101 protein-coding genes, 3 tRNA genes, 3 rRNA genes and 1 pseudogene (2 of these 108 cut by a window edge) are annotated in these 115343 nt (G+C 64.2%); 43 read left to right on the forward strand and 65 right to left on the reverse strand.

The window, feature by feature from the left end:
- The 6 genes in view from KEC55_RS11375 to hutH are tightly spaced (at most 57 nt apart) and all read right to left on the reverse strand, a layout consistent with a single transcriptional unit that may run on beyond the window.
- On the reverse strand, positions 1 to 1365 hold the 5' portion of the coding sequence (locus tag KEC55_RS11375) for a formimidoylglutamate deiminase (protein ID WP_282505555.1). It extends 12 nt beyond the left edge of the window; only the first 1365 of its 1377 coding nucleotides appear in the window; the start codon lies at positions 1363 to 1365; the stop codon falls past the left edge of the window.
- 57 nt (positions 1366 to 1422) lie between these two features.
- Positions 1423 to 2646: an imidazolonepropionase gene (gene hutI, locus KEC55_RS11380; protein WP_282505556.1), complete on the reverse strand. Its 1224-nt coding sequence runs from the start codon at positions 2644 to 2646 to the stop codon at positions 1423 to 1425.
- Positions 2647 to 2650: 4 nt separating this feature from the next.
- The gene (locus KEC55_RS11385; RefSeq protein WP_282505557.1) at positions 2651 to 3262 is read right to left on the reverse strand and encodes a HutD/Ves family protein; all 612 of its coding nucleotides are present in this window, start codon (positions 3260 to 3262) and stop codon (positions 2651 to 2653) included.
- Between the two features lie 2 nt (positions 3263 to 3264).
- Complete coding sequence (gene hutU, locus KEC55_RS11390) at positions 3265 to 4953, reverse strand: urocanate hydratase (protein ID WP_176051611.1); 1689 nt, start codon at positions 4951 to 4953, stop codon at positions 3265 to 3267.
- 39 nt (positions 4954 to 4992) lie between these two features.
- Complete coding sequence (hutC, locus tag KEC55_RS11395) at positions 4993 to 5688, reverse strand: histidine utilization repressor (protein ID WP_047898531.1); 696 nt, start codon at positions 5686 to 5688, stop codon at positions 4993 to 4995.
- Between the two features lie 4 nt (positions 5689 to 5692).
- Positions 5693 to 7216, reverse strand: coding sequence for a histidine ammonia-lyase (gene hutH / locus KEC55_RS11400; RefSeq protein ID WP_282505558.1), 1524 nt, complete (start codon positions 7214 to 7216; stop codon positions 5693 to 5695).
- A 224-nt stretch (positions 7217 to 7440) separates the two neighbouring features.
- Here hutH and KEC55_RS11405 point away from each other — a divergent pair, with 224 nt between their 5' ends.
- Positions 7441 to 8361 (forward strand): glutamate/aspartate ABC transporter substrate-binding protein, encoded by a 921-nt coding sequence (locus KEC55_RS11405; protein WP_282505559.1) that lies wholly within the window; start codon positions 7441 to 7443, stop codon positions 8359 to 8361.
- Between the two features lie 21 nt (positions 8362 to 8382).
- On the opposite strand, the gene KEC55_RS11410 is transcribed toward KEC55_RS11405, so the two are convergent.
- On the reverse strand, positions 8383 to 9138 hold the full coding sequence (locus tag KEC55_RS11410) for a 4'-phosphopantetheinyl transferase family protein (protein WP_282505560.1): 756 nt from the start codon (positions 9136 to 9138) through the stop codon (positions 8383 to 8385).
- 130 nt (positions 9139 to 9268) lie between these two features.
- Positions 9269 to 10309 carry an alpha/beta hydrolase family protein gene (locus KEC55_RS11415; protein ID WP_282505561.1) on the reverse strand — a complete coding sequence of 347 codons (1041 nt, stop codon included), beginning with the start codon at positions 10307 to 10309 and terminating at the stop codon, positions 9269 to 9271.
- A 396-nt stretch (positions 10310 to 10705) separates the two neighbouring features.
- Here KEC55_RS11415 and KEC55_RS11420 point away from each other — a divergent pair, with 396 nt between their 5' ends.
- The 3 genes from KEC55_RS11420 to KEC55_RS11430 all read left to right on the forward strand — a co-directional run bounded on the left by KEC55_RS11420 (position 10706) and on the right by KEC55_RS11430 (position 13177).
- Positions 10706 to 11647 carry a LysR substrate-binding domain-containing protein gene (locus KEC55_RS11420; protein ID WP_282505562.1) on the forward strand — a complete coding sequence of 314 codons (942 nt, stop codon included), beginning with the start codon at positions 10706 to 10708 and terminating at the stop codon, positions 11645 to 11647.
- Positions 11648 to 11834: 187 nt separating this feature from the next.
- Complete coding sequence (locus tag KEC55_RS11425; RefSeq protein ID WP_282505563.1) at positions 11835 to 13064, forward strand: MFS transporter; 1230 nt, start codon at positions 11835 to 11837, stop codon at positions 13062 to 13064.
- The gene (locus KEC55_RS11430) at positions 13055 to 13177 is read left to right on the forward strand and encodes a hypothetical protein (RefSeq protein ID WP_282505564.1); all 123 of its coding nucleotides are present in this window, start codon (positions 13055 to 13057) and stop codon (positions 13175 to 13177) included. Before KEC55_RS11425 ends, KEC55_RS11430 begins: the two co-directional genes overlap by 10 nt.
- A gap of 30 nt (positions 13178 to 13207) precedes the next feature.
- On the opposite strand, the gene KEC55_RS11435 is transcribed toward KEC55_RS11430, so the two are convergent.
- Positions 13208 to 14686 (reverse strand): cryptochrome/photolyase family protein, encoded by a 1479-nt coding sequence (locus KEC55_RS11435; protein ID WP_282505565.1) that lies wholly within the window; start codon positions 14684 to 14686, stop codon positions 13208 to 13210.
- Between the two features lie 306 nt (positions 14687 to 14992).
- Here KEC55_RS11435 and KEC55_RS11440 point away from each other — a divergent pair, with 306 nt between their 5' ends.
- Positions 14993 to 15472 (forward strand): SRPBCC domain-containing protein, encoded by a 480-nt coding sequence (locus KEC55_RS11440; RefSeq protein ID WP_282505566.1) that lies wholly within the window; start codon positions 14993 to 14995, stop codon positions 15470 to 15472.
- 13 nt (positions 15473 to 15485) lie between these two features.
- A complete protein-coding gene (locus tag KEC55_RS11445; RefSeq protein WP_282505567.1) occupies positions 15486 to 15938 on the forward strand; it encodes a nuclear transport factor 2 family protein in 453 nt (150 codons plus the stop codon).
- A 61-nt stretch (positions 15939 to 15999) separates the two neighbouring features.
- Here KEC55_RS11445 and KEC55_RS11450 read toward each other — a convergent pair whose 3' ends face one another.
- From KEC55_RS11450 to KEC55_RS11465, 4 genes are read right to left on the reverse strand one after another with little or no spacing between them, the layout of a single operon-like run.
- Entirely contained in the window at positions 16000 to 16980 is a 981-nt protein-coding gene (locus KEC55_RS11450) for an acetyltransferase (RefSeq protein WP_176051601.1), read from the reverse strand.
- A gap of 17 nt (positions 16981 to 16997) precedes the next feature.
- Complete coding sequence (locus tag KEC55_RS11455; RefSeq protein WP_282505568.1) at positions 16998 to 17789, reverse strand: SDR family oxidoreductase; 792 nt, start codon at positions 17787 to 17789, stop codon at positions 16998 to 17000.
- Between the two features lie 41 nt (positions 17790 to 17830).
- Positions 17831 to 19024, reverse strand: coding sequence for a sulfotransferase family protein (locus KEC55_RS11460; RefSeq protein ID WP_282505569.1), 1194 nt, complete (start codon positions 19022 to 19024; stop codon positions 17831 to 17833).
- Positions 19021 to 20130, reverse strand: a complete 1110-nt coding sequence (locus tag KEC55_RS11465; RefSeq protein WP_282505570.1) for a DUF1214 domain-containing protein — start codon at positions 20128 to 20130, stop codon at positions 19021 to 19023. Before KEC55_RS11465 ends, KEC55_RS11460 begins: the two co-directional genes overlap by 4 nt.
- 130 nt (positions 20131 to 20260) lie before the next feature.
- Here KEC55_RS11465 and cysD point away from each other — a divergent pair, with 130 nt between their 5' ends.
- The 5 genes from cysD (at position 20261) to KEC55_RS11490 (ending at position 27127) form a co-directional block, all read left to right on the forward strand.
- Complete coding sequence (gene cysD / locus KEC55_RS11470; RefSeq protein ID WP_282505571.1) at positions 20261 to 21241, forward strand: sulfate adenylyltransferase subunit CysD; 981 nt, start codon at positions 20261 to 20263, stop codon at positions 21239 to 21241.
- Positions 21241 to 23163 carry a sulfate adenylyltransferase subunit CysN gene (gene cysN, locus KEC55_RS11475; RefSeq protein ID WP_282505572.1) on the forward strand — a complete coding sequence of 641 codons (1923 nt, stop codon included), beginning with the start codon at positions 21241 to 21243 and terminating at the stop codon, positions 23161 to 23163. Before cysD ends, cysN begins: the two co-directional genes overlap by 1 nt.
- A 130-nt stretch (positions 23164 to 23293) precedes the next feature.
- Positions 23294 to 24481: a helix-turn-helix transcriptional regulator gene (locus KEC55_RS11480; protein ID WP_176051595.1), complete on the forward strand. Its 1188-nt coding sequence runs from the start codon at positions 23294 to 23296 to the stop codon at positions 24479 to 24481.
- 245 nt (positions 24482 to 24726) lie between these two features.
- Positions 24727 to 26094, forward strand: a complete 1368-nt coding sequence (locus KEC55_RS11485; RefSeq protein WP_282505573.1) for an MFS transporter — start codon at positions 24727 to 24729, stop codon at positions 26092 to 26094.
- Positions 26081 to 27127: a lactonase family protein gene (locus tag KEC55_RS11490; protein ID WP_282505574.1), complete on the forward strand. Its 1047-nt coding sequence runs from the start codon at positions 26081 to 26083 to the stop codon at positions 27125 to 27127. Before KEC55_RS11485 ends, KEC55_RS11490 begins: the two co-directional genes overlap by 14 nt.
- A gap of 61 nt (positions 27128 to 27188) precedes the next feature.
- Here KEC55_RS11490 and KEC55_RS11495 read toward each other — a convergent pair whose 3' ends face one another.
- The gene (locus KEC55_RS11495; RefSeq protein ID WP_282505575.1) at positions 27189 to 28226 is read right to left on the reverse strand and encodes an AraC family transcriptional regulator; all 1038 of its coding nucleotides are present in this window, start codon (positions 28224 to 28226) and stop codon (positions 27189 to 27191) included.
- A gap of 200 nt (positions 28227 to 28426) precedes the next feature.
- Here KEC55_RS11495 and KEC55_RS11500 point away from each other — a divergent pair, with 200 nt between their 5' ends.
- A complete protein-coding gene (locus KEC55_RS11500) occupies positions 28427 to 29536 on the forward strand; it encodes a fatty acid desaturase (protein WP_282505576.1) in 1110 nt (369 codons plus the stop codon).
- A gap of 9 nt (positions 29537 to 29545) precedes the next feature.
- Here the strand turns inward: KEC55_RS11500 and KEC55_RS11505 are convergent, their stop codons facing one another.
- The 13 genes from KEC55_RS11505 to KEC55_RS11565 all read right to left on the reverse strand — a co-directional run bounded on the left by KEC55_RS11505 (position 29546) and on the right by KEC55_RS11565 (position 44853).
- On the reverse strand, positions 29546 to 30166 hold the full coding sequence (locus KEC55_RS11505) for an HAD family hydrolase (RefSeq protein ID WP_282505577.1): 621 nt from the start codon (positions 30164 to 30166) through the stop codon (positions 29546 to 29548).
- A gap of 135 nt (positions 30167 to 30301) precedes the next feature.
- The gene (locus KEC55_RS11510; protein ID WP_282505578.1) at positions 30302 to 31174 is read right to left on the reverse strand and encodes a hypothetical protein; all 873 of its coding nucleotides are present in this window, start codon (positions 31172 to 31174) and stop codon (positions 30302 to 30304) included.
- Positions 31175 to 31225: 51 nt separating this feature from the next.
- Positions 31226 to 31882 carry a TerD family protein gene (locus KEC55_RS11515; RefSeq protein ID WP_282505579.1) on the reverse strand — a complete coding sequence of 219 codons (657 nt, stop codon included), beginning with the start codon at positions 31880 to 31882 and terminating at the stop codon, positions 31226 to 31228.
- Positions 31883 to 31973: 91 nt separating this feature from the next.
- Positions 31974 to 32990 (reverse strand): DUF475 domain-containing protein, encoded by a 1017-nt coding sequence (locus KEC55_RS11520; protein ID WP_282505580.1) that lies wholly within the window; start codon positions 32988 to 32990, stop codon positions 31974 to 31976.
- A gap of 43 nt (positions 32991 to 33033) precedes the next feature.
- Positions 33034 to 33774, reverse strand: coding sequence for a VWA domain-containing protein (locus KEC55_RS11525; RefSeq protein ID WP_282505581.1), 741 nt, complete (start codon positions 33772 to 33774; stop codon positions 33034 to 33036).
- 20 nt (positions 33775 to 33794) lie between these two features.
- Positions 33795 to 34892, reverse strand: coding sequence for a toxic anion resistance protein (locus tag KEC55_RS11530; protein WP_282505582.1), 1098 nt, complete (start codon positions 34890 to 34892; stop codon positions 33795 to 33797).
- Between the two features lie 431 nt (positions 34893 to 35323).
- Positions 35324 to 36664 (reverse strand): virulence factor, encoded by a 1341-nt coding sequence (locus tag KEC55_RS11535; RefSeq protein WP_282505583.1) that lies wholly within the window; start codon positions 36662 to 36664, stop codon positions 35324 to 35326.
- A gap of 47 nt (positions 36665 to 36711) precedes the next feature.
- A complete protein-coding gene (locus tag KEC55_RS11540) occupies positions 36712 to 36975 on the reverse strand; it encodes a PAAR domain-containing protein (RefSeq protein ID WP_282505584.1) in 264 nt (87 codons plus the stop codon).
- A 9-nt stretch (positions 36976 to 36984) separates the two neighbouring features.
- Positions 36985 to 38466 carry a virulence factor gene (locus tag KEC55_RS11545; protein ID WP_282505585.1) on the reverse strand — a complete coding sequence of 494 codons (1482 nt, stop codon included), beginning with the start codon at positions 38464 to 38466 and terminating at the stop codon, positions 36985 to 36987.
- Positions 38463 to 40724, reverse strand: a complete 2262-nt coding sequence (locus KEC55_RS11550) for a T6SS effector phospholipase Tle3 domain-containing protein (protein WP_282505586.1) — start codon at positions 40722 to 40724, stop codon at positions 38463 to 38465. The genes KEC55_RS11545 and KEC55_RS11550 overlap by 4 nt, the downstream gene beginning before the upstream one ends.
- A gap of 23 nt (positions 40725 to 40747) precedes the next feature.
- Entirely contained in the window at positions 40748 to 43525 is a 2778-nt protein-coding gene (locus KEC55_RS11555) for a type VI secretion system Vgr family protein (RefSeq protein ID WP_282505587.1), read from the reverse strand.
- Positions 43526 to 43764: 239 nt separating this feature from the next.
- Entirely contained in the window at positions 43765 to 44178 is a 414-nt protein-coding gene (locus KEC55_RS11560) for a hypothetical protein (RefSeq protein ID WP_282505588.1), read from the reverse strand.
- A 45-nt stretch (positions 44179 to 44223) separates the two neighbouring features.
- The gene (locus tag KEC55_RS11565) at positions 44224 to 44853 is read right to left on the reverse strand and encodes a LysE family translocator (RefSeq protein WP_282505589.1); all 630 of its coding nucleotides are present in this window, start codon (positions 44851 to 44853) and stop codon (positions 44224 to 44226) included.
- Between the two features lie 348 nt (positions 44854 to 45201).
- Between KEC55_RS11565 and KEC55_RS11570 the strand changes: the two are divergent.
- Both KEC55_RS11570 and KEC55_RS11575 read left to right on the forward strand, forming a co-directional pair.
- Positions 45202 to 47382 (forward strand): annotated as a pseudogene (locus tag KEC55_RS11570) (TonB-dependent receptor).
- 57 nt (positions 47383 to 47439) lie between these two features.
- Positions 47440 to 47530, forward strand: a tRNA-Ser gene (locus tag KEC55_RS11575).
- Between the two features lie 161 nt (positions 47531 to 47691).
- Here KEC55_RS11575 and KEC55_RS11580 read toward each other — a convergent pair.
- Positions 47692 to 47991 carry a hypothetical protein gene (locus tag KEC55_RS11580; protein ID WP_282505590.1) on the reverse strand — a complete coding sequence of 100 codons (300 nt, stop codon included), beginning with the start codon at positions 47989 to 47991 and terminating at the stop codon, positions 47692 to 47694.
- 315 nt (positions 47992 to 48306) lie between these two features.
- Positions 48307 to 48570: a hypothetical protein gene (locus KEC55_RS11585; protein ID WP_282505591.1), complete on the reverse strand. Its 264-nt coding sequence runs from the start codon at positions 48568 to 48570 to the stop codon at positions 48307 to 48309.
- A 577-nt stretch (positions 48571 to 49147) separates the two neighbouring features.
- Here KEC55_RS11585 and KEC55_RS11590 point away from each other — a divergent pair.
- From KEC55_RS11590 to KEC55_RS11615, 6 genes are all read left to right on the forward strand, one after another.
- Positions 49148 to 51619, forward strand: a complete 2472-nt coding sequence (locus KEC55_RS11590; protein ID WP_282505592.1) for a type VI secretion system Vgr family protein — start codon at positions 49148 to 49150, stop codon at positions 51617 to 51619.
- A gap of 4 nt (positions 51620 to 51623) precedes the next feature.
- Positions 51624 to 52373: a DUF4123 domain-containing protein gene (locus KEC55_RS11595; protein WP_282505593.1), complete on the forward strand. Its 750-nt coding sequence runs from the start codon at positions 51624 to 51626 to the stop codon at positions 52371 to 52373.
- A 45-nt stretch (positions 52374 to 52418) separates the two neighbouring features.
- On the forward strand, positions 52419 to 55055 hold the full coding sequence (locus KEC55_RS11600; protein WP_282505594.1) for a T6SS effector BTH_I2691 family protein: 2637 nt from the start codon (positions 52419 to 52421) through the stop codon (positions 55053 to 55055).
- 3 nt (positions 55056 to 55058) lie between these two features.
- Positions 55059 to 56135: a DUF6708 domain-containing protein gene (locus KEC55_RS11605; protein WP_282505595.1), complete on the forward strand. Its 1077-nt coding sequence runs from the start codon at positions 55059 to 55061 to the stop codon at positions 56133 to 56135.
- Position 56136: 1 nt separating this feature from the next.
- The gene (locus tag KEC55_RS11610) at positions 56137 to 56397 is read left to right on the forward strand and encodes a PAAR domain-containing protein (RefSeq protein WP_282505596.1); all 261 of its coding nucleotides are present in this window, start codon (positions 56137 to 56139) and stop codon (positions 56395 to 56397) included.
- A 315-nt stretch (positions 56398 to 56712) separates the two neighbouring features.
- Positions 56713 to 57291, forward strand: coding sequence for a hypothetical protein (locus tag KEC55_RS11615; RefSeq protein WP_282505597.1), 579 nt, complete (start codon positions 56713 to 56715; stop codon positions 57289 to 57291).
- Between the two features lie 56 nt (positions 57292 to 57347).
- Here KEC55_RS11615 and KEC55_RS11620 read toward each other — a convergent pair whose 3' ends face one another.
- The 3 genes from KEC55_RS11620 to acs all read right to left on the reverse strand — a co-directional run bounded on the left by KEC55_RS11620 (position 57348) and on the right by acs (position 61777).
- Entirely contained in the window at positions 57348 to 59363 is a 2016-nt protein-coding gene (locus tag KEC55_RS11620; protein WP_282505598.1) for a sodium:solute symporter family protein, read from the reverse strand.
- A gap of 3 nt (positions 59364 to 59366) precedes the next feature.
- On the reverse strand, positions 59367 to 59711 hold the full coding sequence (locus tag KEC55_RS11625; protein ID WP_282505599.1) for a DUF4212 domain-containing protein: 345 nt from the start codon (positions 59709 to 59711) through the stop codon (positions 59367 to 59369).
- A gap of 83 nt (positions 59712 to 59794) precedes the next feature.
- Positions 59795 to 61777 (reverse strand): acetate--CoA ligase, encoded by a 1983-nt coding sequence (gene acs / locus KEC55_RS11630; protein WP_282505600.1) that lies wholly within the window; start codon positions 61775 to 61777, stop codon positions 59795 to 59797.
- 316 nt (positions 61778 to 62093) lie between these two features.
- On the opposite strand from acs, the gene KEC55_RS11635 reads away from it, so the two are divergent.
- The 9 genes from KEC55_RS11635 to KEC55_RS11675 all read left to right on the forward strand — a co-directional run bounded on the left by KEC55_RS11635 (position 62094) and on the right by KEC55_RS11675 (position 69400).
- Positions 62094 to 62987 carry a DMT family transporter gene (locus KEC55_RS11635; RefSeq protein ID WP_282505601.1) on the forward strand — a complete coding sequence of 298 codons (894 nt, stop codon included), beginning with the start codon at positions 62094 to 62096 and terminating at the stop codon, positions 62985 to 62987.
- Positions 62988 to 63100: 113 nt separating this feature from the next.
- Positions 63101 to 63724, forward strand: a complete 624-nt coding sequence (locus KEC55_RS11640) for a TIGR00645 family protein (protein ID WP_166960507.1) — start codon at positions 63101 to 63103, stop codon at positions 63722 to 63724.
- 34 nt (positions 63725 to 63758) lie between these two features.
- Entirely contained in the window at positions 63759 to 65282 is a 1524-nt protein-coding gene (locus tag KEC55_RS11645; protein WP_006762441.1) for a fumarate hydratase, read from the forward strand.
- A gap of 194 nt (positions 65283 to 65476) precedes the next feature.
- Positions 65477 to 65953 carry a bacterioferritin gene (gene bfr / locus KEC55_RS11650; RefSeq protein WP_006482753.1) on the forward strand — a complete coding sequence of 159 codons (477 nt, stop codon included), beginning with the start codon at positions 65477 to 65479 and terminating at the stop codon, positions 65951 to 65953.
- 39 nt (positions 65954 to 65992) lie between these two features.
- Positions 65993 to 66853 carry a glutamate racemase gene (gene murI / locus KEC55_RS11655; protein WP_282505602.1) on the forward strand — a complete coding sequence of 287 codons (861 nt, stop codon included), beginning with the start codon at positions 65993 to 65995 and terminating at the stop codon, positions 66851 to 66853.
- 150 nt (positions 66854 to 67003) lie between these two features.
- The gene (locus KEC55_RS11660) at positions 67004 to 67240 is read left to right on the forward strand and encodes a (2Fe-2S)-binding protein (RefSeq protein ID WP_226273853.1); all 237 of its coding nucleotides are present in this window, start codon (positions 67004 to 67006) and stop codon (positions 67238 to 67240) included.
- Between the two features lie 218 nt (positions 67241 to 67458).
- The gene (locus KEC55_RS11665; RefSeq protein WP_282505603.1) at positions 67459 to 68190 is read left to right on the forward strand and encodes an energy transducer TonB; all 732 of its coding nucleotides are present in this window, start codon (positions 67459 to 67461) and stop codon (positions 68188 to 68190) included.
- 36 nt (positions 68191 to 68226) lie between these two features.
- Entirely contained in the window at positions 68227 to 68958 is a 732-nt protein-coding gene (locus tag KEC55_RS11670) for a MotA/TolQ/ExbB proton channel family protein (RefSeq protein ID WP_176051570.1), read from the forward strand.
- Between the two features lie 13 nt (positions 68959 to 68971).
- Entirely contained in the window at positions 68972 to 69400 is a 429-nt protein-coding gene (locus KEC55_RS11675; RefSeq protein ID WP_006478310.1) for an ExbD/TolR family protein, read from the forward strand.
- Positions 69401 to 69773: 373 nt separating this feature from the next.
- On the opposite strand, the gene KEC55_RS11680 is transcribed toward KEC55_RS11675, so the two are convergent.
- A complete protein-coding gene (locus tag KEC55_RS11680; protein ID WP_282505604.1) occupies positions 69774 to 70748 on the reverse strand; it encodes a LysR family transcriptional regulator in 975 nt (324 codons plus the stop codon).
- Positions 70749 to 70870: 122 nt separating this feature from the next.
- Here KEC55_RS11680 and KEC55_RS11685 point away from each other — a divergent pair, with 122 nt between their 5' ends.
- The 3 genes from KEC55_RS11685 to hemP all read left to right on the forward strand — a co-directional run bounded on the left by KEC55_RS11685 (position 70871) and on the right by hemP (position 72710).
- Positions 70871 to 71743, forward strand: a complete 873-nt coding sequence (locus KEC55_RS11685; RefSeq protein WP_282505605.1) for a pirin family protein — start codon at positions 70871 to 70873, stop codon at positions 71741 to 71743.
- A gap of 100 nt (positions 71744 to 71843) precedes the next feature.
- On the forward strand, positions 71844 to 72326 hold the full coding sequence (locus KEC55_RS11690; protein WP_282505606.1) for an SRPBCC family protein: 483 nt from the start codon (positions 71844 to 71846) through the stop codon (positions 72324 to 72326).
- Positions 72327 to 72464: 138 nt separating this feature from the next.
- A complete protein-coding gene (gene hemP, locus KEC55_RS11695) occupies positions 72465 to 72710 on the forward strand; it encodes a hemin uptake protein HemP (RefSeq protein ID WP_282505607.1) in 246 nt (81 codons plus the stop codon).
- Between the two features lie 273 nt (positions 72711 to 72983).
- Here the strand turns inward: hemP and KEC55_RS11700 are convergent, their stop codons facing one another.
- The 5 genes from KEC55_RS11700 to uvrB all read right to left on the reverse strand — a co-directional run bounded on the left by KEC55_RS11700 (position 72984) and on the right by uvrB (position 78536).
- Entirely contained in the window at positions 72984 to 74381 is a 1398-nt protein-coding gene (locus tag KEC55_RS11700; protein WP_282505608.1) for a 4Fe-4S binding protein, read from the reverse strand.
- Complete coding sequence (locus KEC55_RS11705; RefSeq protein WP_282505609.1) at positions 74378 to 75220, reverse strand: FTR1 family iron permease; 843 nt, start codon at positions 75218 to 75220, stop codon at positions 74378 to 74380. Before KEC55_RS11705 ends, KEC55_RS11700 begins: the two co-directional genes overlap by 4 nt.
- Before the next feature lie 58 nt (positions 75221 to 75278).
- Complete coding sequence (locus KEC55_RS11710) at positions 75279 to 75611, reverse strand: cupredoxin domain-containing protein (protein ID WP_034190351.1); 333 nt, start codon at positions 75609 to 75611, stop codon at positions 75279 to 75281.
- 55 nt (positions 75612 to 75666) lie between these two features.
- Positions 75667 to 76218: an iron transporter gene (locus KEC55_RS11715; protein ID WP_059233631.1), complete on the reverse strand. Its 552-nt coding sequence runs from the start codon at positions 76216 to 76218 to the stop codon at positions 75667 to 75669.
- A gap of 227 nt (positions 76219 to 76445) precedes the next feature.
- The gene (uvrB, locus tag KEC55_RS11720; protein WP_282505610.1) at positions 76446 to 78536 is read right to left on the reverse strand and encodes an excinuclease ABC subunit UvrB; all 2091 of its coding nucleotides are present in this window, start codon (positions 78534 to 78536) and stop codon (positions 76446 to 76448) included.
- Between the two features lie 250 nt (positions 78537 to 78786).
- Here uvrB and KEC55_RS11725 point away from each other — a divergent pair, with 250 nt between their 5' ends.
- Positions 78787 to 79986 (forward strand): amino acid aminotransferase, encoded by a 1200-nt coding sequence (locus KEC55_RS11725; RefSeq protein ID WP_176051563.1) that lies wholly within the window; start codon positions 78787 to 78789, stop codon positions 79984 to 79986.
- A 118-nt stretch (positions 79987 to 80104) separates the two neighbouring features.
- On the opposite strand, the gene KEC55_RS11730 is transcribed toward KEC55_RS11725, so the two are convergent.
- On the reverse strand, positions 80105 to 80893 hold the full coding sequence (locus tag KEC55_RS11730; protein WP_282505611.1) for a 3-hydroxybutyrate dehydrogenase: 789 nt from the start codon (positions 80891 to 80893) through the stop codon (positions 80105 to 80107).
- 164 nt (positions 80894 to 81057) lie between these two features.
- On the opposite strand from KEC55_RS11730, the gene KEC55_RS11735 reads away from it, so the two are divergent.
- Positions 81058 to 82029: a potassium channel beta subunit family protein gene (locus KEC55_RS11735; RefSeq protein ID WP_282505612.1), complete on the forward strand. Its 972-nt coding sequence runs from the start codon at positions 81058 to 81060 to the stop codon at positions 82027 to 82029.
- 111 nt (positions 82030 to 82140) lie between these two features.
- A complete protein-coding gene (locus KEC55_RS11740; RefSeq protein ID WP_282505613.1) occupies positions 82141 to 82986 on the forward strand; it encodes a 23S rRNA (adenine(2030)-N(6))-methyltransferase RlmJ in 846 nt (281 codons plus the stop codon).
- Between the two features lie 15 nt (positions 82987 to 83001).
- Here KEC55_RS11740 and KEC55_RS11745 read toward each other — a convergent pair whose 3' ends face one another.
- From KEC55_RS11745 to KEC55_RS11780, 8 genes are all read right to left on the reverse strand, one after another.
- Positions 83002 to 83370 carry a hypothetical protein gene (locus KEC55_RS11745; RefSeq protein WP_432625413.1) on the reverse strand — a complete coding sequence of 123 codons (369 nt, stop codon included), beginning with the start codon at positions 83368 to 83370 and terminating at the stop codon, positions 83002 to 83004.
- Between the two features lie 114 nt (positions 83371 to 83484).
- Positions 83485 to 83631 (reverse strand): DUF3563 family protein, encoded by a 147-nt coding sequence (locus KEC55_RS11750; protein ID WP_006478295.1) that lies wholly within the window; start codon positions 83629 to 83631, stop codon positions 83485 to 83487.
- Between the two features lie 215 nt (positions 83632 to 83846).
- A complete protein-coding gene (gene cueR, locus KEC55_RS11755) occupies positions 83847 to 84251 on the reverse strand; it encodes a Cu(I)-responsive transcriptional regulator (protein ID WP_050018291.1) in 405 nt (134 codons plus the stop codon).
- Positions 84252 to 84506: 255 nt separating this feature from the next.
- Positions 84507 to 84619, reverse strand: a 5S ribosomal RNA gene (rrf, locus tag KEC55_RS11760).
- Positions 84620 to 84775: 156 nt separating this feature from the next.
- Positions 84776 to 87655 (reverse strand): 23S ribosomal RNA (locus tag KEC55_RS11765).
- Between the two features lie 290 nt (positions 87656 to 87945).
- Positions 87946 to 88021 (reverse strand) — tRNA-Ala (locus KEC55_RS11770).
- A gap of 42 nt (positions 88022 to 88063) precedes the next feature.
- Positions 88064 to 88140, reverse strand: a tRNA-Ile gene (locus tag KEC55_RS11775).
- A gap of 62 nt (positions 88141 to 88202) precedes the next feature.
- Positions 88203 to 89734, reverse strand: a 16S ribosomal RNA gene (locus KEC55_RS11780).
- The 16S, 23S and 5S rRNA genes sit together here with 2 tRNA genes alongside, the layout of an rRNA operon.
- Before the next feature lie 566 nt (positions 89735 to 90300).
- On the opposite strand from KEC55_RS11780, the gene KEC55_RS11785 reads away from it, so the two are divergent.
- The 4 genes from KEC55_RS11785 to KEC55_RS11800 all read left to right on the forward strand — a co-directional run bounded on the left by KEC55_RS11785 (position 90301) and on the right by KEC55_RS11800 (position 94104).
- Positions 90301 to 91518, forward strand: a complete 1218-nt coding sequence (locus KEC55_RS11785) for a DUF2863 family protein (protein WP_282505614.1) — start codon at positions 90301 to 90303, stop codon at positions 91516 to 91518.
- Positions 91519 to 91729: 211 nt separating this feature from the next.
- Positions 91730 to 92566: a response regulator transcription factor gene (locus KEC55_RS11790; RefSeq protein WP_282505615.1), complete on the forward strand. Its 837-nt coding sequence runs from the start codon at positions 91730 to 91732 to the stop codon at positions 92564 to 92566.
- Between the two features lie 75 nt (positions 92567 to 92641).
- On the forward strand, positions 92642 to 93316 hold the full coding sequence (locus KEC55_RS11795) for an energy-coupling factor ABC transporter permease (RefSeq protein ID WP_176050360.1): 675 nt from the start codon (positions 92642 to 92644) through the stop codon (positions 93314 to 93316).
- Positions 93317 to 93456: 140 nt separating this feature from the next.
- Positions 93457 to 94104, forward strand: a complete 648-nt coding sequence (locus tag KEC55_RS11800) for a BspC domain-containing protein (RefSeq protein WP_282505616.1) — start codon at positions 93457 to 93459, stop codon at positions 94102 to 94104.
- Positions 94105 to 94186: 82 nt separating this feature from the next.
- Here KEC55_RS11800 and KEC55_RS11805 read toward each other — a convergent pair whose 3' ends face one another.
- Together KEC55_RS11805 and yaaA are read right to left on the reverse strand one after the other, a co-directional pair.
- Positions 94187 to 95341 (reverse strand): M14 family metallopeptidase, encoded by a 1155-nt coding sequence (locus tag KEC55_RS11805; protein WP_282505617.1) that lies wholly within the window; start codon positions 95339 to 95341, stop codon positions 94187 to 94189.
- 88 nt (positions 95342 to 95429) lie between these two features.
- Positions 95430 to 96212 carry a peroxide stress protein YaaA gene (gene yaaA / locus KEC55_RS11810; RefSeq protein WP_282505618.1) on the reverse strand — a complete coding sequence of 261 codons (783 nt, stop codon included), beginning with the start codon at positions 96210 to 96212 and terminating at the stop codon, positions 95430 to 95432.
- Positions 96213 to 96269: 57 nt separating this feature from the next.
- On the opposite strand from yaaA, the gene KEC55_RS11815 reads away from it, so the two are divergent.
- Both KEC55_RS11815 and KEC55_RS11820 read left to right on the forward strand, forming a co-directional pair.
- Entirely contained in the window at positions 96270 to 96767 is a 498-nt protein-coding gene (locus KEC55_RS11815) for a putative toxin-antitoxin system toxin component, PIN family (RefSeq protein WP_282505619.1), read from the forward strand.
- 33 nt (positions 96768 to 96800) lie between these two features.
- Entirely contained in the window at positions 96801 to 97973 is a 1173-nt protein-coding gene (locus tag KEC55_RS11820; protein ID WP_282505620.1) for a pyridoxal phosphate-dependent aminotransferase, read from the forward strand.
- 42 nt (positions 97974 to 98015) lie between these two features.
- Here KEC55_RS11820 and KEC55_RS11825 read toward each other — a convergent pair whose 3' ends face one another.
- Positions 98016 to 98672 carry a glutathione S-transferase gene (locus tag KEC55_RS11825; protein ID WP_282505621.1) on the reverse strand — a complete coding sequence of 219 codons (657 nt, stop codon included), beginning with the start codon at positions 98670 to 98672 and terminating at the stop codon, positions 98016 to 98018.
- Between the two features lie 202 nt (positions 98673 to 98874).
- Here KEC55_RS11825 and KEC55_RS11830 point away from each other — a divergent pair, with 202 nt between their 5' ends.
- Together KEC55_RS11830 and KEC55_RS11835 are read left to right on the forward strand one after the other, a co-directional pair.
- Complete coding sequence (locus KEC55_RS11830) at positions 98875 to 99666, forward strand: oxepin-CoA hydrolase, alternative type (RefSeq protein ID WP_282505622.1); 792 nt, start codon at positions 98875 to 98877, stop codon at positions 99664 to 99666.
- A 241-nt stretch (positions 99667 to 99907) separates the two neighbouring features.
- On the forward strand, positions 99908 to 100600 hold the full coding sequence (locus KEC55_RS11835; protein ID WP_282505623.1) for a glutathione binding-like protein: 693 nt from the start codon (positions 99908 to 99910) through the stop codon (positions 100598 to 100600).
- A 52-nt stretch (positions 100601 to 100652) separates the two neighbouring features.
- Here the strand turns inward: KEC55_RS11835 and KEC55_RS11840 are convergent, their stop codons facing one another.
- From KEC55_RS11840 to nuoG, 15 genes are all read right to left on the reverse strand, one after another.
- Complete coding sequence (locus KEC55_RS11840) at positions 100653 to 101129, reverse strand: MaoC family dehydratase (protein ID WP_282505624.1); 477 nt, start codon at positions 101127 to 101129, stop codon at positions 100653 to 100655.
- Entirely contained in the window at positions 101126 to 101587 is a 462-nt protein-coding gene (locus KEC55_RS11845; RefSeq protein WP_282505625.1) for a MaoC family dehydratase, read from the reverse strand. Before KEC55_RS11845 ends, KEC55_RS11840 begins: the two co-directional genes overlap by 4 nt.
- Before the next feature lie 38 nt (positions 101588 to 101625).
- A complete protein-coding gene (locus KEC55_RS11850; protein ID WP_282505626.1) occupies positions 101626 to 102759 on the reverse strand; it encodes an acyl-CoA dehydrogenase family protein in 1134 nt (377 codons plus the stop codon).
- 19 nt (positions 102760 to 102778) lie between these two features.
- The gene (locus KEC55_RS11855; RefSeq protein WP_282505627.1) at positions 102779 to 103975 is read right to left on the reverse strand and encodes an acyl-CoA dehydrogenase family protein; all 1197 of its coding nucleotides are present in this window, start codon (positions 103973 to 103975) and stop codon (positions 102779 to 102781) included.
- A gap of 54 nt (positions 103976 to 104029) precedes the next feature.
- Positions 104030 to 104452, reverse strand: a complete 423-nt coding sequence (locus tag KEC55_RS11860; RefSeq protein WP_043188814.1) for a DUF1178 family protein — start codon at positions 104450 to 104452, stop codon at positions 104030 to 104032.
- Positions 104453 to 104588: 136 nt separating this feature from the next.
- Positions 104589 to 105179, reverse strand: a complete 591-nt coding sequence (locus tag KEC55_RS11865; protein WP_124453087.1) for an NUDIX domain-containing protein — start codon at positions 105177 to 105179, stop codon at positions 104589 to 104591.
- 41 nt (positions 105180 to 105220) lie between these two features.
- Positions 105221 to 105517: a DUF2818 family protein gene (locus tag KEC55_RS11870; RefSeq protein ID WP_096471383.1), complete on the reverse strand. Its 297-nt coding sequence runs from the start codon at positions 105515 to 105517 to the stop codon at positions 105221 to 105223.
- The gene (nuoN, locus tag KEC55_RS11875) at positions 105517 to 106971 is read right to left on the reverse strand and encodes an NADH-quinone oxidoreductase subunit NuoN (protein WP_282507521.1); all 1455 of its coding nucleotides are present in this window, start codon (positions 106969 to 106971) and stop codon (positions 105517 to 105519) included. The genes KEC55_RS11870 and nuoN overlap by 1 nt, the downstream gene beginning before the upstream one ends.
- Positions 106972 to 107007: 36 nt before the next feature.
- On the reverse strand, positions 107008 to 108498 hold the full coding sequence (locus KEC55_RS11880) for an NADH-quinone oxidoreductase subunit M (protein ID WP_069747468.1): 1491 nt from the start codon (positions 108496 to 108498) through the stop codon (positions 107008 to 107010).
- A gap of 16 nt (positions 108499 to 108514) precedes the next feature.
- Positions 108515 to 110569, reverse strand: coding sequence for an NADH-quinone oxidoreductase subunit L (gene nuoL, locus KEC55_RS11885; RefSeq protein ID WP_282505628.1), 2055 nt, complete (start codon positions 110567 to 110569; stop codon positions 108515 to 108517).
- Between the two features lie 17 nt (positions 110570 to 110586).
- Positions 110587 to 110892, reverse strand: a complete 306-nt coding sequence (nuoK, locus tag KEC55_RS11890) for an NADH-quinone oxidoreductase subunit NuoK (RefSeq protein WP_006478272.1) — start codon at positions 110890 to 110892, stop codon at positions 110587 to 110589.
- An 18-nt stretch (positions 110893 to 110910) separates the two neighbouring features.
- On the reverse strand, positions 110911 to 111561 hold the full coding sequence (locus KEC55_RS11895) for an NADH-quinone oxidoreductase subunit J (protein WP_059233606.1): 651 nt from the start codon (positions 111559 to 111561) through the stop codon (positions 110911 to 110913).
- Positions 111562 to 111673: 112 nt separating this feature from the next.
- The gene (gene nuoI / locus KEC55_RS11900; protein ID WP_014896508.1) at positions 111674 to 112162 is read right to left on the reverse strand and encodes an NADH-quinone oxidoreductase subunit NuoI; all 489 of its coding nucleotides are present in this window, start codon (positions 112160 to 112162) and stop codon (positions 111674 to 111676) included.
- 10 nt (positions 112163 to 112172) lie between these two features.
- Positions 112173 to 113240 (reverse strand): NADH-quinone oxidoreductase subunit NuoH, encoded by a 1068-nt coding sequence (nuoH, locus tag KEC55_RS11905; protein ID WP_034190807.1) that lies wholly within the window; start codon positions 113238 to 113240, stop codon positions 112173 to 112175.
- On the reverse strand, positions 113241 to 115343 hold the 3' portion of the coding sequence (gene nuoG, locus KEC55_RS11910) for an NADH-quinone oxidoreductase subunit NuoG (protein WP_282505629.1). 228 nt of this gene lie beyond the right edge of the window; only the last 2103 of its 2331 coding nucleotides appear in the window; the start codon falls outside the window, past its right edge; the stop codon is at positions 113241 to 113243.

Consider the following 115343-nt stretch of genomic DNA (forward strand, 5'->3'; position numbering starts at 1 on the left):
TTGCGCCAGCGCGGCGCGGTAGTCGGCATACGCAGCGGCTTCGTCGCGATGGCGGCGGCCGCTCACGACGCGCTCGCCGCCCGTGTAGACGTCGAGCACGGGTGTATCGCCATGCTCGGCGAACACGATACCCGACAGCCACGACGTGCTGTCGTGTTCGGCGATCGCCGGATGATCGCGATCGAGCACGAGCCAGTCGGCACGGCAGCCTTCGCGCAGCGCACCGACGCGCCGCCCGCTTGCCTGTGCGCCGCCCGCGAGCGATGCGTCGAACAAACGATCGGCGACATGCGCCTGCGACTCGCTCGCCAGCACGTTGCGCGCGCGATGCACGAGCCGCTGCCCGTATTCGAGCAGGCGCAGCTCCGAGCGCCAGTCGACCGATGCGTGGCTGTCCGAGCCGACGCCGATCACGCCGCCCTGCGCGAGATAGTCGACGGCCGGGAACACACCGTCGCCGAGGTTCGCTTCGGTCGTCAGGCACAGGCCGGCGACCGCACGACGCTTTGCGAGCGCGGCCGTTTCGGCCGCATCGACGTGCGTCGCGTGCACGAGGCACCAGCGCGCATCGACGTCGAATCGGTCGAGCAGCCACTGGACGGGACGCGCGCCGTATGCGCGCACGCAGTCGTCGACTTCGGCCGTCTGCTCGGCGATATGGATGTGAACAGGTGCGTCGTCGGGCAGCCCGTCGATCAGCGTGCGCAAGCCGTTCTCCGACACCGCGCGCAGCGAGTGCGGCGCCACGCCATAGCGCAGGCCGCCGTGCTCGGGCGCCGCGCGACGCATCGTGTCGAGTAGTTCGAGCAGGCCGTCGGGCGTGTTGATGAAGCGGCGCTGGTCGTCGCGCGGCGGCTTGTTGCCGAAGCCGGCGAACTGGTACGACACGGGCAGCATCGTGATGCCGATGCCGGCCGAGCGTGCGGCATCGATCACGCGCGTGCCCAGCTCCGCGATCTGCGGATAGCGCGAGCCATCCTGTGCGTGATGCACGTAATGGAATTCGCACACCGACGTGTAGCCGCACTTGAGCATCTCGACATACAGCCAGCGTGCGATCGCCGCGAGCGCGTCAGGCGTGATCTTCAGCGCGAATCGGTACATCAGGTCGCGCCAGCTCCAGAAGCTGTCGGCGGGATTCGCGCGGTATTCGGTGAGCCCCGCCATCGCGCGCTGGAATGCGTGCGAATGCAGGTTCGGCATGCCGGGCATCACCGGCCCGGCCGCACGCGCGACGCCTGCCGGCGCATCGGTATCGGGCATCACGCCGGTCAGCGTGCCGGCCGCGTCCCAGCGCAGCAGCACATTGCGGCGCCAGCCGTCGGGCAGGTATGCATGGTCCGCGAACAACATGGTGTCGGTCATTCTGATTCCTTGTCGAGCGGCCGGATCACACGCGAACGTGCCCGGCCCCCTGCAAAACTATCCGTTCATCCGGCGAAACACGGTCGAGCCGCCGCGAACGACCTGCTCGCACAGCGGCCGGCCGATCCAGTACGCGAGCTCCGACAGCGAGCCGACCGACCATGCGGCGAAATCGGCCTGCCGGCCGACTTCGAGCGCGCCGTGGCGATCCGCGCGGCCGAGCGCCGCGGCTGCATGGCGCGTCACGCCCTGCAGCACTTCGGGCACCGTCATGCGGAACAGCGTGCAGCCCAGGTTCAACGTCAGCAGCAGCGATTCGAGCGGCGACGTGCCGGGGTTGTGATCGGTCGCGAGTGCGATCGGCACGCCGTGCTTGCGCAGCAGTTCGATCGGCGGCAGTTGCGTCTCGCGGATGAAGTAATACGCGCCGGGCAGCAGCACGGCGACCGTGCCGGCCGCCTTCATCGCCTCGATGCCGGCTTCGTCGAGAAACTCGAGGTGGTCGGCGGACAGCGCGCGGTAACGCGCGGCCAAAGCCGTGCCGCCCGCGTTCGACAATTGCTCCGCATGCAGCTTCACGGGCAGCCCGCGCCGCGTCGCGGCCTCGAACACGCGCTCCGTCTGTGCGAGCGAGAAGCCGATGCGTTCGCAGAACACGTCGACCGCGTCGACGAGGCCTTCATCGGCCAGCGCCGGCAGCATCCGGTCGCACACTTCGTCGATGTACGCGTCCGCACGGCCCGCGTATTCGGGCGGCAGCGCATGCGCGCCGAGGAAGGTCGTGTACACCGTGACCGGGAAGCGCTCGCCGAGCTGGCGTGCGACGCGCAGCATCTTGCGTTCGCTCGCGAGGTCGAGCCCGTAGCCCGACTTGATCTCGATCGCGGTCACGCCTTCGGCGAGCAGCGGCTGCAGGCGCGCGGCGGCCTGCACGAACAGCGTCGTCTCGTCGGCCGCACGTGTCGCGCGCACCGTCGAGACGATCCCGCCGCCCTGCCGCGCGATTTCCTCATAGCTGACGCCCGCGAGGCGCTGCGCGAATTCGTCCGCACGCGTGCCGCCGTACACGAGGTGCGTATGGCAATCGACGAGACCCGGCGTCACCCACGCGCCGTGCAGGTCTTCGCGCTGCCAGTGCGCATAACCGTGCGGCAGCGCGGACAACGCGCCGAGCCAGACGATCGTGCCGGTTTCGTCGACGGCGATCGCCGCGTCGTCAATCGTCTCGTCGGGATGGCCGTGCGGACACAGCCTCAGGTGATGCCAGACAGTCGGTTTCATGCGTTCAGTCTCGTTCGCCGATGGCGAGCGATACGGCGAGCAGCGCGCCGCTACCGCTCACGACGACGTCAAACGCACGCCGCGGCCCTTCGAGCCGCAACGTGTCCATTTCTTCCAGTGCGTAGTGCGTGCCGTCGATGTCGACACCGACGGCGCCGGTCGCGCAAAACAGCAGCACGGTATCGGCGTGCGCAACGGCGTGCGCGCCTGCGCGCCACACGTCGAGCGCACCGCGCACGGCCGAGCGGCGCGTCATCAGGTTGAAGTCGCGCGTCGCGCCGTCGTGCAGCGTCGCGTCGATCGTAGCTTCCCCTGCGAAATCCGCACGGGCCAGCGGCGCGTCGAGCACGTGCTGCGCCCCGCCCGCTTCGGCGAGCGTCATGCCCGCGCCGGACAGCAGCACGAGCGTGCGGTCGATCCCGTCGAAACGCGAGAACGGCCCGGCCGTGCCGACGTCCGCGACGCTCACGCGCCACGCGAATGCATCGAGCGCGGCGCCCGGCGGGAACGCACCGATCTCGCGCGTCACGCCGCCGCCGTTCTTCCACGGCGACGCGACGAGATCCGCTGCGCGGATCATCGTCGCGTTCACCGGCGCCTGGTCGAGCGCCGTCATGCTCAGCGGCCGAGCATCGGCAGCTTCAGGCCGGCTTCGCGGGCCGTCTGCTGCGCGAGTTCGTAGCCGGCATCCGCATGGCGCATCACGCCCGTCGCCGGATCGTTCAGCAGCACGCGACCGAGCCGCTCGTGCGCTTCAGCCGTACCGTCGGCGACGATCACGACGCCCGAGTGCTGCGAGAAGCCCATGCCGACACCGCCGCCGTGGTGCAGCGACACCCATGATGCGCCGCCTGCCGTGTTCAGCAGTGCGTTCAGCAGCGGCCAGTCGCTGACCGCGTCCGAACCGTCCTTCATCGATTCCGTCTCGCGGTTCGGGCTCGCGACCGAACCCGTGTCGAGGTGGTCGCGGCCGATCACGATCGGGGCCTTCAGTTCGCCGTTCTTGACCATCTCGTTGAACGCCTGGCCGAGGCGATAGCGATCCTTCACGCCGACCCAGCAGATCCGCGCCGGCAGGCCCTGGAACGCGATGCGCTCACGTGCCATGTCGAGCCAGTTGTGCAGGTGCGGATCGTCGGGGATCAGCTCCTTCACCTTCTGGTCGGTCTTGTAGATGTCTTCCGGATCGCCCGACAGCGCGACCCAGCGGAACGGGCCCTTGCCTTCGCAGAACAGCGGACGGATGTACGCCGGCACGAAGCCCGGGAAGTCGAACGCGTTCTCGACGCCCATTTCCAGCGCCATCTGGCGGATGTTGTTACCGTAGTCGAGCGTCGCCGCGCCGCGTTCCTGCAGATCCAGCATCGCCTGCACCTGGACGGCCATCGACTGCTTCGCAACCTTCACGATGCTCTGCGGATCGACCTTCTGCGCTTCGCGCCATTGCGCGACGGTCCAGCCTTGCGGCAGGTAGCCGTTGATCGGGTCGTGCGCGCTCGTCTGGTCGGTCACGCAGTCCGGCGTGATGCCGCGCTTGACGAGTTCCGGGAACACGTCGGCCGCGTTGCCGAGCAGGCCGATCGACACGGGCTTGCCGTCGCGCTTCGCTTCCTCGATCATGCCGAGCGCTTCGTCGAGCGTCGTCGCCTTCTTGTCGACGTAACGCGTCTTCAGGCGGAAGTCGATGCGCGTCTCGTCGCATTCGACCGCGATCATCGAGAAGCCGGCCATCGTCGCGGCCAGCGGCTGCGCGCCGCCCATGCCGCCGAGGCCGCCCGTCAGGATCCAGCGGCCCGACGGGTCGCCGTTGAAGTGCTGGTTCGCAACCGAGAAGAACGTTTCGTAGGTGCCCTGAACGATGCCCTGGCTGCCGATGTAGATCCAGCTGCCGGCCGTCATCTGGCCGTACATCATCAGGCCCTTGCGGTCGAGCTCGTGGAAGTGATCCCAGTTCGCCCAGTGCGGCACGAGGTTCGAGTTCGCCAGCAGCACGCGCGGCGCATCCTTGTGCGTGCGGAACACACCGACCGGCTTGCCCGATTGAATCAGCAGCGTTTCGTTTTCCTCGAGATCCTTCAGCGACGCGAGGATCTGGTCGTAGCATTCCCAGTTGCGCGCCGCGCGGCCGATGCCGCCGTACACGACGAGCGCATGCGGATGCTCGGCGACTTCCGGGTCGAGGTTGTTCTGGATCATCCGGTAGGCCGCTTCGGCCAACCAGGTCTTGCAGACTTTCTCGCTGCCGCGCGGCGCGCGGATCGTGCGCGTCGGATCGAGACGGGGATCGATGTGTTTCGGATGGTTCATGACGACTGCTCCCGAAGGAAAATGACTATCAAATAGGAATCAGAAATGCCCGGTGAAGCGATAACGGCTGCCGGGATGCCACAGATTCGCCACCGAGGCGACGACGCCCTGCGACCAGGTGCGCCGATGTAAAACCAGACACGGCTCGACGTCGTCCATCCGCAGCTGCTCGCGCCGCTCCGGCGCCGGGGCCGCCGCTTCGATCCGGTACTCGACGCGCTGCAGCGGGGCCGCGCGCATCAGGTACAGGTTCGGCGTCGTGTTCGTGAAATCCTGCTCGGCGTAATCCGGCGCGACCGCCGGATTCACCCACCGTTCTTCGAGCTGCACGGGCTCGTCGTTCTCGAAGTGCAGCACCTGCGAATGAAACAGCTTTGCGCGCACGGCTACCTGCATCTCGTCGGCGAGCGCCTCGTCGGCGCGGATCGTATCGAGACCGAGCACGCTGGCGTGATACGCATGCCCGCGTGCGCCGACTTCCTCGGAGATGCTGCGGATCGCCACCAGCGTCGACTCGTACTTCGGCCGCGCGACGTAGGTGCCCGCGCCCTTCATGCGCGTGAGCACCTGCTCGGCCGTCAACTCGCGCAGCGCGCGGTTGACGGTCATGCGCGCCACCTTGAATTCGCGCGCCAGCTCGTTCTCGGACGGCACCTGATCGCCCTCCTCCCACTCGCCGGCGTGGATGCGGCCCAGGATGAAATCCTTGATCTCCTGGTAGACCGGCGCGCTCATCGGCTTACTGCTCCGATGCGAACGAGAACGGGCTGATCTTCGCGAACGCGCGCTCGCCGACGAGCTTCGCGATCGCTGCGATGTCCGGTGCGAAGTAGTGATCGAGCTCGTAGTGCGCAACCTTGCCGCGGATCGTTTCCATCGCGGGCGCCAGCTTCGGGCTCGTGTGGTACGGCGCGCGCAGGTCGACGCCTTGTGCGGCAGCCAGCAGTTCGATCGCGAGGATGTGCTTCGTGTTGTCCGCGATGTCGGCGAGCTTGCGCGCGGCGAACGTCGCCATCGACACGTGGTCTTCCTGGTTCGCGGAAGTCGGCAGCGAGTCGACCGACGCCGGGTGTGCGAGCGTCTTGTTTTCCGATGCGAGTGCGGCAGCCGTCACGTGCGCGATCATGAAGCCCGAGTTCACGCCGCCGTCGCGCACGAGGAACGGGGGCAGGCCCGACAGCGTCGCGTCGATCAGCAGTGCGATGCGGCGTTCGGCCAGTGCGCCGATTTCCGCTGCGGCCAGCGCGAGGTTGTCGGCTGCAAACGCGACCGGCTCGGCGTGGAAGTTGCCGCCCGACAGCACTTCGCCGGTGTCCGGGAAGATCAGCGGGTTGTCCGACACGGCGTTCGCTTCGACCAGCAGCACGTTGGCGGCGTGGCGCATCTGGTCCAGGCACGCGCCCATCACCTGCGGCTGGCAGCGCAGGCTGTACGGATCCTGCACCTTGTCGCAGTCGCGGTGCGACTGGTTGATCGGCGAGCCTTCGAGCAGGTCGCGGTACGACGCCGCCGCGTCGATCTGGCCTTGATGGCCGCGCAGTTCATGAATGCGGGCGTCGAACGGCTTCACCGAACCGGCAGCCGCGTCGACCGACAGCGCGCCGGCGACGAGCGCCGTGCGGTACAGATCTTCGATCGAGAACATGTTGTCGAGCGCCAGCGCGGTCGATGCCTGCGTGCCGTTCAGCAGCGCGAGGCCTTCCTTCGCCTGCAGCGTCAGCGGCGCGAGGCCCGCGACGCGCAGACCGTCGATCGCGCTCGCACGCTCGCCGCGGATGAACACTTCACCGACGCCGAGCAGCACGGCCGACATGTGCGCGAGCGGCGCGAGGTCGCCCGATGCGCCGACCGAGCCCTTCACCGGGATCAGCGGCAGCACGTCCGCGTTGAACAGCTTGATCAGCGCGTCCATCACTTCGCGGCGGATGCCCGAGTGGCCGCGGCCGAGGCTCGACAGCTTCAGCGCCATCAGCAGACGCACCGACGAACGTGCCATCGGCTCGCCGACGCCGACCGCGTGCGACAGCACCAGGTTCTTCTGCAGCAGCTCGAGCTGGTCGTGCGGGATGTGCGTGCTGGCCAGGCGACCGAAGCCCGTGTTGATACCGTAGGCCGGCTCGCCCTTCGCGGCGATGTCGGCGACGGCTTTCGCGCCGGCGTCGATCTTCGCGAAGCTGGCCGGGTCGAGCGTCAGCTGCACGGATTCGCGTGCGATCTGGCGCAGTTGCGGGAGGGTCAGGTGGCCGGGGGTCAACGTAATCATGTGAGCAATCCTGTCTAGACAAGTTTGGAATGGATTGAAGTGTAGCCACCTCAACTTGTCTAGACAACCCGTTTTTCACTGATTTCGACTTGGGAGTTTCCCTGATGTCCGGCGCGGCCCGCCGGATCGGTCGTCGGGATCCGGCGCTTAACATATGTTGCAATTATTTTGTCTTTGGCAACATACGGATCATCATTCGCCACCACTCGCCACGGAGACCTACCATGCCCTTCCCGTCACGATTCGTCGCCCGGTTCGGCCGCCCCCTGCTCGTCGCCGCGTGCGCGCTCGCGTGCGGCACCGCGCTCGCCGCCGAGCCGCTGTCCGGCACGCTCGACAAGATCCGGCAGAGCAACCTGATCTCGATCGGCCATCGCGAAACGTCGGTGCCGTTCTCCTACGTCGATGCAGGCGGCAAGGTGATCGGCTTCTCGCAGGACCTGTGCGACCGCGTGATCGCCGCGGTGAAGGCGCGCACCGGCAAGCCCGACCTGCAGGTGCGTTTCATCCCGGTCACGTCGCAGAACCGCATCCCGCTCGTGCAGAACGGCACCGTCGACCTCGAATGCGGCGTGACCACCAACCTCGCCACGCGCCACGCGCAGGTCGCGTTCTCCACCACCTTCTTCGTGGCGACGACGAGGCTGCTCACGCGCACGACGTCGGGCATCCGCGACTTCCCCGACCTCGCCGGCAAGACGGTCGTGACCAACCAGGGCACGACGTCGGAACGCCTGCTGCGCAAGATGAACGAGGAAAAGAAGATGAACATGCAGATCATCAGCGCGAAGGACTATGGCGAAGGACGCCTCACGCTCGAATCGGGCCGCGCGGCCGCGTACATGATGGACGACGTGCTGCTCGCGGGCGTGCGCCAGCTCGCCGCGAAACCGGCCGACTGGCAGATCGTCGGCACGCCGCAGTCGTCGGAAGCCTACGGGTTCATGCTGCGCAAGGACGACCCGCAGTTCAAGGCGCTCGTCGACGGCGTGCTCGTGCAGCTGATGAAGCGCGGCGAGATCAATGCGCTGTACGACAAATGGTTCATGAAGCCGGTGCCGCCGAAGGGGCTGTCGTTCGACTTCCCGATGAGCGACGTGATCAAGGCGCGCTATGCGGCGCCGAACGATGCGCCGCTCGAGTAAGGGCCGCGTGTGGACGTGCGCTCACGCGCGCGTCCACGCGACGCACGCCGCATAGCCGGGCGCCGCGTCGAGCCACGCCGCGTCGAACGCCGCGACGCCAGCGGCTGGCGCGGCCGGCTCGACGATCGTCGTCCCGGGCGTCGCGGCATCGCGCGGCGGCACGACCGCGAACGCGCGCAGACCGCCGACGATGCCCGTACCGAGCGCCTTGAGCAACGCCTCCTTCGCGGACCACACGCGCATGAATTCGCTCGCGCGCGCCGCAAGCGGCATGCTGTCGAGATACGCGACCTCGGCGGGTGCGCAGACTTCACGCGTCAGCGCACGCCAGTCGACTGCGCGGTTGCAGCCCTCGATATCGACGCCGACGCGCCCCGCCGGGGCCCACGCGATCAACGCATGATCGCCTGCATGAGACACGTTGAAGTCGAGCAATACGCGATGCACGCGGTCCAGCGACGGCCGCCCCGATTCGTCGACGACGATCGCGACCGCGTGCGGCGCGATACCGAGCGCCGCGCCGAGTACGTCGCGCAACGCGGCGCGCGTCGCCGCACTGCGCACCGCATCCTCGTGGCGCATGAAGCGCGCGGCCCGCGCACGCTCGTCGTCGCCGAGCGCCGCATACGCTGGCGACATCAGCGGCACGCGCCAGTCGAAATCGATACGCACGACCCGCACGCCGGCACCGGACGCGGCAGCCGGCACGTCGAGCGCGTGCACGCGCCACGCACGGGGCGTTTCTGGCGGGGAAGCGGATTCGGACGGAATGGACATCGGCACGCGCGGCCTGTTGCTGTGAGGAGAAACGTCCGATGTTAATCGATCGCGCCGGCCAGCGACCGGCGCGGCGGGATCAGGAAGCGAATCGAGACAGCACAACGCGTGGCGCGTGGCGGGCGCCACGTCACCCGTTCGCGACCACGCCCGGCACACTGCTGGCCGCTACCGGCCCGCGCGACGCCGGATGAAGCGCATGCACGGCGCCCGGCGCATCGGCCGGCAGCACGCCGTGTTGCAGCCAGTACAGTGCGACGGGCCACAGCGTGTCGGTGAAGCGGCTGTGGAAAAACGCGAAATGCCCGATGGCGTCGACACCGATGTCGGCCGGCGCGATCCGCAGGTGCGTGACGTTGCTGCCCGTGTAGTAGCCGACCAGCCGCTCGATCGCGTCGACCGTGCCGAACGCGTCGTCGTCGATGCCGATCGCGAGCATCGGCGCAGACAGCCCCGCGAAGCGCGCGGGCAATGCCGCGCGGCTGACGTTACCGGCATCGAGCATGCCGCCGATGTAGCCGTCCTCGAAACGCGGCTGCGCGCGCGCCCACGACAGCGCGACGCCGCGCGGCGTGTCCTCCATCCAGCCGAGCCGCTTCGCGGGCACATAGCCGAACACGGCCGCGAGCGCGGGCATCGCGACATGCCACTTCCACCACATGCGGCGCCGCTCGGCCGGCAGGTAGTCGCGCCAGTACGCATACTGCGCGCCGACGGTCACCGCATGCCGCACGTGCACGTTCGATGCCGCGAGCCCGAGCAGGCAGCCGCCGATGCTGTGCGCGACGACATCGAGCGGTTGGCCGGGAAACGCGTCGCGCGCATACTGCAACGCGGCTTCGCAATCGAGCCGCCCCCAGTCGAGCCAGTTCGCGTGCAGCTTCGCGAGGTGCGCGGGGCGCGAACCGCCGACGCCGCGATAGTCGTAGACGAGCACGTCGCGCCCCTGCGCGAACAGCCAGGCCGCGAAACGGAAGTAGTAGTCGCAGCGCACCGACGTCGCGCAATTGACGACCGTCACGGGCCGCACGGCGCCGCCGCCGCGATGGCGCCACACGTGGCCGCGCAATTCATAACCATCGGCCGCGCGCAGCGTCACGGGCTCCGGCGGCAATGCGCCCGCCGCGCGACTGCGCTGCGCTGCGCCGCTTCCTTCGTTCGAAATCGTCATCCTGTCTCCTGTCGGTCCGAGTTAGCGCTTCAGCGCTTACTCGGGTCCCATGCTTCGCGGTCGGTCAGAGTTAGCGATTTAGCGCTTACTCGGGCCCCGTGCTTCGCGGGCGGTCAGAGTTAGCGCTTTAGCGCTTACTCGGCCCCCATGCTTCGCGGGCGGTCAGAGTTGGTGCTTTAGCGCTTACTCGGGCGCCATGCTTCGCGGCCGGCCCGAGTTGGCGCTTCAGCGCTTACCCAAGCGCCATGCTTCGCGGTCGGCCCGAGTTGGCGCTTCAGCGCTTACCCGGACCCCATGCTTCGCGATCACCCCGCGCCCGTCGCCAAGCCTCCATTGAACTTGACGCGTGCCGCATTCTCAACCAATCTTGCTGCTCCGTTCGCATGAGTCACGCGCATGTCAACGCCGCTCGTCCGTCTTCCGTCGCTCGATCTCGTCCGCGGTTTCGTCGCGGTCGGCCGCCGCATGAGCATCACGCTCGCCGCACAGGACCTGTGCGTCACGCAATCGGCAGTCAGCCGCCAGATCCATGCGCTCGAAGCGCACCTCGGCGTCGCGTTGCTGCAGCGCGGCTACCGGAAGATCGCGTTCACGCCCGAAGGCGAGCGGCTGTTCCGCGTCGCGGATGCGGCACTGCACGGCCTGCAGGACACCGTCGCGTCGCTCGCCGCCGCGCGCGAGCGCCAGCCCGTCACGATCACCGCCAGCATCGGCGTCACCGCACTGTGGCTGTTGCCGCGGCTCGGCCGGTTGCAGGCACGCCTGCCCGCGATCGACCTGCGCGTCGCCGCGAACGACAAGGTACTCGATTTGCGCGCCGAAGGCATCGACCTGGGCATCCGCTATTGTCCGCGCGATCGCGCGCCGACCGGTGCGCTGCGCCTGTTCGACGAGATCGTCGTCCCGGTCGCGCATCCCGCGCTCGCCACGCGGCCGGTCACGAGCGCGGCCGCGATCGCCGACCACGTGCTGCTCGAATTCGACGGGCCGCCGCAACCGCAACTCCAGTGGCACGCGCACCTGCATGCGGCCGGGCTCGGCGACGCGCGGCCGAAAGGCGTGCTGCGCTTCAACCAGTACGACCAGGTGATCCAGGCTGCGATCGCGGGCCAGGGCGTCGCGCTCGGCCGGCTCGCACTCGTCGCGCCGATGCTCGCGGACGGGCGGCTCGCCGTGCTCGGCCCGCACACGCAGGCGCTGTCGGATACGTACGGCTACTGGCTGTTCCAGCACGATCCGGCCCCGCGCCGCGAAGTCGCCGATGTGCGCGACTGGATGCTCGCCGAAGCAGCCGAATGCGATGCGGCCATGCGCGCGCACGACACGACGTCGGCGTAAGCCCGAGCCGGCTTGGCGAATGCCGCTGACTGCGGCCGGGCGCTCCCGCCCCATCCCGCCCGCTTGTCGTCGCATTCCCCACACGCATGCCAACCTGACCGAATGATCGCTTGAGCGACAACGGGCGCGATCGTCTAATCGGATCGAGCACGGCCGTTTCGCCGTGCCCCTTCATCCGGAGACGCGCATGACCCCGATCGAGCAGGAAGTCCGACGCCGCTGGCTGCCCGTGCTGGCCGGCGGCCTCATCATGGGCGTCGCGCTCGGCGTCCGCCATGTGCAGGGCCTGTTCCTCGCGCCCGTCTCGCTCGACCACGGCTGGTCGCGCGAAGCGTTCGGGCTCGCGCTGGCGCTGCAGAACCTGATCTGGGGCGTCGCGCAGCCGTTCACGGGAATGATCGCCGACCGCTTCGGCTCGGTGCGCGTGATCGTCGCCGGGATGCTGCTGTATGCGGCCGGGCTCGTGACGATGGCGCAGGCAGCCACGACCGGCCTGTTCACGGTCGGCGCCGGGCTCGTGATCGGCATCGCGCTGTCGGGCTCGGCGTTCGCGTCGATCTACGGCGCGCTGAGTCGCCTGTTTCCGCCCGAGCGGCGCGGCTGGGCGCTCGGCGTCGCGGGCGCGATCGGCGGGCTCGGCCAGTTCTGCATGGTGCCCGTCGCGCAGGAACTGATCGGCGGCATCGGCTGGCGGCATGCGTTCATCGCGCTGGCGCTCGTCGCGGCGCTGCTCGCCCCGCTCGCCGTGCTGCTGCGCGATCGCCCCGCGCAGGCGGTCGCCGCCGCCGGCCCCGACCAGTCGATCGGCGAAGCCGTGCGCGAGGCGTTCGCGCATCGCGGCTTCTGGCTGCTGAACGCGGGCTTCTTCGCGTGCGGCTTCCAGCTCGCGTTCATCGCGACACACCTGCCCGCGTACCTGCTCGACCACGGGCTGCCGGCGCGCCACGCGAGCGTCGCGCTCGCGCTGATCGCGCTGACCAACGTGGCCGGCACCTATGCATGCGGCCACCTCGGCGGGCTGCTGCGGCGCAAGTACGTGCTGTCGGTGCTGTACCTCGTGCGTGCGCTCGCGATGGCCGCATTCGTCGCCGCGCCGCTGTCGCCCGCGAGCGTGTACGTCTTCGCGGCCGTGATGGGGTTCACGTGGCTCGGCACGGTGCCGCTGACGAACGGCGTGATCTCGCAGGTGTTCGGTGTGCGCTACATCGCGACGCTGTTCGGCTTCGTGTTCTTCGGGCACCAGCTCGGCAGCTTCTTCGGTGTCTGGCTCGGGGCGGTCGTGTATGACGCGACGCACTCGTACATGCCGCTGTGGATCGGCTCGATCGCGCTCGGCGTGCTCGCGGCGCTGCTGCACCTGCCGATCGACGACGCGCGCGTCGCGCGGCCCGCATCCGGCCACACGGCATGGGCCTGATCCGTGCGGCGCTGACGGCCGGCGTGCTCGCGTTCGTCACATGGTGCGGCGCGGCCTACTTCGATCCGGATGTCGCGTACGCGCTGCTCGAACACGTCGCGTTCTGCAACTGACGTGGCCAATCGTGCCGCCGGGGTTGACCGTCAGCGGCGCTTCGGCAACGCGGCCAGTGCATCGAGCGCGCGGGCACGCGCGGCCGCGTGCTCGACGAGCGGCTCCGGATAGTCGACGCCGAGCCGCACGCCGGCAGCCTCACGTTCCATCGGCGACGCTTCCCACGGCGCATGGATCGACGCGTTGTCGAGGCCCGCGAGTTCAGGCACCCAGCGCCGCACGTATGCGCCGTCCGGATCGAACTTCTGCCCCTGCGCGACCGGATTGAAGATGCGGAAGTACGGCGCGGCATCGGCACCGCAGCCGGCCACCCACTGCCAGCTCGCCGCGTTGTTCGCCGGATCCGCATCGACCAGCGTGTCCCAGAACCACGCTTCGCCCGCGCGCCAGTCGATCAGCAGATGCTTGATCAGGAACGATGCGACGACCATCCGCACGCGGTTGTGCATCCAGCCGGTCGCCCACAGCTCGCGCAGGCCCGCATCGACGAGCGGATAGCCGGTCAGCCCGCGCTGCCATGCGCGCAGCGCGGCGGGATCGTCGCGCCACGGCATCGCATCGAACTGCGCGCGGAAGTTGTCGGTCGCGAGCGCCGGGAAGTGATACAGCAGCGTGTAGCTGAATTCGCGCCAGCCGAGCTCGCTCAGGAATTTGTCGGCGTCCGCGGCATACGCCGCGCCACCGGCATGCGCGGCGGCCTGCACCGCGTGCCATACCTGCCGCGGCGACACGTTGCCGAAGCGCAGGAACGGCGACAGCCGGCTCGTCGCCGGGCGGTCGGGACGGTCGCGCGCGTCCGCATAGTCGGCTAGCGCGGTCGTCAGGAATGCGTCGAGTTGCGCGTGCGCGCCGGCTTCGTCAGGCGCAGGCCAGGCGTCGCGCAGGCCGCCGGCCCAGTCCGGTGCATGCGGCAGCAGCGCGAGTACGTCGAGTGCCAGCGCACGGTCGCGCACCGCTTTGGGCCACGAAAAAAACGCGATCCGCTCGGGCTCCGGCAGCGGTGCGGCGACGGTGCGATCGCGGCGTGCCGCCCGCCAGTACGCGGTGAACACCTGGTACGGCCCGCCGCTGCCCGTCAGCACCTCCCACGGCTCGTTCAGCAGGCTGCCGTTGCTGCTCTCGACCGTGACGCCGCGCGCCTTGAGCGACGCCTTCAGCGCCGCGTCGGCATCGCGCTGCGGCTGTGCATAGCGGCGATTCCAGTACACGGCTGCCGCGCCCGTATCGTGCACGATACGCTCGATCTCGCGCTGCGCGTCGCCGTGCAGCAGCAACAGGCGCCCGCCATGACGCGCGAGTGCGGCATCGAGCCCGGCCAGCGAACCGTGCAGCCACCAGCGTGCCGCGCCGCCGAGCGGGCGCCCTGCGCCGTCGCCGGTGTCGTCGACGAATACGCAGACGAGCGGCCGGCCCGACTCGACCGCGCGCGTCAGCGCGGGCTGGTCGGTCACGCGCAGATCGTCGCGGAACCAGACGATCGCGGGAGCAACGGACGACTTGGCGGGCACGGGCACCTCGATGACGAAAGCGGAAGGAGATGCGTATTGTCGCGGCTGCGCCGCGCGGTGTCGACGTACGACGCGCCGACGGTCGCGGCAATCGCACCGCCGTGCCCGGTGAAACGCCTTAGTCCATTCCGACGATTCTCCGCCGCGTGTGCCGGCCTACGCTCGATGTCGGGTGCACCGCGCTGCGCTGCGCTATGCGGCCCGACCTGCACCCGTCACGCGCGCCGGCCGATACCGGCGCATCCTTCCGACCGCTGCGTCGCCTCCGGCCACCCAGGCGCACGCAGCCTCATCCGATACGCCGCCATGACCAAACCCTCGAATCTCGTCACCTCGATCACCGTCGACATCGACGCGCCGGCTTCCGTCGTATGGGAAGTGCTGACCGACTTCCCGCGCTATGGCGAATGGAATACGTTTTGCGTCGGCTTCGAAACGACCGGCAAGCTCGGCGATTTCGTGCACATGCAGGTTCGCATTCCGGGCACGGAAACCGTGATTCCCGTCAGCGAAATCCTCGTCGCCTACGAACCCGAGCGGCTGCTGTCGTGGGAGCAGCGCCCAACCGACGACAACAAGGACGCCGCGCGCCGCGACCAGTACATCGACGCGATCGGCGAGCAGCGCTGCCGCTATTTCACGACCGACCAGTTCCTCGGCGTCAACGCGGACACGATCATGCAGCAACACGGCGCCTGGGTGAAACAGGGATTCGACCAGTGCGCACGTGACGTGAAACAGCGTGCCGAAGCCCTGCATGCGGCACGCAAGCGCAAAAGCGCGTGACCGGGAGCGGCCGATGCTCGATCTGCAAACCCTGTCAGACCACCACGACATCCGCGAGCTGGTCGTCGCGTATTCGAGCGCGATCGATGCACGCGACTTCGACGCGCTCGACGCTGTCTTCACGCCCGACGCGGCGATCGACTACCGCGCGATGGGCGGCATTGCCGGCTGCTATCCGGACGTGAAGGCGTGGCTGCGCACCGTGCTGCCGCAGTTTCCGCAGTACCAGCATATGGTCGGCAACCTGTCGATCCGGCTCGATAGCGACACCGCGCGCGGCCGCACGATCTGCTTCAATCCGATGGAAGTCGCGCTGCCGGACGGCGGGACGCAGGTGATGTTTCTCGGGTTGTGGTACGTCGACCGGTTCGTGCGCACCGCGCACGGCTGGCGCATTGCCGAACGCGTCGAGGAGCGTTGCTATGGCCACAACGTGCCGGCCGCGCTCGCGGGCGCGACCGGCTGAACCGGCCAGGACGCGCGCATCGTGCGATGGCCGCACGGTGCGCGCATGGCCGGCCGCTGCGTCAATCGAGCCGGAACGCCGCCTCGAAACGCTCGGCGAACGCGTCGAACTCGGCTTCCGGCAGATGGTTGATACCGCCCGCGCGCTTGCGCCCGCCACCGGTCGCAAAGCCGCGGCAGAACTCGTCGGCGCCGAGCGGCCGGCCGTCGGGCACGCGCACACTGACGACGAGCCCGCCGTCCGCGCGCGGCGACAGCACCGCGAGCGCCGCATGCGGCGCATTGCGCATCCGTTCGTTCGCCAGCATGCCCGTCGCGCGTCGTGCCCATGGATGATCCGGCATCCTGACCAGCGTCGCGCCCGGCACCTCGCGCAGCGGTGCGAGCGCGCACGCGCGCGCCATGTCGTCACGGTAACCGTCACGCAGCGCGGCAAACACGTCGGTCCCGCGCACGAAATCGAGTGGCTCGGCGCAGGGCAGCATCGCGTCGGCGAGCGCCGCCGGATCGAAGTGCAGATCGCCGACACACTCGCCGTACGCGTTGTAGTTCAGGTACAGCCCGAGTTCGGCGAGCGTGCAGCGCTCGGCCTCGTCGATCCCGTGCTCGCGCGCGAGCGCGTCGCCGAGCGCCGGCAGCTCGTCGCCGAATGCCGCGGCGATCGCCCAGCGCACGTGCCGGCCGCCGAGATGGCGGTTCACGATCACACTCGTGCAAACATCGGCCGCCGTGTCGATATGCGCGTCGAAACGCGGATCGTCGGGCAGCTCGCCCGCGAAGTGATGGTCGAAATAGCGGACCGTCGCGCCGTCGCGCAGCAGCCGTGCACATGCGTCGCGGTTCTGGTCGTGCGACACGTCGAGCACGGTGACGATGTCGCCCGCATGTGCGTCGATCCGCTCGAGCAGCTTGATGTCGCGCTTCACGCCGGTCACGAGCGTGCCGTGCACGCGTTCCGCGAGCCGCAGCTGCTGAAGCGCGCACAGGCCGTCGGCGTCGCCGTTGAACGCGAAAAAATGCCGCGCGTGTTGGTTGTCCTGCATGATCCGTTGCTCCATCGTCAAGGCATGAAATCGCCGCCGTTCGCGTCGAGCGTCGCGCCCGTCACCGCGTTCGCGTAGTCGGACGCGAGAAACAGTGCCGCACGCGCGCAATCGTCGTCGGTCGGCAGCTTCGCGAGCGCAATATTAGACGCGATCGGCGCAATGATCTGCTCTTCCGTCATCCCGTATTCGGCGGCCGCCTGCCGGAAATACGTCTGCGTCGGCACGCCCCACATCCAGCCCATGTGGATGCTGTTCGCGCGAATGCCGTGCACACCGAGTTCGCGCGCCAGGTATTTTGCCGCAACCGACAGCGCCCCTTTCGATACAGCGTAGCCGCCCTCGCCTGCAAACGGCTTGCGGGTCGCCTGCGTATTGATCATCACGATCGCGCCGCGCTGCTGCCGCTTCATGTGCGGCACGACTTCCTGCGTCAGCGCCATCGTACCGAACACATTGGTGTCGAACACCGCGCGCCAGCCGTCGAGGTCGGCTTCTTCCATCGGTTCCGGAAACGTGCCGTGCACGAACGCGCTGTTCACGAGCGCGTCGATCCGGCCGAAACGCTCGACGGCCCGCGTCGCAAGTTGCCGGCATTGCATGCGGTCTGTGATGTCGGTCTTCACCTTCAGCACGTCGCAATCGACGCCGAGCGCGCGGATCCGCGCTTGCGCGTCGTCGAGCTTTTCCATCGTGCGCGCGGCAACGACCACGCCGCGCGCACCTTCGCGTGCGGCCTCGACCGCGAGCTTCACACCGAGCCCCGGCCCGATCCCGGAAATCACGACGATCTTGTCTTTCAGCAACATGGGTTGTCTCCTGGTTGTCGTTCGTCTCGCGGGCGCGGCCGTCAGCCGGCCGCCCGCAGGTGCCGCGCGCGATACGCGGCGAAGTCGTGCGCGAGCTGCGCGTCGGTAAAGCCGAAGCGCGCGATCGAATAGTCGTGCGCGGCGCGCTTGTCGCGGCCGTTACGCGCCATCCAGTCGGTCATCGCCGCGCGCTGCGCGGCATCGAGCGGCATGCCGGCAAACGCATACACGGCCTCGGCAACGCCGAGCGGATTCGACACCGTGTCCTCGAATCGCACGTCGAGGAACCGGTCGGCCGGCAGCGCGTCGCGTGCCACCATCGCCGCGCTGATCGCGCGCGCCATCCCCGCGTTCCACTGCGCGCCGACGGCGAGCGGATCGGGATCGTCGGCATACATCTGCCACAGCGTGTGCGCCATGCTCGCCATCGACGGAATCGTCTGCGCGGGATCGCGGTGCGTGAGCACGACCTGCGCGCGCGGAAACACGCGGCACAGCACGTCGATCGCATGCAGGTGCTGCGGCGTCTTCAGCAGCCAGCGCTGCGCCGGCGCAATACCGCGCCGCGCCTTCTGCCACTGCAGGAACTGCAGCATCCGCTTCAGGTACGTGTAGACCGGCGTGAGATCCTGCCGCGCGAGCCACGCCGTGTAGCGCGGTACGTTCGCGTACGAATCCATCGCGCACACGAACGAATGCTCCATCAGCATGAACTCCTCGTCGGCGAGCATCGCATCGAGCGGATGGATCGTCAGGATCTGCGGAATGCAGTCGACCATCATCGCGACCTCGGCCTGCGCACGCGCGATGCGCACGGCCGGCGCGTCGAGCGTCTCGCCGGCGAGCGGCGCCGGGTAGCGCGTTTCCCACCATGCAGCCGAATGAAAGCGCGGATCCACGGCCAGCAGCCGCTGCAGCAGCGTCGTACCCGTGCGCGGCAGGCCGACGATCACGAGCGGATCGTCGATCGCGATGTCCGCAATTTCCGGATGACGCACGAAGTAATCCTCGACGACGAGCCGGTTCACGAGCTGGCCGACGAGCTTCTCGCGCATCATCTGCGCGCCGCGTGCGGACAGCTTCGCTTCGTCGATCAGCGATGCGCACATCACGTCGAGCGCCTCGCGATACGGCCCGTCGCCGAACACGGCGAGCCCGCCCGTGCGCGATACGGCCTCGGCGATCAGGCCGTCAGGAGCCAGCAGCGTACGAATCTGGTCGAGCGGCGCGTTCATGCGGCCTCCTTCAGCGTGGCGAGCTTCACGACGCGCGTGCGCGGATGCACCGGTTGCGCCGCGCCGACCCAGCGCCAGCAGATCGTGCCGGTGCGATGTCCGGCCGTATCGAGCCAGTTCGCGTCGCCCGGCCGCGCGGCCGCGACGACGACCGTCACGCCGCCGTCGGCATTCAACCGTGCGCTGTGCTTGTTCACGCAGATGTCGAAGTGCCGGTAGTCGAGCGACTCCATCCAGTAGTTGTTGAGCTGCACGTTCCAGAAGTCGCAGTCGGGCACCGTGTCGACGTCGATCACGAGCGCCTCGTCGTCGGCCAGCGCCCAGCACGAGTGGTAGTAGTAGATGTTCGGGTCGCCGCCGACCGACTGGCACAGCGCCTGATCGGCGGGCGGCAGTGCGTTCACGTGCGACCGGTAGCTCGCGGCCCAGTCCGCGAACAGCTTCGACGTCTGCTCGACGAATTGCGCGGCGCGCGTGAGGCCGCCCTGCAGCACGAGCGGATCGAGCGGCGCCGGCCGAGCGTCGGCGCCGATGCGCTCGATCTTCAGTTGCGCAGGCGTTTCCGTGCGCCGGTCGAGGAAGGTCTGGCGCACCAGCAGCGCGTTCGTGCCCGGCTCCATGCGCACCCAGTTCCCCGCGCGCGGCGTCTCGCCCAGCACGATCTCGAAGCTGCCGTCCGGTGCGATCTCCAGCTGTTTCGCGTCGAGAAAGCCCGTCTGCAGCATCTTGCCGTCGGTTTCGTAGCCGCCCTTCTGCGTGCCGAAGCTCAGGTACGCGACCGTGCCGCGCCGCCCCGTCACGCGATATTCACAGCGGCCGTCGAGGCGCGCGTACTGGTACAGGTTGTCGGGATTGTCCGCGCCGATCTTCGCGGTCTCGTGCGACGGCGAGAAAAAGCCGGGCCATGCGCCGTCCGCGAACTCGACGTGCATTTCGAGCGCGATGCGCATCAGCCGGCTCAGGTAGCGGAAGCCTTCCGCGCGTGTCAGCGGATCGTCCGGCGCTTCGGCGCGCAGGATCTGTTGTCCGCTGCGTTTCAGGGTGTCGCAGAAATCGGCCCAGGTCTGGCCCGAAAGCAATTGCGTGGCACGTGTGTCGTCCGTCATATGTCGTCTCCGCCGATGGTCGAGCGCTCACCTTAAGCGCCGCCGCCGCGCGCCACTTCGTCCGGGTGGACTAAGGAAAGATCCGCTCCACCGCCGCATGCTGGTTTAGTCCACCCGGACGAAGAGCGGCATGCCGCTCGCTCGATACCGTTGGCGTCATGCACGAAACGCCGCACATGTCGCGCGGCACCGGCATGAAACAAGGAGACGAACGATGTTGACCCACTTGGAGCGGCTGGAGGCCGAAAGCATCCACATCATGCGCGAGGTGGTGGCCGAGAGCGAGAACCCGGTGATGCTGTATTCGATCGGCAAGGACAGCTCGGTCATGCTGCATCTCGCGATGAAGGCGTTCTACCCGGCGAAGCCGCCCTTTCCGCTGCTGCACGTCGATACGACGTGGAAATTCCGCGAAATGATCGCGTTTCGCGACGAGACGGCCGCGCGCCTCGGCCTCGACCTGCGCGTGCACATCAACCCCGAGGGCGTCGAGAACGACATCAACCCGTTCACGCACGGCTCGGCTGTGCACACCGACGTGTGGAAGACGCAGGGGCTCAAGCAGGCGCTCGATCACTACGGCTTCGACGCCGCGTTCGGTGGCGCGCGCCGCGACGAGGAGAAATCGCGCGCGAAGGAGCGCATCGTATCGCTGCGCTCGGAACAGCACCGCTGGGACCCGAAGCGCCAGCGCCCGGAGCTCTGGTCGCTGTACAACGCGCGCAAACGCAAGGGTGAAAGCCTGCGCGTGTTCCCGATCTCGAACTGGACCGAGCTCGACATCTGGCAGTACATCCAGCTTCACGACATTCCGATCGTGCCGCTCTACTACGCGAAGGAACGGCCCGTCGTCGAACGCGACGGCGCGTTGATCATGGTCGACGATGAACGATTGCCGCTGCGCGACGGCGAGCAGCCGCAGATGCGCAAGGTGCGCTTTCGCACGCTCGGCTGCTATCCGCTGACGGGCGCGATCGACAGCGATGCGAGCTCGCTCGACGACATCCTGCAGGAAATGCGCGAGACGCGCACATCCGAGCGTCAAGGACGACTGATCGACAGCGATTCGGCCGGTTCGATGGAAAAGAAGAAACAGGAGGGATATTTCTGATGGCACACGTACTCATTGCGCCCGACGAGCTCGCGCGCCACACCCCCGAAGCGCCCGCGACCGGCGACGCGCCCACGCAAACCCAGGACCTGCTGCGGTTCATCACGTGCGGCAGCGTCGACGACGGCAAGAGCACGCTGATCGGCCGCCTGCTGTACGAGTCGAACATGCTGTTCGACGACCAGCTCACGCAGCTCGAAGCCGATTCGAAGAAGGTCGGCACGCAAGGCGGCGAACTCGATTTCGCGCTGCTCGTCGACGGCCTGTCGGCCGAGCGCGAGCAAGGGATCACGATCGACGTCGCGTACCGCTTCTTCGCGACCGCACGACGCAAGTTCATCGTCGCCGATACGCCCGGCCACGAGCAGTACACGCGCAACATGATCACCGGCGCGTCGACCGCCGATCTCGCGGTGATCCTGATCGATGCGCGCAAGGGCGTGCTCACGCAGACGCGCCGCCATAGCCATCTCGTCGCGCTGATCGGCATCAAGCGCGTCGTGCTCGCGATCAACAAGATGGATCTGGTCGACTACGACCGGGCCGTGTTCGACCGCATCGACGCCGACTATCGCGCGTTCGCGGCCGAACTCGGGCTCGCGGACATCGTCAGTATCCCGATGTCGGCGCTGCGCGGCGACAACGTGATCGCGCCAAGCGCGCGGATGCCGTGGTACACCGGAGCGTCGCTGATGCAGCATCTCGACCACCTGCCGCTCGCCGCGCGCGTGACGCGCGATGAACCGTTCCGGCTGCCCGTGCAGTGGGTCAACCGTCCGCACCTGAACTTCCGTGGTTATGCGGGCAGCATCGCGTCGGGCGAGATCCGCGTCGGCGAGCGCGTGCGCGTGCTGCCGTCCGGCAAGGAGAGCCGTGTCGCATCGGTGATCACGCAAAGCGGCGACAACGACATCGCGCGCGCCGGCGACGCAGTGACGCTCACGCTCGCCGACGAAATCGACATCAGTCGTGGCGACATGATCGCGAGCGCCGACGCACCGCCGGAAGTCGCCGACCAGTTCGAGGCGACGCTCGTGTGGATGCACGACGAGCCGATGCTGCCCGGCCGCCCGTATCTCGTGAAGCTCGGCACGCAGACGGTCGGCGCGACCTGCGCGACGCCGAAGTACAAGATCGACGTGAACACGCGCGAGCATCTCGCCGCGCGCACGCTCGCGCTCAACGAGATCGGCGTGTGCAACCTGAGCTTCGACCGGCCCGTCGCGTTCGATCCGTACGACCGCAACCGTCATACGGGCGGCTTCATCGTGATCGACCGCTTCACCAACGACACGGTCGGCGCCGGGATGCTCCACTTCGCGCTGCGCCGCGCGCACAACGTGCACTGGCAGGCCGTCGACGTCGATCGCGACGCGCGCGCGATGCAGAAGGCGCAGACACCGCGCATCGTGTGGCTGACGGGGCTGTCGGGCGCCGGCAAGTCGACGATCGCGAACCTCGTCGAGAAGCGGCTGCACGCGCTCGGCAAGCACACGTACCTGCTTGACGGCGACAACGTGCGGCACGGGCTCAATCGCGATCTCGGCTTCACCGAGGCCGATCGCGTGGAGAACATCCGGCGCGTTTCCGAAGTCGCACGGCTGATGCTCGACGCGGGGCTCATCACGCTCGTGTCGTTCATCTCGCCGTTCCGCGCGGAACGCGAGATGGCCCGCGCGCTCGTCGGTCCCGACGAATTCGTCGAAGTGTTCGTCGACACGCCGCTCTCGGTCGCCGAGGAGCGCGATCCGAAGGGGCTGTACAAGAAGGCGCGGCGCGGCGAGCTGAAGCACTTCACGGGCATCGACTCGCCGTACGAGCCGCCCGCGCAGCCCGAACTGCGCGTCGACACGGTGGCCGAGTCGCCGGAGGAAGCCGCCGACCGCATCGTCGCGTACCTGCTGCGCGAGCGCGCGGCCTAAGCGCCGCAGGCGGGCGGCCCGATGGTTGCCCGCCTGCCCGCGTCGTCTACTCCGTTCGGATGACGCGGGCCGCCAGCCGGCCGGTATGCTGGTCCGGGAACCCCTCATCCCGACCAAGGAGAACACGAGCATGCGGATCGCGCTGGCGCCCGGCGATACGGCCACGCACGACGGCTTCGATGACGCGGCCTGGACGGCGCGCGAACTCAGCGCGTGGCTCGGGCTCGTCTATCAGGGGCCGTCGGAAGCGACGCCGTGGGCCGGCTTTCTCGAAGCGGCTCGCGTGCGGCTCGACGCGAGCTTCACGACGCTCGTGCTGCGCAATCCGGGCGGCGCACGGCACGGGCTCATCATCAACGCGTCGACGCACGGCCCGCTGCTGCCCGGCGAGCCGTCGTACAGCGAGCAGTTCTATGCGCTGTGCCCGTTTCTCGACCAACCGCCTGGCCAGGTCTTCACGGCCGACCGGCTGTTCGGCGAAACCGCATGGCGCGCGCACGACTTCTACCGGCAGTACCTGCAGCCGCTCGACCTGCGCTACATCCTCGGTGCGAACCTGCGCGGCGAACGCGGCGTCGAGTGCGCGTTCTTCGTGAGCCGCGCACACGGCAGCCGCGATTTCGACGCCGCCGAGCGCGCGCAGGTCGCGACGCTGCTGCCGCACTTGCAGCGCGCGGTCGAGCTGCATGCGGCATTCGATGTGCTCGATGCCGAACGCGCGCTGTACGCGGGCACCGTCGACCGGCTCGATGTCGGCACCGCGATCGTCGACGAGGACGGCCGTGTGATCAAGCGCAACCGCATCGCCGAACGGCTGATCGAGCAGCAGGACGGGCTGTGCGTACGCCAGGAGCGGCTCCACGCGTCGTGCCCGCTCGACGAGCGCCGGCTGCAAAAGGCGCTGCAGGCCGCGCTCGAGCATTTCCGCGCCGGTGCGCTCACGCGCATCGAAGCCACCACGCTGTCGCGCCCCGGCGGCGCAATGCCGCTGAGCGTGCTACTGCGCCCGCTCGCGCCCTATCGCGGCGCCGAGGACCGCCAGCACCGGCCGGCCGTCGCGGTGTTCGTGCGCGATCCCGCGTCGTCGCCGCAGACGTCGCGCGACATGCTGCACCGGCTGTTCCGGCTCACGCCGATGGAAACCGAGATCGCGCTGCTGCTCGTCGACGGGCTGACGCTCGACGAAGCGGCCGCCGCGACGGGCATCACGAAGAACACCGCCCGTGCGCACCTGCGCGGCATCTTCGCGAAAACGGGCGCGACACGGCAGGCCGTGCTCGTGAAGACGCTGCTCAACAGCGTCGTGTCGATGGCGTAGCGCGTCAGCGGCCAAGCGCTGGTTGGTCGGCGCTATCCTGACTCAGGTCATACGTCATCAGACATTGACGATCATCACACCAGCCTCGTGAAATTCCCCAATATTTGGGCTTTCTCGGGTAAACCCGCGACGTCTTCATCCGCACTCAGGCGTACCATGTCATACGACGACATACTACATCGACTGCTACCCAGACGCCGACGCGGGCCGCCGCCCCGTCCGCCGCCGCCCGACCGGAGACACCCTTGAACCCGCCCTCGTCCGCCCTGCCCGGCCGCGACCCGCTCGCGTCCGCCGTCTCGAAAGTGAAGTGGCACGTGCTGCCGCTCGTGCTGATCATGTTCATCGCGAACTACATCGACCGCGTGAACGTCGGCTTCGTCGATCGCCACCTCGAAGCGTCCATCGGCATCGGCGCAGCGGCGTACGGGCTCGGCGCCGGGTTGTTCTTCGTCGGTTATGCGTTGTTCGAAGTGCCGTCTAACCTGTTGATGCAGCGTTACGGCGCACGCGTGTGGCTCGCCCGCATCATGGCGACGTGGGGCATCGTCGCGGCCGCGATGGCGTTCGTATGGAACGACACGTCGTTCTACACGCTGCGCTTCCTGCTCGGCGTGGCCGAGGCCGGTTTCTTCCCGGGCGTCGTGCTGTACCTGTCGCAATGGCTGCCGCCGCAGGAGCGCGGCAAGGCGATGGCAATCTTCCTCGGCGGCTCCGCGTTCGCGTCGGTGCTGTCCGGGCCCGTGACCGGCGCGTTGCTGTCGATCCGCGGCTTCGGCCTCGAAGGCTGGCAGTGGATGTTCCTGATCGAGGGGCTGTTCTCGGTCGCGCTGTGCGGCGCGAGCTGGCTGCTGCTGAAATCGCATATCCGCGACGCGACGTGGCTCACGGCCGAAGAACGCACGGCGCTTCAGAACGCGCTCGACGAGGAACGCGCGGCGCGCGACGTACGCTCGAACGTGCCGGTGCGCGCCACCGCGCTGCTGCGCGACCCGCAGATCATGCTGTTCTGCTTCCTGTACTTCTCGATCCAGCTGACGATCTACGCGGCCACGTTCTGGCTGCCGACGATCATCCGCAAGATGGGTGGCCTCACCGATTTCCAGGTCGGCCTGTACAACACGATTCCGTGGATGATCGCGATCGGCGCAATGTACGGCTTCGCCGTGCTGTCGTCGAAGTGGAAGCACCCGCAGCGCTGGCTCGCCTGTGCGCTCGTGCTCGCCGCCTGCGGGCTGTTCGCGTCGACGTCGCACGATCCGGTGTGGTCGTTCGCGTCGATCTGCTTCGCCGCGCTCGGCTTCAAGGCCGCGTCGTCGCTGTTCTGGCCGATCCCGCAAGGCTATCTCGACACGCGCGTGGCCGCGGCCGTGATCGCGCTGATCAACTCGGTCGGCAACCTCGGTGGTTTCGTCGCGCCGACGGCGTTCGGCTATCTGAAGCAACATACGGGTTCGATCACGGGCGGCCTGTATGCGCTCGCGATCGCTTCGCTCGTCGCCGCGGTCGCCGCGCTGTTCGCTCGCACGCACCGGCGCAGCGATCCGCCGCGTGGCCTGCCGGCCGACGCATCCTTCACGAACACTTCGATGCTCCGCCATGCCGAACACTGACCGCCTGACCGTCGTCGTCTCGAATGCCGCCGACGGCGACCTCGCCACGTTCTCCCTCGCCGGCGACGGTACACTCGCGCCGCTCGCGCGCTACCCGGCGGCCGACGTCGCGATGCCGATCGCCGTACAGGCCGACCACGCGCGGCTGTACGTCGCGACGCGCGGCGAACAGCCGACGATCGTCGCCTTCCGCATCGCCGTCACGGGTGCGCTCGCGCGCATCGGCACGACCGCGATCGACGCGAGCCACGCGTACCTGTCGCTCGACCGCAGCGGCCGCTGGCTGCTCGGCGCGTCGTACGGCGGGAATTCGCTGAGCCTCTACGACGCCGCGCGCATCCGCGACGGCGACGGTACGCCGCTGCAGGTCGCGGGCGGCATCGCGAACGCGCACTCGGTGATCGTGTCGCCGGACAACCGTTTCGCGTACGTCAGCTCGCTCGGCTCGGATCGCGTGTTCGGCTTCGCGCTCGTCGAGGATGCGGCCGGCCTGCGTGCGGTCGAGCACGGCGAAACGCGCGTGCCGGCCGGTTTCGGCCCGCGTCACCTGCAGTTCGCGGATGACGGCCGCACGCTCATCGTCGTCAGCGAATTCCAGGCCACGCTCGCGACCTTTGCACGCGACCCCGACACCGGACGGCTCGGCGATGCGCACGTGAGCCCGCGCCATCCGACCGTCGCCGAACTCACGCCAGGCCATGCGCGGCCGCCAGCACCCGCCGAGCCTTCCGTCTGGGCCGCCGACCTGCACCTGACGCCCGACGAACGCTTCGCGTATGTCAGCGAGCGCACGTCGAGCCGCCTGCTCTGCTATCGCCGCAACGAAGACGGGGCGTTCGAACCCGCTCACGCGACGGCGACCGAGACGCAGCCGCGCGGGTTCGCGATCGATCCGTCGGGACGCTGGCTCGTCGCCTGCGGCGAACAGTCGGAACACGTGGCGGTGTATGCAATCGCACCGGACGACGGTGCGCTGACGCCGCACGCACGCGTGCCGGGCGGACGCGGCGCGAACTGGATCGCGATCGTCTGAGAAAGGGAAACGTGGGGCATGAATCGGCAGGCCCGCCACGCAGGCCGGTGCACGCCCGCGTTCAGCGCCGCTCGCTCGGCGCGACGCCCGTCCAGCGCTTGAACGCTCGCGTGAAGTTCGCGCGATCCGTATAACCGACGCGCGCCGCGATCTCGTCGACCGGCAGGCGCGTGCCTTCGAGCAGCCGCAGCGCGTCGCGCAACCGGATCTCGTCGAGCAGCGCCGAATAGGTCGCACCGTAATCGGCGAGCTTGCGCTTGAGCGTGCGCGCCGACACATGGAGTTCGCGCGCAACGTCGTCGACCGACGGATAGCCGTCGTCGCCGCAGATCAGCAGATTGCGCACGCGCTCGACGATGCTCTCCGCATAGCCGAGCCGCGCGAGTTCGGCCTCGCACTGCTGGACGATCATCTGCGCGGTCTGCGCGTTCGCGGTGCCGATCGGCTCGTCGAGCAGCGCGACGTCGCAACGGATACGGTTCGCGCTCGCATCGAAATGGCAGCGCGGCAGCCGCGCGCGATAACGCTCGAACCACGGCGGCTCGGGCCATTCGAAGTGAAGTTCGGCACGCGACTGGAGCGTGCGGCCAGGTGCCGGATACAGCAGCGAATTGAACAGGATCGCGGTCTCGACCAGGAAGTTCTCGACCGCGAACTGACGCAGCCTGCCGAGCGGAAACGCTTCGAGCACGTCGATGTCGACGATGCCGTCGAGCTGCGCGAGCCGCACCGAGAAGAACGGCACGCGCGTCGGCAGGTAGCGGATGCCGAGCGCGATCGCCTCGCCGAGCGTCGCGCAGCTCATCAGCCCGAAGCCGATCAGCCCCGCTTTCGTCAGGCTGCTGCGCAGGCCGATCTCGATTGCAATTGACGGATCGTCCGTCGCGTCGAGCAGATTGAACACGATCGCCGCCTGCTGCAGCGGCGTGATGCGCGCATCGGGCTGCGCGAGCCGGTCGCGCTCGACGCCCGAGCCGGCGAGAATGCGGCCGCCGTCGATGCCGCGCTCCTCGGCCAGCATCAGCATGAACAACGCATACGCGGACGACACCGTCGCCTTGTTCAACTGGCGCGCGGCATCCGGGACGGACAGGACCATGCGGCGGACTCCGGAGCGGTTTCGGCGGATTGTAGCGTCGCTGGCCCGCAATGACACCACGGCGGCACTCTAGCCCGGCGGCCAGCGTGGCCCGAAATGACACCGTCATTGGCACGGGCGGCCCTCGCATGCGGTCCGGCGGGCGCCTATGCTTGTCACATCGGCATTGCGCCCTACTCTTTCCGCACGGATTCCGGTCGATGAGCCAACCCGCACGAACCGTCTTTCGCCACGACGCAGACAAGGTCGCGTACGTCCGTCGCGAAGTCAACGCCGCGAGCGATGCGATCCGCGCACGCTTTCCGCTGCTCGACAACCAGAACCTCGTCGGCGCGACCGTGATGGCCGTGTCGGTGAGCGCGATGCTCGCGATCGCATGGCTGTATGCGCGCGGCACGATCGCGTGGTACGTCGCGTTGCCGCTCGCCGCGTTCGTCACGTCGCTGATCCACGAGCTCGAGCACGACCTGATCCACCTGATGTACTTCAAGAAGACGCCGTGGGCCTATCACCTGATGATGGCGCTGTGCTGGCTCACGCGGCCCGGCACGATCAACCCGTGGACGCGGCGGCGCATGCACCTGCATCACCACAAGGTGTCGGGCGGCGAATCGGATCTCGAGGAATTCGGCATCACGAATGGCGAACGCTGGGGCGTGAAGCGCCTGCTGATGATCGCCGACGGCATGCTCGCCGTCGTGCTGCGGCCGGCCGCGATGCGTCGCAAGGTGAAGCAGTACGTGGCCGCGCAACCGGTGCAGGATCCGTCGGAACGCCTGCAGCTGCGCGTCGAGCAGGTGTCGTCGTACATGCCGGTCGGTCACCTGTATTACGCGCTGTGGCATGCGTTCATCGTCTATCACGTCGGCCTGTTCGCGCTGCATGCGTTCGGCTACGCGGTGACGGTGCCGGCCGTCGTCGAGCGCGTGATGAATGTCGTCGACTTCCTCGCGGTGGTGTGGCTCGGGCCGAACTTCGTGCGCAGCTTCTGCATCAACTTCGTCAGCTCGAACATGCACTACTTCGGCGACATCGATTCGCGCAACGTGATCCAGCAAACGCAGGTGCTGAACCCGTGGTGGATGGTGCCGTTCCAGCTGTTCTGCTTCAATTTCGGCAGCACGCACGCGATCCATCACTTCGTGGTGCGCGATCCGTTCTACATCCGGCAACTGACCGTGCGCACCGCGCATGCGGCGTTACGTGAAGTCGGCGTGCGCTTCAACGACGTCGGCACGTTCGCGCGTGCGAATCGCTGGGGCGGTTATCGTCCGTCGCGCGTTCCGCGTCAGGCACCGGCCGACGCGTAACGCGCCAAATCATTCGCCGATCGGCGGCATCGGGCCCTGCCCGCGGATCCACGACCAGTTCGCGAGTTCGGCCATTTCCTTGTCGCCGCGGCTGTCGCCGTACGCGAACAACTGCTTCGGCGGCCGGTTGCCCCACCATCCGCGCAGCCGCACGACCTTCTGCGGCCCCCAGCAGTTCTCACCGTCGAGCCGACCGGCGAACCTGCCGCCCTCGAACGCAAGCTGCGTCGCGAGCACCGCATCGAAGCCGGCCGTCTTCGCCCACTTCTCCAGATACAGCGACGGCGACGCGCTCACCAGCACGACTTCGTGCCCGCGCGCCCGATGCTCGCGAATGCGGTCGAGCATTTCCGGACGCACGAGGCCCGGCAGATAGCTGTCGACGAACGTGCGCGCCTGCGCATCGAGCGCGTCCTTGCGGATCGGCCCGAATGCGAACGACGCGAACTTCGCCTTCGCGTCGCCGCGCGACAGCAGCCCGGCCTTCATCGCGATGATCCACGGCAACGCGCGCAGCCCGGCCCATGCAAAGCGCGGCGTGCCGACCGCGTAGCGGACGAAATGGCGAAAGCTGTCGGTAGTCGTGATGGTGCCGTCGAAATCGAACGCGGCGACGATGCGGTCAGTCATGGAGAATCGGCGGGAAAGCGATGGAATGCCCGGGAAGATAGCAGACTCGCGGCGCCACGCGCGAAACGCCGTGATGCGGCATGGCCGGGCAGCGGCTGCACGCGCCGCCATGCGCATGGCCGCCGTGCCGTTTGCTCAGCGCTGCGGCCGCGCGGCGAATGCCGCCGGCAGCACGACGTTCATCAGGTGATCGGCGCGCGACAGCAGATCGGTCACGCGCTCGTCGAGCCCGCGCAATTGCGCGGGTTGCATGCGGATCTGCTGCACCGCCTGCCCGACGATGTTGCGACGGTCGAACAGCGTGCGCTCGACGCCGGCGTCGTCCGGTGCGCGCACGACGTCCGACACCGCGCTCAGCGCCGCAAGCACGACCACGAGGTTTTCTTCCGCATGGCGGACCTTCGCGGCGAGTTCCTCGGTGCGGCGCGGGAAGAAGCCGAGCGACTGCTTGAGCGCACCGAGCGCCGCGCGGTAGTCGACCTGCCCCGACGCCGCGCCGAACCAGCGGTCGAACATGCCGGCCTTGCGCGTCGCCTGTGCGAGCATCCCGGCCATCATGTCGGCCGCGCCAAGTTCGTTGAATTCGCGCGTCGTCGCCGCGACGGCTTCGACGAGATTGCCGGCCGTCTCCAGCGCGCCGTCGCCGATCGTCGCGACCGTCGCGAGCTTCAACGGCAGCAGTTGCCGGATGTGCCGCTCGATGCGCGGCGCGTAGTCGGGATAGAGATTCGGGAAGCTGGCCTGCGCGGCGCGGAAGCAGGCCTCGAGCTGCGGATGGTTCGATTCGCCGAACAGCGCGCGGCCGACCGCTTCGGCCGGCGCCGCGCGCGCGGCTTGATCGGACGCCGGTGCCGGCCCGAAGTCGAGCGCCTGCGGCGCCGGCCGCTCGGACGCACGCGCGACCGGTGCACCGGCCGCGGGCGGTGCGTCGAACGCAAGACGCCCGGGCGTGCGCTCGGGCGTCGTATCGAACTCGAGCTGCTTCGGCTCGTCGGACGGATTCGTCATTGCCGCTTCCTGCCCGGCGCGGCGGTGTTCCGCACGCCGGGCTGCCGCCAGTCAGACCGCGCCGCCGTACGCGCGCACGAAATCGCCGAGGCCACGGTTGTAGCCGGCACCGACCGCCTTGAACATGAAATGGCCGTCGCGGCGATAGAAGCTGCCGACCTGCACCGACGTCTCCATCGAGAAGTCTTCCTCGAGCGCGTACTTCGCGATCACCGCGCCCGTCACCTCGTCGGCAATCTGGATGTAGCTGTTGCGCACCTGCCCGAAATTCTGGCGACGCGCTTCAGCCTGGTCGATCGTCACGACCACCGAGATTTCCTCGATGTCGGCCGCGAGCTTCGTCACGTCGATGAAGATCACTTCGTCGTCGCCTTCGCCGCTGCCCGTGCGGTTGTCACCGCTATGCACGACGCCCAGGCACTTCGACGCAGGCATTCCGCGCTTCGGGAAATCGTCGCCCGGCTGGATGAAGGTGTCCTTGCGCTCCATCGTGCGCACTTCGCTGTTGTAGAACACGAAGTGCTGATCCGAGATCAGCCTCGGATTGCTCTGCGCGTCGTACTTGCACAGGAACACCGACACGTCGAGATCGAAGTCCGTGCCCGTGTCCGTCGCGTTCGCGTCCCAACCGAGACCGATGCGGAATTTCTGCGTGCCGGGCGCTTCCTTCGACAGGTTGACGCGACCGCCTTTCGACAAATTGATCATCTGAACCTCTTCTGCTGGAACCGCCGTTGCGCCGGCGGCGATGCCGGGCCGCACGGCGCGGCCCTTCGTTGATGGTTTTCGTGACGCGCGCTTATTCGCCCGCCACCGCGGTGCGGTCTTCCCTGCGCTGCACAATGATCGACGACCACACGGCCGCGGCGATCATCGCCGCGCCGATCAGGCCGGTGACGACCTCGGGTACCTCGAACTTCACGCCGAGGAACATGATCGTTGCGAGCGCACCGATCGCCCAGAACGCACCGTGCTCGAGAAAGCGGTACTGCGCGAGCGTGCCCTTCTTCAGCAGCACGAGCGTCATCTCCCGGATGTAGGCCGCGCCGACGCCGAGGCCGAGCGCGATCAGGAAGATGTTGTTCGACAGTGCGAATGCGCCGATCACGCCGTCGAAGCTGAACGACGAATCGAGCACTTCGAGATACATGAAACCCGCGACGCCTTCGCGCACCACGCGTGTGCCCGTCTCGCCGCCGCCGACCAAGTCGCCCACGCCGTGCGCGATCACGAAGCCGATCACGCCGAACGCGCCCGCGAGCAGGAAGCTGACCTGCTCGGCTGCCGGCACGTAGAACGACGCGACGATCACGATCGCGAGCGTCAGCGCCACTTCGAGCGCGGTGATGCGGCCGAGATGGCGCATCGGGCCTTCGAGGAAGCCGATCCAGTGCTCGTCCTTCTCGGTGTCGAGCATGAACTTGAAGAACACCATCAGCAGGAACGCGCCGCCGAACGCCGACACCTCATGATGCGCGGACGTCAGCACGGCCGCGTACTTCTCGGGCGACTCGATCGCGAGCGTCAGCGCATCCCACAGGCCGATGTGGCCGATCACCGCGACGATCAGCAGCGGGAACACGAGCCGCATGCCGAACACCGCGACCGGCAGGCCGAACACCATGAAGCGGTTGCGCCACTTCTCCGACCAGTTCTTCAGCACCGATGCGTTGACGACCGCGTTGTCGAGCGACAGCGAAATTTCGAGCACGCACAGGACCGCGACGATCAGCATGTCCTTCACGCCGCCGAGGAGATAGGCCGCGATCAGCGCGAGCACCGTGAGCGACAACGGGATCTTGAAGTCTTTCAACATGATGGGGTAATCGAGTTCAGAAAAATGGGCGTGCGGGCCGCGCTTACTTCGCGCGCACCCAGTCGCAGAATTCCTGCGTGATCAGCTGTTCGTAGATCTGTTCGTCGCTGATATTCAGCGATTCGAGATGCAGGAAGCCGACGTTCGGCATTTCGTCCGCGATTTCCGCGAGGAAGCCGAATTCGCTCGGATCGCCGACGCCGACGAGCGACCAGTACAGCGGGAAATGCTGCGACTCGGCCAGCAGCTGACGCACGCGCTTGCGGTCGTTCTTCGGGTTCTGGCCGTCGGTGACGAACAGCACCCATGCGGGCAGATGGCCGTTCACCGGCGCGGAGGCGGCCTGCGCGGACGTGTCGTCCGCACTGCCGAACAGCCGGCTCAGAAAACCGCGCTTTGCTTCGCGCTTCGGCTCCGGCGCACGGAAGAAGAAGTCGACGATGTCGTTCATCACCGGCGCGTACTGCGTGCCGCCCCACTTCTCGATCCGTGCCTCGAGCACGTGATCGGAGATGTACGAGCCGTAGTTGTCCGGCGTCGCGGTCGGCAGGCGGTCGTAGCCTTCGGTGAAGGTCCACGTGTCGACTTCGCCGTTGTCGTCGAACTTCAGCGCGATGCCGAGGATCCGGTCGTGCGTCTCCTGGATCACGCCCGACTGGTACAGCGGCTTCGCGGAACCCGAGATGTCGAGCGCCGCGCCGACACGCACGACGGGCGGCTTCAGGATCTGGCGTTTTTCGAGGACGATCGCGACCTTCGCCGCGCGTTTCTCAAGCGTAATCATGCGGTGTTCTCTCAGTTCTCTCAGTTGTGCTTCGGAGCGAATCGGGTGATCAGGTCCTGTTCGAGCTGGCGCAGGCGCGGCGCGTCCTGCTCGCGCTGGCACTTGCCGTCGGCGATGATCTGCGTGATGTCGTCGAACGCACCGAACAGCTGCTGCTGCGCGTATTCGAACGTATCGGTCGAGATCACCGGACGCTGGCCGAGCTTCGCGACTTCCTGCGCGTTCTGGCGGTTCAGGTCGGCCTGCGCGCGGATCGCCTCGTCGGCCGCGTCGTACGTCGCGTTCGCGAGCGCCGCCGCGCGCTTCGTGCTGAGCTGCTCGAGGTAGAGCGCGAACGCGTTGGTCCACGCGGGGATCAGCACGGTCTTGATCGTCATGAACTTCGATGTCAGCGTGCGTTTCTGGTCCTGCTCCATCCGGATCTGCGGCGCGAGCTGCTTCGACATCAGCATTGCGCGATCGAGGTCGTCGAGCTTGCTTTCGAGCGCGTCGACCTTGCGCTTCACGTCGAGCAGGCGCTGCGCGGCGAACGCATCGTCCGCCGGCTGCTGGCCGGCCGCCAGATGCGCGCGCAGCGTCGCGAGCGCCGTTTCGCCGTGCGCCTTCGACTGTGCGAGCTCCTGGTGCAGCGCGTAGTTGTCGTTGTACATCCGTTCGAGCTCGTCGATGCCGGCCTTCTGCCGCTGCGCATGGTTTTCGAGCTCGACGACGAGCGTATCCATCCGCTTGCTCACCGACTCGTATTGCGACAGCAGCTTCTCCTTGGTCGAGCGGAACAGCCGCGTGACCTGCGTGAGCAGCCCGCCCTTGTCTGCGCCGCGCGGGTCAAGCCCCTTCGCGGTCGCGATCAGTTCGTTGAGCTTGTCGCCGAACTGGTCGGCATCCGACGCGCGAACGCTCGCGAGAATCTGCTGGGAGAAGGCCGCGATCCGCGTGCCCTGCGTCGCGCCGAGCTGATCGATCTCGTCGACGGTGATCAGGCGCGCATGCTCCGTCGGCTGTGCGCCCGGCACGACGACGTTGGCGACGGCGGCAGGCATTGCGACGGGTGACAAAGACGGGGTGGAAGGACGGACGCTTACCGCATCGGATTTCTTGTCATCGAATAGCGGCTTCATGTGGCTACCACGTTTCCTTTTCTGCTTTTTGCTACGTGTTGTCGTCGTGCGCGCAAGGCGCGCATCCGCGATTGCCGTCGTGCTCTCTCACGGGCGGCAGACGGACAATAAATGGCGACGGTGCGGCGCGTCAAGCGATGTCAATCTTTCAATAACCATACGCTTCGTAATATATTCGACAAAAATCTCGGCGATGCTTCTTGTGACCTCGAGGCCAATGCCTTGATGGAGCGAGAATCCGGATTTCTCGCGAAGTGTCGGCAACGAAAAACAGAAAGTATTTTGAAAGATTGCGCCTCTCACCATTCCGCAGATAATTACATGTTGATTAACGCCGAGAGGACGTTGTCGCCACGCACGGCCGGCGGTGAATCCGCCGATGCCTGCCGTGCGCACATGCGATGTATTGCGGCAGTCGCCTGCGCCAGGTCCTACTCCGAATAACCTTGCGACGCTGGACGCGCATCGTGACGGCGACCCCACCACGGCAAGTACGCGTTGTTTCCACCGCGTGCCCGGAACCAGTCCTTGCTGGCGTCGATCGGTGTCAGCTTCGACGGCGCAACGACGACCACTGCAGTCGGATGCTCGGTGTCAGTCGTTCCCGCCACGAGCACGTTTCCACCGAGGTGATTCGCGCGGCCGATCGCGAGCGCCACGTTGGTCAAGGCTGCACCGGCCCCCATGTCACCGAGTAACGCCGCGGTGTTGAAGGTCTGTCCGCGAAGGTCGCTTTCCGGCAGGGCTTCCGCGAGTCCTTGCAAGAGGGGCGCAGCCCTTGCCGACGCGGCATCGCGACCCTTGCCTGCGTCATGAATGACGTAGTTCAGCGACGAGACGGTGACACCCGCATTGCGTGCCGCCGCATCGATAATCGTCGATCTCCATGCATGTGCCGCACGGTTTGCATCGGTGCTCCCGTCGAAATCCCGAAGGTCGCTCTGTGCGGCCTTGCCGATCCAGGCGAGCGGCTCACGGTCGGTCTTCAAGCCCGGACCAGCGAGAAACAGCACCACCATGTTTTCGTTGATCTGTTCGTCTTGCGGCGGGAAACTGGGTGCGTCCCAGTTCATCACCCATGCGCTTTTGTCGGGGTGCGCAGCGAGATAGTCCAGCGCGGCGTTCAGCGACGTGAAGCCGGCGTTTCCCTGGCCCGACGTCACGCGCACATCGGGCGGCGTGTCACGGCTCCAAAGATTTTTTGCGGACGGGTTGCCGATTTCATACGCATTCACCATTTCGTCGCGCAAGAACGCTCCGGCAGCGACCGGGTCGAGGCGGCCGGCGGGAAGTGCAAACTCGACACGTACCCCGGCCAGCTCGCGCCACTCTCTCTTGTGCTTCGAGCTGACAGTGTAAAAATAATCCGGGTTCATCACATAGCGCGTCCGAAACAACACAAGAAGTTCGCGAATATATTTCTTGTAGAAACCCACGAACGACTCGCGCCCCCACCGCCCGTCCGCCACGATAGAGATCGGCTGCAACGTCGAGTATTTTTGGGGCTTTGTCCGCACCATATCGTCATTGCTGTTCGGCTTCACCAACCCGAGCGTCCACAGCAACTGCCACTCGGTCGGATAGTCGCGACGCTGCAACGGATTGAGCCATTCAAGTCCGACAACCTGGGCAACGAACGGCGCGGCGGACACACCTTCGACAGATTGCGCCGGCGCGGCACTCGTCTCAGCCCGCAACGGCGAGCCCGACAAGAGGACGGCCATGACGAATGAGACGAGCCCAATGCGTCTTGCAAGAGTGATGCGATGCATGGATATCCCCGGTCGACCCTGCCAACGACGACTACCGGTTCGGCAATTCATTCCCGTCCGGACGTCGCCAGACTCGAAATCAGCGTCGCGCCACACGATGTCTTGTGACCATCGAATGCGGCGGGTTTTCCGTCGACGATGACCTGCGGATCGCCTTCGGCGATAAAGCAGGCCTGATGGCCCGCGATCGGGCAGACACACGTATCACCGAGTCGGGCGACCGGACGCCCCATCACCTCACTGACCGCGCTGCCGGTCACGACCTGACCGCCATGGCTCGTCGCATCACCGACTCGAATGATTCCGCGCATGCGTGCTCCTTATTCCGAATAGCCTTGCGATGCCGGACGCGCGTCGTGGCGACGGCCCCACCACGGCAAGTACGCGTTGTTTTCACCACGTGCGCGGAACCAGTCCTTGCCTGCGTCGATCGGCGTCAGCTTCGAAGGCGCAACGACGACCACTGCCGTCGGATGCTCGGTGTCGGTCGTTCCTGCGACAAGCACGTTGCCGCCGAGGTGATTCGCCCGGCCGATCGCCAGCGCCACATCGGTCAGCGCCGCGCCGGCTCCCATATCGCCGAGCAACGCCGACGTGTTGAAGGTCTGCGTACGGAAATCGTATTCCGGCAGCACCTCCGTTAGCGTCTGCGACAGCGAGGCAATCCGTGTCGATGCAGCATCGCTGCCCTTGCCTGCGTCGTGCACGATGTAATTCACCGACGACACCGGCACGCCTGCATTGATCGCCGCTTTATCGATCGTCGACTTCCATGCCTGCACAGCGCGGCTCGCACCTTGCTTCGCCTCGAAATCCTTGACGTTGCTTCGCGCTGCTTTGCCGATCCACGCAAGCGGCTCACGTTCGGTCTTCAGGTCGGGGCCTGCGAGGAACAGCACCACCATGTTCTCGTTGATTTGCCCGTCCTTCGGAGGGAAACTCGGTGCATCCCAGTTCATCACCCATACGCTCTTGTCCGGATGGGATGCAAGATAGTCCAGAGCAGCGTTCAACGACGTAAAACCGGCATTCGCTTGACCCGACGTCACATGCACGTCGGGCGGCGTATCGCGGCTCCACAGATCCTTGGCCGAAGGGTTGCCGATCTCATACGCATTGACCATGTTGTCGCGCACATACGTCTTCGCACGCTCCGGATCCAGACGACCAGACGGGATCGCAAGCTCAACGCGGACACCGGCCAATTCACGCCATTTCCTTTTGTCGTCTGCCTTGACAGTGTAAAAATAATTGGAATTCGTCACGTAACGCGTGCGAAACAGAACGAGCAGCTTATCGATGTATTTTTCATAAAACCCCTCGAATGACTCGCTACCCCACTGACCGTCCGCCACAATGGAAATCGGCTGTAGAGTCGAGTACTTTTTCGGATTTGTCCGAACCATATCGTCGCCACCATTTGGCTTGACCAACCCAAGCGTCCACAGCAGTTGCCACTCTGTCGGATAGTCTCGTCTCTGCAGCGGGTTCATCCATTCGAGACCCACCACTTGCGCCACAAAAGGTCCGGACGCCTCCGCAGCCACGCCGGCATTCACCTTGCCGACGGATGAAGCGGCAACCGCTTTCGGTGCCGACAGTGCCGTCGTCAACGCAAATGCTACGATTGCCAGCAGTCCCGGCAGCAATACTGTTCGCTTCATCAATTCTCCAAAATTTGATAGCACGTTCGTCATATCGCCAGAGGCGATCGACAGCGCCAGCGAGACCGACGAGGCCAGGATCATCACAACGCAAGCAACTCCTGCACGGCGTGGCCATGTGGCGATGACCGCGCTCATAGAATACTCCCGATCTTCATGAAGAATCCCCCATCGCGCTCATCATGTATTTTCGATGGCATTGCCGCGGCCTTGTCTACCTTCACCCAATCCTGCAGAAATTTTTTTTCTAACTTTCCGAATGAAATGTACTCGGAGAATTTTCGACTCGGATTATCCTTATTCAATCCTTCAACAAATCTCCAGTCGGCCTCGAGTCTCAATCTGTAAAAATCAAGCTCAGTCAAATAACACAGTCCGATCGCCACATCATAAGCCAATGCCTTTTCAGCGTGCTCCTTGTTGGTCATGATAGTCGAATGGTTGGTAGGGTTATTCTTGTCTCCCCCATTCAGAATGTCGAAGACCTCCTTGTTCCGCCATTCGACGTAGTCTGGTGATGCGGCCGACGGGTCATCTTCGCCGACCACCTTTCCATCCTCGTCCACCCAATCGGGATTCCTCGATCTTCTCGCCTCCATGCGAAGAATCGAATGATCCTCATACCGCTGAGCAGCCTCCGATGCGGTATCACCCTTCGCTTTCAGCGCGTCACCCTCTGTCTTGAATTTTTCCGACTTCGTATCGAAGGTGTCGTACGGATCGTCATCCCGCTTGTTCTCCTTACCGGTATCGCGCGCAGCCGACGGCGGATCGTACCCCTCGTTGAAGCGCCCTTCTTCGATGGGTTTCCCTTGCCCATCGCAAGCGCCCGATGGTTTGCCGTAGCGCAACGCCTGCGGCTCGAAGCGTGTTTCCTTGTCGAGCATCGGAGCCGTAATCGGGATTTCCCAATCCTTCGGCGGGTCAGCATTGACCTTCATGTCCGTCAAATTGAACAAATAGAGGGCCGGGCTCGTTATAAGCGTGATGAATTTCGTGAACAACCCTTCATTGGAATGCATGCCTCGTCCAAGTCCATATCGTGCAGGCGGTGACGGCGGATACCAGAAGCCCTCCTTTTCGTTCTTGTCCTTGCGCCAGTCATCCTGCCAATACCGATATAGCTTGGTGTCACCACCTACCTCGACATTCGACGCGAACACACGTTGCGAGAAAACACCCCACCCGTTTGTCGCACTGATCTCGTCGATACTCATGCCACGCCAGCCGACTCCCTGAACAGTCAGTGCGGAGATCACCTGATCATGCGGGCAGCAGTACAACGTCACTCTCCCGTAGGTATTTTTCTGATACAGGCCGTGCGCCTCACGGTCCTTGGCTGCGCTGTACGGTTTCCCGCCGTTCTTCGACGGTCGCGCGTTTTCCATCGCGCGATCGAGATCCTCCGCAGGCATCTCCAGATCGGCCCGGGCACGAAGGATATCGAAGTACTCTCGTAGCGTTTCCTTGCGCGCGACATAGGTCTCGCGCCCTACGTGACCGTCCTTGTCGCGGACCCCACGCTGCGCCCAGGAGTCGGTCATGTTGCTTTCCACGAGGCTATACGGGGGGTTGGCGAGGACATAAGTGTCCGCAACGCAGCGCCCGCTCTTGCCCCACTGATCCGTTACCCCGGGCAAACGGTCACCGAGGAAAGCTGCGGCAAGACCGATCATGTTTCCCTGGCTGTGGCACACGATCGTGATCGGCACGTCGGCCTGTCGCTTACGGATCGATTCAACCAGGCGCGCTAACCGCAATGCCCCAAGCACGCCGTAAATGCGCGGTGGTGTCGAGTAGATCTTGCGATTGCCGATGGAATTCATGTGCTGGACGGTCAGCCACAGGAAGAGCCGGTCGTTCAACCCGTCATTCCAAAGGTCCGGCAGACTGGTACACCCTCCCGCGAAAGGCCCACCGCCCCAGTAATTCTTCTCGTTGAGCATGATCTTGTCGCCATACTCCTTCAGTTCCTCCGCATTGGCAGAATAGCCCCATCGAAAATGAATCACAGGTGAAAAAGACGGATCGGGCTTGATGTACGTCTGCGACGACATGTCCGGATTCAGGAAACCGTCAGGCGTCAGGCTGTCGATATAGCTGGCCGGCGTCATCTGCCCGGCTACCGGCCCGCAATGGAACAGCTGATCGTCATAACGCCCCATGCGCCGGTTCAATCCGTCGCAAAGCCCCTTCTCGGCGTCCTTGAACCATTCCCCTTCTGAATTCACCCCGTGCACGAAGATGACCACCCCCGGCAGCGGCATCTGCATCACGCATTCGAGGTCGTTGCGATTGAACAGCGTCGTCCCCGCTCCACCGCCCACCGAAGTCTGCGACGCGTCGTCAGCCGACGTCTGCCCGCTCGGGTTCTGCGCAAAGTTGTAGTTGAACATGTTGTTTTTCTTGAAGACTCAGCTCAGGTTCTCGACTTGAAGAAGCGAACCGCCAATTGTTCGAACTGATCGCTGCTGACCGGCGCCAACTTGCCCTGCGCATCGGTCTTCCCCTTGATCAACTCGCCCGACGCCTTTCGCACCTCGGCTTCCATACCCTCGACCGGCTGCCCGTCGGTTGCCCGGACCAGCTTCGGCACGCGCCCCAGCGAGCCCTGGTCGAACTTCGGAAAATCGGCGCTCATGCTCGCCGGCCCGGCCCAGGTATGCGACGCGGACTTGACGGTGAAACTCCCCGGACACCCGAGCTCGATATCGCCGCCATGCAGCTTCAGATACGCGCCGCCCGACGTCACGAACACGACCTGCTCGCTGGCCATGCCCGCAAGCTTCCCCCCGCCCGCCGTCATCTGGATGTTCTTCGCCGAATCGATCTGCGTATCGTCGTTCTGGCTCTGCAGCGTCACCTTCCCCTGGTTGGCGATCGCCGATACGCCTTCGCTGTGCGCGAACATCGCCACGCCATGACCTGCCTGCAGGTTGATCCGCTGACCGCTCGTGTACTGAAGGTGGTTCTGCGCGACGACATCGACGTTGCCGCCCGCATGGGTCGTCACGGTCTTCGGCGTCGCCATGCTGATGCCGGCAGGCGCGGTGATGCCGATCGCCGCCACCGACGCGCCTGACGATTCACCGCCGCCGGACACCTCACCATTCGGCCAGCCCTTCACCGTGGTCATGAGCGCGTCGTGCGGCTGCGTGTCGGGCGCCACGCCCTGATGCTGGCCCGCATAGTCGCCAAGGCTCTTGAACAGCTCGACGCATTCCTGCATCAGCTGCAGATACTCGTCCCGCGCCAGGTGCCCGTCGCTCGCGCGCAGCCGCTCCCATGCCGATATCAGCATCGCCTTGCCGCTGCGAATCGCCACGTGCGCATCGCTGCGCAACTCGGCGCCCTCGCCGCGCGCCGTACCCTGCCCGTTGTCGCGTGGCTGCGTCAGATAGCCGAGGTTCAACTGACTGTACGCATGCTCGCTCGCCAGCTGGCTGCTGATCTGCCCGGGCGTATCGTCGAAGCGGATCTGGTTGTACCGCTGCCCCTTGATTTCCTTCGTCTTCGTACCGGACAGATAACGGTTGCCCGGCAGGGCGCCGGTATGGCTGAAGGTCGCCGGCATGTTCGGCCCGTTGGCCAGCACGCCCATCACGACGAGCCGGTCCGGATCGCCGCCGATATGACCGATCAGCACCTCCATGCCGACGCGCGGCAACGTATTCGCGCCGAAACTCGGCCCGGCGAGCGCGCAGGCGACGCGCACCGGCGCGCTGTCGGACGGTGTGCCGCTCGTTCCCGCGCCCTGCGCGTGCGCATGATCGTCCGCGCTCAGCCCCTGGATCCGCACACGGATGCGACCCATTTCATCGCAGAACACCTCCTCGCCCTCCGGGCCGACGACGACTGCCGTCATCGGATGCACGGGCGGCAGGTCGACGTGGGGATCGTAGGCAGGCGTCAGCGGCACACCACGCCGCACGCACGAGAACGTGTTTTCGTAGCGCCTGTCGCTTTCATCGCCCGACTTGCCGCTCACGTCGGCCGGCACCGCGTTGAACAGCACGCGGCTCGCCGCGAACAACGATTGCGCGCGCTCGTTCAGTTCCTTCGGCAGGTTGTTCCGCACGCGATGATGAAGCGACGTGACGATGAACTGCCGCTGTTCGGCCGGCAAGGTGTCGAGTTGCGGATGCTCGGCAAGCGCAAACCAGTGGCCGACAGCCAGATCGCGCACATTGCTCACGCCGTCGACGGATTCGGCACGCAGTTCATGCGCCAGCATCCGGTCCTTGCCGATTCGGTCGAGGTCGGACGACGAATCCCCGGCGTGCGGAATATCGATGACAGCGTCGGCCAGCAGATGCCCGAGGTCGTTGCCGCCGTCGCCCTGGTCGACGATCGTCGCCTGCTCGGTTTGCGACATCCGGCCGCTCTTGTAATCCCACGTCGGCCGGACGATCTTGCCCGGGATCAGCCGGCGGCTCGTCGCCCACAGCGTGATCGAGTCGCGTTCTTCGGTGGCGGCGTCGCGGTGATAGCGGATGGTGCCCGCAGCCGTCTCCGGCAACTTCATCGAGTCGTCGGCGAAGACGAGCGTATGAACCGGCGTGTCGTGCGCGTTGCCGTTCGCCCGCTCGCCGGCCTTGCCCGCCTTGACGAATACGGTCGCACCGTCGCGCCGCAGCAACCGCCGGATGAAGTGCGCGTCCGACTCGTTGACCTGCCGCGTCAGCTCGCGCGCCGGGTATCGCTCACCCTGCAGGCCGGACAAATCGAATTCGAATGCGCCGGCGAGCGCCGAACTGCGCTGGCGCCACTCCTGAAGCAGCACGCCCAGGATGTCGGGCAGGCTCTTGGAGCGAAACAGCCGCGAATTGGTCCGCCGCTCCATCACGGACAGCACGTCGCGAATCGTCAGCTGGTAGCAGGTCAGCGAACCGTCCGACTGTCCGGTGCGAACGTCGGTAACGATGCCGTTGATGGTGTGGAGACGCCCGCGATCGGTCGTCATCTCGACGGAAACCGGCAGCCCGATGAAGCTGCGGATCGGAAGATCTGCCCGTGCGGACACGCAGGTCAGATGCCCCTCGACGCCCGTCATCAACCCTTCGCGGATGTCGGCGTACTGAAGCGCAAGCACCTGCTCGAGCGTCTTCTGAGCAGGCCCCCAGTTCATGCGAACCGGCCGATTGTTCTGATCGACCACCCCGGACGCAAACGTGCGTAGCAATTCGGCTGTATTCACAGCGTGACTCTCAGGATTTTGTTTTACTTCGTTATTCGTCGGACACTCACGCCCGCTGGTCCGTCCTGGGAGTGCCGCCCGTCTGGTTTTCGGCGAGCATAGCAAAATTGTCAGGTTGGTGACGGCTTTTTGACAGAATTTAGAATGCTTTTTGCAAAGCGTCCGACCGGATTCGGAAACTCACATTCTTTCAAATCGGTTCAGGCCTCATCCCGCGGCACCCGATCGTCGTCCCGGTGTCATCCCCGTACGTGCCGCATGCCCAATCCGGGCAGGACAAACGGCACCGCTAGGTCACGAATCGTGAAATCCCATCGTCCGTCGTACCCGACGAAGGTCGCGCTGAAATGCCGGTCGTCGGCCCAGGTCAGGTCGTCCAGATGGCACGACGCATACATCGCGCCGACGGTACGCCGCGCGAGCACCTTCAGCGAATCCTTCGACACGAGCGTGAACGTGACGGCTTCCTCGAACGGGCAGTCGTAGTCGGTGACGAGCAGATACGCGGCCGGCGTCTCGAACTGGCGCAGCAGCACGTAGCCGGAAACGGCGAGCGCGGAACGCACGCCATCGACAAACACATGCGTACGCGACGGCCACGACTCATACGGCCCGTCGTGCGTCTCGAGCGCAAAGCGATCAACTGGCTTCATCGTCGCGCCGGTGTCAGCGTGACGCTTCCCCGTTGCAGCGCCGCGTCAATGTGCGGCCTTGCGATACAACGCGACGTACCCCGCGAGCATCAGCAGCAGCGATCCGCTGACCCGGTTCAGCCACTTCTCCCCGGCCGCTTTCCACACGCGGACCGAATGCACGCCGAGCAGCGCGTAACCGGTCATCCCGATCACGTCGATCGCGACGATCGTCGCCGCGAGGATTGCGTACTGCGGCGCGATCGCGTGCGACCGGTCGACGAACTGCGGCAGCAGTGCGGACATGAACAGGTAGTACTTCGGATTGCTCATCGCGACGAAAAAGCTCTTCAGGAAGGCGGTCCGGCGATCGGGCGTGGCGGGTACGTCTGCCTGCTCGACCGCGGCGCTACCGCCCGACATCAGCATTCGGACGCCGACGTACGCAAGCCACGCCGCGCCGAGCAGCTTCAGCGTCACGAATGCCGTTTCCGACGCGTCGAGCAGCACGCCGAGGCCAAGGCCGACCAGCGCGACAAGCACGACGTCGGCCGTGACGGCGCCGAGCATCCCGACCATCGCGTGACGCAATCCGTACCGCGAGCCGTTGCTCATCGCGAGCAGCACCGTCGGACCGGGCGTCGCGACGCCGACGGACAGGATCAGGGCGAATGCAAGCAAGGCGGAGAGCGACATGGCGTGGCGTTCCTTCTGAAGAGAGCGGCCGGAGCGGATGGCATCGTCGTCCATCGGCCGCGCGGACAGAGAGCAACGCGCGCCATTTGTTACGACGAATGCGGTCGGCCAATGATCGCACGTTCATCGCGATCCCCGCTCGGCGGCTGTGCACCGGCGATCCTGCCCGGCGACCAACCGTTATCCCGAATAGCGAGCCGATCATTTCGTAAACGACAATCATTCGCGTTTACGTTAGACTCCGCCGCTCGATAAAAACACGTCCGCGACAGCACGGACGCGTCACACCGCCCGGATTCCGATTTGCCGCCCTGGGATGGATCACCGACCACACCCGATTTGCGTCCCATGTCGACACTTTCGTTACCTGTCCGGCGTTTCACGCCGATTGCCTTCGGCATTGCGCTCGCCTGTACCCTTCCTGCCTCCGCGCGGGCCCAGCAGGCCGCTCCCGCCGCCAATGCAACGCCCGATGCAACCGTGTTGCCGTCGATCAACGTAACCGGCGCCGCCGAGCCGCTGCCCGGCGACCTCGCCCCGACCTACGCGGGCGGCCAGGTCGCGCGCGGCGCGGATTACGGCGTGCTCGGCCGGCAAAAGGCCAGCGACGTGCCGTTCAGCATGACCACCTACACGTCGAAACTGATCGAGGACCAGCAGGCGCGCACGCTCGCCGATGTGCTCGACAACGATCCGGCCGTGCGCAGCGCGTCCGGTTACGGCAACTTCTAGCAAGTGTTCGTCATCCGCGGCTTCGAGCTCGCCGGCGACGACGTGTCGCTGAACGGCCTGTACGGCGTCACGCCGCGGCAGCTCGTCGAAACCGAAGCGGTCGAACGCGTCGACGTGTTCAAGGGTGCGAATGCGTTCCTGAGCGGTGCGTCGCCGAACGGTTCGGCGGTTGGCGGCGGCGTGAACCTGCAGTTGAAGCGCGCGGACGACAAGCCGCTCACGCGCGTCACAGTCGACGGCGCGACGTCCGGTTCGCTCGGCACGCACGTGGACATCGGCCGCCGCTTCGGCAGCGAAGGCCAGTTCGGCGTACGCGTGAACCAGTCGATCAGCGGCGGCGACACGGCCGTCGACGGCGAGCGCCACCGCAACAACGTGACGGCCGTATCGCTCGACTGGCGCGGCGACAAGCTGCGCCTGTCCGGCGACTTCCTGTATCAGCGGGCGCGGATCGACAACGGCCGCCCTGTCGTGCTGATCAGCGGCAACCAGTTGCCGGCCGTGCCGTCCGCGACGCACAACTATGCGCAGTCGTGGAGCTTCAGCGAGCTCGAGGACACGGTCGGGATCGTGCGCGCCGAATACGATTTCCTGCCCGCGTGGACGGCCTACGTATCGGCAGGCGCGCGCCATACGAACGAGCACGGCGACTACTACACGCCGACCTACTCGTCGTCCGGCACGACCGGCTCGCGCCTGAGCGTGCCCCACAAGGAAGACGCGCAATCCGCCGAAACCGGCGTGCGCGGCCGCTTCACGACCGGCCCCGTGTCGCACTTCGTGACGGCCGGCGCGTCGTTCATCCGCATCGACAGCCAGTCCGCGTACACGATGTCGAATGCGTTCCCGACGACGCTCTACGATCCGTCGCCGGTCGGATTCCCGGCGACGGCCTACGCGGGCGGCGACATGAGCGATCCCGGTACGGTGACGAAGACCTGGCTGCGCAGCGTCGCGGTGTCCGATACGCTCGGCTTCCTCGACGACCGCGTGCTGTTCACGATCGGCGCGCGCCGCCAGTCGATCTCGGTCGACAACTTCGACTACACGGGCGCGGTCACGGCCGCCTACAGCGACGCGATCACGACGCCGGTGTTCGGCCTCGTCGTGAAACCGTGGCGCAACGTGTCGATCTTCGCGAATCGCAGCGAGGCGCTCGCGCAGGGCGAAATCGCGCCGAACACCGCCCGCAACGCGGGGCAGGCGCTGTCGCCGTTCCGGTCGAAGCAGGTCGAAGCGGGGATCCGCTACGACACAGACAAGTACGGTGCGTCGCTTGCGCTGTTCCAGATCGAGAAGCCGATGGCGTACACCGACCCGGCGTCGAACCTGTTCGGCGCCGACGGCACGCAGCGGCACCGCGGCATCGAAACGGCCGTGTACGGCGAACCGTGGAAAGGCGTGCGGCTGATCGCGGGCGCGACGTATCTCAATGCGACGCTGCAGAACACGGCAGGCGGTGCGAACGACGGCAACCGGCCGATCAGCGTGCCGTCATTCCTGTTCAACGCGGGCGCGGAATACGACGTGCCGATGCTGAACGGGCTCACGCTGACCGCGCGCTGGATCCACACGGGGCCGCAGTACGTGGACGTCGCGAACACGATGTCGATCCAGGCGTGGGACCGCTTCGACCTCGGGGCGCGCTACGCGACGGACGTGTTCGGCAAGAAGACGACGTTCCGCGCGACCGTACGCAACGTCGCGAACAAGTCGTACTGGTCGTCGACGATCGGCGGGTATCTGACGCAGGGCGATCCGCGGTCGGTGTGGCTGTCGATGACGACGGATTTTTGACGCAAGCGGAAGGGAGTGGCGGGCTGCCGCCAGAGTTTGCTATACTCTCGGTCTTCCGGAGAGATGGATGAGTGGTTTAAGTCGCACGCCTGGAAAGCGTGTATAGGTTAATCGCCTATCGGGGGTTCGAATCCCCCTCTCTCCGCCAGGACATCAGCAAAAACGGGCCGCTCGGCCCGTTTTTCGTTTCTATCCACACCGGTATCTACACGGTGTCAAACGGCGCGAAAAATCGCCGGGAATCTACGTCCACCTTGTTGCCACCGAACAACATTGGGCGTGCTCTCAAGGACCAACGCGGCTCGACATCTATTGCCGTAGCATTTGCTGCGTCTGCTTGTTGGTCAAATTATCGCGCAGGCGCTGTAGCTGCCGCTCTCGAACAAAATCGTCAGCCTCGCGGTTCAGGCGCTCGGTGTCGCGCTCGGTCTTTACCCTTTCTTCCTGCAGTTCGCGCTGCATGTGCTCGTTGAACTGTCTGTCCGAGTCAAGCAGGCGCTGATCTTCTTGCCCAACGTAGTACGCCGTGTCTGGATCGATGTCTTGGGCGTGCGCCGAAACGCAAAGCGCAAGCAGCGCGGCCGCTATGACTTGGATCGCTGTCTTCATGTCCCCTCATTCCCGGGGGCGATGCGCTGCCGGCGAACAACATAGGGGATGGCGTGGTGGCATGCTGTGATTAATCAGTGCCCGTCCCGGCAGGCGCTCCTGCTCCCGCGTTCCAATCATCGACCTGTTTAAGAATGTCGCTCAGGGAAAGGAGCGGACATACCTTGTCAGGTCCAATTTCCGGGACGGTAAAAAAATGACCGTCGGCGGTGACCCAAAGACCGTGTTCATCACAGGCGTCGCACAGTCTCTTGCACGAGCGCACCGTATGTAGCTCGTGATATACATCCTCGTTCGAGACGAGCCGATTCGGGTTCATGCTGCGACACGGTGAATTGCGAACTTATCCACTGGCCTATCGCTGCCAAATACGCCAGCCTCAGGGACAGGGTCGACGCGAACCTTTACGCCCTCTGAGAAATAGACCAGTTTGCTGATCGCTTGCACGAGTCGCTGCGAAAGTTGGTCGTTCGTCTCCGCGCATACAAACAACCCTTGCAGTTGCTTACTCTTCGCGAAATACATACCACCGTGCCAGCTTATAGTCACGGTCACGAATGACATTTCATCGTGTTCCATGAAGGCCTCCAATCCAAATGAATGAAGTCGCAGGCTGCACTGTCGTCTGTACAGGCTTCGGAAACAGTCGAGACACGACGTCTGCTGTCATTATTTACGACAGAAATCGCCTTTCTCTTGGGGCAAGTCAAGATAGCGTCACGCAAAAAACGAGCAAATTCCGGGCCTCCCGAGAAAAATCAATCTTACTAAGCCCCTCAATCGATGCAGTGATATTGCGAATTCGCAACAACGAGGCGAAAACGTTACTTTTTTGTAACGCCGATTGTTGCGGACATAGGTCTGCAGTCAGTCCGACAGCTGACCACGCTTTCTGGCTAGTAGCGGGCGGTATTCATACGCCATCGGGCAGCGCGGGCTTCGCGATTCAGCCGCTTCATAGGTCTGTACAAATCGACGTTCAACATTCCTGACATTTCTGCTCGTGCGCCTATGAGGGGCTTTGTGGTATACGTCTGAGCTTATCGCTTCAGGTCGGGACGGACACAAGCATTGTCAGCGCCCCGCATTGCCGGCGAATTCCAGGGCGCACGGGCCGCCCAGCGGCACTTCGCGTCCGAATCAAGGGATAAGAACAATGCAGAACACGGCACAAGCCCTGAGAGACCTTGCGCTGGGGCCGCAGCACAACCGGCAAGTGCAAATAAGCTTTCCGGATAATAACGCGCCTTACAAAATCCTACTGCCGAATGCATTCGAGGCAGTTGAAGCGCTATCGAAAGATTTCGCTTACAAAATCGAAATCCTGTCGGATAACGACCACCTTGTGCCGAAGGATTTCATCGGCAAACGCGTGACGGCCAGTTTGACGCGCGGCGACGGTAGTCAACGATATTTCAACGGCCATATCTTTTCATTCCGCCACATTCGTACCGATGGTGGCTGGGTCTTCTATGAAGTGCATGTGGGTCCGTGGCTGCGCTACCTGAAGTACAGCCAGCACAATCGCCTATTTCTCGATCAGAACCTGCACGACCAGACAGCGACGGTTTTCCAGGACTATGGCGTATTGCCCGAATGGGCGTGGCAGGTCGGCGAAGACGATCCGCGCATGACGATGGCCTGCCAATTCGACGAAGACGACCACAATTACCTTCATCGGCGCTGGGAACACGCGGGCTACCTGTACTGGTACGAGCACACGGCCAAGGCGCACAAGCTCACCGTCTCCGATCCGACGCGCCCTGCGCCCGCGATCGATGGCAAGGTTCACGAAATCCGCTTTCACAACGGCATGGGGGCTGAGGAATCGGACAGCATTCTGAGCTGGTCCCCGTTCCAGCAAACCACGTCGACGCACGCGGAACTGTCCCGTTTCGACTTCAAGAGCCCGACGCCGACCCACGTCCAAACGGGTCTGTTGAACCCCGACGCCGCGCAGCCCCGTCTCGAATGGAACGAGTACGCCGGCGCGTACGGCTATCGGAACATGGAACACGGGTACCAGGTCGCCAATCGACGGATGGAGGAAATCGAAGCGACGATCAAGCACTTCGACGCGAAGGGCAACAATCGCTTCGTGCAGCCAGGGCGCTGGTTCCGACTGACGGATCGTTACGGCTCGGCACTGAGCCGCGATCAGAGCGACGACGAATACCTGATCATCGCGGTCAGGCACATAGCGACCAACAACTATCTGCAAGACACCGGCGTGCTGGCGGAATACCGCAACGAGTTCACGTGCGTTCCCAAGGCAACCCCGTGGCGGCCCGGGCGGGGCTTCAACAGTGTCAACACGAAGATCCTCGCACCGCAGACTGCAACCGTTGTCGGTCAGTCCGGCACGAGCATTCATACCGACGAACACGGCCGCGTGCTGGTTCAATTTCATTGGGATCGCGACGGCAAGTATTCGACATGGGTGCGGGTCGCAAGCGGCTGGGCCGGCGGCGGCCAAGGGATGGTGGCGCTGCCCCGCGTCGGTTCGGAAGTCATCGTGCAATGGCTCGACGGCAATCCGGATCATCCCATCATTACGGGCCGCGTAATGAACGCGCGCAACGTGCCATCGTGGAAGCTGCCGGACGAGAATGCGCTGATGGGCATTCGCAGCCGGGAGCTGAACGGCGCGGACGGCAACGCATCGTCCGGCCGTAGCAATCACCTGATTTTCGACGATACGGCGAACGCCATTCAAGCGCAACTTCGGTCCGACCATGCGGCGAGCCAGCTCTCGCTCGGCAAGATCACGCGAATCGAGGATTGGCAGGGGCGCAAGGATGCGCGTGGCGAGGGCTTCGAGCTGCGTACCGATGAGGTCGGTGCGATTCGTTCGGGCAAAGGGATGCTGATCAGCACCGAAGTTCAGGCGATGGCGAAGGGTCATCTGTCGGACGTAGGCACGCCGGCGTCGCGCCTGACCAAAGCGCAAACGTTACATGCGCAATCGGCCAAGCTTGCGCAGCATTATCAGGCCCAGGAAAACGGCGCGGATCAGACATCTATCGCCGATGCGCTGAAATCGCAGGTGGACGGTATACAGGGCGCGGGCACGACGGGCAGTAGCGACAAGGGTGATTTCCCGGAACTCGACGAAGCGCACCTGCTGTTGGCCGGCGCGGCCGGCATTGCCGTTACGACACCCGCGACGGCGCACGTCACTGGCGGCCAGCACGTGGCCGTCACGGCCGGGGACAGCCTGTCGGTCGCGACGGGTAAATCGTTCTTCGCCAGCGTATCAGACAAGTTCTCGCTGTTCGTGCACAAGATGGGCATGAAGCTGATCGCGGCGAGCGGCAAGGTGCAGGTGCACGCGGAAAACGACGAGCTGGAACTGCTGGCGAAGAAGGTCTTGTCGATCATCAGCACGACCGACTGGATCAACATCACGGCGAAGCAGGGCATCCGCCTGACCGCTGGCAACAGCCAGCTCGAAGTCAGCGCAAAGGGTATCGTCGGTTACACGCCAGGTGAGAACAAGGTGCATGCGGGCAGCCACGATACCGTAGGGCCGCAGAGCATCCCAGCGAAATTCCCCGGCTCTGATCTTTGTGCACCGGTTGCGCAGGACGCCGCGCAAAGTGGTCAGGCGTCCGTCGCGCTCTCCTAAGTCAATGAACTCATCCGTCTCTTCCATGTTGCCCGTTGACGAATCTGCCGCCCTGTTAACGCAGGGCTTTCTGCTCGTTGAACCGGCCATGCTCGTCCACACACCGGTCCTCGCAGCGCTTGATATGCGCCCTTGTACGCCGCGAGTGCTAGCGCATCGCGAAGAGTTGATGCCACGCCTGATCGATCTCAGCGCGCTCGATCCGCAGGATCAGCGCGTCGCCATAGAAGTTTGGCAGGAGGAGGTTGAGACCGAGCGGCCACCTGTCGTATGCGCGTGGATTGATACCCAAGCCAGCACCGACACGCTTGTCGAACATATCGCCCGCTATTTGGTGGGTCCCGGTGCGCGCGGCCAGTCAGTGTTTTGGCGATATTACGACCCGCGCGTTCTCAGTCTGACGCTCGCGGTGCTTGAACCGGATCAGCGCCGCGCCTTGCTTGGACCGATCGACGCATGGCAATTCGCATGGGCCGGTCACCGTTGGTCCGTCGCCGCGCCAGAGACGAAGGCCGAACCGGAGAGCCAACCGACTGGCTGGCCGCGTCCGGACCAATGGCCGCGCCTCGATCGTAGCGAAGTTGTCGAACAGGTGCGTCAACGACTGCCGGCGCTAACGCTTGATCAAGCTGCGCAGTTGCCGGCCGTGATCGATCAGGCGTTGTGTGCGATGGCTGATCAAGATGCTGCGAGCGCTGATGCGCTGGTGGAAAACGCAGTACAGCGCGTACAGCAAGATTTGTTAGCCGGGTAACGACGGCGTCCCAATACGAATATTTTGAGGCTCTAGGATCACATCATGGCGACCATCCCGGGCTGTCCGATCTGCGATCGTGACTCACTGCTGATCTATCCCGTTCGCTACGCGATCGCGTGTCCACGCGGCGCGGCCAAAGCGCCTGCACTAGCCGGAAACTTTCGGATCGATAGTCGCGCCCCACAGGCCGTCGCGACGGCCAAATACACATTGCGGTCGCTGCGATCAGGCTATCTGTACACCTATGACGAGAAGCGTAAAAAGCTGCGTGCTTTCATGGTGCTGGATGACGGTGTCCTGTACCAATTCGCACCTGGTATCGTGCCACCGCCTGGCGATGCGGCCGAAAACATGACCCAGAATATTTGTCCACTCAGCGATATGGCGCGCGAGTCCTATGGTCGTTGCGTGGGCGTTCAACATACCCCGGGCAGCGATGAAGCCACAAACTTTTGGATTGGCTGGTCCAATGTACGTTGGACCCGCGATACGGTTTTCAACAAAATCGGTGACGCCGCATGGCACAAGCAGCATATGCAGTGCATCAACGTTCCGGCGATGGTCGCCGGCAGCGCGGCCGACACGGGCGAATTTCAGGCGACACGCGGCAAGATCGCGCACTTCGCGATGGACGATCGTGCGATGAAAGAGGCGTTCGGCTTCAGCAATCGGTCCCCGAAGGATGAAATCAAGCTGCGTCAGCGTCATGCCGACGAGCGCATCGGTGCAGCAATGACTGAATCGCCGCTCAAGAAAGGCTTCGTCATAGCGATTAACGATCCTGTCGGAGTCACCAACGATCTGTCTGAACTCACGGTCCCGAACCTAAACAATGGATTTGACGCCGGGATGTACTGGAAGTACGTATCGGCGCAGCTCCTTGAGCGTGCCGAGGCGGGCATTCGGGCCAACGCGAAAATGGAGACCCAGACCAGTTACGCTGTATCGGCAGCGATCAACACGGGCAATGAGTCTGCATCGCCGCCAACTCCAATGTCAGGTGGGGAGTCGATAGATTTTGGCTACCTTTATCGGGTCACGAAGGGATGGATCAAGACTGGGAGTTTGGAGAAGGCCGCCGACGAGGATAGCAAGCGTTCGAAAAATGTACCGGAGGCGGCGAACGAATCCGCCAACGAAGCATGGGGCGACGCGTATTACAAGAAGGGGGCGGACGGCAAGCCGCAGATCGGCCCGGACGGTAAACTCGTGACCGTGATCGATACCCAAGCGCTGCAACGCTTCCGCGATAACGAGTACCCGCATGCGCTCGACGCGTTCAAGCCGAAATGGGCGCCGCTTGTGCAGGCGCACGCCGACTGGCTCAAATCACAGTTGCTTGTCGACTGGATGGCCGGCAATCACGATACGAAGGATCTGCGCAGCGGCTACGCATACAGCGAATCCTGCGCGCAGTCGATCGGGGCCGCGGCTGGCACGGAAGCGTGCCAGAAAGTGCTCAACGACTGGCTGAACGGTCAGGCATCGGATGCCCGTAATCTGTATGTGCGTGCGCTGATGTTCAATCAGGAAACCTTGATGAAGGCGGCCGATGCCCAGGTACACGGGTCCGACATTCAGTACGAAAACATCCTGAACCTGTACAAGGAAGCTTTCAAGCAGATCGAGAAGTTGGGTAACGCTGCAAACCTGCGCGATCGGCTCGTCGTGACGACTGCCAACACGATCGTCAATGTGCTGGTGAATGGCGCCAAAGGCGCGGCCATCGGATTCGCGACGATCCGGCTGTCGTTGCATGCGGGCGTGTCGATCAAGGCCGCCCATATCACGCCGGCCGAGATGCGTAACTGGGTGTTCAAGCAAGGCGACGCGCTGGGCTTGAATATGGATGGCGGCCGGCTTGAACGGCAGGCCGCTGCCGCCAATATCCGTCGCGAGGTCTTCAAGGCTGCACCGCCGTCTGACTCGGCCGTGTTTGCCTATGCGATCGATACCGATGCGTGGGTGAAGTCGGGTAAACTGGACGCCAGCGAAGTGAAAGCGATCAAGCTTCCGGGCGTCGAGATGACCCGCAAATGGCTGGGTTCGTCGTCGCCTGTCGAATTCAATCAAGGGATCGCCACCGCAATCTTCCAGCTCGCGACGCTGAGATTCGCGTACAAGGATTTCGACGGCAGTGATAGCTTTAACCATAACGAAACTCTGCTCAAATTTTCTGGCGCGGTCGTCTCGGCCATCGGTAATCTCGTCGAGACAGTCTCCGAAACTGTCGCTAAGGCCCCCGAGCACCCGCTCTCTGCTTTCCTTATGAAACATTGGGCTTGGTTCAATCACGATACAGCTGAAATCACCGCCAAGGTCGGTCGATGGTCGGGGGCGGTTGCGGGCGTTATCCTTTCAAGTTACGACCTATTTAAAAACGCTCCGGAAGCTTGGCGAAACAATGAGAAGGGGCTTTCTCGACTTTATGCCATTGGTGGGGTTCTCGGTATATATATCGCGATTTCTCCACTTCTCTCGACGGTCCCGTTTATCGCCGCTTGGATGCCACCTCTCTGGCCGATTCTAGTGATTTCCATTGTGATCGGTTTCGTGATCGTGTATTTCAAATCAGCGGCCATTAATGATTGGGTATCACGATGCAAATTCAGCAAAGAGCCGGGCTATCACACAATGGACGATGAGTTAAAAGCGTTCAATTCCGCAATGGGGGATTGACGCATGGACGAGCGCTTGATGAAGAAGTGTGTCGGTGCGCCGATCCCCGAATGGGATCAAGCTCACCGCCTGTCGATTAGTCAGCCGGCTGGCCCGGAAATCAAAGACCTCGGAACGGTCTTTACCATCAACTCCACCTTCATGGATGTTATCGACCCTGGGTTTCTGGATAGGCAGTGGGTCATCATGGCGGTTTTGATTGCTTTTCTGGCAATGGGAATCGGCCCATGGATTTATTACTTCACTCATAGCGATGGGTCATCCGGTGACTTCGTGATGAACTGCATCGCGATTTTTGCCGTCGTTCTTTTTGGTTCGATCGTCTGGAATCTCGGCAGGGGGTTGTTTTTTGGCCTGCTCTACCGACCGATACGGTTCCACCGTGCCTCGCGCACGCTTTACTCGATCCGCTCCCGGCGATTCTTTGCAAAGCCTGGCGAAGGCGATGTGGTCTGGGAAGCGCCCTGGACGGACGATGCGATCTTTTGCCTGCATCAAGAGGTCACACCTTTCGGCACGGTGTTTCACATCCGGCACTACACGGTAGACGACCAAGGCAACGTGACGCGAGTGTTTTCGATCGGTCGTGAGTGGACCAGTTCGCAGGCCCGGTTGGCGCTGGCGCAATGGAACTACTGGTGTCGGTACATGAATGACGGCCCGCGTGACCTGCCGAAGCCCATGCTGTTTCATACTCAGCATGAAACGCCGCGCGAATCATTCTTGTTTGCGTTGTACAACTTCGGTATGAACGTGCCGCTATTCATGCGATTGATCGCGATGCCGGCGGTTCTGACGTTCACGATCATGCGGATGATGGCAAATGTGACATGCCGTGCGCCGATCTGGCCAGAGGCGATTACGCGCGTCTCTGCGGTTGCCCCTGACGATCCCTACGCAGAACCGCGCGCAAGCACGCCGGTCGGATGGGCGGCGACGGTACTGGCCCAGCAACGTGGCGACTATCCGGACGACGATCATGCGCGAGTCCCGAACTGGGCGAGCGAGCCAGATGGTCTCAAGTACGCGGCCGCGTGGCTCAAGGACCCCGCCACGGCGGCGACCGCGAGCGAGACGTAACATGAAAGACGAAAACGGACGTGGCGTGATCCGCCTGCACGACAAGACGACCCACGGCGGCGAAGTGATCACCGCGAGCGAAGACCTGACAGCGCTTGGCGTTCCGGTTGCGCTGAAGGATCACCTTACATGGTGTCCGAAATGCGGTGGGCAGTTCAGGATCATTCCGCAAAACAGTACCCGCGATCACCACGGCACGCCGGTCGCCTTTCACGACGATCTGACGGAGTGTGGTGCGCGGCTGATTTCGTCGCTTGAATAGACGTATCGCGCATGAGCGGTTCGGTAGGTCGGGCGGAGAAAGTAACTTTGCCAGGTACGTCGTCCCGCAACCCCGTCTTGATATCCGATGCGCAACGTCAAGCGCGGCGCGCCGATATTCGCCAGCGGCTCGTTACCGCGCTCATGCGGACCGTAGCCGGTGCGCCTGCTCGTCTGGTCCGCTTTGTCGTTTGGGCCGAGCACGCGTCGCGCCATGAATCCCGAACACCACACGCTAAAGATGTGTATTCTTCTGACGATATCCGAGGTTTCAGCTCCGCGAGTCAGATCCATGCGATTCAGTCCAGGGTTCGCCATGACGGTTGTCGCTGCGACGATGCTGTCAGCTTGTACAACGGCATTTTCGCCGCGGTCGATCAGTACCACCGTCGCGGTGACCTCTCCCCCGCCGGTCGAGAAAGCGCAGCGCGACGGCGGATCGTCAACCGACGTGTCGGTCATCGGTCAGCCTGCCTCCCCATTTCGCACGCTGCTTTCCGTACGCGAGTGCGCTGCCGGCAAATGCGCGGCGGGAATCGCCATGCCGACGCTCGCGGTCACGGTTCAACGCGTGACCGAAGGACAGGCGGCAATACGCTTCTCGGTCAACGGCGATATCGGCAGCAGCCAGACGTTGAAATCGCAAACCGGAAACACCGCGTCGGAAGTGACGATGTCGATCCCGTCGAGCGCGACACCGATCAACGATCGATTTGCCGTTGACCGGGTCGCGACGATCAAGGTTGGCGAGTTTCGGCACGTGGCATTGCCGCACGGCATCCGTGCCTATGTCTGCGTCGCAATACCGAACGCCAATGGCATAACGGACGGAAGCTGCGACTTCAGCCGAGTGCAGACAACCAAGGGGGCCGAGCTCGGCATATCCGCGCTCTGACCCGCCCGTCGCGCCGCCAGTACGGGCGGGTTCCGGCACGTGAGCATGCCGGAGCATCACGGATGCCGGATGTAATCCACCAGCGCCCGCGTATATTCATCCGGCTTTCGATCAAACAGGCTCACGACGATCGCCACTGCAAACCCCGCCGGCACCCCGAACACCCCCGAGCTGATCGGCTCGATCCCGAACCACGTGCGCCCGGCGAACCCGGTCAACTGCGTGAAGAACGGATACGTCGACACGATGTAGTACACGCACACCGTCAACCCCGTCACCATCCCGGCGATGGCCCCGCGCGTCGTCGTGCGCTTCCAGAACACGCCGAGCACCAGCACCGGAAAGAAGCTCGAGGCCGCCAGCGAAAACGCCGCACCAACGAGAAACAGGATCTTCCCCGTATTGAGCGACGCGACATACGACGCGAACAGCGCAACGCCGAGCAGCAATACCTTCGAGATCGTCACGCGCCGCTGGCTCGATGCATCGGGCGCAACCATGCAGTAGTAGACGTCATGCGACAGCGCGTTCGCGATCGTCAGCAGCAGCCCGTCCGCGGTCGACAGCGCCGCGGCCAGCGCACCGGCCGCGATCAGCCCCGACACGACATACGGCAGCCCCGCGATTTCCGGCGCGGCCAGCACGACCATGTCCGGCTGCATCTGGATTTCCGACCAGTGCACGATGCCGTCGCGAATCACCTCGACGACGCTGATCAGGTCCGGTTCGAAGTGATGCCATTGCGTGACCCACGCCGGCAATTCGGCGAACGGCCGCCCGACGAGGTTCGCGAGGATCTCGTACTTGATCAGCACCGCGAGCACCGGCACGCTCAGGTAGAACAGCGCGATGAAGAACAGCGTCCAGCCGACCGAGCGTCGTGCCGACGCGACCGACGTGGTCGTGTTGTAGCGCGTCAGGATGTGCGGCAGGCTCGCGGTGCCGAGCGACAGGCACAGCAGCAACGCGAGGAAATTGCGCTCGCGCGGCTTGCGCTCGTCTTCGCTCGCGGCGGGAAACGGCTCGTGCATCGGCACGGGCGGCTCGGCGCGCGCCAATAGGTCGTCACGCGCCTGCGTCCACGCGACGCGCGCCGCCGCCGGGTCGCGCGGGAAGTCGGCCAGTTCGCGCTCGCGCTGGCTGATCTCGCGCAGCGGCCCGTTGTGGCGCCGCAAGTCGGCAAGCTGGTCGGTGAGATGCCGGCGTGCGTCCGCATACGACGAAGGCAGCCGGTCGAGCCGCGTCTGGATGTCTGCGGCTTGTCGTCGATACGCATCGCGCACCTGCTGTTCGTCATGCGCATCGCGCACCTGCGCCTCGCGCGCCGCGACACGCTCCATCAGCTTGCCGTAATTGAACTGCGGCACCGGGCCGAGTCCGTTCTTCATCGCGATCAGCGACACCGGAATCAGGATCGCGCTGATCAGGATGATGTACTGCGCGACCTGCGTCCACGTGACCGCGCGCATCCCGCCGAGAAACGAGCACACGAGAATGCCCGCGAGCCCGCAGAAGATCCCGATCGCGAAATCGACGCCGATGAAGCGCGTCGCGATCAGGCCGATCCCCTGGATCTGCGCGACCAGATACACGAACGAACACAGGATCGCCGCGCCGGCCGCGAGCGCGCGCACGGCCGTGCTCGAAAAACGCGTGCCGAGAAAATCGGGAATCGTGTAGCGTGCGAGCTTGCGCACATACGGCGCGAGCAGGAACGCGACGAGGCAGAACCCGCCCGTCCAGCCCATCACATACGCGAGCGCGTCGTAGCCGGTCGAGTACAGCGATCCCGCCAGGCCGATGAACGACGCAGCCGACAGCCAGTCAGCCGCCGTCGCCATCCCGTTGAACGCGGACGGCACGCGCCGCCCGGCCACGTAATACTCGACGAGATCGGACGTGCGCGACAGCAGCCCGATCACCGCATACACGGCGATCGGCACGAACAGGAACACGTAGCCGATCCAGACGCCGGAGCCGGTCGCGCGCTCGATCCGCCACATCAGCAGCACGAACCCGAGAAACCCCAGCGTGTAGAGCGCGTACGCGCGTATCAGTCGATGCGTCAGCATGAATCAGCGCCCGCCGTTCACGTTACCGGCCTGCGCCGCATGATCGTCGTACGCGCGACGCAGCGTGCGGTCCGCGCGCTGCATCAGCCCGATGTACACGACGATCAGCACGAGATACACCAGAATCGCACCCTGCGCGCCGACATAGAACGGCAGGCTGAAACCGGCGAAGCGGACGCCCGCGAGCGCGGGCCCGAAGAACGGCACGATGAACGACACCGAAAAGCCGATCACCATCAGCACCGCGATCAGCGCGACGTTGAAGCGCCAGTAGCGCGCGTGGGCACGCGCGAGCGGCTCGGGAACGGGCGGTGGCGCAGCAGGCGCCGAACGGGTCGGAACGGTCATGCCGTTATGTAGCAAAAAGCCCCTGCGCGGGCAATCGGGATTGCCGCGCAGGGGCTCGTGCGCGAGATGCGCAACCGGTACGATCAGCGCACTTCCGTGAGCTGTTCGAGGATGGCCGGATTCTCGAGCGTGGACGTATCCTGCGTGATCGCCTCGCCCTTCGCGAGCGAGCGCAGCAGGCGCCGCATGATCTTGCCGGAACGTGTCTTCGGGAGGTTGTCGCCGAAGCGGATGTCCTTCGGCTTCGCGATCGGCCCGATCTGCTTGCCGACCCAGTCGCGCAGCGTCTTCGCGAGCGCCGCGGCTTCCTCGCCTTCCGGACGCGAACGCTTCAGCACGACAAACGCAACGACCGCCTCGCCCGTCGTATCGTCCGGACGGCCGACCACGGCCGCTTCGGCCACGAGTTCGTGCGAGACCAGCGCCGATTCGATTTCCATCGTGCCGAGCCGGTGGCCCGACACGTTCAGCACGTCGTCGATCCGGCCCATGATCGTGAAGTAGCCGGTGTCCTTGTCACGCACGGTGCCGTCGCCAGCGAGATACAGCGTGCCGCCGAGTTCTTCCGGGTAGTAGCTCTTCTTGAAGCGTTCCGGGTCGCCCCAGATCGTGCGGATCATCGCGGGCCACGGGCGCTTGACGACGAGGATGCCGCCCTGCCCGTTCGGCACGTCCTGGCCCGTCTCGTCGACCACCGCGGCCATGATGCCCGGCAGCGGCAGCGTGCACGAACCGGGCACGGTCGGCGTGGCGCCCGGCAGCGGCGTGATCATGTGGCCGCCCGTCTCGGTCTGCCACCACGTATCGACGATCGGGCAGCGCTCCTGGCCGACGTGCTTGTGATACCACATCCATGCTTCCGGATTGATCGGCTCGCCGACCGTGCCGATAATGCGCAGGCTCGACAGGTCGTAGCTCTTCGGATGCACCTTGTCGTCGGCTTCGGCCGCCTTGATCAGCGAACGGATCGCGGTCGGTGCGGTGTAGAACACGGTGACCTTGTGATCGCCGATCATCTTCCAGAAACGACCGGCGTCCGGGTAGGTCGGCACGCCTTCGAACACGACCTGCGTACCACCGCAGGCGAGCGGGCCGTACGTGATGTACGTGTGGCCCGTGACCCAGCCGATGTCGGCCGTGCACCAGAACACGTCGTCGGGTTTCCAGTCGAAGGTCCACTTCATCGTCTGCGCGGCCCACAGCAGGTAGCCGCCCGTGCTGTGCTGCACGCCCTTCGGCTTGCCGGTCGAGCCCGACGTATACAGGATGAACAGCGGATGCTCGGCGCCGACCCATTCCGGCGCGCACGTGTCGGACTCGCTGTCGGCGATGTCGTGCATCCACAGGTCGCGGTCGGCGTGCCAGTCGATCTTGCCGCCGGTGCGGCGATAGACGATCACGCTCTTCACCGCCTCACAGCCGCCCATCGCGATCGCTTCGTCGGCGATGCTCTTCAGCGGCAGCGTCTTGCCGCCGCGCGCCTGTTCGTCGGCCGTGATCAGCGCCACGGCGCCGACGTCGACGAGCCGCTCGTTCAGCGATTTCGCGGAGAAGCCGCCGAACACGACCGAGTGCGTCGCGCCGATGCGCGCGCAGGCCTGCATCGCGACGATGCCTTCGATCGACATCGGAATATAGATGACGACGCGATCGCCCTTGCCGATCCCGCGTTTCTTCAGCGCATTCGCGAAGCGCGACACGCGCGCCAGCAGATCCGCATAGGTGACGCGCGTGACCGTGCCGTCGTCGGCCTCGAAGATCACCGCGACGCGCTCGCCGTTGCCGGCGTCGACGTGACGGTCGAGGCAGTTGTACGACGCGTTCAGCTCGCCGTCGTCGAACCACTTGTAGAACGGCGCGTTGCTCTCGTCGAGCACCTTCGTAAACGGCTTGTGCCACGCGAGGCCTTCGCGCGCGAGACGCGCCCAGAAGCCTTCGTAATCCTGCTCGGCCTCGGCGGCAAGCGCACGATAGGCCGGCATGCCGGAAATGGTTGCCGCCTTCTCGAGCGCCGCGGGCGGCGCAAACTGACGGGTTTCGTGAAGAACCGATTCAATCGCAGACATCGACTACCCCTTGGTGAACATGAATCCTCTGCATGGCGGCGCGATCGTGCGCGCCGCGCGTCTTGGCCGGCGCATGCGCGCCGCTGTCTCCTACCCACCACCCGCACACGGCCCGGAGGCCACCGCGCGATGCTGCGCCGCACCACATCGCACGATGGCGACCGGGCGACCCGACAGTGTCCACAATAAGCGCTCCAACTTACCCGTCACTTACGCGGCACGGCCGTTTCGCCCAGCGGGCGGCGGCGCTTGCAGCTTTACGCTGTAACGAGCGCGACCCTACAATCCTAACTGAACTCGCCTTCCGGATTCCAGCTTGAATCGCTACGCTTTCTTTCTCGTTCTGTCGATGCTGTTCGTCGGCAGCAATGTCGGTATCGGCAAATCGATCGTCGTCTTCGTTCCCGTCGCCATCCTCGCCACGCTGCGCTTCGTGATCGCGATCGCCGTGCTGTGGCCGCTGTTCAGCCCGGTGAAGATGCGCACCGTCAAACGCGGCGAATGGCTGAACCTGTTCCTGCAGGCATTCTTCGGCACCTTCATGTTCACGCTGCTGATGCTCAACGGCGTGCAGCGCACGAGCGCGGTCGCGGCCGGCGTGATCACCAGCACGATCCCGGCGATCGTCGCGCTGTTCGCGTGGCTGATCCTGCGTGAAAAACCGAACGGCCGTGCGCTCGTGTCGATCGCCCTCGCGATCGCCGGCGTCGTGACGATCAACCTCGCCAACGGCGGCGCGGCCGGGCATGGCGAGTCGTCGCTCACCGGCAACCTGCTGATCCTCGGCGCGGTGTGCTGCGAATCGATCTACGTGATCCTGTCGCGCCGCCTCACGCAGACGCTCGCGCCGATCGACATCTGCGCATACACCCACCTGTTCGGCCTGTGCCTGATGCTGCCGCTCGGCGCGACGGCCATGTGGCATTTCGATTACGCGAGCGTGCCGGCAGGCACCTGGGCGCTCGTCGTCTGGTATGGCCTGTCGGCCAGCATCTTCTCGTTCTGGTTGTGGATGAAAGGCATCCGGCACGTGCCGGGCAGCCTCGCCGGCGTGTTCAGCGCGGTGCTGCCGGTCGCCGCGGCCGCGTATGGCATCGCGTTCCTCGGCGAGCGCCCGACGCTCGCGCACGGGGTCGCGCTCGCCTGCGTCGTCACCGGTATCGTGCTCGCGAGCCTGCGCGTGAAACGCGTGCCCGCTGCCGCCTCCTGATCCGTCCCCGGCAGTGCCGGCGCGTCACTGCAGTCGCGCCGGCCGACGCGTTACAATAGCGCGCCTTTTCAAAGTTACCCCCGATACCTGCGCACCGCGCCCGTACCCCCAACATGTCCGCCCCGCATTCGCCCGGCCGTCCCGCCCGTCGCCCGCTTCGCCCGCTCCCCGCGCTGATTTTCATGAGCCGCTGGCTCCAGGTTCCGCTTTACCTCGGCCTGATCGTTGCGCAGGCCGTCTACGTGTTCCTGTTCCTGAAGGAAGTCTGGCACCTGCTGTCGCATGCGACGAGCCTCGACGAAATCAGCGTGATGCTCGCGGTACTCGGCCTGATCGACGTGGTGATGATCTCGAACCTGCTGATCATGGTGATCGTCGGCGGTTACGAAACGTTCGTGTCGCGCCTCGGCATCGAGGGCCACCCCGACGAGCCCGAATGGCTCGACCACGTGAACGCGGGCGTGCTGAAGGTCAAGCTGTCGATGGCGCTGATCAGCATTTCGTCGATCCACCTGCTGAAGACGTTCATCAACCCCGACCAGCACACGATGCACGCGATCATGTGGCAGGTGATCATCCACGTGTCGTTCCTGGTGTCGGCGCTCGTGATGGCGTGGGTCGACCGCCTGACGACGCACACGCACCCGGCCCATTTCCACGAGCCGCGCGCCCACGACGGGCACGCGCCTGCAGCGAACGAGCCCCGCAAGCCGGCCGAAGCAGCCGTCAACGCATAAACGCATTCCCCACTGTCCCCACAGAGTCTCAGCCATGACCGTCATCAAACAGGAAGACCTGATCCAGAGCATCGCGGATTCGCTGCAGTACATCAGCTACTACCACCCGCTCGACTACATCCAGGCCCTCGGCCGCGCGTACGAGCTGGAAGAAAGCCCGGCCGCGAAGGACGCGATCGCGCAGATCCTCACGAACAGCCGCATGTGCGCGGAAGGCAAGCGCCCGATCTGCCAGGACACCGGCATCGTCACGATCTTCGTGAAGGTCGGCATGGACGTGCGCTGGGACGGCGCGACGATGGGCCTCACCGACATGATCAACGAAGGCGTGCGCCGCGGTTACACGCACCCGGACAACGTGCTGCGCGCGTCGATCGTCAACCCGCCCGAAGGCGCCCGCAAGAACACCAAGGACAACACGCCGGCCGTGATCCATTACGAGATCGTGCCGGGCGACAAGGTCGACGTGCAGGTCGCCGCGAAGGGCGGCGGCTCGGAGAACAAGTCGAAGTTCGTGATGCTGAACCCGTCCGACTCGATCGTCGACTGGGTACTGAAGACGGTCCCGACGATGGGCGCGGGCTGGTGCCCGCCCGGCATGCTCGGGATCGGCATCGGCGGCACCGCCGAGAAGGCGATGCTGATGGCGAAGGAATCGCTGATGGAGCCGATCGACATCCAGGAAATCATCGCGCGCGGCCCGAAGGACTGGGTCGAGGAACTGCGTGTCGAGCTGCACGAGAAGGTCAACGCGCTCGGCATCGGCGCGCAGGGCCTCGGCGGCCTGGCAACGGTCCTCGACGTGAAGATCATGGCGGCACCGACGCACGCTGCCTCGAAGCCCGTCGCGCTGATCCCGAACTGCGCGGCCACGCGCCACGCGCACTTCGTGCTCGACGGTTCGGGCCCGGCCAAGCTCGAAGCGCCGTCGCTCGACGCCTGGCCGAAGGTCCAGTGGGAACCGAACACGGAAACGAGCAAGCGCGTCGACCTGAACACGCTGACGCCGGAAGAAGTCGCCAGCTGGGCGCCGGGCCAGACGTTGCTGCTGTCGGGCAAGATGCTCACCGGCCGCGACGCCGCGCACAAGCGCATCGCCGACATGCTCGCGAAGGGCGAGAAGCTGCCGGTCGACTTCACGAACCGCGTGATCTACTACGTCGGCCCGGTCGATCCGGTGCGTGACGAAGTGGTCGGCCCGGCCGGCCCCACGACGGCCACGCGCATGGACAAGTTCACCGAGACGATGCTCGCGCAAACCGGCCTGATCTCGATGGTCGGCAAGGCCGAGCGCGGCCCGGTCGCGATCGACGCGATCAAGAAGCACAAGGCGGCCTACCTGATGGCGGTCGGCGGTGCGGCCTACCTCGTGTCGAAGGCGATCCGCGGCGCGAAGGTGCTTGCATTCGAAGACCTCGGCATGGAAGCGATCTACGAGTTCGACGTGCAGGACATGCCGGTGACGGTTGCCGTCGATTCGTCGGGTACGTCGGTGCACCAGACCGGTCCGAAGGAGTGGCAGGCGAAGATCGGCAAGATCCCGGTCGCAACCGCTTAAGCGCGATCGGATGAAAGGCCGGACGGAAGTCCGGCCTTTTTGCTTCTCGTTCTCATTATTGTGTGCGGCCGGTTATTCGGGGCTGATTCTCATTACATGCAAAAGGCAGGCCCGGCAAGGCTTTGAGGCTTGGCTTTTCTCGTTCGAGCGATTATCTTTCGGTTTCTGAAGCCCCACTGAACAAGGAACAAGCCATGCAAGGCGACAAGAAAGTCATCGAATACCTGAACGCCCAGTTGAAGAATGAACTCACGGCGATCAACCAGTACTTCCTGCATGCGCGCATGTACAAGCACTGGGGCCTCGACAAGCTCGGCAAGCACGAGTACGACGAGTCGATCGGCGAGATGAAGCACGCCGACTGGCTGATCGAGCGCGTGTTCATGCTCGACGGCCTGCCGAACCTGCAGGATCTGCACAAGCTGCTCGTCGGCGAGGAAACCGAAGAGATCCTGAAGTGCGACCTGAAGCTCGAGCAGATCTCGCAGTCCACCTGCAAGGAAGCGATCGCCTACTGCGAATCGGTTCGCGACTACGTGTCGCGCGAGATCTTCGAGAAGATCCTCGACGACACCGAAGAGCACATCGACTGGCTGGAAACGCAGATCGACCTGATCGGCAAGGTCGGCCTGCAGAACTACCAGCAAACGATGATGGGTTCGCCGGAGTAAATTCGCTCCGCCCTTCCCGCCATCGCCACCAGCCCGTTCATGTCGACACCTTCCGTTATCACCGCGACGGCCACGACCGTCGCCCCCATCGGCATCTTCGATTCAGGGCTGGGTGGCCTGTCGGTGCTGCGCGCCGTGCGCGCGCAGCTGCCCGACGAATCGTTCATCTACGTCGCCGATTCGCATCATGCGCCGTATGGTCCGCGCGATGAGGCGTTCATTACGGAACGCACGCTGGCCATCGGCGAGTGGCTGGCCCGCGAAGGGGCGAAAGCGCTCGTCATCGCCTGCAACACCGCGACCGCGCGCGCGATCGCCACGATCCGCGAACACCTGCCGATGCCGCTCGTCGGCGTCGAGCCGGGCATCAAGCCGGCCGCCGCGCTGTCCGCGACCGGCGTCGCGGGTGTCCTCGCCACGCAATCGACGCTGAACAGCCCGCGCTTCCAGGCGCTGCTCGACCGCTACGGCGCCGGCCGCCGCTTCATCTGCCAGCCCGGCCACGGGCTCGTCGAGGCCATCGAGCGCGGCGACACGAACTCGCCCGCATTGCGCGCGTTGCTCGACAGCTACCTGCAGCCGATGCTCGACGACGGCGCCGATACGCTGGTGCTCGGCTGCACGCATTACCCGTTCTTCACGGACACGATTCGTGACCTTGTTGGCGACCGCCTGACGATCGTCGACACGAGCGACGCGATCGCCCGCCAGCTCGCGCGGGTGCTCGACGAACGCAGCCTGCGCGCGCCGGCCGGCACGCATGCCGCGCCGCCCCGCTTCTGCTCGACGAGCGACGGCGTGCAACTGCGCGCCCTCGCATCGACGCTGCTCGGACTCGACGCGCCGGTCGAGTCCGTCACCATTTCCTCGCCGAACGCGCACGCCTGCGCGACCGCCTGACGCAGGCCTGCAGGCCCGCTCCCGCCGCGGCTCCGCCGCCCCAGCCATTTCAAGGGTCTGATGACCTTAAAAAAAGCCCGCCCCAGGCTTGTCAACGTCTGCAAAATTAATGATAATAATTCGCATTAACGTTAGCTATCGCAACTCATCATGATCGTCTGCGTGTGCAAGTCTGTTTCCGATCGCAAGATTCGCGCGTCCCTCGCCGAGGGCGTCACCTCTTTCGATGAACTCCAGTTCGAACTCGGCGTGGCCACGTGCTGCGGCAAGTGCGAGGAGTCCGTACGCGACCTCATGGCCGAGCAAGGCGTCTGCGCAAGCCGGTGCGGTGTCGAGCATCACGCTCACCCGATCCCGGTCACGTTCTACGAACGCAAGGCAGCCTGACCGGCGCCGAGTGTGCGCATGCGGCCCAGGCCGCATTTTTTGTTTTGACCGTCAGCAAGCCATCGTCCGCGCGAGCCAGCGGCTTACCTGCCAAGGAGCCTGTCATGGAATTGCTGATCGGATTTGTGACCACCGTTTGCATCTCGCTGCTGATCTTCCGCAAGTGATGCCGATTCACCCGCCGCGCCCCGGGTGCGACATCGTTCTTTCAAGCTAACATGCAGGCTTCGCATCTCGCTCCTGCCGGCGCCATGCCGGCTGCACCACGTATGAACCCCCGAGTGATCGTCGTCGCGGTCGGTGTGCTTGCCGCACACGCGATCATGCTGACGGCCGCCTGGCTCCATCGCAACGCGCCGCCGCCGAAATCGGTCGAGGTCCAGACGATCACCGCGCAGCTCATCACGCCTGCACCGATCGCGCAGCAGGTTGCGGCCGAATCGATCCCGCAGCCCGCGCCGCCGAAGCCCGTGCCGCGCGTGAAGCCGAAGGTCGAGCCGAAGCCGGTGCAGAAAGCGGCGAAGCCGACGCCCCAGCCGGTTGCGCAATCGCCGGCCCCGTCGCCGACACCCGCGCCAGCCGCCGATCCGACGCCCGCGCCTGCCGCGCCCGCCCCCGCAGCACCGGCCGCCACGCCCAGCCCGGCACGCGAGACGATGCAGGTCAGCGCGCCGAAGAACGTGCCGACGCTCCAATGCAATTTCGTGAAGCCCGACTACCCGTCGATGTCGCGCCGTCGCGGCGAATCGGGCACGGCCTATGTTCACTTCGTCGTCGGCGTGACCGGCAAGATCGAAAGCATCGATCTGCAGAAGAGCAGCGGCTACCCGCGCCTCGACGATGCCGCACTCGACGCGATGCGCTCGACCAGCTGCCGTCCGTACCTCGAGAACGGCCAGGCGATCCGCGCCGCCCGCACTCAGCCCTACAGCTTCGGGCTCACCGACTAACCTGCCTCATCCGGAAGATTCAAAGGAAACAAGAAAATGCAAAGCTACGGTATCGCGCACGTCTGGGCGCAAGGTGATTTCGTCACGCGCGCCATCGCGATCACGCTGCTCGTGATGTCGGTCCTGTCGTGGATGGTGATCGTCATCAAGGGCTGGAACGTGATCCGCCTGAACCGCCTCACGAAGAATGCCGAACAGGCATTCTGGCATTCGGACGATTTCGACGACGGCATCAAGAAGCTCGGCCTTGCCGCATCGACGCCGAACGACAACCCGTTCCTCGCGCTCGCGCTGTCGGGCAAGGAAGCCGCCGACCACCACCATCAGACGCAACCGCACCTGCACGACCGCATGGACGTATCGGATTGGGTCACGCGCTGCCTGAAGGACACGATGGACGAAGGCATCTCGCGCATGCAGAGCGGCCTCGCGATCCTCGCATCGATCGGCAGCACGGCGCCGTTCGTCGGCCTGTTCGGCACGGTCTGGGGTATCTACCACGCACTGCTCGCCATCGGCGCAACCGGCCAGACGTCGATCGACCAGGTTGCAGGCCCGGTCGGCGAATCGCTGATCATGACGGCCTTCGGTCTGTTCGTCGCGATTCCGGCCGTGCTCGGCTACAACGCACTGACGCGTGCGAACAAGGGTATCGTCAGCAAGCTGCGCCGCTTCGCGCACGGCCTGCACGCGTACTTCGTGACGGGCGCGAGCCTCGCATCGTCGTCGACGCGCGACGGCCTGCGTCTCGCCGCGCGCGCCAGCTGAGACGGGGTGAACCATGGCCATGAATACCGGTTTCAGCGACGATGACGACGATGCAGTCATGAGCGAGATCAACATGACGCCGCTCGTCGACGTCATGCTCGTACTCCTGATCATTTTCCTCGTGACGATCCCGGCGATGCAGCATGCGGTGAAGATCGACCTGCCGCACGCCAGCAGCCAGCCCGTCGACGAAAAACCGCAGACGGTCGACGTCGCGATCCAGGGCGACGGCACGATCCTGTGGGACGACCATACGGTCACGCGCGAACAGTTGCAGGCTCGCATCGCGGAAGCCGCGAAACGCACGCCGCAGCCCGAGTTGCACCTGCGTGCGGATCGCAAGGTTGCATACGAGCACGTCGCGGAAGTGATGTCGGATGCGCAGGCAGGCGGCCTGACGAAGCTCGGCTTCGTGACGGAGCCGGGCGCGAAAGCGAAGTAACGCGCGCACGTCTTGCGGTATCGCATCACCGGCACCTAGCCGGCCGCGCACAAAGTAAAAGGCCTTCATCGCCAGATGAAGGCCTTTTTTCATGCGCACGCGGGCGCCTTCGGGCGGCGGGCTCTTTGGCGGTATCGGTTGCGCCTCGAGCAACGCAAATGCGACTCTGCCGTGGTCTGCACGGACTGCGCGTTCTGCCCTATCTGGCTCACAATATATGCGGCCACCTGATTTCGCTCAGAACTTCCTTCACGAAATGGGATTTCAATATAGGCCCGCGCGCGCGCGCATTCAAGGTTCCGGCGATTGAAACTTGCGATTGCAGGCGACGCTTCAATGACAAAACAAATTTGCGTCGTCGCGCGCACCGTGTTCAGGTCGCCGAAACATCGGCCGCGGCTTCCTTCTTCGCGCGCTCGGGACAACCGGGCTCCTTGTACGCGCCGTGATCGAGCTTCTCGACCAGGTAGTCGACGAACGCACGCACCGCGGGCGGCATCCCCTGCCGCGACACGAACACCGCATACAACTGCGGCACCGGCAGCGTCCAGCCCGGCATCACGGGCGACAGTTGCCCCGCACGCAGCGCGTTGCCGTACATCATCTCCGGCAGCGCCGCGATGCCGAGGCCGTCAAGCACGGCCTCGCGGATCGTCATCAGGTCGGCCGTCACGAGCCGCGGGTCGTGCTCGTGCACATGGCGCGTCCCGTCCGGCGCAATCAGGTTGAATACATGCCGCCCGTCGACGCTCGGCGTATCGAGCGTCTCGAAGCCGGTCAGGTCGTCCGGCACCAGCGGCGGCGCATTCTGGTTCAGCAGGCTCGGCGCACCGACCAGCATCTGCTCGGTACGCCATAGCGGCCGTACGACGATGTTGGCGTTCTGTGGCGGCTCAGAGCGCACGCGCAGCGCGACGTCGATCGAATCCTCGAACAGGTCGATCACGCGATTCGTCACGCGGACGTGCACCTTCACCTCGGGATAACGACGCAGGAATTCGGGCAGGATGCGCGACAGCATCGTCTGCGACAGCGTGACGGGCACGCTGACCCGCACCGAGCCGCGCGGCGACGCACGCAACTGCTGCACCGCGTTCATCGCGGCCTGCGCTTCGGCCAGCATCGCCTGGCAATGCTGGTAGAACAGTTCTCCCGCCTCGGTCAGCGCGAGCTTGCGCGTCGAGCGCTGCAGCAGGCGCACGCCAAGCGCCGCCTCGAGCTCGGTCAGGCGCCGCGACAGGCGCGATTTCGAGATGCCCAGCACGCGCTCCGCGGCCGAGAAACCGCCATGTTCGACGACCTGCGAAAAGTACATCAGGTCGTTCAGGTTATGTGCATCGATATTCATCTCATCGTTCCAATTTCAGAACAATCCATTGCGAACCGCCGCAAATCGAACCGTAAAACGCCCAATATAATAGCGCTATGTTTCAAAAATAACGCTATTCCGACGATTTCGAGGGCTTCCCCATGACGACCGCTCGCTCGCTTGACCGTATCTACCCCGCCCTTCGCACGACCGAAGGCGGCGGCTTTGTGGTTCACCGTCCGTTCCCGACCCGGCTGCTGATGGACTTCGATCCGTTCCTGCTGCTCGACGAAATGGGCCCCGTCGACTACGCACCCGGCGAAGCCGTGGGCGCGCCCGACCACCCGCATCGCGGCTTCGAGACCGTGACGTATGCGCTTGACGGCCGCTTCCGCCATCGCGATTCGTCCGGCCATGCAGGCACGCTCGGCCCGGGCGACGTGCAGTGGATGACGGCCGGCGCCGGCGTCGTGCACAGCGAGATGCCCGATCCCGCGTTTGCACAGACGGGCGGCCGCTCGCACGGCTTTCAGCTGTGGGTCAACCTGCCGCGCCGCGACAAGATGATCGCCCCGCGCTACCAGGAGATTCCGGCCGACCGCATCCCGACCGCGACGTCGCCGGACGGCCGCGCACGCGTGCGCGTGATCGCCGGCGAAGCGTTCGGCGTCCAGGCCGCGATCGAGACGCGCACACCGATCCTCTACCAGCATTTCACGCTGGAGCCCGGCGCAACGGTCACGCAGCCCGTGCCGGCCGGTTATCGCGTGTTTGCCTATCCGATCGACGGAACGGGCCTCTACGGGCCCGACAGGCAGGCTGTCGACGCCCGACACATGATCGTCTACGGCGACGACGGCGACACGGTCACGTTCGCCGCCGGCGACTCGCCGCTCGACCTGCTGCTGATCGGCGGCGTGCCGCTCAACGAGCCGATCGTCCGCTACGGCCCGTTCGTGATGAATACCGAGGAAGAGATCCGGCAGGCCGTCGTCGACTACCAGACGGGCCGCATGGGCCGCATCGAAGCATGAAGCCCGATCGGGGGCGGCAGGTGCCGCGAAACGCGTGGTTTTGCGTCACAATAACTTCTTGAACCATGTGGCCACCCGCCACCAGAAGGAACCCGTCCCCTTGAACTTCGAACATCTGATCCAGATCAACGCCGACGATCCGTCAGTACCGACCCTCACCCGCGACCAGCTCTGGGAGGGGCTCGTACTGCGCGCCGAACAGCCGCAACTGTTCGTGCTCGGCCTCGACAGCTGCGTCGTCCTCGAACGGACGGACACGACGCTCGAGCGTGAACTGCACTACGGCCATGCGACCGTGCGCGATCACGTCACGTTCACGCCTAACCAGCAGGTTCGCTACGACATCCGCGCGGCCGATGGCGAGATCGGCGGTTCGCTGACGATGACGATCGAGGAACGCGACGACCACGAACTGTTCCTGCGTTTCGAGTACCGCACCACGCTGACCGTTACCGACGACAGCGAAGATGCGCGGCAGACGCACGGGATCGTCAAGGAGGCCTACCGCACGTCGGACATCGACACGGTCCGCCTGATCCGCGAATACGCACAGGGCCGCAAGGACCCCGATCCGCTGCACTGACCCCGACGGCGGCCTGCAGGCCGCCATTTGATTCAAGCTATCAGGTTTGATGTTTCGATCGATAAAGAGTTTTTGTAAATGGGAATAGTTATCATTTAGAATTCATTCCATCGTATCGACAGTCACCGATCAAACCGAATGACCGACACCATGCGCCCGACCACGCTGACCCTGCACCGCACGACTGGCACCGCAGCCAGCAGCCGTCAGAAGACGGCAGCGGTCACCACGCCGGCGAAGCCCGCCGGCAACCGCGATGCAGGCACGCGGGTCGTCAACAGCGACGCGCTGTTGCAAGGCCAAAGCCACATCAGCATCGCGCATAACGGAGAGACGTATCAGTTGCGCGCCACGCGGCTCGGCAAACTGATCCTGACGAAGTAAGACAGAGTATTGTGGGGACCACCTCCCTGAGAGGTGTTGGGCAGTAGCCAGCGTAACGGCTTGCACGCGAGATCTAGACCCCTTCGTGCAAACACACTCAAGCAGCCGTTGCAGCAAGCCAAGCCACTTTTTTTGGTTCTCGCACAAGGTAGAAAAAAAGCGGCACGTCGAAGGACGTGCCGCTTTTTTGTTTGCGTGGTCAATGCGGAAGGCATGCCGCTCACATACGTTGATGTGCTGTTGCATGCGGCCTAAGCCGCATGCAAAGACGCTTCAGAAACCCCAGAACATCAGCCACCACGCGCTGTCGACGACGGCCAACCCGGCGGCAAACAATGCGAATGCCGCGAGCCGGCGCGGCCACGCCGCATAGCGCCCCGTCACCTTCCACGCGAGCCACGCACTCCATGCATTGGCGCCGACCAGGATCGCGATGCGCACATCGGTCGCCCAGCCGAGCGGCACATGCTCCGCGCGCAGCAGCGACAGCGTCGTGGCCGACAGGCCGAGGAACACGCCGGCGCCCGCGATCGGGATCAGCGCCTGCGCAAGATGATGCAGCCGCACGCGATCGAAGCGGCCGAGCATCAGCGTAGCGCCGGCCAGCAGTACCAGCAGCGCCGTGCCGTACACGAGCCCCGTACCGACGATGTAGCTGACGATCAGCCCGCCGTCGAGCCACGAAAACACGTCGTTGCGATCCGGATAGTGCGTGAGCAGGAACCACGGCGCATTCGTTTCGAGCGGCCACGTGATGTCGCGGTCGATCAGCCAGCCCGCGAGCCATTGCTTGATCTGCACGAACCACGGGCTGACGGTCCAGTGGAACGCACCGATCGCGACGCCAAGCAGGCCGTACAGGATCAGCGCGGTGTCCCACGGGTTCGCCTTTTGCGCACCGAGGTTCACGACTTCGTCGGACGGCGAGCGCAACGACAGCGAGATCGCATCGCGGTGCCCGCTGCAGCGGCCGCACATATGGCAGTCCGCCGCGCCCTTCATGCTGCGCAACGGCACGAGCGGCGCGCAGTTGATCGGAATCACGCGATGGCCGTGCTCGCCGTTCTTGTACGAACGGCGCCACGCATCCTCGTCGACCTTGTAGCGCATCGGCGCGAGCCGCGCGAGCAGCCCGAACACGCCGTTGACCGGGCACAGGTACTTGCACCACACGCGCTTCTCGCGGCCGTACAGCACACCGATCACGATCGCGCCGACGGTCGAGCCGCCGAGCACGAACAGCACCGCGAGCGGGTACTGGTACACGCTCACCATCTGCCCGTAGATCGTCGTGATCCCGAAGGCGACGAACGGCCAGCCGCCCCACCGGATCCAGCGCGGAATCGGACCACCGCGACCGAACTTGCTCGCGTATTCGGTGAGTGCGCCTTCCGGGCACAGCACGCCGCACCACACGCGGCCGAGCATCACCATCGACAGCAGCACGAACGGCCACCAGATGCCCCAGAACGCGAACTGAGCGATCAGCGTGAGGTTGCTCCACAGATGCGCGGAATCGTCCGGCAGCGGCAACACCGCCGGGACGATGATCAGGAATGCGTAGACCGCGACGACGATCCACTGGATACCGCGGATCAGCGCGCCGTGGCGCTGCATCCACTGGCCGGCCTGTGCGAGCCAGCCCGGCTTGGCTGCGGCGACCACGCTCATGCCGCGCGGCCTGCAGCGACGGCCGGACGACGGCTCGCGCGCTTCATCAGCAGCCACACGACGGCCCAGTACACCGCATAGGCGACCAGGTTGGTCAGTGCCGGGTGCGCACGATAGCCGGTCAGCGTTGCAATGAGCGAGCCGAACGTGCCCGAATCATCAAGGATCGCGGACGTATCCCACACCTGCGAGATGCCGAGCGGCAGGATTTCCTTGTCGATCAGCTTGTCGACACCGGTCTGGAACAAGCCCGCGCCGAGGAACAGCAGCATCACTTCGGTGACACGGAAGAAGTGCCGCCACGAGAAGTACTTGCCGCCGAGCTGCAGCAGATAGAACGTGAAGAACGCCAGGCCGAGACCGATCAGGACCGCGAGCATCTGGCTGCCATCGACGTGACCCGACTGACCGAAACCGAGGCCGTACAGGAAGATCACCGTCTCGCTGCCTTCGCGCGCGATTGCAAGCGCAACCAGCACGGCGACGCCCCACCAGTTCGAATCGCGCGTACTCTGCTGCAGCGATTGCTCCATGTCGCGCTTCAGCGTGCGGCCGTGCCGGCGCATCCACAGCACCATCTGCACGATCAGCACGCATGCGATCAGCACCATCGCGGTCTGGAAGTAGTCCTGCGCGTCGCCGGACAGCACTTCGGTGAAACCGACCAGCGCGGCGCCGAGGCCCACGGCCATCAGCAAGCCGACACCGACGCCGGCCCACAGGAAAGGCAGGCCGCGGCGCGCGTCGTCGTCGCCGTTTTTCAGCCATGCATAGAGAATGCCGACGACGAGCAGCGCTTCGACGCTCTCCCGCCAGACGATGAACAAGATCTGACCCATCGATACCTCCTGACGCGCGGGGCAAGGGATTTGTGCGCCCGCACGCAGATAAAACGCGTTACTTCGCGACGATCACGCCCTGTGCCTGCTGGTGGAAATCGTCGAAAAACTTGTATTCGCCCGGCGACAGCGGAGCGACGACCACGAACGAATCGGCGCCCGGTGCGAGCACCTTCTCCTTGCGCAGCTGCACACTCTCGAATTCGGCGGCGCCCTTGCCGGTGTTCTTGATCTCGATCTTGAAACGCTGGCCGGCCGGCACTTCGATGCGGGCGGGATTCAGCTTGCCGTCCGTCATCTCGAGCTTGAACGTCGGCAGGTCGGCGGCGTGTGCCGCGCCGGCAAGCCACAACGCAGCGGCTGCGGCAACGATTTTCTGGGGAATTTTCATTCTGGGTTCTCTACGCCGACGGCGCGCCGAAGCGCGCCGTTCGTGATGCCACCGATCAGTAACCGCCCTTCTTGCCGATGCCGGCGAACGGGAAGTCGTACTCGAGCGTAACGGGCTTGAACCACGCGCCCACGCCCGTTTCCTTGTCGATGTGGCGACCGAATGCCATGTGGCCCGACTGCATCGGCGGCTTGACGACCATCGTCAGGTGATACTTGCCCGGGCCGTTCAGCTTCACGTTGTCGCCATAGTGCGGGCCGTCGCTCGCGACCATGCCCATCAGGTCGCCTTCAGCCTTCCACTTCGTGTCGCCCTGCTTCGTCAGCTTGTACGTGACCTGCAGGTACGGCATCCAGTCGCCTTCCGCGAAACCCGTCGGGTTGTTCTTGACCGCATGAATGTCGGCCTCGAGGTGGATGTCGGAATCCGACGCCTTGCGCATCATCCCTTCCGGATCCATCGTGATCGGCTGCAGGTATACCGCGCCGATTTCCATGCCGCCCTGGATCTGCTGCTTGCCGATCGGATATTCGGCAGCCGAGGCCGACATCGCGGCAAGCGCCGCCGCTACCGCAACCGTCGTGCGGATAAACGAAGAACCCAACATGGACACTCCTTGTTATTTGTCTGACTATCTTGACGACACGCGAGCCGCCGCCGGGGCCGCCCGCTGGAAACACTAACGCGACGAAGAACGTTAATGCGAACAATTCTCAATAATTGCGAAGTTTAGCACCGAACCCATTTCGGAACAAACGAAGAGCCGTGTAAAACCCTGATCCGACAAGGCTTACAGGCTCGTTACCAACCCGTTTCGGTGACGCCAGGAAAGATTTACCGGCCGCCGCTGATGTGATCGCCGACGTTCGCGCCGAACACGCGCTCGCGCAGCACGGCGAGCTGGTCGCGCGTCGCGGCGGCCTTCTCGAACTCGAGGTTCTTCGCGTAGTCGGCCATCTGCTTCTCGAGACGCTTGATTTCCTTCGCGAGCTGCTTTTCCGACATGTCCTCGAATTTCGCGCGCTGCTGCGCTTCCTTCAGCTCCGCGCGCGCCTCGTCCGCGTTGTAGACGCCGTCGATGATGTCCTTGATGCGCTTCACGACGCCGCGCGGCGTGATGCCCATCTTTTCGTTGTAGGCCACCTGCTTCGCGCGGCGGCGCTCGGTTTCGCCGATCGCGCGCTTCATCGAATCGGTCATGTTGTCGGCGTAGAGGATCGCCTTGCCGTTCACGTTCCGCGCGGCACGGCCGATCGTCTGGATCAGCGAGCGCTCGGCGCGCAGGAAGCCCTCCTTGTCCGCGTCGAGGATCGCGACCAGCGACACTTCCGGAATGTCGAGGCCTTCACGCAGCAGGTTGATCCCGACCAGCACGTCGAACGTGCCGAGCCGCAGGTCGCGGATGATCTCGACGCGCTCGACCGTGTCGATGTCGCTGTGCAGGTAGCGCACCTTGACGCCGTGGTCGGCCAGGAACTCGGTGAGCTGCTCGGCCATGCGCTTGGTCAGCACGGTGATCAGTACGCGCTCGCCGGCCTTCACGCGCTCGTTGATCTCGGTCAGCACGTCGTCGACCTGCGAGCTCGCCGGCCGCACCTCGATTTCCGGATCGACGAGGCCCGTCGGCCGCACGACCTGCTCGGCGATCTGCCCCGTCACGCGCTTCTCGTAATCGGCCGGCGTGGCCGACACGAACACGACCTGGCGCATCTTGCGCTCGAACTCGGGGAACTTCAGCGGCCGGTTGTCGAGCGCCGACGGCAGGCGGAACCCGTAATTGACGAGGTTTTCCTTGCGCGCGCGGTCGCCGTTGTACATACCGTTAAGCTGGCCGATCAGCACGTGCGATTCGTCGAGCAGCATCAGCGCATCGGGCGGCAGGTAGTCGACGAGCGTCGGCGGCGGATCGCCGGGCTCCGCCCCCGAGAAATGCCGCGAGTAGTTCTCGATGCCCTTGCAGAAGCCGAGCTCCTGCAGCATCTCGAGATCGAAACGCGTGCGCTGTTCGAGGCGCTGCGCCTCGACGAGCTTGCCGTCGCGATGGAAAAACTCGAGCCGTTCGCGCAATTCGTCCTTGATCGTCTCGACCGCCCGCATCACGGTGTCGCGCGGCGTCACGTAGTGCGACGACGGATACACGGTGAAGCGCGGAATCTTCTGCCGCACGCGCCCCGTCAGCGGGTCGAACAGCTGCAGCGTCTCGACCTCGTCGTCGAACAGTTCGACGCGCACGGCCATTTCCGCGTGTTCGGCCGGGAAGATGTCGATCGTGTCGCCGCGCACGCGGAACGTACCGCGCTGGAAATCCTGCTCGTTGCGCGTGTACTGCATCGCGATCAGCCGTGCGATCACGTCGCGCTGGCCGAGCTTGTCGCCGGTGCGCAGCGTCAGGATCATCCGGTGGTATTCGGACGGGTTGCCGATACCGTAGATCGCCGACACCGTCGCGACGATCACCACGTCGCGGCGCTCCATCAGGCTCTTCGTCGCCGACAGCCGCATCTGCTCGATGTGCTCGTTGATCGACGAATCCTTTTCGATGAACAGGTCGCGCTGCGGCACATAGGCCTCAGGCTGGTAGTAGTCGTAGTACGAGACGAAGTACTCGACCGCGTTGCGCGGGAAGAACTCGCGGAATTCCGCATAGAGCTGCGCCGCGAGCGTCTTGTTCGGCGCGAACACGATGGCCGGGCGGCCGAGCCGCGCGATCGTGTTGGCCATCGTGAAGGTCTTGCCCGACCCCGTCACGCCGAGCAGCGTCTGGAAGGCAAGGCCATCGCCGACGCCTTCGACGAGCGTCTCGATCGCGGTCGGCTGGTCGCCCGCGGGCAGATACGGCTGATACAGCTGGAACGGCGACCCTTCGAAGGTGACGAATTTGGATTCGTCGAGCGCGTCGCCGACTTCGGCGTGATGTTCGGACATGGAATGCGGCCGGAGCAAGGGCAAAGAAAGCATTCTAGCGCTTCGCGGCGTCTCGAACTGCTGTCGGCTCCTGACGCACCGCGGCCTGCCGAATTCGCGATTCGCCGCCGAATCGCCCGCCCCCGCCAGCGTGAATTCGCTACAATATCAGGCTGCTGCGCTTTCCGGCGTCGCGCCGTTGGCGCGCGGTCCGCTGCGCCCGCCCCGCCGGCTGAAAGCCTGACCCTCTTTTCACTACTGCCGAATCATCATGTCGCTCTTCTCCGCTGTCCAGCTTGCTCCCCGCGACCCGATCCTGGGCCTGAACGAAGCCTTCAACGCCGATGCGCGTCCGACCAAGGTCAACCTCGGCGTCGGCGTGTACACGAACGAAGAAGGCAAGATTCCGCTGCTGCGCGCGGTGCGCGAAGCCGAGAAGGTGCGTGTCGAGGCAGGCCTGCCGCGCGGCTACCTGCCGATCGACGGGATCGCCGCCTACGATGCGGCCGTGCAGAAGCTGCTGCTCGGCAACGATTCGCCGCTGATCGCGGCGGGCCGCGTGGTCACGGCCCAGGCACTGGGCGGCACGGGCGCGCTGAAGATCGGCGCCGATTTCCTGCGCACCGTGAACCCGAACGTGAAGGTCGCGATCAGCGATCCGAGCTGGGAAAACCACCGCGCGCTGTTCGAAGCTGCCGGTTTCGAAGTGGTCGCGTACCCGTACTACGACGCGGCTACCAACGGCGTGAACTTCGAAGGCATGCTGTCGGCGCTGAACAGCTACGAAGCCGGCACGGTCGTCGTGCTGCACGCGTGCTGCCACAACCCGACCGGCGTGGATCTCACCGAAGCGCAATGGCAACAGGTCGTCGACGTCGTGAAGGCGCGCAACCTCGTGCCGTTCCTCGACATGGCGTATCAGGGCTTCGGCGAGAACATCGAGGCTGATGCCGCTGCCGTGCGTCTGTTTGCCGCGGCCGACCTGAACGCATTCGTGTCGTCGTCGTTCTCGAAGTCGTTCTCGCTGTACGGCGAGCGCGTCGGCGCGCTGTCGATCATCACGTCGAGCAAGGAAGAAGCGACGCGCGTGCTGTCGCAGCTGAAGCGCGTGATCCGCACGAACTACTCGAACCCGCCGACCCATGGCGGCGCCGTCGTCGCAGCCGTGCTCGCATCGCCGGAACTGCACGCTTCGTGGGTGCAGGAACTCGGCGAGATGCGCGATCGCATCCGCGCGATGCGCAATGGTCTCGTCGAGCGCCTGAAGGCAAGCGGCGTTGATCGCGACTTCAGCTTCATCAACGCGCAGCGCGGGATGTTCTCGTATTCGGGCCTGACCTCGGCACAGGTCGATCGCCTGCGCGACGAGTTCGGCATCTATGCGGTCGGCACGGGCCGGATCTGCGTCGCTGCGCTGAACATGCGCAACCTCGACGCCGTCGCCAATGCAGTCGCAGCCGTCCTGAAGTAATAAGGCGTCGGGTGGCGGCCGTCACCGGCCGCGCCCTGCCGACATGAAAAACGCGCTCCACGGAGCGCGTTTTTTTATTGCCGTTCGCCGGCGGGCAGCTACACCGCCCGCGCCAGCGTTACTGCATGAACCAGCCGTGGCTGACGACGACCGACTGGCCCGTGAGCGCGGCGCTCGGGAACGCCGACAGGAACAGAACCGTCTGCGCGACGTCCTGCACCGTCGTGAACACGCCATCGACGGTGTTGCCGAGCATCACCTTCTTGATCACCTCCTCCTCGCTGATGCCGAGCTCCTTCGCCTGCTCCGGAATCTGCTTGTCGACCAGCGGCGTGCGCACGAAGCCCGGACACACGACGTGCGAACGCACGTTGTGCTTCGCGCCTTCCTTCGCCAGCACGCGTGCGAGGCCCAGCAGGCCGTGCTTGGCCGTGACGTACGCCGATTTCAGCGGCGACGCTTCGTGCGAGTGCACCGAACCCATGTAGATCACGACGCCGCCGCGATCGTCCTTGTACATGTGCTTGAGCGCGGCCTTCGTCGTCAGGAAAGCGCCATCGACGTGGATCGCCTGCATCTTCTTCCAGTCGGAGAACGAATAGTTCTCGATCGGGTTGACGATCTGGATGCCCGCGTTCGACACAAGGATGTCGACGGAGCCGAATGCTTCGGCCACCTTGTCGATGCCGCTGTTCACGGCGTCCTCGTTCGTCACGTCCATCGCGACGCTGATCGCCTTGCCGCCCGCCTTGTTGATCTCGTCGGCGACCGCGTTCGCGCCGTCCTGGTTCAGGTCGGCGATCGCGACGGCCGCGCCTGCCTTGGCGAGCTCGAGTGCGATTTCCTTGCCGATGCCGCTCGCGGCGCCCGTGACGACTGCGGTCTTGCCGTTCAGATCTGCTGCCATGTCCGTCTCCTCCCGTTATCGGATCGAAAAAGTACGTGCCCGCCACCTCGGCGTTCGTCGCATGATCGACGCGGCGGGCCAGCCGTCATTGTGCACGATCGGCCCCGCCGTTCGCGCGCAAAACGTCTAAGCTTAAGGTCGGTTCTGTCACGCAGGGGATTCGCATGCACTATCGACGGCTAGGCCGCTCCGGCCTGCAGATCAGCGCGCTTTCGCTCGGCTCGTGGGTCACCTACGGCAACCAGGTCGACCAGCGGGTCGCGCGCGAATGCCTCGCCGCGGCGCGCGACGCGGGCGTCAATTTCTTCGACAACGCCGAGGTCTACGCCGGCGGCAAATCCGAGGAAATCATGGGCCACGCGCTCAAGTCGCTCGACTGGCCGCGCGTCAGCTACATCGTGTCGACGAAGTTCTTTTGGGGGCTCGCGGAAGCGCCGAACCAGTATCACACGCTGAACCGGAAATACCTGTTGAACGCCATCGACAGCTCGCTACGCCGGCTCCAGCTCGACTATGTCGACCTCGTCTATTGCCATCGCCCCGATCCGAACACGCCGATCGAGGAAACCGTCTGGGCGATGAGCGACATGATCGCGCGCGGCAAGGCGCTGTACTGGGGCACGTCGGAATGGAGCGCCGACGAGATCCGTGCCGCGTGCGAGATCGCCGAGCGGCACCACCTGCGCAAGCCCGTCGTCGAACAACCGCAGTACAACCTGTTCCACCGCACGCGGGTCGAGCAGGAATATGCGCGGCTCTACGATGACTACGGTCTCGGCCTCACCACCTGGAGCCCGCTGGCGTCGGGCCTGCTCACCGGCAAATACCGCAACGGCGTGCCGCCCGGCAGCCGCGCGCAGTTGCAGGGTTACGACTGGATGCGCGACCGCCTGACCGATCAGGCGGCCAACGACATCGTCGAGCGGCTCGGCGGGATCGCAGCCGAACTCGGCTGCAGCACGGGCCAGCTTGCGATCGCGTGGGTACTCGCGAATCCGCACGTGAGTTCGGTCATCACGGGCGCGTCGCGGATCGAGCAGATCGGCGACAACATGCGCGCACTCGACGTTGCGGAGAAGCTGACACCGGACGTGAAGCAACGCATCGAGGAGGTGGTCGGCGACGCATACGAATAAGGCGATGCGCGGCCACTCGCGTACAATACGCGGCCGCATCGGCGCCCGGCCTAGTGGCCGCGCACGATCGACCGCTTTCATCGATTCACCTTTCGTTTCAGGCAGCCCGCCATGCTCAGTTATCGTCACGGTTTTCACGCAGGCAACCACGCGGACGTGCTCAAGCACGCCGTCGTCGTCCAGCTGCTGCGCTACCTGAACAAGAAAGACAAGTCGTACTGGTACGTCGACACGCACGCAGGCGCCGGCGTGTACTCGTTGCGCGACGGCTACGCGGCGAAGACGTCGGAATTCGACACCGGCATCGGCCGGCTGTGGAACGAGAAGAACCTGCCGGAAGCGCTGGGCGAGTATGTCGACGAAGTCCGCGCGCTGAACGACGATGGCGAACTGCGCTTCTATCCGGGTTCGCCGTACATCGCATGGCGATCGATGCGCGAACAGGACCGCATGCGTCTGTTCGAGATGCACACGACCGAAATCGATGTGCTGCGCCACAATTTCCGCGACGCGGGGCGACGCGCGATGATCTTCGCCGGCGACGGCTTCGAAGGGATCAAGGCGCTGCTGCCGCCGCCGCCGCGACGCGCACTCGTGCTGATCGACCCGTCCTACGAGGACAAGAAGGACTACGCGCGCACGGTGAGCTGCGTGACGGAATGTCTGAAGCGATTCGCGACGGGCTGCTATGCGATCTGGTACCCGCAGGTCACGCGGCTCGAGTCGCAGCGCTTTCCCGAGCAGTTGAAGCGCCTGCAACCGAACAACTGGCTGCACCTGACGCTGACGGTATCGAATCCGCCGACGGATGGTCTGGGCCTCTACGGCAGCGGAATGTTCATCCTGAATCCACCGTACACGCTCGCGCAGAGCATGAACGAGGCACTACCTTATCTGGTCGAGAGGCTGGGACAGGATAGCGGTGCCCGCTTTCAGATCGAGCAGCGCGGCAACTGATCGGGCGACCGACCGTTACGGCTGCGGTCTCGGTGCGAGCCTCGGCTGGTTGGCTGGCTGGCTGCCCCACGCGGGAACGTTGATGTACGGCGCGACGAACAATGGAACCGACGTGTTTGGCGCCTGCCCGGCCGGGGCTCGCATGCCCGCCGGCTCCACGATCGGCTCCGAAGACAGCGGTGCTGTCTGCAACACCAACCCGCCCTTGCCGTCCTGGATGCCGCGCTGCGTATCGAGAACCAGCGGTTTGGACGACGTCGCGGCACTGGCCGCGAGGCCATGGACAAGCACGGCCGCGCCCAGAACGAGACGCGCGCGGGCACTGCGACGCACATCGAGACGCAAACGCATGATCGTGTCCTTCAGGATGACAAGCAGGCCCATACCATAGCGCTGCACTGACGATTTCGCCAGATCCTGCGCACAAAAAAACAAAGCCCCGTCAATACGGGGCTTGCTTATCGTTCAGTGCCACACGGCACCTGACGGTGACTCCGATTACAGCGAGTAGCCGTTGGTTTCGAGCGAGCGGATACGGCTCTCGAGCTGGACGATGTCCGACGACGTGGCGAGGTAAGCCTCACGGCGCTCACGTTCAGCGGATTCGAACCAGTTGCTCAGCTTTTCGACGATGTAGGCGATCATGACATTCTCCAAGGAAGAGGGACCCCTGGTGAATCGAAATTCAGGGATTTCCCGTATAGGGTTATCCCGAATTATAGCGATGCCGCATCAAGATGCTAGTGAAATACTTGCATGGTAACCATTCCAAATCGGAATGGACGATCATCAGCCGACCCTAACCCGTTGATTTTTATAGACATCGAATCCGAGCCCATTTTGAGGCTCGAGTACACGCACTAATTTGGTTCACTGACAGGGTCGGCCAGGCGCGCCAAAATCGGGCATTCGGGCCGCCCGTCACCATGGCAGTGCGCGGCCAGGTCGGCCAGTGTGTCGCGCATGTCGCTCAGTTCCGCGATGCGTTTGTCGAGTTCGGCCACGTGCTCGAGGGCGATCGACTTCACTTCGGCGCTCGCGCGGGAGCGATCCTGCCAGAGCATCAGCAGCTTGCGGATGTCCTCGACCAGAAAGCCAAGCCGCCTGGCCTGACGGATGAAGCGAAGGATATGGATTTCGTCCGCACCGTAGATCCGGTAGCCGGCGTCGGTACGCTTGCTCGGTGCAAGAAGGCCAACCTGTTCGTAGTACCGGATCATTTTTGCGCTGACTCCGGATTCGCGCGACGCATCGCCGATATTCATTCCCTGCCCTCTCCATCAAACCCCGGTCGTGACCGTGAACGTCGACGAATGCAATCGCCGACGACACGTCGATCGTATCAAATCACGCGACTTCGTTCCGCGATCGGGGCTGGCAACAGGATTGGAAGGTGGGTAGATCTGGCAAGCGGTGACGAGATGCGAGGAGTCGAGCGCCTTTCTGCCGCCCTCCCTGCATTTCCGTCGCCGAAATGCAAAAACCCCCGCCTTTTCGGGCGGGGGTTTCTGGCTTAGGGAGCCTGACGATTACCTACTTTCACACGGGAATCCGCACTATCATCGGCGTAGAGTCGTTTCACGGTCCTGTTCGGGATGGGAAGGGGTGGGACCGACTCGCTATGGTCATCAGGCAAAGAGGGTTGTTGTGCTGGCTTCGCAGCACAACCAATCTTGGAAGAAGCAGTAATTTTTGAGTTGTGTGTATCACACACGAGAATCCAACTTGTCGCTTGGATCTTGCAGCCAGTGCTTGCGCACGGCGCCGATCTACAAGGCAGACTTGTTATAGGATCAAGCCTTACGGGCAATTAGTATCAGTTAGCTGAACGCATTACTGCGCTTACACACCTGACCTATCAACGTCCTGGTCTCGAACGACCCTTCAAGGGGATCTAGTCCCCAGGGATATCTCATCTTAAGGCGAGTTTCCCGCTTAGATGCTTTCAGCGGTTATCTCTTCCGAACATAGCTACCCGGCGATGCCACTGGCGTGACAACCGGTACACCAGAGGTTCGTCCACTCCGGTCCTCTCGTACTAGGAGCAGCCCCCTTCAAATATCCAACGCCCACGGCAGATAGGGACCAAACTGTCTCACGACGTTTTAAACCCAGCTCACGTACCTCTTTAAATGGCGAACAGCCATACCCTTGGGACCGGCTACAGCCCCAGGATGAGATGAGCCGACATCGAGGTGCCAAACACCGCCGTCGATATGAACTCTTGGGCGGTATCAGCCTGTTATCCCCAGAGTACCTTTTATCCGTTGAGCGATGGCCCTTCCATACAGAACCACCGGATCACTATGACCTGCTTTCGCACCTGCTCGACTTGTCGGTCTCGCAGTTAAGCACGCTTATGCCATTGCACTATCAGCACGATTTCCGACCGTACCTAGCGTACCTTCGTACTCCTCCGTTACGCTTTGGGAGGAGACCGCCCCAGTCAAACTGCCTACCATGCACTGTCCCCGACCCGGATCACGGGCCAAGGTTAGAACCTCAAACAAACCAGGGTGGTATTTCAAGGACGGCTCCACCGAAACTAGCGTTCCGGTTTCATAGCCTCCCACCTATCCTACACAGATCGGTTCAAAGTCCAATGCAAAGCTACAGTAAAGGTTCATGGGGTCTTTCCGTCTAGCCGCGGGTAGATTGCATCATCACAAACACTTCAACTTCGCTGAGTCTCGGGAGGAGACAGTGTGGCCATCGTTACGCCATTCGTGCAGGTCGGAACTTACCCGACAAGGAATTTCGCTACCTTAGGACCGTTATAGTTACGGCCGCCGTTTACCGGGACTTCAATCAAGAGCTTGCACCCCATCATTTAATCTTCCGGCACCGGGCAGGCGTCACACCCTATACGTCCACTTTCGTGTTTGCAGAGTGCTGTGTTTTTATTAAACAGTCGCAGCCACCAGTTTATTGCAACCCCTTCACCCTCTGCCCGCAGGGGCATCAAGCTACAAGGGCGTACCTTATCCCGAAGTTACGGTACCAATTTGCCGAGTTCCTTCTCCCGAGTTCTCTCAAGCGCCTTAGAATACTCATCTCGCCCACCTGTGTCGGTTTGCGGTACGGTCATCGTTAGACTGAAGCTTAGAGGCTTTTCTTGGAACCACTTCCAATTGCTTCGCTCCCTAAGGAGCTCGCGCCACACCCTTGAATTACGCCCCGGATTTGCCTAAGCGCCTTCTCCAATGCAGCGACCGGGACTTCCAACACCCGGACAACCTTCCGCGATCCGTCCCCCCATCGCATCTAACAATGGTGCAGGAATATTGACCTGCTTCCCATCAGCTACGCATTTCTGCCTCGCCTTAGGGGCCGACTCACCCTACGCCGATGAACGTTGCGTAGGAAACCTTGGGCTTACGGCGAGGGGGCCTTTCACCCCCTTTATCGCTACTCATGTCAGCATTCGCACTTCCGATACCTCCAGCACGCTTTTCAACGCACCTTCGCAGGCTTACGGAACGCTCTCCTACCATGCGTGCAAAGCACGCATCCGCAGCTTCGGTATATAGCTTAGCCCCGTTACATCTTCCGCGCAGGACGACTCGATCAGTGAGCTATTACGCTTTCTTTAAAGGGTGGCTGCTTCTAAGCCAACCTCCTGACTGTTTTAGCCTTCCCACTTCGTTTCCCACTTAGCTATATTTGGGGACCTTAGCTGGCGGTCTGGGTTGTTTCCCTCTTGACACCGGACGTTAGCACCCGATGTCTGTCTCCCGTGATTGCACTCTTCGGTATTCGGAGTTTGCTATGGCGGGGTAATCTGCAATAGACCCCCCAACCATGACAGTGCTCTACCCCCGAAGGTGAGACACGAGGCACTACCTAAATAGTTTTCGGAGAGAACCAGCTATTTCCAAGTTTGTTTAGCCTTTCACCCCTATCCACAGCTCATCCCCTAACTTTTCAACGTTAGTGGGTTCGGACCTCCAGTACGTGTTACCGCACCTTCATCCTGGCCATGGATAGATCACTTGGTTTCGGGTCTACGCCCAGCAACTGAACGCCCTATTCGGACTCGCTTTCGCTACGCCTGCCCTATACGGTTAAGCTTGCTACTGAACGTAAGTCGCTGACCCATTATACAAAAGGTACGCCGTCACCCCTTACGAGGCTCCGACTGTTTGTATGCATGCGGTTTCAGGATCTATTTCACTCCCCTCCCGGGGTTCTTTTCGCCTTTCCTCACGGTACTGGTTCACTATCGGTCGATCACGAGTATTTAGCCTTGGAGGATGGTCCCCCCATCTTCAGACAGGATTTCACGTGTCCCGCCCTACTTGTCGTACACTTAGTTCTTTCATACTGTTTTCGCTTACGGGGCTATCACCCGCTATGGCCGCACTTTCCAGAGCGTTCAGCTAACAATACAAATAAAGAGTACAAGGCTCATCCCATTTCGCTCGCCACTACTTTGGGAATCTCGGTTGATTTCTTTTCCTGCGGTTACTTAGATGTTTCAGTTCACCGCGTTCGCTTCACATGGCCTATGTATTCAGCCATGGATACTCCAAAAGGAGTGGGTTTCCCCATTCGGACATCTACGGATCAAAGCTTGTTTGCCAGCTCCCCGTAGCTTTTCGCAGGCTACCGCGTCCTTCATCGCCTGTGATCGCCAAGGCATCCACCACATGCACTTGTTCGCTTGACCCTATAACGAGTCTGTCTCATCGACAGTCGCTACAGGTTGAGTTCTCGCGTTGTGCCGTATTCCAATTGAGTCAAACATAGAGTTCGAATCATCTTGAGATACATCGATACAATCACAACCCGGATAGTTTTCACGTCCATCTCAAGACGCTTCCGCTATCCAAATTACTTACTTCTTCCAGATTGTTAAAGAACGACAGCCGATACGTACTACGTATCACTCTGACTGGCTCAATCGCCAATGCAAAATTCTCGGTTCATCGTATGAACCAAGCTCTTAGCGTTGGTGATTGGTGGAGGCAGACGGGATCGAACCGACGACCCCCTGCTTGCAAAGCAGGTGCTCTCCCAGCTGAGCTATGCCCCCATGTACAGATATTCCTCAGGTGTGTACCGCCACACAAGACGGTGGTGGGTCTGGTTGGATTCGAACCAACGACCCCCGCCTTATCAAGACGGTGCTCTAACCGACTGAGCTACAGACCCCTGAGTCTGTCTTTAATTTACAGCCGATAAGCGTGAGCGCTCAACTTTGCGAGAAGCTCTGGAAAGGAGGTGATCCAGCCGCACCTTCCGATACGGCTACCTTGTTACGACTTCACCCCAGTCATGAATCCTACCGTGGTGACCGTCCTCCTTGCGGTTAGACTAGCCACTTCTGGTAAAACCCACTCCCATGGTGTGACGGGCGGTGTGTACAAGACCCGGGAACGTATTCACCGCGGCATGCTGATCCGCGATTACTAGCGATTCCAGCTTCATGCACTCGAGTTGCAGAGTGCAATCCGGACTACGATCGGTTTTCTGGGATTAGCTCCCCCTCGCGGGTTGGCAACCCTCTGTTCCGACCATTGTATGACGTGTGAAGCCCTACCCATAAGGGCCATGAGGACTTGACGTCATCCCCACCTTCCTCCGGTTTGTCACCGGCAGTCTCCTTAGAGTGCTCTTGCGTAGCAACTAAGGACAAGGGTTGCGCTCGTTGCGGGACTTAACCCAACATCTCACGACACGAGCTGACGACAGCCATGCAGCACCTGTGCGCCGGTTCTCTTTCGAGCACTCCCACCTCTCAGCGGGATTCCGACCATGTCAAGGGTAGGTAAGGTTTTTCGCGTTGCATCGAATTAATCCACATCATCCACCGCTTGTGCGGGTCCCCGTCAATTCCTTTGAGTTTTAATCTTGCGACCGTACTCCCCAGGCGGTCAACTTCACGCGTTAGCTACGTTACTAAGGAAATGAATCCCCAACAACTAGTTGACATCGTTTAGGGCGTGGACTACCAGGGTATCTAATCCTGTTTGCTCCCCACGCTTTCGTGCATGAGCGTCAGTATTGGCCCAGGGGGCTGCCTTCGCCATCGGTATTCCTCCACATCTCTACGCATTTCACTGCTACACGTGGAATTCTACCCCCCTCTGCCATACTCTAGCCTGCCAGTCACCAATGCAGTTCCCAGGTTGAGCCCGGGGATTTCACATCGGTCTTAGCAAACCGCCTGCGCACGCTTTACGCCCAGTAATTCCGATTAACGCTCGCACCCTACGTATTACCGCGGCTGCTGGCACGTAGTTAGCCGGTGCTTATTCTTCCGGTACCGTCATCCCCCGACGTATTAGGACCAAGGATTTCTTTCCGGACAAAAGTGCTTTACAACCCGAAGGCCTTCTTCACACACGCGGCATTGCTGGATCAGGCTTTCGCCCATTGTCCAAAATTCCCCACTGCTGCCTCCCGTAGGAGTCTGGGCCGTGTCTCAGTCCCAGTGTGGCTGGTCGTCCTCTCAGACCAGCTACTGATCGTCGCCTTGGTAGGCCTTTACCCCACCAACTAGCTAATCAGCCATCGGCCAACCCTATAGCGCGAGGCCCGAAGGTCCCCCGCTTTCATCCATAGATCGTATGCGGTATTAATCCGGCTTTCGCCGGGCTATCCCCCACTACAGGACATGTTCCGATGTATTACTCACCCGTTCGCCACTCGCCACCAGGTGCAAGCACCCGTGCTGCCGTTCGACTTGCATGTGTAAGGCATGCCGCCAGCGTTCAATCTGAGCCAGGATCAAACTCTTCAGTTTAAACCTGTTACTGTTTTCGGTTCAGTTAAGAACCGGTCGCTCACTCAAAGCTGACAGGAATATGAATCACTTCATAAACCTGACTTACTTTAGTGTGAGACTCTTGATACTTTCGCTATCTGATCCGAGGATCAGCTCGCTTCCATCAAGCGCCCACACTTATCGGCTGTTAATTTTTAAAGAGCAATCTGCGAGGAACTTCGTGTTTCCTGGCAGCGCTGCGTTTTCAGCAGCGGAGAAGCGAGATTATGAACCGTGTTTCGCAGCTCGTCAACAACTTTTTTACTACATCGTTGCGACCGCGGGGCTCAACTTCCTGTACCGCCGAGGCCGCTACCACCATGCCTCAACAGCACCGCTTCCCTTCCTCCCGCGCCGTGTTTCCGTTAGCGCGAAAGAGGCGTGATTGTAGGCACCGTCTTCGAACTGCGCAAGGGGTTTGACGCAACTTTTTTACAAAAGCCGCATTTCGGCCGGCCAGCCATGTCCGGGCACGAGACCGCTTATGGTGCAAAGAACGGACTAGAATGTGAGGTTCTTCGCCTCTTTCTATATACGTCTTTAATATGCGCCAGCGAATCGCCAAACGCCTCCCCCCCGATGCCGACAAACTGGTCGGTCTGTCGCTTGCGCTCTTCGCCTCGGGCAGCCGCATCGAGGATCGCTTCTGGGAAGCGAAGCTCGACGCGCTGCTCGCCAAGATTGTCCGCAACGGCAACCAGACCACGCTCGACGCAGCACTCGACCATCTTCAGCAGAATCACCCCGATGCGTACGGCGCACTGGCCGACATGGCCGAGACGCACAGCGAGTCGATGGTGATCGAGCACGACGGTCAACCGTACGATGCGCTGCTGGTCGCGGTTCCGGTGCTCGCATGGACGCGCTACATGATTCCGTCGGGCCCGCTCAAGGGCGACGTTGCCGACGCGCTGCGAACGCACCTGCAGGCGCATGTCCTCGCGAACGGCACGCTCGTCGGGCTCGCGCCGTTCCTCTACAGCATCGACCAGTTGCCGCGGCACCACGTCGAGACCTCCCGACTTGCGCAGCAGCTCGCGCACGCGGCGATCAGCCAGCACACGCCGAAGCTGAGCTTCGGCGACCTGCCCGAAACGTCGCCGATTCTGGCCGACCCGCGCTTCCTTCTTGCGGTGGTCGCCGCGCCTGCCGGCGCGCCGCTGTTCCGCTGGCAAGAAGAAGAGAACGGCAGCAGGATCGAACGCGGCCAGTGCCTCGAGCAGTGGACGGCCCAGGGCGGCCCGAACCTGTCGATCGCCCTGCCCGGCTGCGAATTCGAATGCCTGCTTCCGGACGCGTACTACTCGGCCTGTCGCGATGCGGACGAGCGCATTCGTCCGCACACTGTGCGAACGGCCATTCGTTATCTGTTTGACACACTTGGTGCGGCGCCGCAGGAGTTGCGCGCGGTGGTCGCCGGCTTCGGCGAACGCCGTATCGACGAGTATCGCGTCGGCTTCACGCGGCGTGCCAGCAATGACGTGATCTACGGCGTCGTATGGCCGCTGTACGGCCGCGAAAACGGCGACGTGTCGATCGACAACGCGACGCTCGAAGGCGAAGCACCGATGGAAGGGCCGCTCGAGGAAATCGTGAGCCTGCTGAAGGAATGCGGCGTAACCGACGTCCGCAGGCACGCGGGCCGCTTCGAACCGGAATACTGCGACGACTGCGGCGTGCCGCTCTACGCGGATCCGCTCGGCGAAATCGTCCATGCGGAAATGCCGGAAGACGCATCGCCCGCCCAGCCGCACTTCCACTGACCCGATGCCGCAGGCCTCCACGGCCTGCCAGTCTGAAGCCGCTCCCGGTTCCCGCCGGAGCGGCTTTTTTCTTGTCCGATCGTTTTCGGCCCGAAATTTCGGACAATTCCTAAACCTTTCAGCCTAGCAGACATCGTGTAAGGTTTTTGTCATTATCGGGGCCAACGCATGCCCGACAGCAATCAATGACTCACCCTTACGGAGATTGAATATGCGGTTCCTGATACTCAATTCGGACGCCGAGCGGCGTGATGGACTGAAGGCCCTGCTGCGGCAGATCGACCGTCACGCCAGCATCAACGATGCGCCGGACAGTTTCCAGGCGCGCCGCCTGCTGCGTGCCCAGCGCTTCGACCTCGTCGCAATCGACTGGCTCGACGTCGGCAGGCTCGGCGAGCTTCAGGCGCTCTGCAGTGCATGCTCGCCGACACCAGCAGCGGTGCTGGTCGACGAAGCGCCGCCCGACGCCGTCCAGCGCTTCTTCAACCATGGTGTCGCGGGCGTGATCCCGCACTCCACGCGGCCGCATCTGATCGTGCGAGCACTGGAGATCGTGCTACTGGGTGGGCACTACATTCCGCCAAGCGCGCTCAGCCTGCTGCCCTCCGTGGCTGCGGCACGCCACGACGCCCATTTCCAGACGCTCGCCGGATCGCTTGCCCGCCGCCCACCGAGCGGCCTGCTGTCGCCGCGGCAAGCGCAGATCATGCGCTTCGTCCACATGGGCAGCACGAACAAGATGATCGCCCGGACGCTCGGCATCAGCGAAGGGACCGTGAAGATCCACCTCGCCAGTATCTTCCAGCAGCTCGGTGCCGCGAACCGCGCCGCCGCGGTCGCAATCTACAACGGCTGGCTGTCACCGCATCTCGAGGTGCTGCTGGCGAACCGCAACCGCGCACGCAAGCCGAACATCGGCGAACGCAGTCCGGTTCCGCTGCGCGCACAACGGAATGACCATCCGTACCCGTTGCCGGCCACGAACACCGGCGCGCAGGACCTGCCAATCGCCGCCGAGCCGCCGGCACGGTTCCGGCGCGGGCGCTAGGCGAACAGTCTCGATATTGCGACGGTCGGTATGTGCGGATTCCCACCTTTGATGCTCAACGAGTAATATGGACGCATGGGTTTTCTTTTCACACCGCTTCCGCTCTGGGTTGGCATCGGTGGCTGGATCGCCGCCGTGGCCCTGCTCGCACTCGCGCTCTGGAATCGCCCGTTCGTGCGCCTGCAGGACGCCACGCTCCAGCACGTGTGGCTCGCGCTCGTCACTGCGATTTCGGTCCTCTGGGCGTCGAATGCCTGGCTCGAAGACGGCATCGTCATGCATCTGCTTGGCGCCACGCTGCTCGTCACACTGTTCGACTGGACGCTCGCATTGATTGCGATGGGCGCCGTCACGGCGGTTGCCGCGATCATCTTCGACGCGCCGTGGCAAGGCATTGGCCTGACCTATCTGATCTACGGTGCGCTGCCTGTCGCCGTGTCGGCGTTGCTGCAGCGCGCCGCGCTCGCGTGGCTGCCGCACAACCTCGCATCGTTCATCACCGGGCAGGGGTTCCTGTCGCCGGCCATCGCGATCGTGGCGGTCGCCGCAGCAGCAGCCGGCGTCCAACTCGCGCTCGCGGATGGCGTGCCCGTCGTGATTCCTGCCGGCTATCTGCTGAACACCGCATTGCTCGCGCTCGGCGAAGCGTGGTTCACGGGCATGGCGACGGCACTCATCGCCGTCTATCGCCCTGCGTGGGTCACGACCTTCGACGTCAGGCGCTATCGCCTCGGCGGCCCGCGCGCCTGAATTTCCTCCGGACGCGCGCACGTTTCAACACATACCGTCGGCTCCTTCCGCGGCGCGGCAGAATACGCCACCTACTGCCGCACAACTTTTTTACGCTAAGATTGAACTCCTGTTCTTCATCGGGCATCTATACGTGCCCGATGTCTCATTCGCTCCTCACTAATAACCAGATGGACAGCTCTCCTGCCTCGCTCCGGTTTTTCCGGGCGCTCGGCAAGCTGGCAGCCTGTATCGCGGGCCTGTCGCTTGCGCTTCCCGCACCGGCATTCGCCGACCTGCTCGACCAGCGCTCCGAACTGATCAACAAATTCGTCAACGAAATGCACGCCGATCCGCTCGCTGCCGATTGCGCGGCGCACGGCAGCTTCATCGCCAGCACGTCGACGGCATTCGACCGCGTCGACTTCGCACCGAACGCATTCGACAGCGGCAACGCGACGATCACACCGTGGAACGACTCGTTCGACCAGGGCAAGCAGCGCGTGAAAGTCGATAACATCGTCACGGTCGACGGCCAAGGCATCCACAGCGACGGCAGCGACCCGACGCCGCTGAAATTCCGTTGCGGCTACGTCGGCCAGCAAATGCTCGCGTTCAGCTGGAACGACCCCGTTCCGCCGCTGAAGCCGCGCGCCGAACGCTCGTCGTCATCGACGAAGAAGGTCAAGGGCAAGACGCACCGAGGCAAGGCGAAGGCATCGGGCCGTACCGGCAAGAAGGCCGTCGCCACGAAAAAATCGAGCGGCCAGAAGAAGGTCGTGAAGAAGAAGACCGCGAAGAAGTCCTGATACGACCGAGCGGCAACCGCAGACGCAAAAAAGCCGGGGCATCCTGAGATACCCCGGCTTTTTTCATACGACGACGATACGCTTACGCGAACGTGTCGACGTGCACCAGGATCGCGGCCAGCATCGCCGCACCAAGCGCCGCGCTGCGCTCGCCATTCCAGCCGACGCGCTCGTCGGGCAGGTTCGCGTTGTCCTTGAACGGCATCTCGAGCGTCAGCGACAGGCAACCGAACTGATGGCCGATGTACTTCGACGCGAGCTTGAGTGCATCTTCCTTGTACTTGCTTGCCGCATAACCGTGCTCGGTCTGGAAGTCGGGGCTCGCGACCTTGAACGCGTCGATGAACGCGGTCTGTTCCTTGCCCTGCTGCTCGGTAAAGCTCGGCAGCATCTCCGAACCGGCGACGAACACGTACGGCAGATCCTCGTCGCCGTGAATGTCGAAGAACATGTCGCAGCCGATCGCATGGATCGCGTCGCGCACGGCCAGCACCTCGGGGCTGCGTTCGGCATCCGGCGCCATCCACTCGCGATTCAGGTTCGCGCCGGCCGCGTTGGTGCGCAGGTTGCCATGCACGCTGCCGTCCGGGTTCATGTTCGGGACGATGTGGAACGTCACGCGATCGTAGAGCTTGCGCGCAACCGGATCGCCGGCCCAGTCACCCCATCCTGCCAGCCGCTTGACGAGCCCCTCGACGAACCACTCGGCCATCGACTCGCCCGGATGCTGGCGCGCGATGATCCACACCTTCTTCTTCGGCGCGTCGTCGGTTTCCGGCGTGCCGAGCGTCAGCAGCGACATCGGACGGCCTTCGACCGTGCGGCCAAGCTCGACGACGCTCGCCTGCGGCAACTGCTGGACCGCGCCGAGAAACGCCGCGTGGCGCTCTTCCGAGTACGGTTCGAAATACGCGTAATAGATGCTGTCGAATTCCGGCGTATGGTCGATGGTCATCGTCTTGCCGTCGAACGTCGTCGGTACGCGGAACCAGTCGACCCGGTCGTAGCTCGCCACCGCATGGTAGTTACGCCAGCCCGACGGATACGCGCATTCGGCGGCATTCTCGAACGACATCACGCACCGCTCGCCGCGCGCGCCCATCAAGCGGTAGTAGAACCATTGCGCGAATTCCGAGCGGTTGTCGCCGCGCACGCGCAGCCGGATCGCGTCGGGACTGTCGCACGACACGACGTCGATTGCGCCTGCGTCGAAATTGCTGGTGATCGAAAGGGCCATCTGTCTCTCCTTGGTCGACCGGAGCGCGCGGTGTACCGCGTGCCCGGCCTCATGCATGCGCCGGCCGTCTCGTGAACGGCCGGCCGGGTCACTCGCCGACTCGCCGGCGATATACGTAAGTGGAATCGTTCGATGCAGCCGCGTCGAACGCATAGCCTTCCGTCGCGAAATCCTTCAGCGCCTTCGGGTCGGCAATGCGGTTCTCGACGATGAAACGCGCCATCAGGCCGCGCGCACGCTTCGCGTGGAAGCTGATGATCTTGTAGCGGCCGCCCTTCCAGTCCTCGAACACCGGCGTGATGACGGGCGCGGCCAGCAGCTTCGGCTTGACCGACTTGAAGTATTCGGTCGACGCGCAATTGACCAGCACACGTGCCGCGCCGCTGCGCGTCTCGAGCTGCTCGTTCAGCGCCCGCGTGATGCGATCGCCCCAGAACGCGTACAGATCCTTTCCGCGCGCGTTCGCGAAACGCGTACCCATCTCGAGCCGGTACGGCTGCAGCAGGTCAAGCGGACGCAGCAGCCCGTACAGGCCCGACAGCACGCGCACGTGCTGCTGCGCATAGTCGAGATCGGCCGACGACAGCGATTTCGCGTCGAAACCTTCATAAACGTCGCCATTGAACGCAAGCACGGCCTGTTTCGCATTGGCCGGCGTAAAGGTTCGCGACCAGTCGGCGTAGCGCTGGAAATTCAGGCGCGCGAGCGGATCGGAAATATCCATCAGCGTCGCGATGTCCTGCGGCGACAGTTTGCGCAGGCCGTCGATCAGCTCGGACGCGTCGTCGACGAATGCAGGCTTCGTGTAAGACTGGACGTGCGCGGGCGTATCGTAGTCGAGGGATTTGGCTGGAGAGAGAACGATTATCATAGAGGCTCGCTGGCACGCCGTGCCTTGCGGTCAGACGAAAACCACCGATTGTAACGAATGACCCGCTCTCTCGCCCCGCATGCCGCACACCGCGTCGTGCTCGACTCGAACGTCTGGATCGACATCCTCGTATTCGACGACCCCGCTACGCGCCCGATCCGGGCCGCGCTGGAAAGCGGCGCGCTTGCCGCCGTGATCGACGGCCGCTGCCTGACCGAGCTCGAATACGTGCTCGACTATCCGCAGTTCCAGTCGCGTGCCATCGACAAGGCGGCCGCGCTCGCGACCGTCGCCCGCCTCGCCAGCCTCGTCGAGCCGCCGCCCGTCGACGCCGACGCGCCGCCACTGCCGAAGTGCAAGGACCGCGACGACCAGAAGTTTCTCGAACTCGCCCGCGCCGCTCAGGCCGAGTGGCTCGTGTCGAAAGACCGTGCGCTGCTGAAGCTCGCGAAACGCACCGCACGCGACTTCGGCTTCCGGATCGCGCAACCCGCGCCGTTTACCGAGGCCTGCGCGCTCGACGCCGCGCCGGCCACGACGACCACGCCGGCCTGACCTACGTCGCACCACCCGAATTCGACCGTATCGATGAACGCTCCTTCAGACATGCCAATGACTCCCGTTTTCCCCTCGCGCCTGCCGAACGTCGGCACGACGATCTTCACGGTCATGAGCGCGCTTGCCGCCGAAAAAGGCGCGGTGAACCTCGGCCAGGGCTTCCCGGATTTCGATTGCGATCCGCGCATCGTCGACGCGGTCGCGGCCGCGATGCGCAACGGGCACAACCAGTATCCGCCGATGGCCGGCGTCGCGCCGCTGCGCGACGCGATCGCCGACAAGATCGCGCAGGTCTACGGCCGGCGCTACGATCCCGCCACCGAGATCACCGTGACGGCCGGCGCAACGCAGGCGCTGCTGACGGCGATCCTGTGCGCGGTGCATCCAGGCGACGAAGTGATCGTCGTCGAACCCACCTACGACAGCTACCTGCCGTCGATCGAACTCGCCGGTGGCACGCCCGTCTTCGTCACGCTCGAGGCGCCCGACTATACGATCCCGTTCGACCGTCTCGCGGCCGCGATCACGCCGAAGACGCGGATGATCCTGATCAACACGCCGCATAACCCGACGGGTACCGTGTGGCGCGAGGCGGACATGCGCAAGCTCGAGGACATCGTGCGCGGCACCAACGTGCTGATCCTGTCGGACGAGGTCTACGAGCACATGGTCTATGACGGTGCGCGCCACGAGAGCGTCGCGCGCTATCCGGAACTCGCCGCACGCAGCTTCATCGTGTCGAGCTTCGGCAAGACCTATCACGTGACGGGCTGGAAGGTCGGCTACGTCGCGGCGCCTGCCGCGCTGACCGCGGAATTCCGCAAGGTCCACCAGTTCAACGTGTTCACGGTGAATACGCCGATGCAGATGGGGCTCGCCGACTACCTGCGCGACCCGGCGCCGTACCTGTCGCTGGCCGGCTTCTACCAGAAGAAGCGCGACTTCTTCCGCGCCGGCCTCGAGCGCACGCGCTTCAAGCTGCTGCCGTGCCCGGGCACGTACTTCCAGTGCGTCGATTACTCGGCGATCAGCGACCTGCCCGAAGCGGAATTCTCGAAGTGGCTCACGTCGGAGATCGGCGTGGCGGCCATTCCGGTGTCGGCGTTCTATCACGAGCCACACGAATCGGGCGTCGTACGCTTCTGCTTCGCGAAGCAGGAAAGCACGCTCGCGTCCGCGCTCGAACGACTCGCCCGCCTGTAAGCTCCGCACGGGCGGCCACCCACCGCCCTGCGGAAACCGCGCTTACGAGCGCGCGACGCTCGTCGCTTCGATGTATGCCTTGCGCTCGGCGGCCACGCGTTGCGCGGCCGGACGATCGCCGACCTGCTTCGCGTGCGCCTTCCAATCGATGCCGGCGTCGAGCAGGAAATCGCGTCCGAATATGGCCTTCGTCGCCATCCCGATGACCGGCAGATGAACCCACGCGGCGATGTCCGCGAGGCCGAATGATTCGCCGAGCACATACGGCGAAAACTGCGTCATCTGCTTGAACGCATCGATCGCACGCGGCAGGCGCTTCTCGACGTGCGCCTTCATCCCGTCGCTGACCTTGCCGCCGAAAAACGCTTCCGTATAGACCTCGCGCGCCATCCATTCGAGATACAGCTCGAGCGTCTCGACCAGTTCGCGCACCTTCGCGGCCGCGAACGGGTTCGCCGGAAAAATGCCTTTCTCGGGATAGCGCGCGGCCAGGTATTCGATGATCACCTGCGACTCGAACAGCGCGCCTTCTTCGGTCTTCAGGAACGGAATCTTGCCGAGCGGCGAATCGACGAGCTGGGCCGGATCGCTGATCGGCAAACCGCACACCGACTCCTCGAACGGAATGTCGTGCTCGAGCAGCACGAACTTCACCTTGTTGTAATAGTTGGACAACGGAATACCGCACAGCTGTAGCATCGGAGTCTCCTTCCTTGCTGAAGCGCAGCCGCGACGGTGGCGGCCGCATCGGGATTCATCGCGCTGAAAAGCACGTTCGTGCTAGTCTAAAGCAAGTTTTGCGTTCGTCACGACAACATTACATCTGCTGCGGCAACCGTTCCGACTGCCCGCGCAACATGCGCGGCGCCGCCACCACGCCATCCGATGGAGACACACTCGCATGAGTGCTGAACTGCTGGCCTCGCGTCCGCCCGAGAGCGATTCGACGCTCGTCCTCACGCTGTCCAATCCCGGCGCGCGCAACGCGCTGCATCCCGACATGTATGCGGCCGGCATCGAAGCGATTGCCACCGCCGATCGCGATCCCGCGATTCGCGCAGTCGTACTGACGGGCGCCGATCGCTTCTTCTGTGCAGGCGGCAACCTGAACCGGTTACTCGAGAACCGTTCGAAAGATCCGTCCTACCAGGCCGACAGCATCGACCAGCTCGCCGCATGGGTCGCGGCGATCCGCGCCTCGACGAAACCGGTGATTGCAGCCGTCGAAGGCGCCGCGGCCGGCGCGGGCTTCTCGCTCGCGCTCGCGTGCGACATGATCGTCGCCGCGCACGACGCCAAATTCGTGATGTCGTATGCGCGTGTGGGGCTCACGCCGGACGGCGGCGGTTCGTGGTTCCTCGCGCGCGCACTGCCGCGCGCGATGGCGGCCGAGATCCTGTTCGAAGGCAAACCGATCACCGCCGAGCGCCTGCATGCGCTCGGCGTCGTGAACCGGCTCGCCGTGCCCGGCGCGGCACTGACCGACGCGCTCGCCTGGGCCGACGCACTCGCCGGCATCTCGCCGAATGCGCTCACGCGCATCAAGTCGCTGCTCGACGATGCGACGACGCAACCGCTCGAATCGCATCTCGGTACCGAGCGCGATCATTTCGTCACGTCGTTGCATCATGCGGACGGGCTCGAAGGCATCACCGCATTTCTCGAGAAACGCCAGCCGCGCTACAAGCGCTGATCCGCTCCGTCCGCTCTCGACATGCCGCGGCGGCGCCCTGTCGCCAAGGCGATCGAAACCGCGCAAAAAAATGCGCTGACACACGCCGTGCACGACGTCGGCGACGCGCTCCGCGTCGCCCGCGCGCACGCATCCGCAGGCACGTTTCCGTCGCCAGCAGCCCGCGTCGATCCATGCTCTAATGACCGCCTGTCGCGGCGCTCCCGGCGTCGCTTTCGCGCATGCAACCAAGGAGTTGACGATGATCGACGTCTATAGCTGGGCGACCCCGAACGGCCACAAGGTGCACATCATGCTCGAGGAAACGGGCCTCGCATACCGTGTACATCCGGTCGATATCGGCGCGGGCGACCAGTTCAAGCCCGACTTCCTGAAGATCAGCCCGAACAACAAGATCCCGGCCATCGTCGATCCGGACGGCCCCGGCGGCAAGCCGATCTCGCTGTTCGAATCGGGCGCGATCCTGATCTATCTCGCGGAGAAGACCGGCAAGTTCCTGCCGACCGATCCGGCCGCGCGCTATGCGACGCTCGAGTGGCTGATGTTCCAGATGGGCGGTGTCGGCCCGATGCTCGGGCAGGCGCACCACTTCCGCCTGTATGCGCCGGAGAAGATCGAGTACGCGGTCAACCGCTACACGAACGAAGCGAAGCGCCTGTACAACGTGATGGACAAGCGCCTCGGCGAATCCGAATATCTCGCGGGCGACGCGTACACGATCGCGGACATTGCGACGTTCCCGTGGACGCGCTCGTGGCAGAACCAGGGCGTCGTGCTCGACGAGTTGCCGAACGTGAAGCGCTGGTACGACGCGATCGCCGCGCGACCGGCCGTGCAGCGCGGCGTCGAAGTGCTCGCGTCGATGCGCAAGGCACTGCAGGACGACAAGGCACGCGAAGTGCTGTTCGGCGCGACGCAATACGCGAAGCACTGACACGCATGTGACGTGACAGGCAGGGCGGCATCCGTGCCTGCCGCCCCGCGCTTCAGAAGTAATGCAGCGTGATGAACTCCGCCGCGCACACCAGCAGCGGCGCATCGGGACGCTCGGTCTGAATCGACACCGACCACGTCACCTGCACGCCGCCCTGCGCGGCGTCGGCGGTTTCCTTCACCGCAAACAACGCGCGCACGCGTGCACCGACCGCCACCGGCTTCAGGAAGCGCACGCGATTCAGTCCGTAGTTCACGCCCATCTTCTGCTCGAAGCGCATTGCATCGGTCATCAACGCGGGAATCAACGACAGCGTCAGGAACCCGTGCGCGATCGGCCCGCCGAACGGCGACTCGCGTCGCGCGCGTTCGGGATCGACGTGGATCCATTGATGATCGCCGGTCGCGTCGGCGAAACCGTCGACACGAGGCTGGTCGATCGCGATCCAGCCGCTCGCGAGCGGCTCCGCGCCGACCCGTGCCTGCAGCGCCTGCGCCGATGCGATCAGCGGCAAGGTCACGTCCGTCATGCGTTTGCCCGTCCCGGATGGCGCAGCCCGAAGAGCACCTTGGTGTGCACGCTGATCACCGTCTCGCCGGCTTCGTTCGTGCCGACCCACTCCGTCGACACGATGCCGCGGTCGGGCTTGCTCTCCGACACGCGCTTGTCGTGGACCTTCTGGTACATCGTGATCGTGTCGCCGGCCCGCACCGGCTTGAGCCAGCGGATCGAGTCGATGCCCGGCGAGCCCATGCTGGTCGAATCCGGCCCGAGCTTCTTGATGAGCAGGCTCATGAACACCGAACACGTATGCCAGCCGCTCGCGACGAGCCCGCCGAAATGCGACGCCTTCCCGGCTTCCTCGTCGAGGTGGAACGGCTGCGGGTCATAGCGTTTCGCGAACGCCTTGATGTCGTCGGGCTCGAACGTGTAGCGGCCCACTTCGGTGGTGCTGCCGACCACCAGGTCTTCGTAACTGATACCCACTTGCAAGTCTCCTTGTCTGGCGCGCTCGCGCGTCGCCGTCATGCCGCGTCGGTCTGCGCGAAATCGGGCAGCGCCGCGATGCGGGCAAGATGATGATCGGTGTCGCCAAGCGTCGTCTCGATGATCGTCAGCCGCTTGAACAAATGCGCGGCGGCGACCTCGTTGGTCACGCCCATGCCACCGTGCAACTGGACGGCCTGCTGGCCGACGAAGCGTGCAGCCGCACCGACACGCGCCTTCGCGGCCGATACGGCCTTGCGCCGCGCATCGGGGTCGTCGCTCGCATAGCGCACTGCCGCCAGATAGGTCAGCGAACGTGCCTGCTCCGCATGGATCAGCATGTCGACCATCCGGTGCTGCAGCGCCTGGAAACGCGCGATCGGCACGCCGAACTGCTCGCGCGTCTTCGTATATTCGACCGTCGCACGATTCAGTTCGTCGAGCGCGCCGACCGCTTCCGCGCACAGCAGGAACGTCGCGTAATCGGCAATCTGCTCGAGCGCCGCCGCGTCGCGCGCACCGCCCGTCAGCAATCGGGCCGGCGTTTCGTTGAATTCGATCGTCGCGGCACGCTGGCCGTCGATCGTCCGGTAGTCGGCCACCTTCGCGTTCGCCGCATCGCGTTCGACGACGAAAAGGCCGATGCCGCCGCCATCGACGCGCGCAGGCACGATCCACGCATGCGCCTGTGCGCCGTGCTGTACGACCGACTTGGCGCCAGTCAGCCGGTACGTGCCACCCTGTTCGTGCGCATGCGTGTCGAGTTCGTACAGGTCGTAGCGCGCATGCGGTTCATGGAACGCAACCGCCAGCCGCTTCTGCCCCTGTGCGACGGCCTCCAGCAGCGCCGCATCCTCGCCCGCGCCGGAGCCGGCGATACGCAATGCCTCGACGCCGACCGCCGTGGCCCAATACGGCTCGATCACGAGCGCGCGGCCGAGCTCCTGCATCACGACCAGCATGTCGACGGGGCCGCCGCCGAAGCCGCCCTGTGCGTCCGGCACGGGCAGCGCGGTCAGCCCCAGTTCCGTGAACGCGCCCCATTGCGTGTCCGACACGCCCGTGTCGCTGCGCACGATCGCCTGGCGCGCGTCGAAGCCGTATTGCTCGCCGAGATAACGGCGCAGCGCGTCAGCGAACTGCTGCTGCTCATCGGTAAAGCTGAAATCCATGGTTGTCTCCGTTCCCTGATCACAGCCCCAGAATCATCTGCGCGATGATGTTCTTCTGGATCTCGTTCGAACCGCCGTAGATCGACGTCTTCCGGTAATTGAAGTAGTACGCGGCGAGCGGCGCCGCATCGTCGTCGCCCGCGATGCTGTGCTCGCGCTCACCGTCGAGGAACGGCACGTCGAACGGCGCGGCGAGCGGGCCGATCGCGTCGACCATCAGTTCGGTGAGCGCCTGCTGCACCTCGGTGCCCTTGATCTTCAGCATCGATGCCTCGGGGCCAGGCCCCTTGCCGCTCGTCTCGCGGCTGACGACGCGCAGCACCGTCACCTCGAGCGCCATCAGCTCGACTTCGAGCGCCGCGACCTTCGCGGCGAACACCGGATCGGCGAGCAACGGCTTGCCGTTCTTGCGCTGGTTCGACGCCACGCGCTTCAGGAACGCAAGTTCGCGCTTCGACGCGCCGACACGCGCGATGCCGGTCCGCTCATGGCCGAGCAGGTATTTCGCATAGGTCCAGCCGCGGTTCTCGTCACCGACGAGGTTCTCGACCGGCACCTTCACGTCCTCGAAGAACACTTCGTTGACCTCGTGGTCCTCGTCGAGCATGACGATCGGTCGCACCGTGATGCCGGGCGTCTTCATGTCGATCAGCAGGAACGAGATACCCTCTTGCTTCTTCGCGGCCGGATCGGTGCGCACGAGGCAGAACATCATGTCGGCGTACTGGCCGAGCGTCGTCCAGGTCTTCTGGCCGTTGACGACATAGTGGTCGCCGTGGCGCTCGGCGCGCGTGCGCAACGAGGCGAGGTCGGATCCCGAACCGGGCTCCGAGTAACCCTGGCACCACCAGTCGGAACCGTCGAGTATGCGTGGCAGATAGTGGCGTTTCTGTGCTTCGCTGCCGTACTTCATCAGCACCGGCGCGACCATCGATACGCCGAACGGCAGCACGGTCGGCGCACCGATCCGTGCGCACTCCTCGTCCCAGATGTGCCGCTGCGTCGCGTTCCAGCCCGGGCCGCCGTATTCGACGGGCCAGGCAGGTGCGGACCAGCCGCGCTGGCCGAGAATCCGGTGCCAGCTCGCGAAATCCTCGCGGTCGAGTCGTTTGTGATCGAGTACCTTGGCGCGCAGTGCATGAGGCAGGTTGGCCTCGAGCCAGGCGCGGACGTCAACGCGGAACGCGTCGTCGGCGGGGGAATAATCCAGATCCATGCGCAGTGTCTCCTGTCCGCGGCCGTCCAGCCCGGCCAGGACCCACTGCGTACGTCATTGCAGCGGTTCTTTCAGCGCGGCAGGAATCGGCAGCGGCATCACGTCGATGCCTTCTTCGGCCAAGGATTGCGCATCTTCGGGCGTCGTGACGCCACGAATGCTGCGTGCGGGCGCCTCGTTGTAATGGATGCGCCGCGCTTCCTCGGCGAAGCGCTCGCCCACGTTCTCGGTCTTCTCCAGCACCTCGCGCAGTGCGCGCATCACCTGCGCCTGCAGCGCACGCGGATCAGCCGGCTGGGCCTGCGTCGCGCCCGACAGGTTCAGGCGCGGCGCCGACGGCAGGCGGTTGACCTCGGTCGTCCCGCACACCGGACATTCGACCAGCTTGCGGGACAACTGCGCTTCGAATTCATCGGCGGAAGCGAACCAGCCTTCGAACCGATGACCGTGCGGGCACTGTAAATCGAGGACCTTCATGCTGAATCAGGGCGTGTGACGAGTGTAGCGCAAAAAGCACTTTTGTGAACGATCGTGCTAAATCCCGATCGCGCGGCACGAACGCACCGCGTCACCGGATTGTAACGCGGCGCCCCACTCGCCGCTGACGCCACGCTCAGGGCGTCACGACCGGCCCGAGCGGCCAGGTGCCGGACAGCACCTTGTCGAGCCACATCGTGCCGATGATCGTCTTCACGTCGGTGATCTGGCCGGTGCGCACCCATTCCTGCAGGTCGGCTTGCGTCGCCGTAAAGGTTTCGAGGAATTCGCCTTCGTCGAGCTTGCGTTCGCCGGCCGTCAGCCCGCGCGCAAGGTACAGGTCGATGAATTCGGTCGAATAGGAAATGATCGGGTGAATGCGGGCCAGGAACACGTATTCGCGTGCCGTGTAACCCGTTTCCTCGCGCAGTTCGCGCACGGCACACGCGAGCGCTCCTTCGTTCGGATCGAGCTTGCCGGCCGGGAATTCGGCCATCACCTTGCCGATCGGATAGCGATACTGGCTTTCCATCAGCACGCGGCCGTCGTCGAACAGCGGGATCACCATCACCGCGCCCGGATGCTGGACGTATTCGCGCGTGGCCTTCTTGCCGTCCGGCAGACGGACGGTATCGCGCTTGAGCTTGAGGAACGAGCCTTCGAAAATCGCCTCGCTCTCGAGGCAGGTTTCGGTCAGTGCGGCGTCGTGATTGGGTAGTTCGGCCATCGGCGGGCTCCGGAGGAATGAGCACGCGACGGCCGAAGCCGTCAGCGTCGTTTGACGAGATACTGGAACGTGAAGCCGGGGAACGCGAACACGATGAAGAGACTGAACGTGATCGCGTAAAACTGCCAGCCTTGTTCGAAGCGGTTGCCGGCGCGCGACTCGAGCCAGAAGCCGAGCGCGCCGACGATGAAGTACAGCACGATCAGCTCGCCGATCCGCACCCACGCACTCTTCTTCGCCGTGCCGAACGGCACGACGGCGAAGAGGCGTTGGTTCAGGAACGGCAGGTTGGCGCACACAAGCGCCAACAGCACGATAAACCAGCCGGCTGCCGACATTACAGCGGCAGCGTGTGACGGATTGCCTGCAGGCAGGCCGTCAGCAGCGGGCTCGGGATCAGGCCGAGCACGACGACCGCCAGGCCGTTCAGCACGAGGATCGTGCGCTTGCAGAAATCACCCGAGATCGGCGTCGAATCCTGCGGTGCATCGAAGTACATCAGCTTCACGATGCGCAGGTAGAAGAACGCGCCGAACAGCGACGTGATCACGGCCAGCACGGCCAGCCACGTGAGGCCCGCGTTGACGGTCGCCTCGAGCACGGCCAGCTTCGCGTAGAAACCGACGGTCGGCGGAATGCCGGCCAGCGAGAACATCATGACCATCATCACGAACGCGAACACCGGGCTGCGCTTGTTGAGGCCCTTGAAGTCGTCGATCGTATCGGCTTCGAAATCGCGGCGTGCGAGCAGCATCACCACGCCGAACGAGCCGAGCGTCGTGATCAGGTAGACGATCGCGTAGAACATCGCCGAGCTGTAGGCGTTCGCCGGCGCCGCTGCGTCGCCCTTCACGATGCCCGCGAGCAGGCCGAGCAGCACGAAGCCCATGTTCGAGATCGCCGAGTACGCGAGCATCCGCTTGATGTTGCGCTGGACGATACCGGTGATGTTGCCGACGATCAGCGACAGCGCGGCGAGGATCACGAGCGCGGTCTGCCAGTTCTGTGCGAGCGGCAGCAGGCCCATCACCAGGAAGCGCAGGCCCCACGCGAACGCGGCAACCTTCGGGCCGCCGCCGACGAACAGCGTCATCGCGGTCGGTGCGCCCTGGTAGACGTCCGGCACCCACATGTGGAACGGCACGGCGCCGAGCTTGAACGCGATACCGGCGACGATGAAGACCACGCCGAACATCAGCACGGCTGCATCGGTGTTGCCGCTGACCGCCTTGTACACCTCGCCCAGCTCGAGCGAGCCGGTCGCGCCGTACAGCATCGAGATGCCGTACAGCACGAAGCCCGACGCAAGCGCGCCCAGCACGTAGTACTTCATCGCGGCTTCGCTCGACTGTGCGGCGTCGCGGCGCAGCGCGATGACTGCGTACAGCGACAGCGACATCAGTTCGAGACCGAGGTACAGCGTCAGGAAGTTGTTGCCCGACACCATGACCAGCTGGCCAAGCAGCGAGAACATGCCGAGCAGGAACACGTCGCCGCGGAACATGTCGCGATCTTCGAGGTACTTGCGCGAATAGACGAGCGAGACCGCGAAACCGAACGACACGACAGCCTTCATCATGCTCGCGAACGAGTCGACGACGACCATCTTCGAGAAGAAGTAGTACTGCTGCGGGTCGAGTGCCTGCACCGCGAACCACACGCCGGCGACGACCGACGAAACAACCGCGATCAGATAGGTCAGGCGGCGGCCGGAAGCACCGGTAAAGGTGTCGTTCAGCCATGCGACGACGATGGCGGCCATCACCAGCGCGTCAGGCAACAGGACATTCATAGGAGCGTTCATGATCTAGAGTTCCTCCGCTCGCGATTACTGGGCCAGCGGCAGCTTCGACTGCGCGACGTGGGAGAGGAGGTTTTCCACGGAAACGTGCATCACGTCCGTGAAAGGCTTCGGGTACAGGCCCATCAGCAGCGTGAACGCGGCGAGCACGGCCAGCATCAGGAATTCGCGACGGCCGATGTCCTTCAGCTTGGCGACATGATCGTTCGCCACCGCGCCGAAGTACACGCGCTTGTACATCCACAGCGTGTAGGCAGCACCGAGGATCAGCGTGAATGCCGCGCCGAAGGCAATCCAGAAGTTGTACTGGACGGCCGCGAGAATCACCATGAACTCGCCGACGAAACCCGACGTACCCGGCAGGCCGCAGTTGGCCATCGAGAACAGCATCGCGAATGCCGCGAACTTCGGCATCACGTTGACGACGCCACCGTAATCGGCGATCTGGCGCGAGTGCACGCGGTCGTACAGCACGCCGATGCAAAGGAACATCGCGCCCGACACGAAGCCGTGCGAGATCATCTGGATGATCGCGCCTTCGACGCCGAGCTGGTTGAAGATGAAGAAGCCGAGCGTGACAAAGCCCATGTGCGCGATCGACGAATACGCGACCAGCTTCTTCATGTCGGCCTGCACCATCGCGACGAGGCCGATGTAGATCACCGCGATCAGCGACAGCGTGATCACGACCGGTGCCAGGAAGTGGCTCGCGTCAGGCGTGATCGGCAGCGAGAAGCGCAGGAAACCGTACGCGCCGAGCTTCAGCATGATCGCTGCCAGCACGACCGAGCCGCCCGTCGGCGCTTCCACGTGCGCGTCCGGCAACCACGTGTGCACCGGCCACATCGGCACCTTCACCGCGAAGGCGAGGAAGAACGCGATGAACAGCAGGATCTGCGGCGTCATCGCGATTTTCGCGTTCTGCCACGTCGCGAGGTCGAACGAGTGCGTTTCCGTGTACAGGTAAATCAGTGCGACCAGCATCAGCAGCGAGCCGGCCAGCGTGTACAGGAAGAACTTGAACGCTGCATACACGCGGTTCGGGCCGCCCCACACGCCGATGATGATGTACATCGGGATCAGGGTCGCTTCGAAGAACACGTAGAACAGCAGGCCGTCGGCCGACGAGAACACGCCGATCATGATCCCGGACAGGATCAGGAAGGCCGCGAGGTACTGCGCGACGTTCTCGGTGATCACTTCCCACGCGGCGATCACGACGATCACCGTGATCAGCGCGGTCAGCACGACGAACCACATCGAGATGCCGTCGACGCCAAGGTGATACGCGATGTCGAAGCGTTCGATCCAGGTCGACTTCTCGACGAACTGCAGCGCAGCCGTGCTCGAGTCGAAGCCCGTGATCAGCGGGATCGTGACCGCGAGACCGAGCAGCGAGCCGATCAGCGCGACCCAGCGGGCCGTCCCCGGATTTTTGTCGTTACCTACCGCAAGCACGAGGAGGCCGAAAACGATCGGCAGCCAGATCGCGGTACTGAGAATCGGAAAAGCGTGCATTAAGTTGTCCCCCGCCTTATTTGCCGCCGAGCGTTACAAACAGGGTCAGGAGCCCCAGCATGCCGATGATCATGGCGAACGCGTAGTGATAGATGTAACCGGATTGGAGGAAGCGGATCACGCTGGCGAACCAGCCGATGAACCGGGCGCTGCCGTTGACGAGGCCGTCGATCACCACGACGTCACCCTCCTTCCACAGGCCGCGGCCGATCGCCACCGAACCACGGGCGAACACCACTTCGTTGATCTTGTCCATGTAGTACTTGTTGTCCAGCAGCGTGTAGATCGGGCCGAACGCGCGGCGGATCGACGCCGGCAGATCCGGACGCTTCAGGTACAGGAACCAGGCGACGACGACACCGGCGAGCGCGAGCCAGACCGGCAGGCCCGACACCGAGTGCAGGCCCATGCCCACCCAGCCGTGGAACTCCTCGGCCATCTCGGCCAGCGCCGGGTGGTTTTCGCCGATGAAGATCACCTTGTCGAATGCAACGCCGTGCTGGAAGAAGTCGCCGAACAGCATCGGGCCGACCGCGATCGCACCGATGATCACCGACGGGATCGCCAGCAGGACCAGCGGCACCCACACGACCCACGGGGTCTCGTGCGGCTCGTGCGCGTGGTCGTCATGACCGTGGCCATGGCCGTGGTCATCGTGGCCGTGCGCGGCCGCCATGCCCATCGGCGATTCCGGATGCTTCGGCTTGCGGAAGCGCTCTTCGCCGTGGAACACCAGGAAGTACATGCGGAACGAATACAGCGCCGTGACAAACACGCTCGCGACGACCGCGAAGTACGCGAAGCCCGAACCCGGCAGGTGCGACAGCTTCACCGCGTCGATGATCGAGTCCTTCGAGTAGAAGCCCGAGAAGAACGGCGTACCGATCAGCGCGAGCGAGCCGACGAGCGACGTGATCCACGTGATCGGCATGTACTTGCGCAGGCCGCCCATGTTGCGGATGTCCTGGTCGTGGTGCATGCCCATGATGACCGAGCCGGCGCCGAGGAACAGCAGCGCCTTGAAGAACGCGTGCGTCATCAGGTGGAACAACGCGACCGGATACGCGGACACGCCGAGCGCGACGGTCATGTAGCCGAGCTGCGACAGCGTCGAATAGGCGACCACTCGCTTGATGTCGTTCTGGATGATGCCGAGGAAGCCCATGAACAGCGCCGTGATCGCGCCGATCACCGTGACGAACGACAGCGCGGTGTCCGACAGCTCGAACAGCGGCGACATGCGCGACACCATGAAGATGCCGGCCGTCACCATCGTCGCCGCGTGAATCAGCGCCGAGATCGGGGTCGGGCCTTCCATCGAGTCCGGCAGCCACACGTGCAGCGGGAACTGTGCCGACTTGCCCATCGCGCCGATGAACAGGCAGATACAGGCAACGGTCAGCAGGCCCCAGTCGGTGCCCGGGAAGTGCAGGCTCGCGAGCTCAGCGCGCTTCGCGAACACTTCGCCGTAGTTCATCGAGCCGGCGAATGCGAGCAGCAGGCCGATGCCGAGCAGGAAGCCGAAGTCGCCCACGCGGTTCACGAGGAACGCCTTCATGTTCGCGTAGATCGCGCTCTCACGCGTGAAGTAGAAGCCGATCAGCAGGTACGACACCAGACCCACCGCTTCCCAGCCGAAGAACAGCTGCAGGAAGTTGTTGCTCATCACGAGCATCAGCATCGAGAACGTGAACAGCGAGATGTACGAGAAGAAGCGCTGGTAGCCGTCTTCTTCCGCCATGTAGCCGATCGTGTAGATGTGCACCATCAGCGAGACGAAGGTCACGACGACCATCATCATCGCGGTCAGCGAATCGACGAGGAAGCCGACTTCGAGTTTCAGCGAGCCGACGTTCATCCATTCGTAGATGGTCGCGTTGAAGCTTGCGCCGCCCATCACGTCGAAGAAGACTTTCGCCGACAGGAGGAACGCGATCATTACGCCGAGGATCGTGATCCGGTGTGCGCCCTTGCGCCCGACTGCGTTCCCGAACAGCCCCGCAATCAGCGAGCCGGCCAGCGGAGCGAGCGGAATCGCCAGCAGCAGGTTTTCATTGAGTGTCGTTGACATAACAGCGTTGCCTGAAATTAACCTTTGAGCTGATCGAGATCCTCGACATTGATCGTGTCGAGCTTACGGAACAGGGTCACCAGAATCGCGAGACCGATCGCGGCTTCTGCTGCAGCGACGGTCAGCACGAAGAACACGAAGATCTGGCCGTGCACATCGCCGAGGTAATGCGAGAACGCGACGAAGTTCGTGTTCACCGCCAGCAGCATCAGTTCGATCGACATCAGGATGATGATGACGTTGCGGCGGTTCAGGAAGATCCCGACGATCGCGATCGCAAACAGGATCGCGCCGAGCACAAGGTAGTGAGCAAGAGTCAGCATGATTTTCTTTTCCTCCGCTTAGCCGTTGGTGCCCGAACCGGCTTCGCTCTGCGCCGCTTCCGGCTGCGGCTTTTCCGCTTCCATCTTCACGAGGCGCACGCGGTCGTTGCGTTGCACCTTGACCTGATCCGACACGCGCTGGCGCTTGCTGTCCTTGCCCTTGCGCTCGGTCAGCCCGATTGCGGCAATGATCGCGACCAGCAGCACGAGGCCGGCGATTTCAAACGCGAAGATGTAGTCGGTGTAGATGACCTTGCCGATCAGGCGCGTGTTCGACCAGTTGGCCATCTCGCCCGTCGCCATCGCGTGCACCGTGTGCGTGTCGCCGTAGCCGCGCCACAGGATCAGCGCGGTCTCGATCACGATGATCGCGCCGACCACGGTCGCCATCGGGACGAAGCGCTTGAAGTCGCGACGCAGGTAGTCGATGTTGATGTCCAGCATCATCACGACGAACAGGAACAGCACCATCACGGCGCCCACGTAGACCAGCACCAGCAGGATCGCGAGGAATTCCGCTTCCAGCAGCATCCAGATCGCGGCGGCGTTGAAGAACGCCAGCACAAGGAAAAGCGCAGACGCCACCGGGTTGCGCGAAGTGATCACCTTCAGCCCTGATACCACCAGGAGCAGCGCGAAGATGTAGAACAGTACGGTCGTGAATTCCATGATTACCGGTTCATCGTTAGGCCATAGTCAGGCGCGGCTTGCGGGACGCTCTCGCGTGCCGCACCCGTCGCGGCGGCTCGGCCCTGGCTTCGGGCCGGCACTGCAAACACAATCAACGATACGGCGCGTCGGCGGCCTTCGCCGCGGCGATGTCCTTCTCGTAGCGATCGCCCACCGCGAGCAGCATTTCCTTCGTGAAATACAGGTCGCCGCGCTTTTCGCCGTGGTACTCGAGAATCTGCGTCTCGACGATCGAATCGACCGGGCAGCTCTCTTCGCAGAAACCGCAGAAGATGCATTTCGTCAGGTCGATGTCGTAGCGCGTCGTGCGGCGCGTGTTGTCCGCGCGCGTTTCCGATTCGATCGTGATCGCCATCGCGGGGCACACGGCCTCGCACAGCTTGCACGCGATGCAGCGCTCTTCGCCGTTTTCATAGCGGCGCAGTGCATGCAGCCCGCGGAAACGCGGCGAGATCGGGGTCTTCTCTTCCGGGAACTGCACGGTGACCTTGCGCTTGAACGTGTAACGACCGGTCAACGCGAGCCCCTTCAGCAGCTCGGTCAGGAAGAAAGTCTTAAAGAAGTGTTGGATAGCCGTCATGATTTCGTCCTTACTTCACCCAGATGTTCAGCGGCGACATCATCCAGCAGCCGACCACGACCACCCAGATCACCGTGACGGGCAGGAACACCTTCCAGCCCAGACGCATGATCTGGTCGTAACGGTAGCGCGGGAACGTCGCGCGGACCCAGATGAACACCGACAGCAGTGCGAAGACCTTCAGCACCAGCCAGAAGATGCCCGGGATGAACGACAGGAATTCGAACGGTGCGTCCCAGCCACCGAGGAACAGCGTCGCAGCCAGCGCCGAGATCACGATCATGTTGATGTACTCGGCGAGGAAGAACAGCGCGAACGCCATACCCGAGTAATCGATCATGTGACCCGCGACGATCTCCGACTCGCCTTCCACCACGTCGAACGGGTGGCGGTTCGTTTCGGCGATGCCCGAGATGAAGTACACGACGAACGCCGGCAGCAGCGGCAGCCAGTTCCACGACAGGAAGTTCACGCCGTGGCCTGCGAAGAAGCCGTGCTGTTGCGAACCGACGATTTCCGACAGGTTCAGGCTGCCGGCCGTCATCAGCACCAGCACCAGCGCGAAACCCATCGAGATTTCGTACGACACCATCTGTGCCGCGGCGCGCATCGCGCCGAGGAACGCGTACTTCGAGTTCGATGCCCAGCCCGCGAGAATCACCGCGTACACGCCGATCGACGAAATCGCCATCGCGTACAGCAGGCCCGCGTTCACGTTCGCGAGAACGGCTTCCGCCTGGAACGGGATCACGGCCCACACGGCGAACGCCGGCACGACGGTCATGACCGGCGCGATCAGGTACAGCCAGCGGCTGGCGGCGCTCGGCTGAATGACTTCCTTCAGCAGCAGCTTCAGCACGTCGGCGATCGGCTGCAGCAGGCCGCCGGGGCCGACGCGGTTCGGGCCGAGACGCACGTGCATCCAGCCGATCAGCTTGCGTTCCCACAGAATCAGGTACGCGACGCACAGCAGGATGACGACGGAGACGACGAGGATGCGCACGACTGCCCACACCGTCGGCCACGCGAAGCCGAGAAGCTCGGCCCCGCCCGCGTTGATCGTATCGAACAAGCTCATTTACGCCTTCTCCACCACCAGTTCACCGGACAGGCTGCCGAGCGCTGCGCCGGCAGGCGTTGCCGCCGACACGCGAACGACCGTCTCCGCAAGATTCGCGTCGCGCACGGCCGGCAACTGCACCGCACGCTCGCCCTGGCGCACGCGCACGGCGTCGCCTTCCTTCAAGCCCAGCTTGTCGAACAGCGCGGCCGGCAGGGCTGCGGCGTTCGCCGCCTTCGCAGCGACCGTCAGGTGCAGCGCACCTGCGCGGCGCACGAGCGCGTCGGCGTGATAGATCGGCACATCGGCCAGGCGTTCGAAACCGCCATTCGCGGCGTTCGCCGCGGCGCGCACCGGCGCGACCGACGTCTGGTTCGACAGGCGGCCTGCGACGCCTGCGTCGCCGAGCGCCGCGAGACGCACTTCTTCCGCGGTCTCGTATTCGAAGTTCGGCAGGCCGAGCAGGCTGCCGAGCACGCGCAGCACCTTCCAGCCCGGACGCGTGTCGCCGAGCGGGCGCACGACGCCGGTGAAGCTCTGCACGGTGCCTTCCGCGTTGACGAACGTGCCGGCAGTTTCCGTGAACGGTGCGACCGGCAGCAGCACGTCGGCGTAGTCGAGGCCGTGCTTGAACGGCGACATCACGACGACCATTTCCGCCTGGTTCAGCGCCGCCAGTGCCTGCGCCGGATCGGCGGTGTCGAATTCCGGCTCGACGTTCAGCAGCACGTAGCCCTTGCGCGGCTGCGCGAACGCTTCACGTGCGTTCAGGCCGCCTTCGCCCGGCAGTGCGCCGACGACGTGCGCGCCGACCGTGTTCGCCGCTTCCGTCAGGAAGCCGAACGTGGCGCCGGTGTTGTCGGCGATCCACTTGGCGACGGCATGCAGCTTCGCGAATTCCGTATGGCGGACCGCAACGTTGCCGAGCAGCACCGCGCGGCGTTCGCCGTTCGCGAGCGACTGCGCGACAGCCTGCGCGGCCGGCGATGCGGCGACGCCTGCCAGCGCGTCGGGCAGCGCGACGCCGCGCAGTTGCGCGACGGCCGCGGCGATGCCGGCCAGCTCGTCGAGCCATGCGGACGGTGCAGCCACGATGCGTTGTGCGGTCGGGATCAGTGCGTCGTCACCGGTCGCGTGCAGGAAATGCAGCTTCGCGCCGTTCTTCGCGGCCTGACGCAGGCGCGAGGCGAACAGCGGGTGGTCGCGGCGCAGGAACGACCCGACGACGAACGCGGCGTCCACGTTCGACAGGTCGGCGATCGGCATGCCGAGCCACGGTGCACCCTGGACCGGCGCCGAGAAATCCTGCTGACGCAGACGGAAGTCGACGTTCGGCGTCTTCAGTTCGTTGGCGAGCTGCTTCACGAGGAACAGCTCTTCAGCGGTGCTGTGCGCGCTCGCGAGCATCGCCAGCGCGTTCGCGCCGTGATCCGCGGCGATGCCCTTCAGGCCCTTCGCGACGTATTCGAGCGCGGTCTGCCAGTCGGTTTCGATCCACTGGCCGCCCTGCTTCAGCATCGGCTTCGTCAGGCGCTCTTCGCTGTTGAGGCCTTCATACGAGAAGCGGTCCTTGTCCGAGATCCAGCATTCGTTGATTGCTTCGTTCTCGAACGGCAGCACGCGCATCACGCGGTTGTTCTTCACCTGCACGACGAGGTTCGCGCCGACGGAATCGTGCGGGCTCACCGACTTGCGGCGCGACAGTTCCCACGTACGGGCGCTGTAGCGGAACGGCTTGCTGGTCAGTGCGCCGACCGGGCACAGGTCGATCATGTTGCCCGACATTTCGGAATCGACCGTCTTGCCGACGAACGTCGTGATTTCCGAGTGCTCGCCGCGGCCCAGCATGCCGAACTCCATCACGCCGGCGATTTCCTGGCCGAAGCGGACGCAGCGCGTGCAGTGGATGCAACGCGACATTTCTTCCATCGAGATCAGCGGGCCCACGTTCTTGTGGAACACCACGCGCTTTTCTTCCGAGTAGCGCGACGACGACTTGCCGTAGCCGACCGCCAGATCCTGCAGCTGGCATTCGCCGCCCTGATCGCAGATCGGGCAATCGAGCGGGTGATTGATGAGGAGGAATTCCATCACCGACTGCTGCGCCTTCACGGCCTTGTC

The sequence above is a fragment of the Burkholderia cepacia genome (genome assembly GCF_029962485.1).
In the GTDB taxonomy this organism is placed as follows: Bacteria; Pseudomonadota; Gammaproteobacteria; order Burkholderiales; family Burkholderiaceae; genus Burkholderia.

Bases quoted from the DNA above. Each gene is read 5' to 3' on its own strand.
- KEC55_RS11515 (WP_282505579.1), bottom strand. From the start codon at position 31,882: ATGATCAATTTGTCGAAAGGCGGTCGCGTCAACCTGTCGAAGGAAGCG.
- KEC55_RS11840 (WP_282505624.1), bottom strand. From the start codon at position 101,129: ATGACGGACGTGACCTTGCCGCTGATCGCATCGGCGCAGGCGCTGCAG.
- KEC55_RS11700 (WP_282505608.1), bottom strand. From the start codon at position 74,381: ATGAGCGTGGTCGCCGCAGCCAAGCCGGGCTGGCTCGCACAGGCCGGC.
- KEC55_RS11545 (WP_282505585.1), bottom strand. From the start codon at position 38,466: ATGAGCGCGGTCATCGCCACATGGCCACGCCGTGCAGGAGTTGCTTGC.
- KEC55_RS11895 (WP_059233606.1), bottom strand. From the start codon at position 111,561: ATGGAATTCACGACCGTACTGTTCTACATCTTCGCGCTGCTCCTGGTG.
- KEC55_RS11430 (WP_282505564.1), top strand. From the start codon at position 13,055: ATGGGCCTGATCCGTGCGGCGCTGACGGCCGGCGTGCTCGCGTTCGTC.
- KEC55_RS11815 (WP_282505619.1), top strand. From the start codon at position 96,270: ATGACCCGCTCTCTCGCCCCGCATGCCGCACACCGCGTCGTGCTCGAC.
- cysD (WP_282505571.1), top strand. From the start codon at position 20,261: ATGCCGCTCGCTCGATACCGTTGGCGTCATGCACGAAACGCCGCACAT.
- KEC55_RS11420 (WP_282505562.1), top strand. From the start codon at position 10,706: ATGTCAACGCCGCTCGTCCGTCTTCCGTCGCTCGATCTCGTCCGCGGT.
- nuoL (WP_282505628.1), bottom strand. From the start codon at position 110,569: ATGTCAACGACACTCAATGAAAACCTGCTGCTGGCGATTCCGCTCGCT.
- KEC55_RS11510 (WP_282505578.1), bottom strand. From the start codon at position 31,174: ATGACGAATCCGTCCGACGAGCCGAAGCAGCTCGAGTTCGATACGACG.
- KEC55_RS11835 (WP_282505623.1), top strand. From the start codon at position 99,908: ATGATCGACGTCTATAGCTGGGCGACCCCGAACGGCCACAAGGTGCAC.
- KEC55_RS11680 (WP_282505604.1), bottom strand. From the start codon at position 70,748: ATGAATATCGATGCACATAACCTGAACGACCTGATGTACTTTTCGCAG.
- murI (WP_282505602.1), top strand. From the start codon at position 65,993: ATGTCGACACCTTCCGTTATCACCGCGACGGCCACGACCGTCGCCCCC.
- KEC55_RS11540 (WP_282505584.1), bottom strand. From the start codon at position 36,975: ATGCGCGGAATCATTCGAGTCGGTGATGCGACGAGCCATGGCGGTCAG.
- KEC55_RS11670 (WP_176051570.1), top strand. From the start codon at position 68,227: ATGCAAAGCTACGGTATCGCGCACGTCTGGGCGCAAGGTGATTTCGTC.
- KEC55_RS11455 (WP_282505568.1), bottom strand. From the start codon at position 17,789: ATGTTGCTGAAAGACAAGATCGTCGTGATTTCCGGGATCGGGCCGGGG.
- hutC (WP_047898531.1), bottom strand. From the start codon at position 5,688: ATGAGCGCGCCGGTCTACCAGGAGATCAAGGATTTCATCCTGGGCCGC.
- KEC55_RS11620 (WP_282505598.1), bottom strand. From the start codon at position 59,363: ATGCTGACGCATCGACTGATACGCGCGTACGCGCTCTACACGCTGGGG.
- cueR (WP_050018291.1), bottom strand. From the start codon at position 84,251: ATGAATATCGGCGATGCGTCGCGCGAATCCGGAGTCAGCGCAAAAATG.
- KEC55_RS11820 (WP_282505620.1), top strand. From the start codon at position 96,801: ATGAACGCTCCTTCAGACATGCCAATGACTCCCGTTTTCCCCTCGCGC.
- KEC55_RS11750 (WP_006478295.1), bottom strand. From the start codon at position 83,631: ATGATCGCCTACATCGTCGAAAAGCTGAGCAACTGGTTCGAATCCGCT.
- KEC55_RS11550 (WP_282505586.1), bottom strand. From the start codon at position 40,724: ATGTTCAACTACAACTTTGCGCAGAACCCGAGCGGGCAGACGTCGGCT.
- KEC55_RS11405 (WP_282505559.1), top strand. From the start codon at position 7,441: ATGCCCTTCCCGTCACGATTCGTCGCCCGGTTCGGCCGCCCCCTGCTC.
- KEC55_RS11465 (WP_282505570.1), bottom strand. From the start codon at position 20,130: ATGACGGACGACACACGTGCCACGCAATTGCTTTCGGGCCAGACCTGG.
- KEC55_RS11790 (WP_282505615.1), top strand. From the start codon at position 91,730: ATGCGGTTCCTGATACTCAATTCGGACGCCGAGCGGCGTGATGGACTG.
- cysN (WP_282505572.1), top strand. From the start codon at position 21,241: ATGGCACACGTACTCATTGCGCCCGACGAGCTCGCGCGCCACACCCCC.
- KEC55_RS11410 (WP_282505560.1), bottom strand. From the start codon at position 9,138: ATGTCCATTCCGTCCGAATCCGCTTCCCCGCCAGAAACGCCCCGTGCG.
- KEC55_RS11425 (WP_282505563.1), top strand. From the start codon at position 11,835: ATGACCCCGATCGAGCAGGAAGTCCGACGCCGCTGGCTGCCCGTGCTG.
- KEC55_RS11860 (WP_043188814.1), bottom strand. From the start codon at position 104,452: ATGAAGGTCCTCGATTTACAGTGCCCGCACGGTCATCGGTTCGAAGGC.
- KEC55_RS11785 (WP_282505614.1), top strand. From the start codon at position 90,301: ATGCGCCAGCGAATCGCCAAACGCCTCCCCCCCGATGCCGACAAACTG.
- KEC55_RS11490 (WP_282505574.1), top strand. From the start codon at position 26,081: ATGCCGAACACTGACCGCCTGACCGTCGTCGTCTCGAATGCCGCCGAC.
- KEC55_RS11625 (WP_282505599.1), bottom strand. From the start codon at position 59,711: ATGACCGTTCCGACCCGTTCGGCGCCTGCTGCGCCACCGCCCGTTCCC.
- KEC55_RS11825 (WP_282505621.1), bottom strand. From the start codon at position 98,672: ATGCTACAGCTGTGCGGTATTCCGTTGTCCAACTATTACAACAAGGTG.
- KEC55_RS11880 (WP_069747468.1), bottom strand. From the start codon at position 108,498: ATGCACGCTTTTCCGATTCTCAGTACCGCGATCTGGCTGCCGATCGTT.
- KEC55_RS11740 (WP_282505613.1), top strand. From the start codon at position 82,141: ATGCTCAGTTATCGTCACGGTTTTCACGCAGGCAACCACGCGGACGTG.
- hutU (WP_176051611.1), bottom strand. From the start codon at position 4,953: ATGAACCATCCGAAACACATCGATCCCCGTCTCGATCCGACGCGCACG.
- KEC55_RS11600 (WP_282505594.1), top strand. From the start codon at position 52,419: ATGGCGACCATCCCGGGCTGTCCGATCTGCGATCGTGACTCACTGCTG.
- nuoN (WP_282507521.1), bottom strand. From the start codon at position 106,971: ATGAATGTCCTGTTGCCTGACGCGCTGGTGATGGCCGCCATCGTCGTC.
- KEC55_RS11855 (WP_282505627.1), bottom strand. From the start codon at position 103,975: ATGGATCTGGATTATTCCCCCGCCGACGACGCGTTCCGCGTTGACGTC.
- KEC55_RS11385 (WP_282505557.1), bottom strand. From the start codon at position 3,262: ATGACGGCGCTCGACCAGGCGCCGGTGAACGCGACGATGATCCGCGCA.
- KEC55_RS11870 (WP_096471383.1), bottom strand. From the start codon at position 105,517: ATGTCGGCAGCCGGCTGGTTTATCGTGCTGTTGGCGCTTGTGTGCGCC.
- KEC55_RS11530 (WP_282505582.1), bottom strand. From the start codon at position 34,892: ATGAAGCCGCTATTCGATGACAAGAAATCCGATGCGGTAAGCGTCCGT.
- KEC55_RS11590 (WP_282505592.1), top strand. From the start codon at position 49,148: ATGCAGAACACGGCACAAGCCCTGAGAGACCTTGCGCTGGGGCCGCAG.
- KEC55_RS11735 (WP_282505612.1), top strand. From the start codon at position 81,058: ATGCACTATCGACGGCTAGGCCGCTCCGGCCTGCAGATCAGCGCGCTT.
- KEC55_RS11560 (WP_282505588.1), bottom strand. From the start codon at position 44,178: ATGAAGCCAGTTGATCGCTTTGCGCTCGAGACGCACGACGGGCCGTAT.
- KEC55_RS11830 (WP_282505622.1), top strand. From the start codon at position 98,875: ATGAGTGCTGAACTGCTGGCCTCGCGTCCGCCCGAGAGCGATTCGACG.
- KEC55_RS11610 (WP_282505596.1), top strand. From the start codon at position 56,137: ATGAAAGACGAAAACGGACGTGGCGTGATCCGCCTGCACGACAAGACG.
- KEC55_RS11730 (WP_282505611.1), bottom strand. From the start codon at position 80,893: ATGGCAGCAGATCTGAACGGCAAGACCGCAGTCGTCACGGGCGCCGCG.
- KEC55_RS11525 (WP_282505581.1), bottom strand. From the start codon at position 33,774: ATGATTACGCTTGAGAAACGCGCGGCGAAGGTCGCGATCGTCCTCGAA.
- bfr (WP_006482753.1), top strand. From the start codon at position 65,477: ATGCAAGGCGACAAGAAAGTCATCGAATACCTGAACGCCCAGTTGAAG.
- KEC55_RS11580 (WP_282505590.1), bottom strand. From the start codon at position 47,991: ATGAAGACAGCGATCCAAGTCATAGCGGCCGCGCTGCTTGCGCTTTGC.
- KEC55_RS11565 (WP_282505589.1), bottom strand. From the start codon at position 44,853: ATGTCGCTCTCCGCCTTGCTTGCATTCGCCCTGATCCTGTCCGTCGGC.
- yaaA (WP_282505618.1), bottom strand. From the start codon at position 96,212: ATGATAATCGTTCTCTCTCCAGCCAAATCCCTCGACTACGATACGCCC.
- KEC55_RS11495 (WP_282505575.1), bottom strand. From the start codon at position 28,226: ATGGTCCTGTCCGTCCCGGATGCCGCGCGCCAGTTGAACAAGGCGACG.
- KEC55_RS11685 (WP_282505605.1), top strand. From the start codon at position 70,871: ATGACGACCGCTCGCTCGCTTGACCGTATCTACCCCGCCCTTCGCACG.
- nuoH (WP_034190807.1), bottom strand. From the start codon at position 113,240: ATGAGCTTGTTCGATACGATCAACGCGGGCGGGGCCGAGCTTCTCGGC.
- KEC55_RS11480 (WP_176051595.1), top strand. From the start codon at position 23,294: ATGCGGATCGCGCTGGCGCCCGGCGATACGGCCACGCACGACGGCTTC.
- KEC55_RS11795 (WP_176050360.1), top strand. From the start codon at position 92,642: ATGGGTTTTCTTTTCACACCGCTTCCGCTCTGGGTTGGCATCGGTGGC.
- KEC55_RS11595 (WP_282505593.1), top strand. From the start codon at position 51,624: ATGAACTCATCCGTCTCTTCCATGTTGCCCGTTGACGAATCTGCCGCC.
- nuoK (WP_006478272.1), bottom strand. From the start codon at position 110,892: ATGCTGACTCTTGCTCACTACCTTGTGCTCGGCGCGATCCTGTTTGCG.
- KEC55_RS11850 (WP_282505626.1), bottom strand. From the start codon at position 102,759: ATGGATTTCAGCTTTACCGATGAGCAGCAGCAGTTCGCTGACGCGCTG.
- KEC55_RS11585 (WP_282505591.1), bottom strand. From the start codon at position 48,570: ATGGAACACGATGAAATGTCATTCGTGACCGTGACTATAAGCTGGCAC.
- KEC55_RS11440 (WP_282505566.1), top strand. From the start codon at position 14,993: ATGACCAAACCCTCGAATCTCGTCACCTCGATCACCGTCGACATCGAC.
- KEC55_RS11640 (WP_166960507.1), top strand. From the start codon at position 63,101: ATGTCCGCCCCGCATTCGCCCGGCCGTCCCGCCCGTCGCCCGCTTCGC.
- hutH (WP_282505558.1), bottom strand. From the start codon at position 7,216: ATGATTACGTTGACCCCCGGCCACCTGACCCTCCCGCAACTGCGCCAG.
- uvrB (WP_282505610.1), bottom strand. From the start codon at position 78,536: ATGTCCGAACATCACGCCGAAGTCGGCGACGCGCTCGACGAATCCAAA.
- KEC55_RS11805 (WP_282505617.1), bottom strand. From the start codon at position 95,341: ATGGCCCTTTCGATCACCAGCAATTTCGACGCAGGCGCAATCGACGTC.
- hemP (WP_282505607.1), top strand. From the start codon at position 72,465: ATGACCGACACCATGCGCCCGACCACGCTGACCCTGCACCGCACGACT.
- KEC55_RS11535 (WP_282505583.1), bottom strand. From the start codon at position 36,664: ATGCATCGCATCACTCTTGCAAGACGCATTGGGCTCGTCTCATTCGTC.
- nuoI (WP_014896508.1), bottom strand. From the start codon at position 112,162: ATGACGGCTATCCAACACTTCTTTAAGACTTTCTTCCTGACCGAGCTG.
- KEC55_RS11460 (WP_282505569.1), bottom strand. From the start codon at position 19,024: ATGAACGCGCCGCTCGACCAGATTCGTACGCTGCTGGCTCCTGACGGC.
- KEC55_RS11745 (WP_432625413.1), bottom strand. From the start codon at position 83,370: ATGGGCCTGCTTGTCATCCTGAAGGACACGATCATGCGTTTGCGTCTC.
- KEC55_RS11445 (WP_282505567.1), top strand. From the start codon at position 15,486: ATGCTCGATCTGCAAACCCTGTCAGACCACCACGACATCCGCGAGCTG.
- KEC55_RS11705 (WP_282505609.1), bottom strand. From the start codon at position 75,220: ATGGGTCAGATCTTGTTCATCGTCTGGCGGGAGAGCGTCGAAGCGCTG.
- KEC55_RS11615 (WP_282505597.1), top strand. From the start codon at position 56,713: ATGACGGTTGTCGCTGCGACGATGCTGTCAGCTTGTACAACGGCATTT.
- acs (WP_282505600.1), bottom strand. From the start codon at position 61,777: ATGTCTGCGATTGAATCGGTTCTTCACGAAACCCGTCAGTTTGCGCCG.
- KEC55_RS11865 (WP_124453087.1), bottom strand. From the start codon at position 105,179: ATGGCCGAACTACCCAATCACGACGCCGCACTGACCGAAACCTGCCTC.
- KEC55_RS11715 (WP_059233631.1), bottom strand. From the start codon at position 76,218: ATGTTGGGTTCTTCGTTTATCCGCACGACGGTTGCGGTAGCGGCGGCG.
- KEC55_RS11500 (WP_282505576.1), top strand. From the start codon at position 28,427: ATGAGCCAACCCGCACGAACCGTCTTTCGCCACGACGCAGACAAGGTC.
- KEC55_RS11710 (WP_034190351.1), bottom strand. From the start codon at position 75,611: ATGAAAATTCCCCAGAAAATCGTTGCCGCAGCCGCTGCGTTGTGGCTT.
- KEC55_RS11645 (WP_006762441.1), top strand. From the start codon at position 63,759: ATGACCGTCATCAAACAGGAAGACCTGATCCAGAGCATCGCGGATTCG.
- KEC55_RS11725 (WP_176051563.1), top strand. From the start codon at position 78,787: ATGTCGCTCTTCTCCGCTGTCCAGCTTGCTCCCCGCGACCCGATCCTG.
- KEC55_RS11605 (WP_282505595.1), top strand. From the start codon at position 55,059: ATGGACGAGCGCTTGATGAAGAAGTGTGTCGGTGCGCCGATCCCCGAA.
- KEC55_RS11520 (WP_282505580.1), bottom strand. From the start codon at position 32,990: ATGTTGAAAGACTTCAAGATCCCGTTGTCGCTCACGGTGCTCGCGCTG.
- KEC55_RS11665 (WP_282505603.1), top strand. From the start codon at position 67,459: ATGCAGGCTTCGCATCTCGCTCCTGCCGGCGCCATGCCGGCTGCACCA.
- KEC55_RS11675 (WP_006478310.1), top strand. From the start codon at position 68,972: ATGGCCATGAATACCGGTTTCAGCGACGATGACGACGATGCAGTCATG.
- KEC55_RS11415 (WP_282505561.1), bottom strand. From the start codon at position 10,309: ATGACGATTTCGAACGAAGGAAGCGGCGCAGCGCAGCGCAGTCGCGCG.
- hutI (WP_282505556.1), bottom strand. From the start codon at position 2,646: ATGAAACCGACTGTCTGGCATCACCTGAGGCTGTGTCCGCACGGCCAT.
- KEC55_RS11450 (WP_176051601.1), bottom strand. From the start codon at position 16,980: ATGCAGGACAACCAACACGCGCGGCATTTTTTCGCGTTCAACGGCGAC.
- KEC55_RS11505 (WP_282505577.1), bottom strand. From the start codon at position 30,166: ATGACTGACCGCATCGTCGCCGCGTTCGATTTCGACGGCACCATCACG.
- KEC55_RS11660 (WP_226273853.1), top strand. From the start codon at position 67,004: ATGATCGTCTGCGTGTGCAAGTCTGTTTCCGATCGCAAGATTCGCGCG.
- KEC55_RS11800 (WP_282505616.1), top strand. From the start codon at position 93,457: ATGTCTCATTCGCTCCTCACTAATAACCAGATGGACAGCTCTCCTGCC.